Here is a 115343-nt window from a genome sequence, read left to right as displayed (position 1 = left end):
ACGTATGCGCACGTCGGGTCGGAAGCTAGCGGATCACCCGTCATTGCGAACGCGGTCGAGCGGGAACCGCCGCAGACGGTGGCGTACTCGCACACGGAGCACTTGCCCGACCACTGGGCGGGGTCGCGCAACTTCTTAAAGACAGGCGAATTGGCATAGATTTCGGGCAGCGGAGTGTCTTTGACGTTGCCGCAGTGCATCGGCAGGAAGCCGTTGGGATAAACATCGCCGAGGTGGTCGATGAACACGAAGCCGGAGCCTGCGTTAATCGCCATGGGCGGGCGCGGGCGGCGGGTATGCGCGGCGTCGGCAGGCCCGAGCACCCGCTCGGTCTCTTCGGTGAGATAGCGGTAGAGCTCTCCCCCGACGTATTCCTTGCCCTGCTGTGCCTCCAGCACGATGCGGCGATACTGCGGGCCTTCAGTGGTCTTGATTGCCACGCGATTCGAAACATCGTGCAGCCAGTGCATAGCGTCCTCGCGCTCGTGCGGAGTCAGCGCCTCGAGACCCGTTCCACGACCAGTTGGCACCAGGAAGAACACGCTCCACAGCTTTGCTCCCATGTCGATGACGCGCTTGAGCAGCTGCGGCGCCTCATAAACGTTGTTCTTGGTGATCGTGGAGTTGATCTGCAGGCGGTAGCCCACGTCCGTGACCACCCCTGCCATTGCGATGGTCTGGTCAAAGATGCCGGAAAAGCCGCGAAAATAATCGTGGGTCTTGGCCGTCGCGCCGTCGAGCGAAAGCGACAACGCCGAGCCACCCGCGGCCCGCAGGCCCTCTAGGCGCTCGCGAGTAAGACGCGGGGTGACCGAAGGCGAAAGGGAGATGTTTAGCCCCAGCGAGGTGCCGTGCTCCGTCAGCTCCTCGAGGTCGCCACGCTCAAAAGGGTCGCCGCCTGTGAGCACCACGATGGGACGCGGCTTCTCATAGCTCGCGATTGAATCCAATAGCGCCTTGCCCTGCTGCGTGCTCAGCTGCCCTGGCGCTGGCTCATGCTGCGCATCGGCACGGCAATGCTGGCACACCAGCTGGCACGCGCGCGTCACCTCCCAGATTGCGATGAAAGGCTTGGCGTTGATGTCGTGGCGAACTTGGCGAACGGCTGGAGTCGGCTTCATAAATACAACTTTAGCCGTAGAAAAACACGCCTCCAAAACGCGAAAAAGAGGCGAGGAGTTCCCTCGCCTCTTCTAGGCCCGACTACTTCTTGCCCTGGCCAAAGTCCAGGTTGTTCAAGTCGATGTTTTCCATGCCCTTCGGCATCTTAGGCATACCCCCTGGCATGCCTGGCATTCCGCCGCCGCCCATCTGCTCCTGCAGCTTCTGCAGCTCCTCCATGGAAGGCATGCCGCCTGGCATTCCCGGCATACCGCCTGGCATACCTGGCATGCCGCCGCCTGGACGGTTCTTCGGGGCCTTGCGCTTGCCGTTCTTGCCCTTGCGCCCCTTCCGCTTCTTCTTGGTGGCAGAGCGCCCCATGCCCGGGCCCATGCCAAACTGGCCGGCCATCTTGGACATCATCTTCTTCGCCTCGTTGAAGCGCTCGATGAGCTGGTTGACCTCGGAGACGGAAACGCCAGAACCGTTTGCAATACGCTTACGGCGCGAGGCGTTAAGGATCTTCGGATTCTCACGCTCTTGCGGGGTCATACCGCGGATGATGGCCTGGATGCGGTCGAGCTGCTTCTCATCGACCATTTCCGCCATCTTGTTCATCTGCTTGCCGCCCGGCATCATTTTCAGCAGATTGCCAATCGGGCCCATGCGGCGGATCATCAGCATCTGGTCCAAGAAGTCGTTGAGCGTTAGCTCACCGGTGCCCAGCTTGGCGGCAGCTTCTTCTGCCTTCTGGTGGTCCAGGGTGGCCTCAGCCTGCTCAATCAGCGAGAGAAGGTCACCCATGCCCAGGATGCGCGAAGCCATGCGCTCGGGGTGGAAGACGTCGAAATCCTCGAGCTTCTCACCGGTGGAGGCAAACATGATCGGCTTGCCGGTGACCTCACGGATGGACAGCGCCGCACCACCGCGGGCATCGCCATCGAGCTTGGTCAGCACGACGCCGGTGAAATCAACGCCGTCACGGAAGGCCTCGGCGGTCTGCACCGCGTCCTGACCGATCATGGAATCGATGACAAAAAGGACCTCGTCCGGGTTCACAGCGTCGCGAATGTTGCGTGCCTGCGTCATCAAGGTCTCATCGATGCCGAGGCGGCCCGCGGTATCGATGATCACGATGTCGTGCTGGGTCCGCTTAGCTTCCTCGATGCCGGCCTGGGCGACGGCGACTGGGTCACCGTGGGAGGTACCCATCTCGTGATCATTGGAGTCGATGGAGGTGCCTGGGTCCGGAGCAAAGACCTGTACCTCCGCGCGCTCACCAACAATCTGCAGCTGCTGGACCGCGCCCGGACGCTGCAAGTCACAGGCCACCAGCATCGGCGTATGGCCCTGCTTGGCCAGGTGCTTGGACAGCTTACCGGCCAAGGTGGTCTTACCAGCACCCTGCAGACCAGCCAGCATGATGACCGTGGGCGGGTTCTTTGCCAGCTGCAGGCGGCGGGTCTCGCCACCCAGGATGTCAACGAGTTCCTCATTGACAATCTTGACAACCTGCTGCGCCGGGTTCAGCGCCTCAGAGACCTCTGCACCGGCAGCGCGCTCCTTAATACGCTTGATGAACGCGCGGACTACGGTCAGCGAGACGTCAGCTTCCAGCAGCGCAAGGCGAATCTCGCGCGCGGTGGCATTGATGTCGGCCTCGGTCAGCTTGCCCTTGCCACGCAGGCCCGACAAGGCAGTTTGCAAGCGATCGGACAGTGACTCAAACACGAGTGAGTGCTCCCTAAACAATCTCGAGTAATTTTTAACTCCCCCAGCTTAGCCGCTGACTAGCGCTTCGGTCACATTCCTGACCAATGTCGCGCGCGCGACATCGCCTAGCGGTTTAGCGTGCAGCACCATCGTTGCGCCCGGAACGTAGCTCGTAATCCATTCGCAATCGGGAAGCTTAGCGATGACATGTCCAAGCACACCCGTACGCTCGCCCGTGCGCACCTCGAAGATGCTTCCCGTCCACATCGCCGTTGTGGGCGCGCCATCAATCTCCGGAAGGATGGTGTACACGCCAGATTTATAGGACTGGATGAAACGCGCCTCATCGGCCGCCGCATCGAAGCTCTCCGCCACGGTACGCACGTCGAATTCGGCAGCAAAGCCCTCGCCTTGCTCGTCACTTACCCTGCCCATGCGAGAGGACTCGATGGTCCAGCCCAACGCCGCAATAAGCGCCAGCGGGCGGATGACCTCGCGCTGATACTTGCCCCGCCACGAAACCGTCAGGGTGCGTTCCTCATAGTTCGCCTTGAGCGCAATCTCCTTTTGCGAATACACCACCGGCTTCGTAGGGCTAAGCGCCTCCAGCTGCGCAAAGGCGCGCGAAGACAGCACCCGAATGCCCGCCTCCAGGCGCGGATTCCACACGCTGGGGCCAGTCGATTCAGCATCCGCGCGTGCCAAGACCAGCAACAGCGAGAGCGTCAGGTGGTCATAATGCACCGCCGCCAGCAACTTATCCCGAGCCACGTCCGATTCCGGGTCCATGCGGGAGACCAATTTGGCCAAGGTTGTATGCTCTGCCACGAGCGTCTGCACACGCGAACGATCCGCCAGGCTCAGCCGCATTTTTGCCGCGGCCTTGGTCACCATTTCCGCGCCTACGGCGGAATGCGGGCGGCCATAGCCCTTGCCGATGTCGTGGTACAGCGCCGCTAGCAACAACAAGTCCGGACGCGCGACCGTGGTACGCACCTCCGCGCAGCGCGCTACGGTCAGCATGGTGTGATAATCCACAGTGTGAGCGTGACTACGCTCCCGCGGCAGCATCCCGCGGATGTGCCCCCACTCCGGCACCAGAGTCTCCCACAGTCCCACCTCGTCAAGCTCCTCAATGAGCCGTGGCGTTTCGGTGGGCGAAGACAAGATAGTAAAGAAGGCGTCGGTTATCGCGGTATTCCAACGCTCCGGAAGCGCAGGCGCGTTAGCCAGCAGCTTCCACACGCCCGGCTCGATGGGACGGCTCGTGCGCGCCGACGCCGCCGCCACGCGCAGCCCTAGCCCTGGGTCCTGCAGGTCAGCGTTGCGCGCCAGCGTCACGTAGCCGCCACTATCGACGACTCCTAGGTCCAAAGGCTTGCGCGAACGGTCCCGTTGCCTTTTACCCACGACGCCGCGGGCCGTGGCAAGCGCGCGCTCCATCGCCCTATCGACTGTCGACGCCGCTCGCACCACCGTCGCCGAAAGCTCGTAACGGTCCGCGAAACCCAGCTCGTCAGCGATCTCCGCGGCGAATTCAGGGTCCAAAAGGTCGCGGTGACGATGGGCATGCATATGCAAAAGGCTACGGACATCGAGCAGCAGGTCACGCTCGGCATCCAGCCGCGGAGCGTCGGCAAGATTGCCCAGGGCCAGGGCCCTAATGAACTGGATATCGCGCAGGCCGCCCCGCCCGTTTTTAATGTCCGGATTCGCCATCGTGGCCAACGTGCCCGAACGCCGCCAGCGCGCAATTGCGGTGCTGACGAAAGAATCGAAATGCTTTTGCAGCAGCACCCGCCACTGGGATAGAAGCTTGGCGCGGGCTTCGTCGACAAGCGCCTTGCTACCCGCCACAAAAGACAGATCCAGCTGCGCAAAACCCGCCGCCGGATCCGTGCCGGCTATCTCCGCGCACTCGCCCGGGGTACGCAGGGCATAATCCAGGTGATACCCCGCCTGCCAGATGGGATACCAAATGTTGGCCACCGCCTGCTCGTCTAGCACCATCCCCTCTGGATGAATCAACAGCAGATCCAGATCGGAATACTTTGTCATCTCGCGGCGCGCAAAAGACCCCGTCGCTGCGAGGGCGGTGCCCTCTGGCAGCTCCAGGGTCTTAATCAATGCTTCTGCCGCATCGAAAGCTTCTGCGCGCAGCTGCGCGGCTTTGTCCATTTAGACAGCAGCCTCGCCGCGCTCGCCGGTGCGCACGCGGATGACGTCCTCGACTGGGGTTACCCACAGCTTGCCGTCACCGATCTTGCCGGTGTAGGCAGCCTCAACGATGGCGTTGATGGTCTCTTCTACCGCTGCGTCATTAACAACGACCTCCAGCTTGACCTTCGGGACGAAGTCGGTGGCGTACTCGGCGCCGCGGTAGACCTCGCTGTGTCCGCGCTGCTGGCCAAAGCCCTGCGTTTCAGTCACGGTGAGACCATGAACCTCAAGCTGTTCCAATGCCTCGCGAATATCCGGCAGCGTAAAAGGCTTTACAACAGCGGTGATGAGTTTCATGTCCTACTCCTTGGGCTCCGATTGAAAGTATGTGCCTAATGTGATCATATTAGCGTCAACGGCTCCGCCGCGACGCTAATTAAACCTCGTCTTCGCTGGCTTCTACCATGTCGGTCTGCTTCCGCATGCGGCGCGCATACTTCACGTCTGTGACGGTGACGCCGTAGATGGAGCGGCCCATGTAGAAAGAGCCAACGGAGCCGATGATCCACACGCCGAAGCATGCGATGAGAACGCGCACCAGCGACCACAGATCAAAGCCGTTTTCAGCAAAGTCCACCACGAGCTTTCCCACGAGCAACAGCGGCACCGCAAGGCCGACGGTCGGGCCCAAGAGGTTTACTCGGGTCAACGCGTCGGGGGCGCGCCACAGCGCGATTGCGGTAGCAACCACCAACAAGGTAGCCACGATGAGGAGAATGGATGCGATGATTTCGTACCACGCCATGCTTATCGACGTCCCTTCGAAATGATGCGCGCCATCGACAACGTAGGCAGCACGCCGGCTGCAATCGCTGCCAGCATGGCGATGTCATAGAGAATCGAGGCGTGATTGACAAAGGTCCAAGCGATGTACATGCACAACATGCCGTAGAAGGCCATGTCTGACATGACGGTACGTGTCAGCTCGTCGCGGGAGCGCAGCGCCAAGACCAAGGCCGAAGCCAGGGCCCCGCCCATCACGAATATGCAGACGAAAATGACCCATTCGAAAGCGCTAAAGTGCGCGAAATCTACCATTATTCGCCCTTCCTTTCCGGACGCAGCGGCCAGACGGAATACTTCTCCGTCTCATCCGCTGGCAACGGGGTGTCTTCTTCTTGCGCGATATCCGGCGCACGCATGTGGCGGCCGAGGGTCTCGAGTGGGTACTCGTAGAAGGCTGGATCCAGATCCTTGGTATCGCTCTGGCCTGGCACGCCATAGTCGATGTCCTTCACGTGCGGTGCCAAGTGCTCCTCCATGTCCGCGAGCGACTCCATGATTTCTACCGGGTCATCGCCCATGACCGCCTGGACGAGCACGATACGCGGCAACCCCTCTGCCACCGGCTCGCGCAGGCCCAGCGACAAAGTGCCAGGGGTTGCGGTGATAGACGAGGTAAACCAGAAGATCTCCCACGCATCAGTCACGCGCAGCGGGTAGCGCACGATGACCGGGTGGTAGGAATTATGCGGCTTGAAAGACTCCATGGCCAGGCCGAAACCGGCAACGAAGATCTCCTTAATCAGCCATAGGCCATAGACACAGGAGTGGAAGAAAAGTTTCATTTAGCGACCTCCCTGGATGGAGTCGATGTCCGGCAAGGCAACGGGGGCGTCGCCAAGCACGGCTTCGGTATAAGCCTGAGTATCCAGCAGATCCTGTGCCGCGTGCAGGGTGATATCCATGAACGGGCCTGCCAGGACGAACATGGTCAGCGAGCCCATGATCAGCGCAGCGGAAGGAGCCATCAGCTTCTTGCGGATGATGAGTTCCTTCGGCACCTTCTGCTTTGGCAGATCCTTGCCCCAGAAAACCTCGCGCCACACGCGCAGCATGGACAAGAAAGCGGCAAAGGAAGCGATGATGATGACCGCGATGACAATCCATGCCCATGCCCCACCGGTGCGGGCGATCTCGATGACGATCAAGACTTTGCCCCACATGCCAGAAAATGGCGGGAAGCCCACCACAGAGAAGGCACCGGCGGCGAAGATCCAGGCGATGAGCGGATCGCGGCGTGCCAGGCCCGAAAGCTTAGATAGCAAGCCAGTGCCGTAGGTCTCTTCGATGGCACCAGAGGCCAGGATGAGCGAGCCCACCGTGAGCATGTGGTGGATGGTGTACAAGATTCCGGCGGCGAGAGCGCGCTGTGGATCGTGGGTGGTAAAGGCCATCATCACCAAGATGAAAGGCATGCCATTGAGCATCTGATAGCCCAAGACGCGACGGATGGAGTTTTCGGCCAAGCCACCAAATGCGCCGATCAGCATCGAAATGATCATGACCACGATGATGAGAGTGCCCCAGCGCTGGTCCATGCCAAAAAGGTGGACCCACAGGCGGTAGAGCATGTAGACCGCAACCTTGGTGTGCAGGCCGGAGAACAAGCCCATCACGGCAGCCGAGGTGCCTGGGTAGGTGCGCGGCAGCCAGGACTGCACGGGGAAGACGCCGGCCTTCGCCGCGATGGCGATGATTACGATTCCCGAGGCCACGGTCACTGGGCCATTGCCCGCCGCAGCGCCCTCTAGTGCGGCGAGGTTGACCGCGCCGGTAACGGAGTAGATATAGCCCACGCCGACGACCAGCAGCGTCGAGGCAAAGAGGTTAACCAGAACGAAGGCACGGCCGGCCGCGAGGCGCGACCAGGTACCGGACATCGTGATGAGGCCATAAGAAGGCAGCAACATGACCTCGATGAACACGAAGAAGTTGAAGAGGTCTGCGGTAAGCAGCGCGCCGCAGACACCGGTGATGAGAATCAGCGTCAACGATGGGTAGTAGCGCGACTTCGTCTCGCCGCCCACGATGGCAAACCAGTTGGCGCCGAATGCGACGATCATCGTCGTGACAATCATCAACGCTGAGAAGGTATCTGCCGCGAAGGCAATACCCGCGTTACCTGGGTAGCCGCCCACGGTGTGGGCCACCACGCCGTTGTTCAAGGTATAGAGCAAGAGTGCGAAACCAGCAAAGATTCCGATGCCCGGGATAATCAGCATGATGGAATCACGCACGCCGCGCCACGGGGCCATTAGGGCCAAGGCCGCGGCCACGAGGGGAACCGCTGGGAATAGCGGCAACAGTGCACTGACGAGTTCAGCCATTACTTCTCCCCTTCCTCACTGTGATCCAACTGCTTGACGCGATCCATCTTGTTGGCCGAACGCTGCAAAATCTCTCGATTCTTGGAATCACGACCCAGCGTTGAGAACGCGTGGTCAATGGTGTTGTCATCAACCGGCTCCACGATGTCCGTGTCATCATTGGCGCCCATAGCCGCCATGGTTAGCAAGATCGTGGAGGTCGCCATGGAAATGACCACGGCGGTAAGCACGAAGGCCTGCGGAAGCGGGTCCGCCATCTGGTCGTGTGCGACCTGCGAGGGGAAAGATTCCCCGCGGTAGGAGTACACGCCCGTAGCGAGCAGCGTCAGGTTAGCGCCGTGACCGAAGGCCATCATGCCCAGCACGATGTGGACCAAGCCACGCTGCTGGATGAGATAGACCGCAGAACCGATAAGCAGTGCGATGGTTAGTGCAAGAATCATTATTTCTCCCCGCCTTTCTGGCGTGCCACGCGCGGCGAGTCCTTCTTAGTTCGAGCCTCAGACTTGTTGAGCAAAGCCAGCGGATTGCTCGAGGGGTTGATGGGCTCGGGGTAAGGATCATCGACGTCGTCAAGCACAACGCGCGGAGTCGACGGCAACGCGGAATCGTCGTCGTGGACCCATGGCAAGAAGTCGCGCTCCGTGCCCGGGCGCAGATAACCGCCGAGGGCGTTGATGGCCATGGTCAGCATGCCCAGAACCGCGAGATAAATACCGAGGTCGAAAATCAGCGACGTGGTCCAGTGCTGGCCCAAGGCGTGGCCGTGGATGGCGGTCAGGAAGCCGCCCGGCTCGCCGTGGTGCGGGATGTAACCGATAAAGCCTGCAGTCAGCGCCACGATGATGCCGATGCCCGTGAGGTGAATCGGGGTCATACGGCCGAAGACAATCTCATCAGAGCCGCGGGACAGGTAGGTCAGGCCGATGGCTGCGCCCATAATCAGCGCGGCCGGGAAGCCGCCGCCCGAGGCCTGGTGACCGCGGTAGAAGACCACGACGGAGGTGACAACCAAAATCGGAATAACGATGGCAATGCCCTTACGCAGCGGAACCGAATTTAGCTGCGACTGGCCGAACGGAGCCGGGCGCGTGCCGGAGGTAAATGGGAAGCGCGGCAGCGTGGAGGTAACAGAAGCAATCACCACGGCGGCCATGCCCAGAACTGAAAGCTCACCCAGGGTATCGAGTGCACGGAACTCCACGATGATGGTGGCCACGACGTTGTCGCCGCCGGTGATATCCGGAGCGTTGTCCAGGTACCACAGAGAAAGATCGGAACGCTCATGGCGGCCCATCAGGCCCCAGACACCGAGGAAGGCGGCCACGCCGGCGAGGACAGCTACCACGATGGAGCCGGTCTTACGCGATTTCTCTTGCACTGGGTGGAACTTCTCCGGCAGGTAGCGCAGCACCATCATCATCACGATGACAGACAGTGCCTCGACGGTGAACTGGGTCAGCGCGACGTCGGGTGCGCCGAGCAGGAACATCTGCAGGGTCACGCCCGTGCCGGCGATGCCGATCATCACCGCGCCCGTCAGGCGGTTGCGGGTGCGCACCAGGCCAAACATGGACAGCGCGACGATGGAAAGCGGCAAAAGATCCCATGGGTTATCCAGGCCTTCGACGCGTGGTGCAAGAGCGACGCCGTCGACGCCTTCGCTGATAAGGCCTGCCGCAGCCAGAATGATGAGCAGCAAGACGATGGGCAGCATCAGGCGTGAAGGATTATGGGTATCGGACATGCGGCCGACAAAGCGGCCGATCGCGGCCGCGCCATTTTGGACAGAACGCAGAATCTGGTTGCCGGTGCGCGGAACCAGCTTGGTGTCCTCGAATGCGGACCACAGCTGCTTGCGAATGAAGATACCGGCGATGCCCGCGATGAGAACCGCAACGGAGATGACCAGTGGAACGTTCACCCCGTGCCACAGGGAAAGGTGGGCGTGAGATTCCATTCCCACGGAACCTGCCATCAAGTCCAAAGGCTTGTCGAACTTGCCCAACACGAAGACCAGCGGCAAAGACATAAAGCCCGGAAGTGCTGCCGGCAGCCAGAGGCGAACAGGCGCCTCGTGGACCTTGGACATGTTGCGCGGGCCGTCGAAGAAGGCGCCGAAGACGATCTTGGCGGAGTAGGTGAAGGTAAAGAAGGCGCCGATTGCGGCAACCATCAGCAGCACCAGCTGCCCTGCCCCACCGATGGGCGCGTCTTCGAAGGCAGTGAGCATGCCTTCCTTGGAGACGAAGCCCAAAAGCGGTGGAACCGCGGCCATCGATGCCGCGCCGATAACCATGGAGCCGAAGGTCCATGGCATCTTGTTCCACAGCACGCCGAGGCGGCGGATATCGCGCGAGCCGGCCTCGTGATCAATCACGCCGATGAGCATGAAGATGGACGACTTAAACAGTGCATGCGCCAGCGTGTGTACCAGGGCGGCGGCGATAGCAAAAGGCGTGCCGACGCCGATGGTGGCCACGATCCAGCCCAAGTGCGAGACGGTGGAATAAGCGGTCAGCTTCTTCAGGTCAGTCTTTTGCACCGCAAAGACCGCGGACATAACGGCGGTGCCCATACCGACGACGATGAGCAGCCAGTTCCACACGGCCACGTCGTGGAAGATGGTGGAGAAACGAATCAGCAGGTACACGCCTGCCTTGACCACTGCGGCTGCGTGCAGGAAGGCAGAGACCGGCGTTGCTGCGGCCATGGCCTCTGGCAGCCAGAAGTGGAACGGAAACTGCGCGGCCTTGGTAAAAGCAGAGCAAGCAATAAGAACTGCCACGGCGGCAGTAAGGCCTGGGCGCTCGTGCCAGACACCGGAGGCCAGAATCTTTTCCAGGTTGGTAGTACCCGCGGCCGTCGCCGCGATGGCCACGCCTGCCAACAGGGTAAGGCCACCGATAAAGGTCAAAATCAGCGTGCGCTGCGAGCCCTTCTCGCCTGCCTTACCCGAACGCGCGATAAGCATAAACGAGGCCAGGGAAACCAGCTCCCAGGCAAAAAAGAGCAGGATAACGTCGTTAGCCAGCGCCAGCAGCAGGATCGACATGGTGAATGCCGTCATCAGCAGGTAGAAGCTGGTGTTTCCTTTGCCCTTGGGCAGGTAGGCGGCCGAGTAGGTAAAGACTACGGCGCCGATGACCAAAGCCAGCATGGCGAAGAATACGCCCAAGGCATCGCCGCGCAGAGCGAAGTGGACGTCGATGCCGGTGCCGACGACGTCGCCGACCCACGTGCGCGAGAAAGACAGCTCTTCGCCCGTCGATAAAGTTCCAAATTCTTTGGCAAGAAGACCTGCCGCCACAATAAAAATGCCGGCTAGGGGGTAGCCGGCGGCGCGATCAGCAACCTTGACGGTTACTGGGGCAAGAACCACTGCCAAAGCTGCGAGGAGGACAACATAAATAAGTGTCACGAAAAATTAGCCTCACAAACCATTGTGTAGAGATTTATTACTTAGAGCGCGCATAAAATACGACGTTCCCACACTACCATTGTGGCCCACGTCAAAGCACATTTTTTCGGTATTCAAGGCGACAACTCGCGCGGCGATTTTGCAAGAAAAACAACCTCCAAGCAGCGCTTTCCAGCGTCGTTCCAGCGGCGGCTCCGGAAAGCACCACCCCATACAAGAAAAAGCCGCCGCGGAAAGAAATCCACGGCGGCAAACGCGAGGCTAAAGGAGGCTACTTCTCCCCGAGCAGGGCGTCGACGAAGCCCTCGACCTCGAATGGCGCGAGGTCATCGGCACCCTCGCCCAGACCAACAAGCTTGACTGGGACGCCGAGCTCCTCCTGAACCTGGAAGACAATGCCGCCCTTGGCAGTGCCATCGAGCTTGGTCAGCACCACGCCCGTGATGTCGACGACCTCACGGAAAATGCGGGCCTGTGTGAGGCCGTTCTGGCCAACGGTGGCGTCGAGAACCAGCAGCACCTCGTCCACCTCAGTCTTCTTTTCCACCACGCGCTTGACCTTGCCCAGCTGATCCATCAGGTCAACAGAAGTGTGCAGGCGGCCGGCGGTGTCGACGAGGACGACGTCTACGCCTTGGTCAACGCCCGCTGCAACGGCATCGAAAGCAACGGAAGCCGGGTCAGCGCCCTCCTTGCCGCGGACCGTGCTGGCGCCGACGCGGCGACCCCAGGTTTCGAGCTGATCCGCTGCGGCTGCGCGGAAGGTATCCGCGGCGCCCAACAACACCTTGTGGCCCATCGCGACGAGCACGCGCGCAAGCTTGCCCGTGGTGGTGGTCTTGCCGGTGCCGTTGACGCCGACGACCATGATGACAGCAGGCTTGCCCTCGTTCGGCATGGCCTTGATGGAACGGTCCATCTCCGGGTGGCCGGCCTCTATGAGGCACTCGCGCAGCATCGCGCGGGCCTCTTCCTCACTGGCGACGCCGCGCTCTGCGAACTTATCGCGCAGCGCCTCCGTGACCTTCATAGTGGACTTGGTGCCCAGGTCCGCCATGATGAGGGTGTCTTCGATTTCCTCCCACGCTTCCTCGTCGAGGTCACCCGCGGACAAGATGCCCATCAGGCCCTGTCCAATAGCATTCTGCGAGCGCGACAGGCGGCCGCGCAGGCGACCCAAACGGCCACCTGCCGGCGCAATATCAGGTTCCGTCGCCTCCGGCGCCTCGACAACCTCAGCGTCCTCAGAGACTTCAAGCTCCTCCGGCTCGGCCTCTAGCGCTGCCTCAGCGCCCTTCGTCTGCGCATCGGCTGCCGCCGCGGCTTCCTCAGCCTCCGCAGCTTCCTCAGCTTCGGCATCAGAAGTTTCTGCTGGAGATTCCGGGGCTTCATCTGCCGAGACTTCGTCTGTACTTTCGGCAGCCACCGTCGGCTCTTCCGCGACCGCTTCCTCCTGCGGCGCCTCAGCAACCGGTTCTTCTTCTGCCGGCTCTTCGACGGCCGGCTGTTCAACCGGGTTTTCATCTGCTACCAGCTCGGCCTTTTCAGGTTCAGTCTTGGCAGGCTCAGACTCCGCCGGCTTGGAGGCAGCAGCAGCTGCAGCTCCTGCGGCAGCGGTACCGGCAGCGGCCGCGCCGGTTGCAACACCAGCGGCGGGTGCGGACTTCTCAGCCTTAGGCTCAGCAGGCTTAGCTGGCTCGGCCGACTTGGTGGGCTCGGTCGGCTTGGCAGGCTCAGCCGGCTTGGCTGGCTTGGTGGGCTCGGCCGGCTTGGCTGGCTGAGCGGGAACCTTCTCTGGCTCCTTGGCGCCGCTGCCGGCGGGGGCAAAGTTGAACCCGGACTTGGCCTGGTAGTTGCCAGACTTTTGCTCCTGGGTCAGCTCCTTGGGAGCTTCCTCGGCCGGCTTTTCGAACGATACTTTCTTGGCATCGCCGCGCTTTTTACCTACTGCTACCAGCACAATCGCCAGCAGCACAATGACGGCTACGGCAATAAGAATCCACATCAACGTCGTATTCATGCCCTCTATAGTGCCAGGCTTGCTGCAGCCTGGCACTACTACCCTGCGGATTAACCCTGAGTTTCGGGCTCAGCGTCGGGCCCTGCGTCGGGCCCAGCGTCGGGCTCGGCGGCGTCGCCAAGCGCAGCGCCGCGCGGGGCATCGACGCCCAGGCGTGTGGCATCCTCGGCTGCAGCGGCGGAACCGGGGGCGTCGCCAGCCTGGCTCATACGCTGCGAAATCACGCGCGTGACGCCATCGCCACGCATCGTCACGCCGTAGAGGACGTTAGCCACATCCATCGTCGGCTTCTGGTGCGTGATGACGATAAGCTGCGAATCCTTGCGCAGTTCCTCAAACAGGGCGATGAGGCGTCGCAGGTTGACGTCATCAAGCGCGGCTTCAACCTCGTCCATCACGTAGAACGGGCTCGGGCGCGCACGGAAGATGGCCACCAGCATCGCCAAGGCGGTCAGGGACTTCTCACCACCAGAAAGCAAGGACAGGCGCTTGACTTTCTTGCCCGGCGGGCGCGCCTCAACCTCAATGCCGGTGGCCAGCATGTCATCCGGCTCCGTCAGGATCAGGCGGCCCTCGCCACCCGGGAAAAGGGTCTGGAAGACCTTCGGGAACTCCGCCTCCACGTCGTTCCACGCATCGGTGAAAAGCTGCAGAATCTGTTGATCCACGTCCTCAATCACGCCCGCCAAATCCTTGCGCGCCTGGATAACGTCATCGAGCTGCGTAGACAGGAAGGAATAGCGCTCCTCCAGCGCCTTGTACTCCTCCAGCGCCAGCGGGTTGACCTTGCCCAGGGAGTTCAGGTCCTTTTCTGCCTGCTTCAGTCGCGCCTTTTCCGCGCTACGGTCGAAGTCCTCGCCCGGCGTGTAATCGCGCAGCAAGTCAGGGATCGCAATACCCAACTGGTCCACGATCTTCGCTTCGGTCTCATCCACGCGCACCTGCGCCTGCGAGCGGGCGATTTCGGAATGATTGGCGTTCGCCGTCAGACGGTCGAGCTTCTGCCGTGTTGCCGAAACCTGCTGCTTGGCCGCTTGCAAGCGCCCGCCTAACACGTTGCGCTGATTAACCAGCTCATCGCGCTCAGCGGTGGCGCGCTCCAGGGCCTGGGATGCGCGTCCGGCAAGGTCCGTGGCATGGCCTGCCACCGCTTGAGCTAAGTCGGCCTGCGCTTTACGACGCGCCATCGCTTGCTCATGGCGGGCCTTTGCCTGACGTTCATGCTGCGCTTGGCGACGCAGCGCGTCGCCCTTACCCGCAGCCTGCCCCACCTTGTCTTGGGCGGTGCGCGCCGCGAGCTGGGCCTCCATCTCCATGGCCTTGACCTGCTCCAAAGCGGCCGAGGCAGCATCGCGCTCGTGGGAGGAAGGCTCGCCGTCTTCGACCTCCTCATCGACGCGCGAGAGGCGGTCGCGGGTCTCAGCCAGCTGCTCGCGCACTTCGGCAAGCTTGACCTCAATCTCGGTCGCACGGGCCGCGGCTTTCTCATGCTCAGCCTTGTTGACCTCGTGCTGCTTCAGCAGGCGCTGGTGGTCGCGCTGCCAGGCTTCCACGGTCGTGTCGTGCTCACGCAAGGCCGCCTTTGCCGAGGCCGCCGCGACGCGAGCCTCCTCGGCCGCCATCTTCGCGCCCTCCAGGGTGCCGGAAAGCTCTTCCAACTCCTGCGTGGCAGATTCCAGCTGGCCTTCTGCCTCCGCGATGCGCGCGGTGACCTCGACGGTAGAAGAAGCGCCGGTACCGGCTTCGACCCAGCCCTCGCCCACCAACAGGCCCTCGGCAGTAACCGCGCGCAGGCGCGGATCCTCGCGCACCAGCTCGCGAGCTAGGGCAAGATCGCCGACCAGCGCGACGTCGGAAAGCAGACGCGTCAGCGCCGCCTGTACCTCGGGTGCAAGCTGCATCTCATCCAGCAGCCAGGTCGCACCGCTGGGCAGGTTGGCGTCCAGACGCCAGTCGGAGGCACCCGCGGCAGTGGTGTCCACCAGCGGGGTGCGGGCGGCGGTGCTCAAGGCTGCCACGATGTCCTCTGTAACCGCGCCCGTTTGCGCCTCCGCGAACGCGCCCAACGCCGCCGCAACGGCCGTGTCATGGGAGGTGGTGATGTAGTGCGCCAGCGGCTTAAAGCCCTCGCCCAAGTCGATATTTTCCGGGGCGGTCTGCGCCAAAGTATCGATGCGCGAGCGCAGCGTGTAGACCGCGCGTTCGCGTTCGCGCTGACCGTCGCGAAGCTGCTCCAGGCGTTTTTCGGCCGCCCCTGACTCACTCGCGGCCCTCACGTGGGCCTCTTCCAGCGGCTCGCGCTCGGCGTTTAAGGCCTCCAGCTTATCGGCGACTTCGTCCGCCTCAGCCTGCGCCGTGCGCGTGCGCGCCTTGGTGGACTGCAGCGTCTCCTCCTGGCGCGCGAGCTCCTCCTCTGCCGCGGAGACCTGCCCGGCGAGGTTTTCCTCCGAGGCGATGAGGCGAACCACTCCCTCGCGACGATCCGCAATCGCGCGTAGCTGCGCCATGTGTTCCTTTTCCGCCTCTTCGAAGACGGCGCGGCGTTGCGCCACCTCCTCGCGGATGGACTCCAGGTGCTCGGCGGCCTCTTCGGCCTCCATGAGCAGCTCGGCGTGCTCCTCGTCCGCGCGCAGGGCACGGGCCTCGAGCTCTTCTGGGTCTTGGCCTGCATAGGCGACCTGTGCGCCGACGTTTTTCGCACGCTCTTCCGCAATGCGCTGGGTGGCGGCGATGCGCTCGGACAGCGTCGACAGGTCGAACCACAGCTTCTGCGCGGCCTCGGCCTGCGGATTAACCTCCTCGAGCTGGGCTTCGATTTCCAATTGGACGCCGGTGGCCTCTTCGTGCTGCTCGGTAGCTTCCGCCACCTGCTCGGCGAGCACCTGGGCCTGTTGCTCGGCATCGGCGTACTTCTTGCGGGTTTGCACGACTTGGTCGCCGGCGATGCGCAGGCGGGCATCGCGCAAATCCGCCTGGACGGTGGCCGCGCGCTGGGCGGTTTCGGCCTGACGGGCCAAAGGCTTTAGCTGTTTGCCCAGCTCTTCGGTGAGATCCTGCAGACGATCCAAGTTGGCCTGCATGCCGGTGAGCTTGCGCTGCGCTTTTTCTTTACGACGCCGGTGTTTGAGCACGCCGGCGGCTTCCTCAATGTAGGCGCGGCGATCTTCTGGGCGCGATTCCAGGATTTCGGAGAGCTTGCCCTGACCGACGATGATGTGCATCTCGCGGCCGATACCGGAGTCAGAAAGCAGCTCCTGGATATCCATAAGGCGCGCTTTGGCGCCGTTGATTTCATACTCGCTGGCGCCGTCGCGGAACATGCGGCGGGTGACAGAAACCTCGGAGTATTCGATGGGCAGCGCGCCATCGGAGTTGTCGATGGTAAGGGTTACCTCGGCGCGACCTAGCGCCTTGCGGTCGCCCGCGCCAGCGAAGATGACATCCTGCATCTTGCCGCCGCGCAGGGTCTTGGCGCTGCCCTCGCCCATGACCCACGCCAACGCGTCGACGACGTTCGACTTACCTGAGCCGTTCGGACCAACCACGGCGCAAATGCCGGGCTCGAATTTCAGGTTCGTCGCGGACGCGAAAGACTTGAAGCCTTTGAGCGTGAGCGATTTCAGGTGCATTCGTGAAAGTTTAGCAAGCCTAGGCGCTAGCGTTCGATAAAGCCGCTCTCACCGCGTGGGTCCGACCACTGCTCCACCACGGTGGTTACGGTTCCGGGGCGCTTGGTGGTGGAAGGCTGCTCGCGCAATAACTCGAGCAGGCGCTCGCAGTCCTCGCGCGGGCCTTCGGCAACAACCTGCACGCGCCCGCCCTTTAAGTTCGTGGCGTGGCCCGCAAGACCCAATTCGAGGGCCCGAGAGCGCGTCCACCAGCGGAAGCCAACGCCTTGGACCGTACCGTGCACGAAAGCGGTCAGGCGTTGCATTTAGTACTCCCGTAGGTTGGTGCGATCCGACAGATCGTACTTGTGCTGCAAGTGCTTGCGGTCCTCCGGGCTGCGGCGGGTAACCGGGTCAGAGCCGTCCCAGCACTCGACGTTTTTCAGTTCCGGCATCATGTCGCGATGGAAAATCGGGTCCACGCCGTCACGACGCTGTTCGTTGAAGTTCTTCAACAGCTTGATGGCCACGCCGGACAGAGGAACGATGGCAAGAATATTGAGGAAGACCATCGTTGCCGCGCCGGTATCTGCCAGGGCGAAGACCAAAGGCAAAGAGCCCACGGCGCCAAACCATACGAAGAAGAGCACCACGAGGCGGAAGAGGATCAGCAGGCTCTTTTTGCGGGTTAAGTACTCCACGTTGGCCTCTGCCAAGTAGTAGTTGCCCAGAATCGAAGAAAATGCCAGGAAGAACAGGATGAAGCTGACGAAATGGATGCCCCAATCGCCCACCTCAGAAGCCAGTGCAGCCTGCGTCAGGGAAACACCCTCGGCTTCCGCGCCGTAGTTGACGGTAGGCCCCAGCAGGATGATGAAGGCGGTGATAGAACAGACAACTAGCGTGTCGAAATAAACGCCCAAGGTCTGCACCAGCCCCTGTTTGACTGGGTGCGACACGGCGGCGGTAGCTGCGGCGTTCGGCGCGGAGCCCTCGCCGGCCTCATTGGAAAACAGGCCGCGCTGGATTCCCTTCATCATGGCAGTGCCTAGACCGGCGCCGGCGATTTCCTTGAAGCCTAGGGCGTGGCCGATGATGTCACCGATCATGCCCGGGACCTTGTCAAAATTGGCCACGACAACGAAGCCGCCGATGAGCAGGTACGCAATCGCCATAAACGGAACGATGACCTGAGTGATATTCGCAATACGCTGCACACCACCGAAGATGATGAGAGCGGAGATAGCAGCGATGACGCCGCCGATGATAAAGCGGAAGGTGAAGTCGTCACGGCCGAAGGAGAACGCGATGGAATCGGCAATGGCGTTGGTCTGGAATGCGTTGTAGACAAAGCCGAAGGTAAAGGCGATGGCCACAGAGAAGATAACGGCAAGCGGGCCCCAGCCTAGGCCACGCTTCATGTAATAAGCCGGGCCGCCGCGGTAAGCAGTGCCTTCACGGACCTTCCACACCTGAGCCAGGGTGGACTCGATAAACGCCGTCGCACCGCCCAGGATGGCAATCAGCCACATCCAGAACACGGCACCAGGTCCGCCCACGGAAATAGCCACAGCCACGCCCGCGACGTTGCCGGTGCCCACGCGCGAGGCCGCCGAAATGGTAAAAGCCTTGAAAGCGGAGATTCCGCCGTAGTCCTCGTCTTCGTCGCGGCCGACGCCCTTCGGGCGTTCCACCACAGCCTTGAACATTTGCGGGACCATGCGCACCTGCACGAGCGCAGTCCTAAAGCCGAAAAATAGTCCCGCAGCAATCAAGATCCACGGGATCAGATAAGTCCATACCGAATCGTTGAACGTTGTCACAGCGTTCTCAATAAATTCCATGTGGAATATTAAACGCTATATATCCCCTATCGATCCATTAATAGGTTTGGCAGCGGGGGCAATAGTGGGTAGATCTGCCGCCCACAACCACCCTTTTTAGCGGCGTCGCACACCTATCGCACGGCTCATCGCCGCGGCCGTAGGCATGCAAAGAGCGGTCGAAATAACCCGACTCACCATTGACATTGACATAAAGCGCATCGAAGCTAGTGCCGCCGACTTTAAGGGCAGCGCGCATGACGGTCGCGGCGGCGTCGACAAGCGCAACTGCGTCGCGTTGGCGCAGCGTGGAGGCCTTCTTTTGGGGCTGTATGCGGGCTAGCCAGAGCGCCTCGTCGGCATAAATATTACCGATTCCCGAGACCACAGTCTGATCCAGCAACGCCGTCTTCACCGCCGTTTTCTTCCCCCGCAGCCGCCGCGCAGTGGCAACAAGGTCAAAGTCCGACTCCAGCGGGTCCCGCGCGATGTGCGCAATCTTCGTCCATGGGGCCAGCAACCAATATCCAAAGGTGCGCTGGTCCACGAAGTTCAGCTGGACGCCGCCGCTTAACGACGCCGCGATGCGTACATGTTTCGAGTCCGTCTCCCCCACCCGCATTTGGCCGGACATGCCGAGATGTACGAAAAGCACATCGCGGCCGGGATCCGTGAGGTCTTCGTCGGCGAATTCCAGCCACATGAACTTGCCGCGCCGTGCCACACTCGCGATTTCGCGGCCGGCTAGGAGCTGTTCCAAGGGGCCATCCTGGCCGCGGTTGGCCCGCGGGTGCAAGACTTTCACGGACTCGAAGCGGCGGCCGGGAAGATAGGCCTCGAGCCCGCGGCGGACGGACTCGACTTCTGGAAGTTCAGGCATTAATTCTCGCGATTAGCGGTGCCCTGGACCAAAAGCGGAGTTTCGCGCAGAGTATCGCACGCCTCTTGCGCCGCCTGCTGCTCGGCCAGCTTCTTGTTGTGGCCAACGCCGTTGCCCACGGTCAGGCCCGCGACGGTAGCCACCGCGGTGAAGGTCTGGTCGTGCTCTGGGCCGGTAGAGGTAGCGGTATAGACCGGCATCGGGGCCTTCAGCTCGGCGCACAGCTCCTGCAGGTTGGTCTTCCAGTCCATGTGGCGGCCGGAGACGACAGCGTTGTCGATCTTCTTCTGGAACAGGCGCAGAATGACATCGCGCGCGACCTCAAAGCCGTGCTGGCGATAAATCGCGCCGAAGATGGCCTCGGTGGTATCCGCCAGAATCGAATCTTTGTCACGGCCGCCGGTGGACTGCTCGCCCTTGCCCAGCAGGATATGTTGGCCCAGCTCAATCTCGCGAGCGATATCGGAAAGCCCGTATCGCGAGACGATGGAAGCGCGCATCTTCGAAATATCCGATTCCGGACGCGAAGGATACTGCTCGTAGAGCTTCGAAGCCACGGACAGGCCAAGGACAGCGTCGCCTAGAAACTCGAGGCGTTCGTTGTTGGGCAAGTACCCGTTTTCGTTGGCAAAAGAGCGGTGGGTCAGCGCCAGACGCAAGTTTTCATCGGCCAGGTCGATGCCCAATGCCTGCAGCAACGGGCCATGATCGACGGCGCTATAGGCCTGCTTGAGGGCTTCCTCGCCGGTCAGCTTCTTCTTCTTGCTCACAGGAACTTCTCCAGTCCAGACCAACGGATATCGACTTTGTCTTCCTCTTCCCCAGAGACTCCGGTGGAAACACCCTCCGGCATCTCTATGTCGCAGCCTTCCTCGCACACCGGCGCGAAAGGCAAGCTCAGGCCAGCTTCATCGATGACAGTCTGCAGTAAATCGATTTCGTCGTCTACGACCTCAGGAACTTCATCGCCAGAGCCTGCATCCTCATCATCGAGTTCGTCGCCGCTGATGAAAGACTCGTCTGCAGCAAAAACCTGCGAGACCTGCAGATCCAGCTGCGGCTGCAGCGGGCGCAAACAACGAGCGCATTCGCCGGTGAGAGTGCCGGTAACCGTGGCGTCGACAAGCACGCCCGATCCCAGCGGTGTCAAGGTAGCGTCGACCGTAATCTCGTCGCCTTTTGCAACGGCGATCATCTCGACACCGATACGTTCGGGCGCAGGGCCCTTCTGCACGCGCTGCTCCGGCATTGCGGCAGCACCCTGGCCACGCAAGAGCTCGGCCACGTTAAATTTCAGCGGTGATTCCAATACATCTGCCATAACGTCTCTTAGCCTACATTGTGCGGCGCCATCCTTTTAGCAGAGCTTTGCCCACGCTTGCCGACGCCGCCTTTTGCCCGCTATCTGGGTGTTGCCTGAACTGCACCGCACAAGGTCTTATGCACTAAAGGCAGGTGGTTTCCCAATGGCTTAGGGGGCCTTAGTCTGGGGACTATGAATTACGGCACCACTGCACCAAACAGCGAATTAGCCCAGCTTGGATGGGCGTTTTCTCTGCTTTGCGTGCTGCCGGTGGTAGCGCTTGGCGCAATCGCATATCTGCGATACCGCCGCAGCCGCCTGCGGCCGGGGATGGCACTGCACTCCCTGGCCTATCGCGGTCTGGGTTTGGGGTTTGTGCTTGGTGCTTTCGTGGCGCTTCCGCTGCCCTTCGACATCACGATGATTGTCGCCTCCGCGCTCCTAGGCCTTGGCACCGCGTGGCTGGCCTGGAATGCGCGCGAAGGGCTATCGGGCGTTCTCATGTCCGTTGCTACGGCACTCGGCGGAATTTTGAGCGTTGTCGCAGGGCAATATTTGGTGGAGGCGCTATTTTCTGTGCGCCTCATCGCGGGTACGCCTATGGAAACGTTTGCATTGATGTGGGGCGTGTTCGGTTTTCCCGCTGCGGTATCAGCGGCGATTGCCGTTGCCACAAAGACGATGGCCCCAGCTGATGAACAGACGGTGTACGACAAACCGTCTGGCCACCAGCAAGGACCATCGTCTCCGCGCCGCAGCCGAGCTATGCAAACCCTATGCAAACAGAGTGTGCAATCGCCGCGCTAGCGCCCGGGTGCCGGAAGCTCTCGGTGCTTGACGCATCCGCGCTATAGGTCTTAGCGTTCGTAGCGCTCGGAGCTTTCGGCGCGGTACTCGCCGCGCTCGCCCCGGTCGGCACGGTACTCGCCGCGCTCGCTGCGCACATCTGCGCGCGGATCGCTTATGCGGGAACGCACGCCCGCGCCGCGGCGCAGCGCTTGACGGTCAGAGTTCACGGTACGCAGCAGGCCGGAAAGAGAGCTTTCAAACTCGCCGAGCTTGGAATCGACAAACTCATCGCACTCGGTGCGCAAACGATTCGACTCGGTGTGGGCGGTCTCCACAATGCGCTGCGCCTCATCGTTCGAGCGGCGGACCACCTCGGACTCAGAGACCAAGCGTTCCTGCTCCGCCTGGCCTGCGGCGACGCTGCGCTCGTATTCCTGATTGCCCTGCGCGATGGTGCGGTCCGCATCGGCACGCGCGCTTTCGATCATGGCGCTGGCATCGTCTTCCGCCTGGGCGACCATGGCGGTCGAGCGCTGCTGGGCGTCGGAAAGCATGGCGTCAGAGTCTTCCTGCGCACGCGCCATAATCTCGTCAGACTGCGCGTTTGCATCCGCGACAATCTGCGCAGCGCGTTCCTCCGCGCCAGCCAAGATTTCGTCCTGCTTATCTAGGACATCCTGCGCATCGTCCATTTCGACGGGCAGGGCGTTACGGAGGTCGTCGAGAAGCGCGAGCATCTCGTGGCGCGGGACCATGCAGTTGGCTGTCATGGGAACGGAGTAGGCCTGCTCCAGATTGCGAACAAGTTCATCTAGGGACTCAAATACGCGGTACATGCGCTCAGAGTAACCAAAGAAACTTTTTTCACACGTTTCCCACGCGGCACTTGCAATAAAAATCTAAAGTTCGACTTCAGGCTTTAAGCAGCGCTATACGACGCCCTGCGCCAACATCGCATCAGCCACCTTCTTAAAGCCCGCGATATTCGCGCCCGCGACATAATCGCCTTCCATGTCATACTCCCGCGCGGTGCGGTCGATGTTTTTGAAGATCTTCGACATGATTTCGTGCAATCGTTTGTCGGTGTAGTCAAAAGACCACGAATCGCGCGATGCATTTTGCTGCATCTCCAGCGCAGAGGTGGCCACGCCGCCGGCATTCGCGGCTTTGCCCGGCGCGAATTTAACCTGCGAGCCCACGAAGAAGTGCGTCGCTTCTGCAGTACACGGCATATTTGCTCCCTCGGCGACGTAGCGCACGCCATTTTCTGCCAGCAGCCGCGCGGCGTCGACGTCGAGCTCGTTTTGAGTAGCGCACGGCAACGCAACGTCGGCAGGCGTGGCCCAGATATTGCCGCCCTCGTCATATTTCACGCCTGCCTCCTGGGCATATACGCTAATGCGCTCGCGGCGAATCTCCTTGACATCTTTCAGCAGCTCGAAGTCAACGCCGTTTGGGGTTTCGACATACCCCGCGGAGTCAGACATCGCTACGACGGTGCCGCCCAACTGTTGGACCTTCTCGGCCGCGTAAATCGCCACGTTTCCGGAACCAGAGACAATGACCTTTGCTCCGCTAAAGGACTCGCCGTGGGCCTTCATCATCTCTGCGGTGAGATAGACCAAGCCGTAGCCGGTGGCCTCGGTGCGCACCAGGGAGCCGCCCCAGGACAGCCCCTTGCCTGTCAGCACGCCAGACTCGTGGCGGTTTTCCAGCCTGCGGAACTGGCCGAACAGGTAACCAATCTCGCGCCCGCCAACACCGATATCGCCTGCCGGAACATCCTGATATTCACCGATGTAGCGGTGCAATTCCGTCATAAAGGACTGACAAAAGCGCATGATTTCCGCATCCGACTTACCCTTCGGGTCGAAATCAGAACCGCCCTTACCGCCACCGATGGGCAGGCCGGTCAGCGAGTTTTTAAAAATCTGCTCAAAGCCCAAGAACTTGATGATGCCCAGGTTCACCGAAGGATGGAAACGCAGCCCGCCTTTGTACGGGCCCAGTGCGGAATTGAATTACACACGGAAACCGCGGTTGACGCAAACGTTTCCACGATCATCGGTCCAGGGAACGCGGAAGATGAGCTGGCGCTCGGGTTCGCATAGGCGCTCGACCAGGCCGTAGTCGGCGTAGTGCGGATCCTTGTTCAGGACAATCTTCAGCGAATCCAGTACCTCGGAGAGGGCTTGGTGAAACTCGGGCTCGCCGGCGTTTCGCTTTAAAAGCATGTCGTAGTAGTTGGAAATTTGCTTTTCGATGTGCATCTGGTGCGCCTTTCGCCGGCGAGGGTGCCGAATCGGTGGTTTACAGGACACCAAACAGTTTTCTATCGTGTGACCAAAAGTGCAAGTATCCGCGAGGTAAAACCGCCCACGAATTAGTGGCCACCTATACTTTTCGGCATGCATATCATCGTCGCACCGGACTCTTTCAAAGGGACAGCAAGCGCAATGCAGGCCGCGGCAGCCATCGCTGGCGGTCTGCGCGAGGCCCTTCCCGACGCCACCATCACCACCTGCCCCATGGCCGACGGCGGCGAAGGCACCTCCGAAATCCTCGCCACCGCCGCCAGCCTTTCCGGCGTCGAGGTGCAAACGATTACACTGCCCACTACCGACGCCCGCGGGCGGCTGACCGAAGCCAGCTACTTCCTGGCCGGCGAGCATGCGCTAATCGACGTCGCCTCCGCCACCGGGCTGCCCGCCGTCGCCAATGACCTCGACCCACTGCACTCGGATTCCTACGGCACCGGAGTGCTCATCGCGGACGCCGAAGCCCGCGGCGCTAAGCACATCGTTTTATGTCTTGGCGGCAGCGCGACCATCGACGGCGGAATGGGCATCCTCGCCGCACTTGGTGCTGCGGCACACGACGAGCGCGGCTACGCGCTACCCAAGGGCGGTGCTCCCCTCGTTCGCCTCGACAACATCGACACCGCCCAACTCAACATCAAGGCCGGTGCCCTTAACTACACCCTGCTCGCCGATACCCGAGCCGTGCCTATCCAGGCCGCTACCATATACGGCCCACAAAAAGGCGTCGAGGGAGAACACATCGCGCTGCTCGCGGGCGCTCTTCTTCGCCTCTGCGAAGTAACCGGCACCGACGAAAACGCCGAATCCTTTGGCGCCGCAGGCGGCATCCCCATCGCTTTGCGCTGGCTTTCGCAAACGCTCTGGGGAAGCGAAGAACACTTCGAAGTAGTCCCCGGCGGCGCGTATGTGGCAGAAAAAATCGGCCTGTCGGCGAAACTCGCCGAGGCAGACCTCGTTGTCACCGGCGAGGGCCGCTTTGATGAGCAATCCCTCACCGGCAAAGTTGTCGGTACCGTCGCCGAGCTAGCCGGCGAAACGCCAGTCGGCGTCATCGCAGGCTCCATCGCATCGCCGCTTCCCCACGGCGCCGTAGGAGTCGAGCTCGACAATGCGCAAGGCGCCGCGAAAGGCGACGTCGTGGAGCAATTGCGCGCCGCCGCCCACGCGCTGGCAGCTAAGGTTGCGCCTGTACAGACCACGGAAAAATAGCCGGCCGCTCGTGCGTGACCTCATCTTCCAAAAGCACGTGGTCCTTCGGCAACACCGCGTGCGGGGTGAGAAGTCGCGCGAGCACCATCGTCAGCTGGTTCACGGATCCCTTCACGCCGTCGACCTCAATGTTGTAGCGATAAACGTTGGCATCTTCTAGTTCGCGGTCGAAGTGCTCGTCGCGGTAGGTTTGGCGCAACTGCTCCTCCAAGCCGGCCGGCAAGGTGGGATTTTCCTCGCGGGTTACGCGGGCAGCGGCCAGCGTTTCATTTGCAACCAGCTTTTCGGTGGCGGTGCTAAAGACCTCCGCCACTCGCTCGGCCTGGGCATCCGGCACAAGAACATCAAACTGAATAATTGGCATGTAGGTAACCCTACCCTAACGAAAAGAAGATTAGCTATGGCAGATTCCACCAAAATCGCAAACCTCTTGAAAGACTGCCGCGTAGACCTTAGCTGGCAGCGCGAATTCTACGAGGACCTTCACGCTCACCCTGAGCTCTCCCACGAAGAAGAGCGCACCGCCGGTCGAATCCTTGAGCGCCTGCGCGCTTTCGACTGCGAGATTGTCCAGCCCATCGGCGGCTTCGGAGCTGTGGCCATCTTCCGCAACGGTCCCGGCCCCACCGCTCTTTTCCGCGCTGACTTCGACGGGCTGCCCGTGCAAGAGGAAACGGCAGTTGCATACGCCTCCCGCAACGGCAACATGCATGTTTGCGGCCACGACATGCACACTACAGCGCTGCTGGGAGCCTGCGCGCTTCTCGACGCCCACCGCGACGCCTGGTCCGGCACCTTCCTCGCTCTTTTCCAGCCAGCAGAAGAATCTTCCATGGGAGCAAAATATATGCTGGCCGATTCGCTTACTACCCGCGTCCCGAAACCCGACATCTGCCTCGGCCAACACGTTATGCCCGGCAAAGCAGGCGATGTTCTGTCCCGCCCCGGAGCAATCATGGCCGGTTGCGACTCCCTGCGCATCACCATTCACGGACGCTCGGCACATGCCTCGATGCCGCACGCAGCCGTTGACCCGACCTATATCGCCGCCATGGTCATCACGCGTTTGCAAGCCATCGTTGGACGCGAGGTGGCACCGCATGACTTCTTTGTCATTTCTGTAGGGGAGCTGCATTCAGGCGATAAAAACAACATCATTCCTGAGACCGCCGAGCTGGTGTTGAATACCCGTTATTACAAACCGGACGTCGCCAAGCGTGTGTATGCCTCCCTCGAGCGAATGGTGCGCGCGGAATGCGAAGCCTCCGGCGCCCCAAAGCCGCCAGAATTCGAGTACTTTGCTCACGGCGAAGTCACCGACAACGATCCTGGCGCCCACGAAACCGTGCGCGCAGTCTTCGACGCCGCCTTCGGCGCAGCCTCGGGTACTGCCGAACCTTCGACGGCCTCCGAGGACTTTTGTTACCTGCCCCAAGCTTGGGGTGTGCCGTATTATTTCTGGTTTATTGGCTCGACGCCCGCGGAACTGGCAGATAACCCACCCGTCAACCACCAAGCGACATTCCTACCCGATTATGAACCCACCGTGGCGTCGAGTACCCAAGCCGCCACAGCAGCGGTGCTGGCCTACCTCGCAAATTAAGCAAGCGCTTGCGCTCAAGGCCGGATAAGCTGGCACACGGTATTTTCCATTCTCTTAAAGAACCCGATAGGAAATAAATGAGCCAGCCCAAGCACTCTGCTTTTCAGTCCACTGTCCCCGCACACGTGCGCTCCGCTGCCGGGGTTAGCCCTTCTGCTGCCAGCCAGCGCAAATTCTGGTCCGGCTTATCTTCTGCTGTCGTAGCCGAAATCGCTGACAATTGGGAAGCCACCCGCGCTGCCTACTCTGCGACCCGCCAGCAGCACTACTTTTCCGCTGAGTTCCTACAAGGCCGCGCGCTGCTTAATAACCTCACCAATCTGGACTTGGTCGACGAAGCCAAGGCCGCAGCGAAGGCAGCCGGCCGCGAGCTTTCCGACGTCCTCGAGGCCGAGCACGACGCCGCCCTCGGCAATGGTGGCCTAGGCCGACTCGCTGCTTGCTTCCTCGATTCGGCGGTCACGCAGGACTACCCAGTCACCGGCTACGGCCTGCTCTACCGCTACGGCTTGTTCCGCCAATCCTTTGAAAATGGGCACCAAAAGGAGCAGCCTGACGCATGGATGGAAAACGGTTACGAGTTTGTCATTCGCCGTGCTTCCGATCAGCGTCGTGTGCACTTCGATGACATGGACGTCCGTGCGATTCCCTATGACATGCCTATTACCGGCTACGGCACCGACAACGTCGGCACCCTGCGCCTGTGGAAGTCCGAACCCATCGACGAATTTGACTACGATGCGTTCAACTCACAGCGGTTTACCGACGCCATCGTCGAGCGCGAGCGCGTCATGGACATCTGCCGAGTGCTCTACCCCAACGACACGACCTACGAGGGCAAGGTGCTGCGCGTGCGCCAGCAGTACTTCTTCGTTTCTGCTTCGCTGCAGCAGATGATCGATAACTACATCGCCCACCACGGCGACGACCTGCGCGGATTCGCGAAGTACAACTGCATCCAGCTCAACGACACACACCCGGTGCTGGCGATTCCAGAGCTTTTGCGCCTGCTTCTCGACGACCACGGCTTGTCCTGGGACGATGCCTGGCAGGTTGTCACAGAGACTTTTGCTTATACCAACCACACCGTTCTCGCCGAGGCGCTGGAGAGCTGGGAAGTGTCTATCTTCCAGAAGCTGTTTTGGCGCATCTGGCAGTTGGTGGAAGAAATCGACCGTCGTTTCCGGCTGGATATGGAAGCTCGAGGCGTCGATTCCCAGCGCATCGAGTACATGGCGCCGGTGTCCAACGGGCAGGTGCACATGGCGTGGATTGCCTGCTACGCGGCGTTTTCTATCAACGGCGTCGCCGCCCTGCATACGGAAATCATCAAGGCCGACACGCTCTGCGAGTGGCATGAATTGTGGCCGGAGAAATTCAACAACAAGACCAACGGTGTCACGCCTCGCCGGTGGCTGAAGATGTGTAACCCGCGCCTGGCGAAGCTTCTGACCAAGCAGTCCGGTTCTGATGAGTGGGTCACCGACCTTAACTCACTTGCCTCGCTTACCCAGCTTTCTGAGAACAAGAAGGTTCTGCGCAAGCTCATGGAGGTAAAGCACAAAAACAAAGTCGACTTCGCAGAGTGGATCATGCAGCATCACGGCGCGGAAGTCGACCCGGATTCTATCTTCGACGTGCAGATCAAGCGCCTGCACGAGTACAAGCGTCAGCTGTTGAATGCGCTTTATATCCTGGACTTGTATTTCCGTATCAAGGAAGACGGCGAGTCCGTGCCGAAGCGTACCTTCATCTTTGGTGCGAAGGCCGCCCCGGGCTATGTCCGTGCTAAGGAGATCATCAAGCTCATCAACTCCATCGCTGAGCTGGTCAACAACGACGAGGACACCCGCGATGTCATTCGCGTTGTGTTCGTGGAAAATTACAACGTCTCCCCTGCCGAGCACATCATCCCGGCCGCCGACATCTCGGAGCAGATTTCGGTGGCGGGTAAGGAAGCATCCGGCACCTCGAACATGAAGTTCATGATGAATGGCGCGCTCACCTTGGGAACGATGGACGGGGCAAACGTTGAAATCGTGGAGGCAGTCGGCGAGGACAACGCGTATATCTTCGGCGCTTCCAACGAGGAGTTGCCAGCGCTACGAGAGTCTTATAATCCTGGCGAGCTCTACGAATCCGTTTCGGGTTTGAAGCGTGTTCTGGATGCCCTCAACAATGGCACTTTAGGCCACGAGAACTCCGGTGTGTTCGGCGACTTGCGCTCCTCGCTTCTCGACGGCCAGGGTATCCACGCCCAAGACACCTACTACGTCCTCGGTGACTTCGACTCTTACCGGAAGACCCGCGACCGCATGGCGCAAGACTACGTCGACGCCCCACTCGACTGGGCCAAGAAAGCCTGGCTGAATATCTGCTTGTCCGGCCGCTTCTCCTCTGATCGTACGATTGCCGATTACGCCGCCGAAGTCTGGAAGCTCAACCCCACCCCAATTAATAAGTAACCACGACCAGTAGGCGCTAGGCATTTCACCTAGCGCCTTTTTCGGCTTTCCCCGCCCTACGCGGCCCCGCCACTCAACCGCTGCCACTCAATCGCCGCCACTCAACCGCCGCTACTGACACCCACGCCGTGCAACCCGTGACTCCGTTTGCACGAGCGTCCGGCAGGGGGCGGTCGGGCCAGCGTCGGCGTCTGCGGGATTGGCGGTGACGAGACTGCGAGACCGGGTCGCGGCGATAGAGCCGGCCCGGCGCAAACCTAGGGTGGCGGGCGGAGGTTGTGTTTTAGAAACAACGGCCTGCCGGTTTTGGGTGAAAGCCAGGCAAGATGGCCGTCGATAAGCGTGATGCGACCGCGATGCGCGGGCCCTAGTGGATCGTCCTGGTTGAGCCCGTTGTGATAGGCGCAAAGTGGCACCAAATTTTGTAGGTTGGTGTGCCCGCCGTGGTTCCACGCTTCGATGTGGTGGATTTGGCAGTCGTCGAAAGGCACGGAACATCCCGGCCACACGCACTCGCGGAACTTCGCTTTGAGTATGGCACGCTGTTTATCGTTTGCGATGCGCTGAGTTCGGAAAGCATCGACCGGCCCAGCCAGCGGATGCACGAGGACGGCCTCCCCATGCTGGGCCAGCGCGCGCTGAATATACTGCGCGCCAGAGACCACCGCGCCGTTGCTCAGCTCAATGGTGACCTCCTCACCCTCACCGTTTACGATGCGGTCGAGTTGGTCAAGGTAAACAATCGCCGAGGTCGACACTTTAACGGCCCCTCCGCTCGCCTTTCCGGCCACCAACGCGCGAAAACCCTCAAGGGCGCCGTCCGCATGCGAAATGATGGCGCGAAAGTCCTCGATGGTCATCGCCTTATCGGTGATACGGATTGCGCCCAGGCCGTTGGAGTACCGGGTATGCGATACCTGAGGCTGGGGCTGCGGCGGAGTGAGGATCTCGCGTAACCGAGCGCGCGCGAGTCCGTCCACGTTATTGGCTGGCGCGTGGCACAACTCGACTCTTAGGTCCCACGCGTGATGGCGGTTGCGCACCCGCGCGACATATTTTTCGATCCGGGCCAGCACGCTCAATCCATGACCACGGCGCCGCGCTCCGGCGAGCGCACGAGCCTGTTTGCGGGTATACGGCGTCTTGCCAAAATAAGGCTCGGCGAGGCGGATGAGGTGATCGGCGTCATCGGGGCTTGCGCCTAAAGCCATGATTTCAGACTTGCTTAACGCGGCCGCCTCGGCGAGAAGATCCACGCCGCGCGCCCGTGCTTGCAAATACGTCTGAAGGTTCATGCCTTTCACGCTAAAAGCACCCACGAACCGCCACAAGCATCAATTCTTCGTCTGTGGATAACTTCGCCAAAAGGGGACTAAAACGCGCTTTCCGATGACGCGGCCACAAAGTTATCCACAAAAAGAGGCCTCCCTGCGCAAAAGCAGCAAGGCCACAGCGCTGACGGGCCAGCACTTTTCGAGCGCCGGCGAAGCGCGCTCAAGGAGCTCGGTTAGCGGCTTCCACCCAACATGTGGCACTGAATCATGTTGGTGTTGCCCGCAATTCCCGGCGGGGTGCCAGCGATAACGACGATAAGGTCGCCTTCCTTGTAACTATCCATGGCCAGCAGCGAGCGGTCGATGGTAGCCATCATGTCGTCGGTGGAGTCCACGGCATCACTCAGGAAGGTCTGCGCACCCCAGGTCAGGGCCAGCTGCGAGCGCACCTCCGGGAACGGGGTAAACGCCAGCAGTGGCAGCTTGGAGTGCAAACGCGCCACGCGCTTTGCGGTATCGCCGGAGGTGGTGAAGGCAACGATTGCCTTCGCATTCAGGCGCTCCGCGATGTCGCGCGCTGAGTAGGACACCACGCCGCGCTTGGTGCGTGGAACGTGCGAAAGCGGCGGCACCTGGCCATCGGACTCGGCATTCTGCACGATACGAGACATGGTGCGCACGACGTTCTGCGGGTCGATGCCCACGGAGGTCTCGCCTGAGAGCATGACGGCGTCGGCGCCATCGAGCACGGCATTGGCCACATCCGATGCTTCCGCGCGGGTCGGGCGCAGGTTGCTGATCATGGAATCCAGCATCTGGGTTGCCACGATGACCGGCTTAGCGTTTTCACGCGCGATTTGGATGGCGCGCTTCTGGAACAGCGGCACCTGCTCGAGCGGTACCTCGACGCCCAGGTCACCACGGGCAATCATGATGGCGTCGAAAGCAAGGACGATGGACTCCAGAGCATCGACCGCCTCCGGCTTCTCCAGCTTCGCGATGACCGGCACGCGGCGGCCCTCTTCGTCCATGATGGCGTGGACCAAGTCGACGTCGGCTGGCGAGCGTACGAAGGACAGCGCGATCATATCGACGCCGAGCTGCAAAGCGAAGCGCAGGTCGGCGATGTCCTTTTCGGATAGAGCCGGCACGGAGATATCCATGCCGGGCAGGGAAACACCTTTGTTGTTGGATACGGGGCCACCTTCAGTGACCTCACAGACGACGTCGTTGCCATCTACTTCTTTACAGACCACGGCGACCTTGCCGTCGTCGATAAGCAGTCGGTCGCCGGCCTTCGCATCCTTCGCGAGGTTCTTGTAGGTGGTGGAAACGCGGTCGTGGGTGCCTTCGACGTCGTCGACGGTGATGCGAACGATTTCACCATCTGCCCACATCTCCTCGCCGTTGATGAAGCGACCCAGGCGGATTTTCGGCCCCTGCAGGTCGGCTAGGATGCCGACGGCGCGGCCAGTTTCATCGGTAGCCTCACGTACCCAGCGATAATTGGCTTCGTGGTCGGTGTGCTCGCCGTGGGACATGTTAAGGCGAGCGACGTCCATGCCCTCTTGCACGAGGCGCAGGATTCCGTCCTTGCTTGCCACAGCGGGACCTAAGGTACAAACGATTTTGGTTCTTCTATCCAACATTAAAAGCCCTATTCACATCGGGAATGCTAACGAAACCCAACCTACCCGCGTTCGCTGGCAACGGCCACTGCCAAAGCCAACATAAACCCGCAAATCCACAGAAAATCTCACCAAAAACCAGAAATGCCCGCATGAAAGCGGGCATGAATGGGCAACGTACGCTGCTTAGTGTGATTCCTGCGACTCATCGAGCGCTTTCGGCCCGTTACGCGCAGGATCTACCTCATCGGGAGTCTCCTGCCCGCGCGGAAGCTTGAAAAATACCACCAGCGCCACGATGAAAAGCACTACTGAAACAATGACGTTGATACGCAGGCCGAAGACCATCGTGGCCTCATCCGAGCGCATATTCTCAACGAAGAAACGGCCCAGCGTATACCCCGCCACATAGAGCGCAAACACGCGGCCGTGCCCCAGCTTCCACGCCTTTTGCGCCCACAGCAGGAACAAACACACGGCAACATTCCAGACCAGCTCGTAGAGGAAGGTCGGGTGCACGGACGTTATTACTTCCCCAGTTGAGCGGCCCGATACCGGCGCATACTCCCCTGCCTCGTTGATGCGGTAGTAAATATCCAGTGCCCACGGGACGTCGGTGGGCCGGCCGTAGAGCTCCTGGTTAAACCAGTTGCCGAGCCGCCCGATGGCTTGGGCAAGAATGAGGCCGGGAGCGACGGCGTCGGCAAACGGCGCCATGGGCACCTTTTTAATCTTGAACATCACCCAAATCGCGAACACACCGAGCGCCACCGCGCCCCAAATACCGAGGCCGCCGTTGGTGATTTTCAAGGCATCGGCCGGGTTACAGTCGGCACAGAAATACTTCTGGTGATCCGTAATCACGTGATACAAGCGCCCGCCGACGATGCCCGCCGGGATGATAACGATGGCCGCATCCCACACGACATCGGAATTGCCGCCACGCGCAACGTAGCGGCGCTGCGTCATCCACATCGCCACCAGAATGCCGACGATGATACAAAGTGCGTAAGCACGCAGCGGAAACGGACCTAAATGCCACACGCCCTGGGGCGGGGACGGGATGTTTGCCAGAATTTGCACGCTAGACAGTTTGCCTTATCCGGCTGGACAAAGCCACTAAAGAGACTTCCGCGAAGGGCACGCCGGGTGCTGGCCAGCAGCGACCAAGGAACGCGCCGCGGCGGCGGGGTCTTGGGCCGCCATGATGGCCTCTCCTACCAGCACCGCATCGGCGCCCTGAGAGGCATATCTCAACACGTTACGTGGCGAATTCACACCGCCGATTGCGATGCGCACGATGGATTCCGGCAGCCCCGGCACAATCTCGGAGAAGGCCTCGCGGTTGATGGCATCCGAGGCCACCGACCATGCGTTAATGGCCACCACGCTGCCACCGGCCTTGATGGCGCGGTCGACTTCATCACAGGTGCGCACCTCTAAAATTGCGGTCATTCCCAGCGATTCAATGCGATCGAGCAGCGCCTCCAACCGCGCTTGCTCCAAGATCTCCACCTGCAGCGGCACCGCATCCGCGCCATAGCAGCGCGCCTCGTGGATCTGGTACGGGTCCACGATGATGTCGCGGCAAATCATCGGGATATCGATCGCCGCGCGGGCCTGACGCATATCCTCCAAAGAACCGTGGAAGCGCCGCCTGTCGGTCTGGCAGGCCATCAGGTGGACCCCCGTGGCAGCTAGCTGCGCGGCCATCTGCGCCACCGACTCCGGTGAGGCCAGGTGTGCGATTTCGCCGGCATAAGGCACGGCGCGTTTGATTTCGGTAATCACGGAGCAGCCCTGGCGCAACAGCGCAGCACGGACGTCGCGTGGCTCGCTCATGGAACGCGAGCGCGCTTTGATGTCTTGGAAGGAGACGCGGGCTTCGCGCACGGCGACGTCGTCAAGCACACCTGCTATCAGGTGGTCTACGGCGATCGGAGTGGACATCAGCACCTCCCTCCACAGGGGCGTTTGAGATCACACTTAGGCTATCGCGATGGCCCGCGAAATAGAAATTCAGGGGCGTTTTACGTCCGTGGGGTCAATGTCGGCATCGAGCGCATCCCACATCACGCGACCGGAATCGGTGGTGGTCTCCAGTTCCTCGGCGATGCGTTCCTGGCGCGCGGCCGGGCTTTCGTACTTGGTCGAGCGGGGCTTGTCGACGCCCGGTTTGCGCACCAGCAGCATCGCCCCAAACAGCGCGCACGCTGCGCCGAAGATGGCAAGAATGGGGCCAGCCTTTGCGGCCTCGGTGATGATGACGGTGGCCCACTCCGAGATATGCGCACCGTTGACGGCATTCTCGTCGGAGGAGCCGGCGCGCAGGAGTTCTTGGGCGCGAGCGGCGTCGGCGCCGTAGGTCAGCAGGGAGACTGGACTCCACGCCACGGCGGCTGCGGCCAGCGCGCAAATGACGGCCACGATGCGGCGGGCGGTGCGACGCAGGGCCGCCACGGCGACGGAACCGGCCAAAAGCACAAGGGTCAGCGCGATTAGTTCGAGGGACCAGAAGGAACCCACCATGTCGACGGTGCTGGTTCCGGACTTATCGTCTTCTACGGCAGCGGTAGCCCACGTCATGCGGGATGAAAGCCACAGCAGGATTGCGCCTGCAGCAATTAAAAGTGGGCCAAGACGGCGTGCCATCTAAAATGCGCCTCCCAAAAGGTCATGAGAATCGAAACAAGTGCGGTCTCCGGTATGGCAGGCCGCGCCTTCTTGGCGAACTGTAATCAGGATGGTGTCGCCATCGCAATCCAGCCGCACCCCCAGTACTTCTTGGATATGCCCCGAGGTCTGGCCTTTTATCCAATAGTCTTGCCGGGAACGCGAATAATAGGTGCCCTTGCGCGTGGCCAAGGTGTGCGCGAGTGCGTGGTCATCCATCCATGCCAACATCAACACCTCACCTTGCTCGGACTGGGCGATGGCGGGAACCAGGCCGTCGGCGTTGCGCTTGAGCAGCTTAGCGACGCCCGGGTCTAGCTCGAAGTCTGCTGGGCTACTCACTTGCGTACCTCGTAGGAGGCCGCCGCGAGGGCATCCTTCACCTCGGCGATTTCCACCTCGCCGAAGTGGAAGATGGAGGCCGCGAGGACGGCGTCGGCGCCAGCCGCAATAGCCGGTGGGAAGTCGGCTGCCTTGCCCGCTCCACCGGAGGCGATGACGGGGATAGACACCGCAGCACGCACCTTCTCGATGAGCTCGACGTCGAAACCTGCCTTGGTGCCGTCGCCGTCCATGGAGTTCAGCAGAATCTCGCCGACGCCCAGCTCCGCGCCGCGGGCCGCCCATTCGATGGCGTCGAGTTCAGCAGAGCGCGTGCCGCCGTGGGTGGTGACCTCGAAGCCGGAAGGCATGTGTGGGGCTCTCCGGGCGTCGACGGATAAGACGATGCATTGGGAGCCGAAGACCTGGGCAAGCTCGCACAGCAGCTCTGGGCGGGAAATCGCCGCGGAGTTGACGGCTACTTTATCGGCGCCGGCGCGCAGCAGCTTTCGGGCGTCGTCGATGGAACGCACGCCGCCGCCCACGGTCAGTGGGATAAAGACCTGGTCTGCGGTACGTCGCACCACCTCGAGCATGGTGCCCCGGCCTTCTTTCGAGGCGCTGACGTCGAGGAAGGTCAGTTCATCGGCACCGAGTTGGTCGTAGCGGGCGGCCAACTCTACTGGGTCGCCGGCATCGCGCAGGTTTTCAAAGTTTATGCCCTTGACCACGCGGCCGTTGTCCACATCGAGGCAAGGGATAACACGCACAGCCAAGGCCATGGCATCCTCCTTTTAAGACTTTTGGCTGTGGCGGGCCACGATGTCGAGAATCGTGGCGTGCACTTGAGGGGTGCCGGCGACCAGACCGCGGGCGCCCGGAGCCCAGTCGTTGCCTTCGGGGTCGGTCGCGATGCCGCCAGCGGCCTTGATGAGCAGAGCGCCCGCAGCGTTGTCCCACGGATGCGGCGAGAAGTTCACCACGCCGTCGAAGACGCCCTGCGCCACGAAAGCCGAATCAACCCCCACGGAGCCGGTCATGCGTGGGCGCAGCCCGGTCTCGCGCAGCTCGTGGAAGATATCCGTGGGCAGGTGCGAAGAGCAGCCGACGTGCCCGCGGCCTTCGTCAAAACCGAGAGAATCCGCACCGCCGCCAAAGCCGGTGGCAGGTCCGCCAACCGAGCGCAGGCCCATGCCCTCGGCAGCCACCACGCGGCGCACGAGCAGCGGGAAGTCCGCCACCGCAACTACGGGGCGCGAGTCATGGATGAGGCTGACCAGAACGCCACACAGCGGGTTGCCCGCGGAATAGTTCGCGGTGCCGTCGATGGGATCGACCACCCACATGGTCTCCTCGGACGCAAACACGCCGGAGGGCGAGGCAGACTCCTCGCCATAAACCGGAATGCCTGTGAGCTGGGTGAGCTGCTGGCGCAGCTGCGCCTCGATCTGCAGGTCCACTTCCGTGGCAAAATCGCCCTCGCCCTTGAAATGGGCAGGCGGCGCGCCGAGGCCGGCGCGGAATAGTTCGCTTACTTGGTCAACGGCCGCCTCGGCAAAAGCCACGAGCTCACGCGGTTGAGTCATGAATTGGCGCTCCTCGCTTTAATAAGTGTCAATGGGGTCGATGTAATCTTCTTCCGGCAGCGGCTCTACCTCCGCCACCGCCGCGATTGCTTCTTCGAGGCTAAAACGCTGCTCATAGAGCGCTTTCCCGACAATCGCGGAATCGATGCCCTCGTTTTCATACAGCGCCAGCTCGCGAAGATCGTCCAGGCTAGAGATGCCGCCCGAGGCCGTAATCTTAGCCTCAGTAGCCGCAGCAACCTCACGCAACAGCTCCACGTTGGGCCCTTCGAGGGTGCCGTCTTTGGTGACGTCGGTGACCACGAAGCGCTGGCAGCCTGCCGCATCGAGACGCTCGAGTACCTCCCAGAGGTCTCCGCCATCCGATACCCAGCCGTTGCCGCGGCAGCGCCACTCGCCTTCTTCTAGCTGCACCGCCAAGTCCACGGCAATTTTGTCGCCGTGCTTTTCCAGCATTTCCTCGACCCACTCCGGATTCTCCAGCGCCGCGGTGCCGATGTTGACCCGCCGCGCGCCGGTGGCAAGCGCACGCTCCAAAGACTCATCGTCGCGAATTCCGCCGCTCAGTTCCACCTGCATCAAAAGCTCCGCGGTGATCTCCGCCATCAGCGCGTGATTGGAACCGCGGCCAAAAGCCGCATCGAGGTCGACAAAGTGCAGCCATAAAGCCCCCTGCTCCTGCCACTTGAGCGCAGCCTCGCGCGGGGTGCCATAGTTCTTTTCGGTTCCGGCCGCGCCTTGGTCGAGTCGCACAGCCTGGCCGTCAACGACGTCGACGGCCGGCAACAAAGTAAAGGTCATGGTTTCAAATCCTACTTAAAGCGTATTAATCCAGTTGCGCAACAACTGCGTCCCTACCTCGCCGGACTTCTCCGGGTGGAACTGGGTGGCCCACAGCGCGCCATTTTCCACGGCCGCCACGAAACGGTCCCCGCCGTGCTCAGCCCAGGCCACCCGCGGCGGCTCGGTGATTTCGGTTTCCAGCTCCCAGCGGCGGGCCGCATAGGAGTGCACGAAATAGAAGCGCTCTTCCGGGGAAATCCCCGCGAACATCGCCGAGTCTGCAGCAAATTCCACGGTATTCCAGCCCATATGCGGAAGCACGTCAGCCTGCAGCTTTTCCACCCGGCCAGGCCACTCCCCGCAACCATCGGTGGCAATGCCGTGCTCGAAGCCGGCGTCGAAAAGCACTTGCATACCCACGCAGATCCCCAACACCGGCCTGCCACCGGCCAAACGCTGGCCGATGATCCGCGGGCCCTGGGCCTTTTTCAGCCCCTCCATGCACGCGGCGAAGGCGCCGACTCCGGGGACCACGAGGCCGTCGGCAGCTACGGCCACCTGGGGATCCGCAGTGACGGTGACCTGCGCGCCTGCGTGTTCAAGCGCGCGCTGCGCCGAACGCAGATTGCCGGCACCATAGTCCAGCACAACAACATTCTTGCCTGTCATGGGCTATACCTTACGCAACCTTCGCAAACGGGTCTTAATATCGTGTGTCTCGCTAACGCGGGTACGTCCCAGCAGCGTATCGCTGACGGTCAGCAACAGCCCGCCCGCGATAATCGCAGCGCCCGCACCAAACGCGCCGCTATAGCCGGTGCTGGCGACCAACGCGCCCAGCACCGTGGAGCCCAAGCCGGTGCCTGCGTCGTAGAAAATATTCCACACCGCAGAGGCCTCGGAAATCTTTTCGCGAGGCGCGCGGTCGAACATCGCCAGCAGTGCCTCGTTCTGCGCGATGCCAAAGGCACCGCCGAAAATTACGGCGCCACAAACCAGCAGCCACAGCGACCACCCTTGCGCGAGCGTGAAGGCAATCAACGCCACGCCACCGGCGGCCGCGAGCTGGGCCGGGATATACAAAGTGCCGGGTTTGCCAAGGCGGTCTGCCACCGTGCCTGCGAAGTAACGCATCACCATCGTCGCAGCACCCACTAAGGAAAGCAGCAGGCCGCCGACGGCCGCGCCGGTGGCTGGGTCCAGTTCTCGCGCCGCGGGGGCGATGAACGTGGAGACCACGCCGTAGCTCATAGAGAAGGTGGTAAGAGCTAGGGCCGGCACGGCGAAGAGTTTCCACATCGGCGCGACGGCTCCGGTCTCACGATTCGCCACGCTTGACGACGCCGCCTTTAGCGATGGCACACGCAAACACATCACGAAGCCAATGATGCCGATGATGCCAGCGGTGATGTACGCGGTTTCAAAGCCCCAAGCCTGCCCCATCGCAATGCCGGCCGGCAAGAAGACCATCTGGGCGAATCCGACAAAGACGCCGATCATGCCGGTGGCCTTGCCCAGCAGCCGCGAGGGGGCGATTTCTGCGATCAGCGCGCTTTCCGAAACTGTCAACGCGCCGAAGCCAATCCCGCGCAGGGCGGAAAAGGCAAGCACGACAACGGCGGCGTTACCAAGCAAGTGGCCGAAGGCCGGAACGCCGAGCAGCAGCGCGGCCGCCGCCATGACGGGACGGTAGCCAAAGGTACGCAACATGCGCGGGGTCAAAGTCTGGGTGATAACCGTGGCAGCCATGAAAGCGCCGGTCGAGGCGCCTGCCAGGGTTGCCGAGCCGCCCGAGTCAAGCACCGCCAGCGGGACCACCGGCAGCAGAATGGACCACGCACCAAAGGCCGCCGCAACGGCAATCATCGTGGCGGTATAGCCCGGGACCTTCCAGATGGACTGCTTCGCGTTGCTCACTGGCCCATCACACCAAACATCCACGCCAGCGCTGCTGCGATGGATACCGCGCCGAGCACAGCAGCCACGATGGTAAAGAACTTAGAGCCTTGCTGATAAGCAGACCAGGCACCACCAAAAAGAAGTCCTGCCACCAAGAACAGGACCAAAATCAAAAAGTTTCCAGAAATTATAAAGCTCCCTTCGTGGAAGGAATCCCCTTTACTCGGGGATCCGGTTCGACGGCCTGTCGCAGCGCACGGGCTACCGCCTTGAATTCTGCCTCGGTGATGTGGTGCGGGTCGCGCCCGTAGCGCACGTTGAGGTGCAAGGTCATTGCCGCGTGTGTGGCCAATGTTTCGAAGAAGTGGCGGTTGATGACTGTGGCATAGTGACCGCCAATAATCTGCCATTGTAGATGCTCCGGCTCGCCGTTCATCACGAAGTAGGCGCGGCCGGAAAGATCCACCACTGCTTCTACCAATGTCTCATCCATGGGCAAAAGCTGCGAGCCGAAGCGGCGGATGCCAGCTTTGTTGCCGGCGGCGTCGGCAAGCGCGCGGCCCAACACAATCGCGGTGTCTTCCACCGTGTGGTGGGCATCGATGTGGGTATCGCCTTGGGCGTGGACCATGAGGTCAAAGCTGCCGTGGGTGCACATCGCGCCCAGCATGTGGTCGAAGAATGGCAGGCCGCTGCTAATGTCTGCGTCCCCGCTGCCGTCGAGGTTTATTTCGACGCGGATTTGGGACTCGTTAGTCACCCTTTCCGCTTTGCCGATGCGGTTTGCCATTAGTTTTCTCCTTCCGCAGTTACTGTACCGCTAAGGTTCGCTGCCGCCGCGAGGAAGGCATCGTTTTCTGCCGGCAGCCCGATGGTGGCGCGCAGAAATCCGCGCTGGCCGACGTCGCGAATCAGCACCTCGCTACTCAAAAACTGCTCCCAGACCGCGTGCTGATCTGCAAAGCGGCCAAAGAACACGAAGTTGGCCTCGCTTTCTACCACAAAATATCCCAGTTCCTGCAGCTTTGCGACGACGCGTTCGCGCTCCGCGGCCAGCTTGTGCACCGTTTCCAGTGTCTCGGCGCTATGCCGCAGCGCGACGATGGCCGCGGCCTGGGAAAGCGTAGAAAGGTGATAAGGAAGGCGCACGAGCATTACGGCCTCGATGAAGGCTGGGTCGGCCACGAAGTATCCCAGGCGCCCGCCGGCGAAGTCGAAGGCCTTGGACATGGTGCGCGAGACCACCACCTTGGTGGGATATTTCGCAACCAAGTGGGCAGCCGAGGGCGAGGAAGAAAACTCCATGTAGGCCTCGTCCACGATGATGATTCCCGGCGCGGCCTGGACCAGTTTTTCGATGTCTGCAAGGTGCGTGACATCGCCGGTGGGATTATTCGGCGTGGTGATAAACACGATGTCGGGGTGGTGCTGCGCTATAGCTTCCAGCGCTCGAGGCACGTCGATGTGGAAATCCACACCGCGTGGGCAATCGATGAACTCGGTGTGGGTGCCCGCGCACAAGATGGGGTGCATGGAGTAGCTAGGGCTAAAGCCCAGGGCTTTACGCCCTGGGCCGCCGAAGGCCTGCAGGAGTTGCTGCAGAACCTCGTTGGAGCCATTTGCCGCCCAGAGGTTTTCCGCTTTCAGTTTGGTGCCGGTTTGGGCGCTTAAGTACTCGGCCAACGCGCGGCGTAGCTCGGTGGCGTCGCGATCTGGATAGCGATTGAGCGTGCTTGCCTGCTCCTCGATGCTGCGCACGAGATCCGCTACGAGGGCGGCAGAAGGCGAATAAGGGTTTTCGTTGGTGTTGAGCTGGTTGGCCACGCGCAGCTGCGGCGCACCGTAGGCAGACTTGCCGCGCAGCTCTTTACGCAGGGGCAGATCAGAAAGTTGGGTCATGGCTATATTCCTTGAAAACGGGCGGCGATGGATTCGCCATGGGCTGGCAACTGTTCGGCGGCGGCGAAGGCGATGACGTTGTCAGAGATCTCTGCCAGCGCCGCTCGGTCGTACTCGATGAGGTTTACTGGGCGCAGGAAAGTATGGGTGGATAACCCGGCGCTAAAGCGGGCGGTTCCAGAAGTTGGCAGCACGTGGTTGGAGCCTGCGGAATAATCCCCCAGCGGCACCGGTGCATACTCCCCGACGAAAATCGCGCCAGCATGCTTAATGCGTTCGGCCACAGCGCGGGCATCATTGGTGTGGATTTCCAGGTGCTCTGCTGCATAGGCATTGGCAACCGCGATTCCGGCCTCTAGGTCATCGACCAGAATGATTCCCGATTGTTGGCCTTCCAGCGCCTCGCGCACCCGCTCGGCGTTGCGGGTGACAAGGTAGCGCGTGGAAACCTCGGCGTCGACAAGCGCGGCAAGCTCCGGCGAGTCAGTGATGAGCACGCTCGCCGCCAGCGGATCGTGTTCTGCCTGGGAGATTAGATCGTAGGCAATATAAACCGGGTTTGCCGTGGAATCCGCGAGGATGGCAATCTCTGTGGGCCCTGCCTCCGCATCGGTGCCCACCACGCCGCGTACCAGGCGCTTGGCTGCGGTGACGAAGATATTGCCAGGGCCAGTAATAATATCCACCGGCTCGAGGGAGGCCTCCCCCGTCACCGGTTCCTCGTCGCCGTAGGCCAGCAAGGCTACGGCCTGTCCCCCGCCAACGGCCCATACCTCGTCGACGCCCAGCATGTGGCAGGTCGCCAGCACTGTCGGATGCGGCATATCAGCGAACTGCTCCTGCGGCGGCGAGGCCACCACCAGGCTGGAAGCACCCGCCTCTTGCGCGGGAACGGCATTCATGATGACCGAAGAAGGATAGACCGCCTTGCCACCTGGAACATAAAGGCCCACGCGCTCTATCGGCTGGAAGACCTCCGTCACCGTGGCTCCCGGACCAAGCGTCGTGGTGTGCGCGGCCGGCTTCTGCTCCGCGTGTACCTTGCGCACGCGCTTGATGGATTCCTCGATAGCGGCACGGACCCGAGGCTCCAGCCCGGCGGCGGCTGCAGCGAGCGCGGCTTGGGAAACGCGCACGGCGGCCGGGCGTACACGATCGAATTGCTCGCCATAGTCCAATGCCGCAGCCGCGCCCTTTTCCCGCACCGCATGCACCATCGGTGCTACCTTGTCCAGATAAGCCGCAACGTCAGCGCCGCCGCGTGGCATGACTCGGCGCAGGCGGGCGGGGCTTAAAGTCTTTCCGCGCAGATCGATGGTGTGCAACATAATCCGAGACCTTTCTATAGCTAGACCAATATACTAACGCCGATTCCCCAGCGGTAGGGCGAGTTTTGGTAATAGAATTGGGCCACAGCTTCTCTCCCCTTATTGCACTATCGCTTAAGCAAATTTTGGAAAGCAGGGCCCAGCGCATGGATGAATTCGATTCAGATGCCAGCTGCGAGTCCGCCACGAACGCGAAGCTCCTGGCTCGCATGTGCGAGATCGCTTCCCGCTTGGGCATTCATTCCATTAAAGCCACTGATGAGCTAGTGATTTTTCCACATTCCACGGCGGGTGAAACCCGCGTGAGCCTCGACGCTGCGGGCGAGCCGGTGTTGCGTTTTTATACCACCCACCAAGGCCACTTGGGCTTCGCGGATATAGCAGCGCTGGGCGAATTCGCCAACGACTGGAACCACGACTGCATCTCGCCGCGCGTGGTGGTGGATTATGCCGATCCCACTGCGGTCACGCTGTGGGGGCATACCTTCCTGGTGGTTCAGGACGAGCCGCAGGATTCCCAGTTAGAGGCCGCGCTGGTGCCGGCTTTGCGCAATGCGGGGTTGTTTTTGAACGCGCTTGCCAACGCCTTCCCTACCCTCCGCAGCCAGCCATCCCCAGCGGAGGATTCACCGGCGTCGGAAGACTCAACAGCGGAGGTGCTGCCCGTGGACATCGCACGGGTGGAGGATATCCTGCGCAGGCTAGGCATCAATCGCTTCCAGACGGACGCCGAGCAATCCGTTTATGCCTGGATAAACGATGTTTTATTTGCATTCGTGCTCGATGTGGGCCCGAGCCTAATCATCAAGGGCCACTGGGACCCAAACTTAAAGGGCGAGGATTTCACCCGCATATTTTTAACGTGCAACGACTGGAACCGCACGCATCATTCGGCGGCGGCGTTTTGTCACTCGAACGTCGACGGCCTGCAGGTGCGCTTGGATTACACAGTCATGACAGGCGGCGGGCTCACCGACGCCCAGCTATTGACCAGCCTGGGCCGCGGCATGAAACACATCCTGCACGGCATCGACGATATTGCCCGAGAGGCGGTTGGCGCCTCACCGGTGCAGTGGCCTTAACAGCCCTTAAAGTGCCTTAAAGGCTCAAACTACTGGACGATTTCGTAGTTGCCAGCCTTAGCCAGGGCCTCGTTCATCGCCGGGACGGAGGGGATCACATCGTCCTTGTGCTTGACCACAAGGCGGGCATACTCATGGTCCGTAATTTCGAAGGTGGCCTGGCCCAGGCCACCGGAAGCGAAGATGTCATAGAGTGCCTGCAGCGCTTTGCGGACATCGTTGTCATTCTTTACGCCGCTGACGTGGTAGTGAGTGGAAACAATAATCGACATGAGTCAAATTGTACGACTTTTGCCGTTAGATTCCCGAACTTAGATACGGCCGTTGAACGCCTGCAGCGCAGAATCCTCGCGGGTACCGCCGCGGCCGTCGCCGTAGCCTGCGTAATCAGCGATCCAGCTAACCTTGGAAACCCACTTCACGGCCTTGTAGCCGTGGTTGGATTCCACGCGGCAGCGCGCCGGGGCACCGAGATGGATGTCGACTTCATGGCCGTTGCGGGACAGGGCGATGACAGACTGTGCATCCAGGGCGTCGTCAATGCTAAAGCAGGCATAGAAGGGCTCGCGCGGGCGGTTGTCGTACATCTTCTGCGCTAGGCCATAGGACTCGACCATGACGTAGTTGGCGCCTTCTGGGCGTGGTCCCAACAGGCTAAGCACGTCCTCGATGGAAGGCCCAGCCCAGCGGGAGGTCGCCGACCAACCCTGCATGCAAGTATGCGTTGCCACGTAGGACTGCTGCGGCAACTCACGTAGCTGCTCGATGGTGACGACCTTCTCTACGCCATTAATGTCATCAGCCAGCGTGATTTCGTAGCCCTTCCAGTCATTCTCGCGGAACTTGGTCCACTCCGGCGACTCATCGGGCGTCGGCGGCAGGCCGTTAGTCCAGTGAAACTTGGAAATGTCCTTATCGGTATAAGCCTGCTGGGTAGAAGGCGAAACCTTCAACCAGTTCAGGAAGAGCTTGCGGCCGAGCTCGGTAAACTTCACCACGACGCGCTGGGCACGGGCGCGATCCGCCAGGGACCAGTAGGACAAGAAGATCCAGAACAAAATGACCACCACGATGGTAAAGACCACGGTGGTAAAGGCCTGCGCGTAGCGCTCCACGCTCACGTCGCCGAAGACCATGTGGACCATGTTGTGCTCGCGGTGAACGAAGAACACGAGGAAGACGTGCACAACAATAAACGCGCTCATCAGCACCATTCCAATGAAGTGCAGGGAGCGAGCACCTTGGTGGCCACCCCAGAACTTCACGTAGCGAGGGAACTTCACTCGCACGGCCGGGGCCATGGCTACGCCGGTGAGCATCATAAACGGCGCCAGGATGAAAATGACGAAGGAGTACGCGAGCTGCTGGAGGGCGTCGTATGGCGTGAAGTGCTCCAGCGAGGGTGCCTGCAGGCTCAAGTAGACCTTGGCCGATTCCCAGGCCTCAGGGACTATATCCCAGGAGGTCGGAATCAGCCGGCGCCACAGGCCGGTGGCAAAGAGCAAGGTAACGTAGACAAAGCCGTTGAGCACCCACAGCATCACCGCGGCGCCATGCCAGTGGCGGCCCAATCCGATGTTCTCGCGGCCGGGCAGGGAAAGCATCGGCGAGACTGAAAGCTCATCCATAAGGGAGGTGTAAACGCCCTCCTCTTTGGGCAGCTCACGCTTTGTAAATTTGATCCACTCGGTGCCAGGCGCGCAATCACTGCGCCACCACAGGCGCGGCAAGGAAGAGAGCATTTCGATGCCGGAGCGCAGCAGCATACCGATGAGCACGAAGTTAATGAGGTGCGAGGCCCGCAACCAGATAGGAAAGTCTGGGTTTTCACCCAGAGCCAATACATAGTCCATGGGAAAATTCCTCAGTGGTGAGAGATACAACTTTTCACTAGTGTGACTTATTTTTCATTGTGTCGCACCCACCCCGAAATACCAATGGTTTTTCCGTGCTTATTTAGTTTTTGGACAAAATCGACCCGCATAGCTGGAACAATGCTGATTTACTCCACAGCATGATTCCCGCCACACGTCCAGCCAATTACACATAATGTATACCCCCGAGCCCCACATCCTCGGCCTCTAATCTGCGCCCGGCACATCCACGAAGGCCGCCGACCAATAAGCAAACATCGCCATAAACGGCGAAACCACCCACGCGATACCCGGGGCAAACTTTGGCACAAACTGGACCACCTGCCCCGGATCCGCCGGCGCGGAATGCGCCGTTACCCCGCCTACCACGTAGAAAGCCGCCGCACCTGCCAGGCAGGCCACCCCACACCACAGCAATTGCCCCACGCCGCGGAACGCCGCGCCGCGCATATAAGAAAACAGCCCAAAACAAAGCCCCAAGAAACCCACCAAGACAGCGAAGACAATGAAGGAAGAAAATTGCACGTCAGCTACATTTTCGATGGCATAGCCGCCGTCTTCTACTTCACGGCCGGTAAGAGTCGGGCGCCACATCCCCCACACCGCCCCCACTGCCGAATAGACAACAAGGACTAGGGCAAGCAGCCCCGCACCGAACCCGATGGAGCGAGGAATACGAAACTTGGACTTGGACACCATTTCTTTATAAGGCCTGACTCGAAAGAACTAAAACGAAAAGGAGGAAGTGCCAAAGCACTCCCTCCTTATAAATTACAGCGCCTTGTTTGACGCTATTTTCTCCGCGGAGAGTTTAGACCTCGCCACAGAAGGTCCAGTTGCCGTTCTCGCGGCGGAAACGCATGGTGGAGCTATCCAGACCCTCGTTGGTGTTGACGTTGACGGTTGCGGAAGCATCGTCACCGTTGACAACAACGTCGTTGATGGACTCAACGCCAATTGCGTTCCAGTCGAAGCCATCCAGCTGGGAGGTGTCCTGGCCGGAAGCTGCGAGCATGTTCTTCAGCTCGTTCATCGGAACATCCGGGATCTGGTTGTAGTCCATGTTGGCAACCTCAGAGCCCTGCGCGTTCAGCACTGCGGAGCAGGTGTGATCCGGCATGTACTTGAAGAACTGGCGCATGGTCTTGGTCTCGTAGAGGCCACGGACCAGCTGATTGATGCCGTCGACATCTCCCTGCTCTGCCGGAGCGCCCTCAACCGGAGCGACCGGCGCGGCGTTCTCAAGCGGGTTGGCGCCACCCTCGAATGGGTTAGTCAGGGTCTCCTCCGCAGCGGCTGCGTTGGAGTCCTTGTCTGCGCCTCCCTTCTTCTCTGCGTCCTTGCCGTCCTTCTTATCCTTGTTTGCGTCCTTGTCCTCGGACTTCTTTTCCTTGCTCGGAGCAGCAGACTTGTCCGCATCCTTGGAAGCCTGCGTGGTCTTCGTGGCGGTGGTCTTGTCGCCACCCTGAGCGTTGTTGGCTTCTTCGTCGTTACCGCAGGCAACGAGGGTCATCGGCAGAACCATGGCTACAGCAACGAGGGACTTCTTCGCAGGGGTTAGAAAAGACAAGGGTTAGGCTCCTGAAATATTTACGATGGCTGGCGTCAAGGCTAAATGTAGGTCGCTGTAAATCGGTTCCGAATGGTCGCCGATTCAGCGCGAGCGAAACAGCCTGAGCCAGTTTTCTTTCCGCCTAATCCTAACAAGTCGAAGGTGCGGAATACATGTCGGATCCCTCAAAGAAGCCTGTGAACTTAGGCCTTTTCTTACACATTTACTGTCAAATGTTAAGCCAGTCACCGCTATTCGGCGCAGAGGCCTTATACCCCTGCCGCGCCGCACGGCTGTACCGGCAGCTGGACAGGTAAGATAACAGCGTGCAATTAGACCGAGACCGAATTCTTTCAACAGCCCTCGAGCTCTTAAATTCCTACGGGCTCGCGGATGTTACGATGCGCAGAGTCTCCACCGCACTCGGCGTAGCGCCCGGCGCGCTGTACTGGCACGTCGCCAACAAGCAAGCGCTCATCGCCGCCATGGCCGAGAAAATCCTAGCGCCTGTTTCCGGCACGAGCCCGCTAGACGTCGCAAAGAGCCTGCACTCTGCCCTGCTCAGCTGGCGCGATGGCGCAGAGGTTGCCAGCGCTGGCCTCGCCTACCCTGATTCCGAAACTTGGGAAGTACTCACTGAAAAGATCGCTGCCTCATTTAAGTCAGTCGAAGGCCACTGCGCCTCGGAAGCCGAAGTTCAGGCGGCGTCACTGGCCATCGCGCACCTGATCTTGGGCGCTACCCAGATGGAGCAATCGCGCCAGCAGTTAGTGGAGTCAGCTAAGGCCACAGCCACTGCAGACGCCGCGGATAGCTCCCCCGTAAACCACGGCCCAGATATCCACCGCGGCGTCGAGATCATCGTAAACGGCCTGCGCAACCCGCTCGCGGGCACGGAAAATTAATTATGCTCTAGGGCATGACTGAAACCGCTGTCTGCCCTACCCAAGCCTGGCCAGGAAAACCCGCGCCACTAGGCTCCACGTTCGATGGCTCCGGTACAAACTTCGCCATCTTTTCTGAAATCGCCGAAAAAGTCGAGCTCTGCCTCATCGACCGCGAAGGAAAAGAAGAGCGCGTCGAGCTGAATGAAATAACAGCCCACGTCTGGCATGCCTACCTGCCCAACGTTGGCCCGGGCCAGCGCTATGGCTATCGCATCTATGGCCCCTATGACCCCGCCAATGGCCTGCGCTGCGATCCCTCAAAGCTGCTGGTAGATCCGTATGCTAGGGCCTTCGACGGCGATTTCGATGGCGACGCCTCCCTCTACTCCTATGACATCCACGCCGAAGAGGAAGGCACCGGCCGCAACACTGAAGATTCCCTCGGCCACACCATGCTTTCGGTGGTCATCAACCCCTTCTTCGATTGGGCCGGCGACCGCCGCCCCCGCACCCCTGATAATGAGACGGTCATCTACGAAGCCCACGTCAAGGGCATGACTATGCGCCATCCCGACGTGCCTGAGGAGCTGCGAGGCACGTACGCGGGCATGGCGCATCCAGCGATCATCAACTATTTCAAGGAGCTCGGCGTCACCGCCGTCGAGCTGATGCCGGTGCACCAGTTCCTGCAGGATGATCGCCTACGCAACCTCGGCCTCCGCAACTACTGGGGCTACAACACCTTCGGCTTCTTCGCTCCTCACCTGGACTATGCCTATGCCAAAAAGCCCGGCGAGGCCGTCGCGGAGTTCAAGACCATGGTGCGTGCCTTCCATGAGGAAGGCATCGAGGTCATCCTCGACGTGGTCTATAACCACACCGCGGAGGGCAACCATCTAGGCCCCACCATCGCCTTCCGCGGCATCGATAACCACGCCTACTATCGCCTGGTTGATGAGGACAAGAGCCTCTACATGGACTACACTGGCACCGGTAATTCCCTTAACGTTCGGCATCCGCACTCGCTGCAGCTGATTATGGATTCGCTGCGCTACTGGGTCACGGAGATGCATGTGGACGGCTTCCGCTTCGACCTGGCGGCGACGCTGGCGCGGGAGCTTGACGACGTCGACAAGCTCGCCACCTTCTTCGACCTCGTGCAACAAGACCCCGTGGTCAGCCAAGTCAAACTCATCGCAGAGCCCTGGGACGTGGGCCATGATGGCTACCAAGTGGGAAACTTTCCACCGATTTGGAGCGAGTGGAACGGCAAGTACCGCGACACCGTGCGCGATTTCTGGCGCGGCGAGCCCGCCACCTTGGGAGAGTTTGCCTCGCGGCTTACCGGCTCTTCCGATCTTTACGGCAACAACGGCCGCCGCCCTACCGCTTCCATCAACTTCATCACCGCCCACGATGGATTCACGCTGCGGGACCTCGTCACCTACAACGACAAACACAATGAGGAAAACGGCGAGGACTCCCGCGACGGCGAGTCCTTCAACCGCTCCTGGAACCACGGCGTGGAAGGGCCTACCGAGGACGAAGAGATAAAGAAGCTGCGCCGCCGGCAGGTGCGCAACTTCCTGACCACCTTGTTGCTTTCCCAGGGCACGCCGATGCTTTGCCACGGCGACGAGTTCGGGCGCACGCAGGGCGGAAATAACAACGTCTATTGCCAGGACAACGAGATTTCCTGGATGGATTGGTCGCTGCTGGAAGAAGAAAAGTCCGAGGCAATGCTGGGCTTTACCAAGCGCGTGCTCGCCATCCGCCGCGCGCATCCGGTCTTCCGCAGGCAGCGTTTCTTGGCCGGTGGCCCGCTGGGCTCCGACGTGCAGGACCGCGACATCGCCTGGCTGGTGCCCTCTGGCAAGCTGATGACGCAGGACGACTGGGATCATGACTTTGGCCGCGCGTTGATGGTTTACCTCAACGGCAACGCAATCACCGAGACCACTGCCCGCGGCGAGCGCATCACCGATGATTCCTTCATCATGATCTTCAACGCCCACCACGGCGAGATTGAGTTCACCCTGCCTACCAAGAACTTGGGCGCGCGCTGGCGGCTTATGGTCGATACGGCAGATTCCGGCGGCTACCCCGCGGAGGAAACCTACATTGATGCAGAGGGTACGATCACTGTTCAACCGCGCTCGACGCTGATTCTCCGCCAGGAAGAGCCGCCAGTCTTCGACGCTTAAGAAATTTTCCTCCGATTTTCCCGGAAAGGTAGTTCGTGTCTTTTCACGCCCACGCCACCCGCATCGATGTCACGAATAAGGAGCTTATTTTCCAAGTTTCTTTGCTTTCTGCTTGCCTGGGCAAGGCTAAACAGGAGCAGGTTGCGCTAAGCGACGTCACCGATGTCACCGTCTGCGCCCCCACCGCGGCGGGCTTTGGATACGTGGAATTAGGCGGCGTCGGCAAGCGCATTGCCTTTGCCCCCAATCAGGACGCGGCGGCTTTCGCGCGTGCGGTCGAGGCTGCGCTGCGCGGCGAGGCGCCGGCGGAGGCGGCCTCGGTCAGCGGGCTGAACTTCACCGCCGTTGATGTGGAAACCGCTAACGATGATTGGGGTTCGGTGTGCCAGATTGGTGCGGTGCGTTTCCGCGATGGGCAGGAAACCGAATCCCGCACGTGGCTGTGCACTCCCCCGCCGGGCCTTGAGAAGTTCGCCGATATCAACATCTCGATCCACGGCATTAAGCCTGCCGACGTCGAGGGAGCCCAGCCTTTTGCAGAGGCCGCGGCGGAACTTTTTGAGTTCATGGACGGCGATGTTTTGGTCGCGCACAATGCGCAGTTTGATTCCACCGCTTTGCGCCAGGGCCTGCTGAAGGCTGGCAGTTCGATTCCGGAGATCACCTTGGCATGTTCGCTAGCACTGGCTCGCGATGCCTCTTCTGCCGGCGTTATCGATGTGGTCAACCACAAGCTACCCACGGTGGCTGCATTCTGTGGCGCCGATGACTTCCAGCACCACGAGGCAACTGCCGACGCCCACGCAGCCGGCGTCATCGTCGCGGACCTTGCGCGGCGCTTTGGGCACGTGGGCTCGGTGGATGAGCTCTTCCGTTCCCGCGAATTTAGCCTCGGTAAGTTGGATAAAGAGGCAATTCTGCCAGTGCTGCGCGCGCATACCGCGCCTACCTCTGCGGCCGACCTTGGCGCTGGCACGGACTTCCGCGACAAGACCCGTAAGTCGGGTACTAAGACCGACGTAAAGACCGGCGGAAGGGAAAGGAAGTCCAGCCGCGGACCCGCGCCGTGGCAGTCGGTAGCCACGCCGGATACCATTCCGGACCCGAACCTCGATGCGGATCCGGAAGGCGCGCTCTTTGGCCAGAACGTAACTCTGACCGGTGACTTTGAGCCTTTCGATAAAGGTCTGCTCTGGAAGGGCATCGCTGAGCGCGGCGGCAAGATTGGAAAGAACGTCACCAAGAAGACCACCATCCTGGTCCTCGGCGAGTGGGCAACGAAGACCTCGAAGGAAAAGCGCGCCGAAGAGCTCATCGAAAAAGGCCAGGACATCGCGTTGTGGCCGGCGTCGAAGCTGCTGGAAGAACTCCAGCTCAATGAGCAGCCGCCTTTCTAAAATCTCTCCTGCTCCGTTGGGAACCGATGGCGGGAAATGGCAGTCCAATTAGTGCAGAAAGTGAATTATTCGTCCTGCGGGGAGGACACACGCCATGACCACTGCCATTGCGCCGGAAAAGTTTGAGTCGCTAGATTTCGAGGCCATCGCCCTAGCGGGGTTGCTGCCGGCCCTAGCACGCCGGAAGGACTTCTCGGGCGCTACCTTGACGGACCAGGGCTTTGGCGATACTCCCGCTGGAGTGCAGCTCTCCCGCCAGCTTTCGGTGCTATTCCTTCAGCGCGACGAGTTCGCAGACACCTCCGCACACGCTCCGCGGGCTTTTGTTTCGCATCGCACTATCAGCGGTTTCGGCTTGAGCACCCGCCAAGCGTGGGACTTGGCGGCAGCGAACCTGCAAAGGCGCGCTCTTACTGCCCAAGGCCTGCGCTTTCGCACCCGTTGCGCGGCGGAGATTCTGCCGGGCTGCGAGGAAGGCATTCAAATCCAGGCCCGCGGCGCCGAGGCTAGCGCGTGGTTGGCGCATCCGCAGACTTTCAGCATCATGGACTCGCACCTGCGCCGCTTAACCCATGCAACAGCTCGGCAGACGTTGTACTACCTGGTTCCGGATCCCGCCACGGTGGTGGCCTTGCATGACTCGCCGCTAAAGCGCGTCCGGCACTGGTCACGGCGCATAAACGAGCAAAGGCGCCTGCGCGGTGCGGTTCTTGCGCCCGAACCACTATTATGGGCTAACGGATTTCCTCTAGAAGCTTAGGGGAATAAACGCATGCTTAAGCAAAAAGTCAGGAGGTCGGTGCGGGGTGAAGGAATCCGCCATCTCTCGGTTGAGCAACCAGTATCACGAGTGGGTTCGCCGGCATCCACGAGCAGAAGCAGACTTCAACGAGGCCATCGAGGACCTGCTTAACGACGCCGGCGTTATCTTCGACCGCGCCTCCGCCCGCGTCAAGCGCTGGCCATCGCTAAAAGCCAAGGCCAAAAAGCGCCACGCAAACGGCGAGCTTTATTACCCCAGACCCTGGGAAGACATCCACGACGTTCTCGGCGTGCGCATTACGGTCTTCCACTCCACCGCTATCCCCCAGGCGCTCGAGGTCTTGGGCGATTCCTTTGCGGTGGTGCGCTCGGTGGATAAGGCCGCAGAGACCCGCATTTCCGGCGGTTTTGGCTACGGCTCCCACCATTTAGTGCTGCGCGTGACCAACGCGATTGAAGAGCTCGCAGAGTACGAAGGCTGGACCTTTGAGGTACAAATACGCACCGCGCTGCAGCATGCGTGGGCAGAGTTCGAGCACGATATCCGCTATAAGCAAGGCACTGCGGCTCCTTCCGCGCAGGTTGACCGCCTCTTTACCTTGGCCGCCGGGCTTATCGAGCTGGCGGACCAGCAATTCGATCAGATTGCTGCGCTGAAAGATCCTTCCACGGATACCAGCGAAGACGTAGAGCTTTCCGCCGAGACCCTGCCCGGTGTCTTGGCTGTGTTGATGGGCGGGCGCTTCCCGCGCTCGCGTTCGGAGCACTACCGCTTCCTAGCAGAGATTTTGGAGCTCAACGGTGTGACCACAATGAGCCAATTGAAGTCGCTGCTGAATGCAGGTGACATCGCCTTCGTACACGACGCCATCAATTACCGCTTCCGCCCCGGCCAGGTGCGCCTCATCGACGACCTGCTGCTTAATAAATTTGGCAAGCAGCACGTGGAGGCCACTGCCCTTGCAGGAGACCGCAAAGACCGCAAGCGCCGCCTCAATGGCCGCTACAAAGCGCTGCAGAATTACCGCGCGCACTCCTCAAAGACGGAGAAAAAAGAGGCCAATAACTAGCGGAAGCCACCGCGGAACTTTTCCATCTGGCGGCGTTCCTTCTTGGTAGGCCTGCCCGCGCCGCGCTCGCGGACTGGAACCGAAGGCATGAACTCCTTCGGCGGTGGCGGCGGCGCATGGTCGATGTAACATGCACGAGCCACCGGCGCTCCGACGCGCTTTGCCACGGTGGCTAGAACTTCCAAGTCATGCTCGTAGTGGTTGCGCCAGATACGTACGCGATCTCCCGGAACCACCTGCTGGGCAGGCTTTACCGCATTGCCGTTGAGCTTTACGTGCCCCGCCTTCACCGCCTCAGCGGCCTCCGAGCGCGTCTTTGCCATGCGCACAGACCACACCCAGGCATCGATGCGGACGGGTTTTGAGTCAGGTTGAATCGGCATCTAAGCCTTCGGATCTAGTAATTGTGGTTTTCGTTGACGATCTTTTGCACCTTGCGCCAGTTATAGGCACCGCCAACCACGGCGACGATAAGGCCCAAGGTCATAAAGACCCAGAAACCAGACAAGGCCCACCCAAGCAGCACGCCACCAGCAACGCCGCCGACCACGCTAACTACTCCGTTCCGGGAGTACTTACGAACCTGCTGCTTCTTCAGCTCGATCGGATTGTTGGGGCGTCGTTGCATAGTCATGGCGGCCATTCTAGCGCAGCGCCGACTTACCCTCGCCCCTAGGCGCCAAGCTCCACCCAGGCGGTGCCGGCTTCGCTAGATTCCACCTCGCCCTGGGAAAGTGCGGCGAGCGTGGCATCCAGGGCTTCTCTGCCGCCGGGCTCGATAGCCAGAGTGAAGGTCACCGCCGCACCATATGCGGTATCAGTAATCTCATAACCGCGATTGCGCAGCTCCGCTTCCACGCGGCCGGCCTGGGCATGGCTGAATTCGGCGGTATAGAGTTCCCGCAGCGCCCGCGTGCTGTGCTCGACCAATTCGAGCGCCTCGCTGACCGAACCGCCATAAGCATGAACGAGCCCGCCCGCGCCTAACTTCACGCCACCGAAGTAGCGCACGACGACGGCACAGATATCCAGCATTCCCGAGCCTTTCAGCACGTCAAGCATGGGTTTTCCGGCTGTGCCGGAAGGCTCGCCGTCGTCTGAGGAGCGCTCCACTGGGTTGGCTTCATCAACGTGGTAGATATACGCCGAGCAATGGTGGCGGGCATCAGGGAAGCGTTCGCGCGCGGCGTCGATAAACCCACGCGCCTCACTCTCACAGGTCACTCGATCCACGAGCGTGATAAAGCGCGAGCGCTTAATCTCGATCTCATTTTCAATCTCGCCCGGAACGGGCCGTTCATAGCTGGTCAACACTGCGTGTCAGTCTACCTATCCCACCAGGAAGTCATATTCGGCGGTGCCTGGATGCAGCTGTTGAACGTGAATCTTGGAACTTTCCATGCGCTCAAGCAGTCCGTTCAGGTCCTCTGCACGCCCCAGCTCAAGTCCCACCAAGGCAGCCCCAGTCTCACGATTGTTTCGCTTCAAGTACTCAAACAGCGTGATGTCATCATCCGGGCCCAAAATATCCTGCAGGAAATGACGCAGCTGGCCTGGTTCCTGCGGAAAATTAACCAAGAAGTAGTGCTTCAAGCCGCGATGCACCAGCGAGCGCTCCATGATTTCGGCATAGCGCAAGACGTCATTGTTACCGCCGGATATCACGCACACCACCACGCTGCCTGGCGCTAACTCCAGCTCGCGCAGACCTGCCACCGAAAGCGCGCCGGCGGGCTCGGCAATGATGCCCTCGTTCTGATACAACCCCAGCTGCTCGGTGCACACAGCGCCTTCAGAAACGCTGTCCCAGCGCACGCGTTGCCTGTTTTCCTGCAGGATCTGGAAAGGCAACGCCCCTACTCGTTTGACTGCAGCACCATCGACGAAAGGATCAACGCTTTCCAAGGTCACCGGCTCGCCTGCCGCGAATGCCGCGCTAAGCGACGCCGCGCCCTGCGGCTCAATTCCCACCACCTGGGTGCGCGGGGACATGTCTGCAAGATAAGAGGTAATTCCGGAGATCAGCCCTCCGCCGCCGACGGGAACCACCGTGGTATCCAGGGACTTTCCCTGTGCTGACAGTTGCGCGAGTACCTCAGCAGCGACGGTGCCTTGCCCCGTAACGGTGTCACGCGCGTCGAAGGGCTCGATGAAAATGGCGCCGTGCTCGGCGGCGTCGGCATGCGCGGCTGCGGCGGCCTCATCGAAGGTGGAACCGGTGACCACCAGCTCCACCATGTCTGCCCCATGTACCTTAATGCGGTCGCGTTTTTGCTTCGGAGTAGGTTCTGGGACGAAGATTTTTCCTCGAATGCCCATCGAACGGCAAGCATAAGCTACGCCTTGCGCATGGTTTCCGGCCGAAGCTGTCACGATGCCGAGACGGCGCTGCTCCGCCGAAAGGTTTGAGATGCCATACAGCGCGCCGCGGATTTTATAAGAGCGCACGTCTTGCAGGTCTTCGCGCTTGAGATAAACTTCAGCGCCTATTTCTTGGGAAAGGCGCGGGCAATAGTGCAGGGGTGTGGGAGAAATTTCCGAGCTAATTCTCGCCTGTGCCATCTGAATATCGGAGGCATGGATCGGTGAATAAGCAGCGGAAGTTTCAGTCATGCGCCAAGTTTAGCGTGTCCGCTACCCCGCGGGATGCGATTATCTAATAATCGACCGGTTTATGGGAAGTTCACTCAGAACTTTCTGGAGAGTTAGCTGAAGTTAGCATGCGGATAACTTTCTCCAGCGAAGGTATTCGATGGTTTTCGCTGCGTTTTCTCGCACGAATTATCTCTCTTTCCTACTCTCTTCCTACTTTCTTCAAGGAATTCACAACTTATGTCTCAAGCTCCCCGTTTTTCTCTCCGCCGGCGCGCCACCGCAATGTGTGCGGCCCTTGTGACCAGTTTTTCGCTGGTTAGCCCCGCGCATGGCGCCATCGTGGCGAAACCGGTAGAAGAATCTGCCGCCGACGCCGGAATCAAACTCACCCCGCTGGGCACCTACGAGTCCGGGGTGCATGGCGAATCGGCCGCGGAAATCGTGGCCTTCCACGCCGCTTCCCAGCGCATCCTGACCATCAACGCGGTATCGGGTGAGGTCGATATCCTGGATGCTTCCGACGCCGCGCACCCGCGCAAGGTTTCTACCGTCTCCGCTGGCGGCGACAAGGAAATCAACTCCGTCGCCGTCCGCCCTGATGGCCTTGCCGTCGCAGCTGTTCAGCAACAAGACAAGACCGAGCAGGGCGAGGCTCTCTTCTTTGACGTCAACTCGGGCGAGGAGTTGGGGCGTATCACCGTCGGAGCACTGCCGGATAACGTACACATCACTGCTGATGGCGCTTACGCTCTGCTTGCCAATGAGGGCGAGCCTTCTAACGAGCTCAACGCAGCTGGCGATGACTACCTAAGCGATCCGGAGGGTTCCATCTCCGTCATCGCGCTGCCGCAGGATGTCGCAGCGCCGACGCAGGCAGATGCTCGCATCGCTGATTTCCGAGCTTTTGATAACACCCCGCTTCCCGCAGGCGTGCGCGTGTTTGGCCCGGAGGCACACGATGCTAAGCCTTCCATCGACTTCGAGCCGGAGTACATCACCTCCGCCGAGGGCAAGGCCTACGTGAGCCTGCAGGAAGCAAATGCCATTGCGGTCGTTGATATCGAATCAGCAAGCGTGGAAAAAATTCTGCCTGCCCACATCGCTGACCACTCCCAAGTAGCCCTCGATACCTCCAACAAAGATGACGCCGCTGAGCTGCGCACCCTGGGGGTTAAGGGCTTGTCGATGCCGGATTCTATCGGCGCTTTCCAAACCAACGGTCAAACCTATTTCGCCACCGCAAACGAGGGCGACGCCCGCGAGTGGGGCATCGATGAGAAAGATGGCGGCACGGGTGTCTACTCCGAGGAGGCCAAGCTGAAGGACCTCATTGAGGCAGGAAAGGTATGTGAGGGCGCGCTTGGCGACGCCAACCTCGACGAGCTTGCCAGCAAGAAAGTCGCCGGCAACCTGAAGGTCACCACGGCTTCCGGCTGGAATGCGGACAAAGAATGCTTCGATACGGTCTATAGCTTTGGCAGCCGTTCCTTTTCTATCTACGACGCCGCCGGCAATGTTGTATTCGATTCTGGCTCCGAGTTCGAGAAAATCAGCGCCAAACTGCATGCCGAAGGCGTCTTAAACCACAACGCCGACAATGAGTCTGCGGAGTTTGATGATCGCTCTGACAATAAGGGCCCGGAACCAGAGGCACTTGCTGTTGGCAAGGTTGACGACAGGACCTACGCATTCATCGGCGCCGAGCGCCTCGGCGGCATCTTTGTCTACGACGTCACCGACCCCACAAATGCTAAGTTCACCACCTACGTCAACAACCGTGACTTCAGCACCGATGAATTTTCCCAGGCCGGCGACCTAGGCCCTGAGGGCTTTGCGTTCGTGGACAAGAAGGACTCCCCAACCGGGCGTTACATGCTTATCGTCGGCAATGAGGTCTCCGGCACGACCACCACCTACGACATCGAAGACCTCACCTCGGCAGACGATCCCGCGCGCGCCTCTTCCGGGGCTTCGTCGCAAGGTTCTTCCCTGAGCTCGACCGGAAGCTCCGTGCATGGCTCCTCCGTGGGCGCGGCGCTGAGCATCTTCGCTTTAATCGCAGCGGTGGTGGGCGTGGCCTTCACGCCGGGCCTACGTGACCAGGTTCTCGGCTTCCTGCCTGGACATCTGCGCTCTGAACTGGAAAAATTCTTCTAGTAAAATTTTAGGCTCTTGATTCGCGCGAGCTTGCTACGGTAGATGAGTTATTAATTGCCTTCACTGGCTCCCGCGCCACACTCCAAGGAGAACTAATTCTCATGCGTCTTTCCACCACCATGGTCGCAGCTTGCGCCACCGGTCTCGCTCTCATCACCCCTGTCGCCGCAAACGCCGCTCCAGCTGCTCCCACGCCAGAACTATCCGCTGAATGCCAGGCCCAGGTAGATAAGGCTGTTCAGGACCACAAGGATGCTGTTGAGGCCGGCACCGCGGGTTCTTCTTTCATGGGCCCACAGGAGCTGCTCAAGGGAATCCTCAGCGGCTACGGTTCCTCCGGCATGCCGGCAACCCCGCCATGCGTTGCTGCAGAAAAGGACGCCGCCGCTAAGGCCAAGGAAGAGGAAAATTGGTCAAAGATGCCGGAGTGGGCACAGTCCGCTCGCCCATCTGAGGAGACCAAGGAAGTCTTCGCTTGGGTCTCCATCGCCCTGACCGGCGTCGCTACGGTTGTCCAGGTCCTCGCAATGGTTGCTAAGGCTAACCCGGCCATCCTCGAGCCGGTCAAGCAGATGCTGCGCAACGCAGGCGTCAAGTTCTAAAACCTTAAAGAAGCGGCACGCGCTCCTCACTTTCGCGGGGTAGGGCGCGTGCCGCTTTTCGTATGTGGAAGACCTATTCAGAAGGACTAGAACAGTTCGCGGGTGGCGAGCTCGGCGCCATCGACAAGCGCTTGTAGCTTTGCCCACGCAATCTGATAGTGCAGACGCCCACCCAGGCCGCAGTCAGTCGAGGCCACGACGTTTTCCGGGCCTACCAGCTCGGCAAACTTGATGATGCGATCGGCCACGAGCTGCGGGTGCTCCACCGCATTGGTGGAATGCGAAACCACGCCCGGGTAGATGACGGTTCCCTCCGGCAGCTTGTGGTCCTGCCACACGCGCCACTCGTGGGCATGGCGCGGCGAAGCGCCCTCGAAGGAGAAACCACCGACCTTGGCCTGCAGAATCTCTTCGATGATGTCACCGAACGGGATGTCGGTGACATGCGGTCCATGCCACGATCCCCAGCAGATGTGCAAGCGGGTCTGCTCGCGCGGGATGTCCTTGATGGACTCGTTGAGCACCGCGATGCGCTCATGCAGGAAAGCCTGGAAGTCAGCCACTGACGGCTCCGGCACCACGCTATCCCAGGCCTCTGCCAGGTCAGGGGCATCGAACTGAACAGTCAGACCAGCATCGGTGATGGCCTTGTACTCCGCTTTCAGGGCCTCACCGCAGGCGCGGACCAGGTCGATGTCTTCCTCATAGAACTTGTTGGGAAGGCGCGCCGCCGAGCCCGGCGACAATGCCGCCACGAAGCCGTTGCTGGCCCCTGCCTTGCTCATCGCCTGCTTCAGCAAAGAAACATCCGCATCCACCTGGTCATGGCCAATGTAGGTCACGGGACCGGTGAACTCTGGGTTCGCCACCTTCTTGCGACCGGTAAAAATGCCCGAGTCAGGGTCGTTATAGGCCTCCGCGAAAAGCGCTCGGTCACGGCGATCCTTCATCGAAGAAAGGCGAATCTTACCTGGCGCTTTACGACGTCGTCTACCGAGCGCTCCAGGATCTCGTGAAAGGCTTCGTCGCTAATTTCTCCGGCAGAACGCTGAAGGTTAGCCTCCAGCAGTTCCTCCGTACGCGGCAGCGAACCCACGTGGGTAGTGCGAATCTTGTTGACCATAAGTGCGTGTACCTCCGATTTTTCACTTCTAGACTGTGCTGTCTAGATTAACCGAAGGCTCCACGCGCGTTAAGGCTTTTGGCGCTTTAGATTCACCTGCTAAGTTCACCCATTAAAGTCACGCGGCCGTCTAGCCCAGAATTCCGGCACCCATCGTGGCCTTCAAGTCACCCATCAGGTTGCCCGAACGCTCCACGCGCAGGTGTTCGCCAAGGACCATCATGGTGGACTCCGCGCCGTCGACAAGCGTTAAGTACACATCCGACTCGCCCTTGTTGTTGACCAGCACCTGCTTGAGCTTGGCGATGTTTTCCATCGTGCACTGATCCGTGCGCATGGTAAGGCGCAGCGGCAGGCCCGCTCCCCCACCTGGCCCCAAATCCGGCACCCGGATATCGGAGCAGAACAGGGACATACGCTCGTCACGAATTTTGACCTGTACTTTGGCCAAAATGATGTTGTCTTCCGCAATCTGCGGGGCCACCAGCGAATAGACCTGGTTGAATACCAGAATATCCACCTGCGCGCCGTTGTGGTCTTCCATATTCACGATCGCCCACGGAGAGCCATCACGCTTGGAAAAGCGCCTGTCAACGCCCGAGATGATGCCGCCGATGACCAGCTCCTGGCCGTTTTGAACCTCGCCGGAGAGAATCTTCGGCAGTGGCGTATCCGTCTGCGACTCAAGTGCTTCCTCGAAACCGTCCAGCGGATGGCCGGAGACGTAAAGACCCAGCATCTCTCGCTCCAGGGCGAGCTCATGCTTGCGCTCCCAGTTGTCGTCCGGGATATCAATGGCGAAGGCAGAAGCCACTTCAGATTGCTCATCGCCGCCGAAGCCAGCAAAAAGGTCGAACTGCCCCTTGTCCGCTGCCTTCTTCGTGGTCTGCACGGCATCGACTGCATCCTCGTGGATGAGCATCAAGCCCTTGCGCGGGTGCTCCATGGAATCGAAGGCGCCGGCCTTGATGAGCGATTCCGTCACGCGCTTGGTGCAAGCGGTCAGCTCAATCTTGTCGAGGTAATCCGAAAAAGAGGTATATGCGCCCTTTTCCTTGCGGGTCTTGACGATGGACTCCACCACTTCCGAGCCGACGTTACGGATAGCGCCCATGCCGAAGCGAATATCCTCACCGACCGCCTGGAAGTTCTCCACAGACTCGTTGACGTCGGGCGAAAGCACCTTGATGCCAAGGTGGCGGCAATCGGAAAGATAGATAGCGGACTTATCTTTCTTATCGCCCACCGAGGTCAGCAGTGCTGCCATGTACTCCGGCGCGTAGTAGGCCTTGAGATACGCGGTCCAGAAGGAAACCAGGCCGTAGCCTGCGGCGTGGGACTTGTTAAACGCGTAGGAAGCGAAGGGCTCAATCGTGCCCCACAGCGCATCCATGGCGTCCTTGGAGTAGCCGTTTTCCTGCATGCCGCCCCAGAACTTGTCGTACTGCTGGGCTAGGACTTCCGGCTTCTTCTTACCCATGGCCTTGCGGAAGCCATCTGCCTCACCAGCGGTGTAATTGGCTACCTTCTGGGAGATACGCATGATCTGCTCCTGGTAGACGATAAGACCATAGGTCTCATCGAGGATCTCACGCAGCGGCTCCTCCAGCTCGGGGTGAATCGGCGTGATTTCCTTGCGGCCGTTCTTGCGGTCCGCATAGTCCCAGTGTGCGTTAACGCCCATCGGGCCCGGGCGGTATAGCGCCAGCGACGCGACGATGTCTTTAAAGCCCGTCGGTTTCATGCGCTTAAGCAGCTCCTGCATGCCGCCGGAGTCCAGCTGGAACACGCCCAGGGTCTCGCCGCGGGAAAGCAGCTCGTATACCTTTGACACGTTAGGGTCGTCGGCGTGGATTTCCTCCAGTTGGATTTCCTCGCCGCGGTTTTTCTTGATGTTTTCTAGGCAATCGCCGATGACTGTGAGGTTTCGCAGTCCCAGGAAGTCCATCTTCAGCAGGCCAATGGCCTCGCATGCCGGGTAATCCCAGCCGGTAATATACGCGCCGTCGGCAGGCCTTTGCCACATCGGAATGTGGTCCATCAGGCGCACGGACGCCATAATCACCGCACAAGCGTGCACACCGGCCTGGCGGACGACGCCCTCGAGACCACGCGCGGTCTCATAAATCTTCTTGACGTCCGGGTCCGTCTCAATCATCTGCCGGACCTCGGTGGCCTCTGAGTAGCGCTCGTGCTCCGGGTCCATGATGCCCGATAGCGGAATGTCCTTCGCCATGATGGCAGGCGGCAGCGCGCCGTTGATGCGGTCAGCCATCTGGAAGCCTGGCTGGCCAAAGTGCACTTTCGCGGAGTCCTTGATGGCCTGCTTGGTCTTCACGGTGCCGAAGGTAATCACCTGCGCGACCTTGTCCTCGCCCCAACGATCGGCGGCGTACTGAATCATCTCGCCACGGCGGCGGTCGTCGAAGTCGATATCAATATCCGGTGCGGATGGACGCTCCGGGTTGAGGAATCGCTCGAAGAGGAGGTCGTGCTCAATTGGGTCAATATTCGTGATGGTAAGCGCGTAAGCCACCAGCGCACCTGCCGCGGAACCACGCCCCGGCCCCACGCGAATGCCCACGGATCGCGCATGCTTGATGAGCTCGGCCACGATGAGGAAGTAGGAAGGATAACCCTTCATATCGATGACGCTGATTTCATACTCAGCGCGCTTCACGTACTCCTCCGGCACCTCCTTGCCCGGGAAGCGATCCTGCAGGCCCTCCATCACCTCGTGGGTCAGCCAGGAAGTTGGCGTGTGACCTTCCGGCACGTCCGCAATCGGCATGCGGTCGTGGGTATGCTCCTCCCAAATCTCGCCGTAGTCCTGTACGCGTTCGGCGATCCACAGGGTGTTATCGCAGCCGTCTGGAATCATGTCATCCCAGATCTCACGCATCTGCGCTGCGGATTTGATGTAGTAACCGGTGCCGTCAAACTTGAAGCGATCCGGGTCCATGAAGGTCTTGCCGGTCTGCACACACAGCATTGCCTCATGCGAGGGCGCCTGGCTTTCCAGCACGTAGTGGCAGTCATTGGTAACAAGCGGCGGCAAGTCCAGTTTGCGGCCGATTTCCAACAGGCCGTCACGCGTGCGCTTCTCGATGTCGAGCCCGTGGTCCATGAGCTCCAAGAAGAAGTTGTCCTTGCCATAGATGTCCTGCCACATCGCCGCAGCCTCCAGCGCCTCGTCGAACTGCCCTAAGCGCAGGCGAGTCTGGACGTCGCCAGACGGGCAGCCGGTGGTGGCGATGATGCCTTCTGCATGCTCTGCGATGAGCTCGGCATCCATACGCGGCCACTTACCCAATTGGCCCTCATAAGAAGCCAGCGAGGAAAGCTTGAACAGGTTTTTCAGGCCCGTCGCGTTTTCCGCCAGCATGGTTTGGTGCAGGTAAGCACCCGATGCGGAGACGTCGTCGCGCTTTTGATCAGGAGTGCCCCACAGCACGCGCTTTTTGTTAAAGCGGGACTCCGGCGCCATGTAGGCCTCAATGCCGATGATGGGTTTCACACCCGCGCTGGTCATCCTCTTATAGAAAGCGTTAGAGCCATACATATTGCCGTGGTCGGTCATGCCCACGGCCGGCATCTCCTGGCGCACCACCTCATCGGCGAGCATGTCCACCTTGGCCATGCCGTCCAACATCGAGAACTCGGTGTGATTGTGAAGGTGAACAAAGGAGGAGTTTTTCGCCATGCGGGTTAGTTTAGCGGGCGCGTCAAACCCCGACGCCGCGCCGAAAATACTGACAAGAATTCTTCGCAGTTTCGGCTGCCAACGAGTACATTATTTCCCGATGATTTACACCATTGCTGCCTATCTCATGTGGGGCTTCTTCCCCGCTTTCTTCCCGCTTTTGCTGCCAGCGAGCCCGCTGGAGATTCTGGCGCACCGCATCGTGTGGACTGCCGTGCTGGTTACCGGTTTCCTTTTCCTCACCGGCGGTTGGCGCGAGTTACGGGCGTTTAGCGCACGCACGTGGGGATGGATGCTCGCGTGTGGTGTGGCCATTACGGTCAACTGGGGCACTTACGTCATTGCGATTAACTCCGGGCATGTTGCCGACGCCGCGCTGGGCTACTTCATCAACCCGCTTGTTTCGGTGGCGCTCGGCATCATCTTCTTGAAGGAAACGCTCAACAAGGCGCAGGCGGCATCGGTTGGAGTGGCCTTCATCGCCGTTATCTGGCTGACGTTTATGACCGGCCAGGCACCGTATATCTCCCTGGCTTTGGCGTTTAGCTTTGGCATCTACGGCCTTATGAAAAAGCGCATCCACGTCTCCTCTACTGGTTCGGTGGCGGCGGAGACCATCGCGATGCTGCCGGTGGCAATCGGCTATCTGGTCTGGCTAACCTTCCAAGGCCAATCCACATTTGCCAGCGAAGGCCCCAGCCACATTGTGCTTCTGATTGCCTCCGGCCTGATCACCGCTTTGCCGCTGCTGTGCTTTGCCAAGGGCGCCAAACAGCTACCGCTGGCCACAGTGGGCATGCTGCAGTACATGACCCCTATCATGCAGATGCTCTGGGCACTGTTTGTCAATCACGAGCACATGTCCACCGCCCGCTGGATTGGCTTTGGCATCATCTGGGTGGCGGTTATCATCTACCTCGCGGATCTGGTCCGCACGCGCCGCGCTTCCCGACGCCGCGCCCGCTAACGCATCTCTTTCCGCGCTGCCTTTGCTCGGCGGCGCCTTTCTTTTTCTTCCCGCGCATCAAGCGCCCAGCGCGGCATCTGAAAAATCATAAACAAGCAATAGACGGCCACGAAGGCACAGATGCCAATCGAAAGCGGCTCACCGGAAGTAAAAAACAGAAACACCAGCCCAATAAGACAGAACACCAGCCCCACCCACACGGCAATATAGGCAAAGCGGTAGTTCGGCATCCAGGCGCTGGTATCGGCAAAAATGCGCATCTTTATCCTCTTCTGTGTTCCTTCTTCCGGTTCTTTTGCGAGCCCTTTCGCGAGAGCCCGTGCTTGAGCATGCACTAGTACTGCAAGGAATTTAGGGGCCGGACGCCAAAGCTGCCCCAGGCGGCGTCGGCAGGCGCGGGTTCTACTGCAGCAACCAACTCGTTACCGGCAATCTCGCGCAGGCTATCGCCATCAGCCCAGACGATGACCGCATCCACCTTCGACGGCACATTCGCTTGGCCTACTCCCGCATAGGAATCGCGCAGGCGCTTTATCTCCGTATCGATAACGCCAGCGCGGTCTGCTCCTGCAGTAGGCTCCGGCACTGCCAAAGGTGCCGCCATCCCTAAGATGATGGCGCTCATGCGCGGGGCCGGCTGCGCCAGAGCGGCGACCTGCTGCGAGTTCAATGACTCGTCAAAGCTGACCAACGCATATGACGGTTCATCGGCAGCAGCAAGCGCATCTGCCGCCCGCGCTATGTATTCCTCCCGCGACTCATTATCGGGGCCTAGCTGATCCCCCTGCAGAGCCACCGTCGACTTGGTACCGAAAAGCCCAAAGCACAGCAGGATGAATAGAACAAACATTACTGCCATAACGCCCGCTGCTATCCGACGCCGCCGATAAATCTCCGGTGGATGCCTCATCCGCGTAGTTCCTCCAGCGCAAAGCGCAGATCATCCGGATACGGCGCCGACACCTCGAAGTACTTGCCCGTTCCCGGGTGGGCAAAGCCCAACGTCACCGCATGCAGCCACTGCCTAACCAGCCGCAGGCGCTTGGCCAGGTTCGGATCGCAGCCATACATGGGATCGCCCACGCAGGGATGCCCCGTTGCCGCCATGTGCACGCGAATCTGGTGGGTGCGCCCAGTTTCTAGGTGTACCTCGAGCAGGCTGGCCTCGCGAAAGGCTTCAAGTAGCTTGTAGTGGGTCACGGCGTGCTTGCCATCGCCTACCACCGCAAACTTCCAGCCGGAGGAGGGATGGCGGCCAATCGGCGCATCGATGGTTCCCACAATCGGGTCCGGCAGGCCCTGGACCACCGCGTGATAGGTCTTGGTCACGGTGCGTTCTTTAAACGCTGCCTTCAGCTGCGAATAGGCGCGCTCACTTGCGGCCACCACCATCACGCCCGAGGTGCCGACGTCAAGGCGGTGGACGATGCCCTTGCGTTCGGTAGGCCCGGCGTCGGCAAGCTGGTAGCCCGCCGCGCGCAAACCGCCGATGACTGTGGGGCCTTCCCAGCCCAGCGTCGGATGCGCCGCCACGCCCACCGGCTTGTGCACGCAAATGACATCGTCATCGGCATAGAGCACATCCATGCCCTCGACGAGTTCTTCCTTCGGAATCAGCGGCTCCTCCGGTGCAGGCATCATGACGTCAATCCAGCCGCCTGCCTCCAAGCGGTCGGACTTGGCTACCGCAGCACCGTCCATCTCGACGTCGCCAGCCATGCACAAATCCGCAGCCTTTGCCCGGGAGATACCGATGAGCTTGGCCAAGGCGGCGTCGGCACGCATGCCCTCAAGGCCTTCTGGAATCGGAAGCCTACGACTCTCGCGCATCGCCACCTGCCTTTTCTGCTTGCTTCTTTGTATCTTCCAGCAACATCGCCACAATGAATACCGCTACGCCGCAGGTAATCGAGGCATCCGCCAGATTAAATACTGCGAACCGTCCCACGGAGACGTAATCCACTACATGACCAAACCAAAAGCCCGGCTCGCGGAAGAGGCGGTCGATGAGGTTACCCAGCGCGCCGCCGGCGATCATGGCTAAGCCCACGGCCTGCCATTTGTCCTTCATCCGCGGCGCCGCGATAGCCACGCCCACGACGAATGCCAGCTGAATGGTGGTAAACAGCCAAGTACTGCCCTCGCCGCCCATAGAAAAGGCCGCGCCGGGGTTAAACAGAAGGTAGAAGCGGAACCATCCGCCGATAACATTCATCGGCTCCCCCTCAGTGAGGATGGACAGCATTATTTGCTTTACTGCTTGGTCAATGACGGCCACCGCGGTAACTACCGCGGCCATCAGCCCAACGAAACTCCTTCTTTTTTGACTCACCCAAGTCATTCTAAACACCCGCTTCCGGTAATTTGGAATGCTGTGTTCCGTGTTAAAGCTTTAGCCACCGTTTCTGTCCTCGCGCTCGCCGCCTCACCGCTTAGCGCCTGCTCCTATGAAAAGCCTGCGCCAACCGTTGAGCAGCCGGTGGGCCTGCCAATCGACGCCCCGCGCATCACCGTCGAATCCGCAGGCAGCGGAGAAAAGCGGGTGCTTTCCTACCACGACATCGATGCCGAGCAGAAAGTCACCTATTCCGTAACCGAGGGCTTTAGCCAGGACCTGATGAAGTCTTCTGCGGCCAAGGACTTCAATGCCTCCAAGATTAAGGCGGCCACCACGACGCTGCCGCTAGAGGCCAGCGTCGATGAGGCTACCGAGAACGTCGAGGGCCAGCTGCCTGCTACCCGCAACGTTTTTGCCACCAGCGGCACGCCGGAATACTCCGGGGATGCTGATGCTTCCTCCGGCGAGGGATTCCAGTTTGGCTGGCGTGCCGAGGACTCGGGCCAGATGTCTTCGCTGCGCTTGGCCGCGCCACAAGACGGCACCGACGAGGCCCGTGGCATTACTGAACAGGCCATCATGAAGCTGACTTCCCTACCTGTAGTCTTCCCGGACGAGGAAATCGGCAAGGGCGCAAAGTGGTCAGTGGAATCCCGCGTGGCCGGCGAGTCCACTTTGCTGCAAACCGCAACTTATACGCTGGATGAGCAGGACGGCGACGTCGTCAAGCTCAGTGTTTCTGTAAAGCAGCGCCCATCCCTGGGCGCGCTGTCTTTCGAGGGGCAAGCCGCGGGCACGGAGCTGGCTGATAAAGAGCTCAAGGTCATGGACTCCACAACCGATTCCTCTGGCCAGCTGACCGTGGACCTATCGCAGCCGCTGCCAACCGACGGCGAGGTGGCCATCGACACCAAAATCACCTACGGCGCCGACTCCTCCGACCTGCGCGTGGTGCAGTCCACCACCACAGATCTGAAGTTCTCCCCAGCTAAGTAGTTCCCGGCTTCGAGTTTTAGCTCTTCTTTTCTAGCGCTTGTTCGCTTGTTACTGCGCCGGCTGCTCGGCTGGCGCACCTTCTGCCGGCTGCTCGGCGGGTTGTTCTGCCGGAGCGCCCTCTGCTGGCTGCTCTGCCGGAGCGCTTTCTGCCGGCGCACCTGCAGCGCCGCCTGCGGTATCCGCGCACATCGGCGGGACTTGCTCTGGCGGTACGATGTTGGAAACCAGGATGCAGGCCCAGTTCTTCGACAACTTCCAGTCGCCGTTTTCAAAGACAAACTCAACCTGGTCTGCGGTCTGGCCCTGGCCGTCCGGGGTAGAGAAGTTAACGGTAGCCAGCGCGGATTCTGGGCTGTAGCCCGGCAGCACTGGGTCGACGACCTCAAAAACTGCGCCGGACTCTGCCTGGGAGGCTGCCATGACGTCGAAAAGCTCTGACGCCTCCTCGGAGCCTTGCACGGTCTTGGTCTTTTCCTCGACCGGCACGTTCGGGTCGGTGGCCTTGGTCAGGATGGCGTTGAGGGCAGCTGCATCCGGAATCTCAGTGGAGGCAATTGAGGTCTCCTCTGCACTCGAGGACTTCTCAGCAGATGATGGTTTAGCCTTGTCAGCTTCATCGGAAGAAGAGCAGGCAGCCAAAGCGGTAGCAGCACTAACGGCCATGAGAGCGGCCCCGAGCTTGGTGAACTTCACTTTTTCTCCTCACGTTGGGTGGCGCGACTTCGCATCTTAGCGCGCGATAATTGTCGCTTTTCTTCACACCACATTACCCACGCCACTTCCATTTCCGTGCGCCCCGCGCCCGCCAACACCATCTTTTTCGCTACTAATACCCCGCCGCTAATCGCTAGGGTGGAGTCCATGACTATCGCGCTTATCGCCACCGGCGGCACCATCGCCTGCACCGCGGCCGCGGACGGCTCGCTCATTCCAACAGTCACCGGCCAGGAACTGGCCCGTAGCCTTTCGGCAGACATTGAAGTCATCGAATTCCGCCAACTCGACTCCAGCTCCATCACCTTGGCGGATCTCGATGAGCTGCTCGGCACCGTCCACGTGCAACTCACCCGCACCGACATCGACGGCATCCTCATCACCCATGGCACGGATTCCATGGAAGAAACCGCCATGGCGCTTTCCATTTTTGATCCGGGCACAAAGCCCGTTGTTCTCACAGGCGCGCAGCGGTCTTTCGATCATCCCGGAGGCGACGGTCCGCGCAACCTCCACGACAGCCTGCGCCTCATCGAGCAAGGAAACCCCGGCGTTTATATCCAGTTCGGAGGCATGACCATCCCGGCGCGCGGGGCACGCAAGAACCACACCTTTCATCTCAACGGCTTTGAATCGATGCCCGTTGGCGAATCCAATCTCTTTCCCCTACCGCCTGCCCCACTCGCACCACACCCGGTTGCCATCCTTGCCGCGTACCCCGGCGCTGACGCCACGCTTGTCGACGCCGCCATTCCCCACTTTTCGGGCCTCGTCATCGAGGCGCTCGGTTCCGGAAACATGGGCGAAGGTATGGGCGAAGGCGTAGCGCGCGCACTCGAAGCAGGCCTTCCCGTTGCCATCAGCACCCGCGTGCCCTACGGCACTACTTCCCTCGCCTACGGCGGCTCCGGTGGTGGTGCAACGCTTGCCGATAAAGGCGCGGTTAGTGCTGGCGCTTTCCGCCCCGGTCAAGCGCGAATCCTTCTCGCCGCCGCCCTCGCCACCGGCACCTCCGTCTCCGAAGTTTTCGCCGCCAAAGCAGCGCCGAAACAATACTCGCGCTAGCTTTACACAGCGCCTGACTCAGTGCCTGGTTCAGCATCCGGATCAGCGTCCTGCACAAACCACTCCGGCCATGCCAAAGAATCAAGTGGGTCCCCGGGAATTAGATCCGGATCATCAGCAGCAAAGGATTTGGTGCGGCCGGGGCCTGTCGCACGCGTTTCAAACCGCACGCTGACCACACCGTGACCGGCGCCCTGAATCCAGCCGTGGCCATAATCGGGATGATAAACGTCTTGCGTTGCCCGCCACGTGCTATCGGGTTCGTCCTCGATGCTTACTTCCACGCGCCCCTCATCAAGTGCGTTGTCCGAAACTCCGGCCTCGTAGTCATCGTCCGCTTTACTCGGCGGGCGCACCACCACGCGGTCCAGCTCAGGAAAGAGTACGTCTTGGCGCGCGGCCTCCAAGCCCGAATAGCTCACGCCCACCAAACGAATCGGGCCAAGCTCATCGGGATAGCGCGCGAGCTTGAATGCCGTTGCTTTTAAGGTTTCCACATCATCCGTGGCATAAGGAAGCGTGGCCGAGCGCGATTCGATGTGGAAATCTGCCATCCGCAGTTTGACGGAGACGGTGCGGGCACCGCGGCCGTCGCGAAGCAAGCGCCGATGCGCGCCCTCCGCCGCCCTCACAATCGCAGCGTCTACCTCCGCTACCGTAAGCAAATCCTTAGGGTAGGTATGCTCCGTGGAAATCTGCTTGGCCACTGCGCGCGGGGCCACCGCCCTGTCGTCGATGCCTTGAGCGAGCTTCCACAAACCCACACCAATCGTCGCGCCTAAAGAAATCTCCACTTCCTTTTGCGACATCGCCGCCAGCTGCCCGATGGTCTCCACACCGATAGCCGCGAGCTTCGTCCTCGTCACAGGCCCCACGCCCCACAACTTTCCCACCGGCATGGGGTGGAGAATCTCCAACTGTTTTTCCGCTGGAATCACAAACGTGCCGTCCGGTTTGGCCTCCCCGGAACCAATCTTGGCAAATTGCTTACCCGAACCCGCCCCAATCGAACTCGGCAGGCCAGTCTCCGCACGAATCAGCTCCCGCAGGTTATCTGCCCATTCTTTTACTTCTTCTGGGCTCGCGCCGATCAAAGCTTCAGGCTCCATAAAGGCCTCATCAACGGAAAGCTGCTCTATAACTCCCACGTGTTCCGCGAGAATCTTAAACACTCTTTTCGACGCCGCCGAGTACACCACGTGCCGCGGCTGCACCACCACTCCGCGCAGGCCAACCAGCTGCTGGGCGCGGAAAGTGGGCATGGCTGAGTGGGCGCCAAACGCGCGGGCCTCGTAGGATGCGCCCGCCACGACGCCGCGCCCGCCGACGCCCGCGACCAGCACCGGGCGCCCACGCAACGTCGGCCGGGTCAGCTGCTCGACGGACGCGAAGAAAGCGTCCATGTCGATGTGTAAAACCCAACGCTGCATGCGCCCCATTTTAGAACATGCGTCCTAAATGTCATGCACTGCCCAGCTTTCTAGCATAGAAAACACGCGAAAAGTCTTGCAGATCTCATAAAGCACGAAGGTGATCACCGCCTCACTAATAGCACGATTTTTTAGACAACGCCCGTGGCTTGTATGCAAGATGAATGCATGTCGAATGCAAGTACGCCAGCCGCCGAGCGCGCCTATGAATGGGTCAAGCGTGCAATCATCGAAGGTGACATTGCCGAATCCGAGATGCTCTCCGAGGCAGTCATCGCTTCAGAGCTCGGGATGAGCAGGACTCCCATGCGCGAGGCCTTCCTCCGCTTGGAAGTTGAGGGCTTTTTGAAGCTCTATCCCAAACGCGGCGCGCTGGTGGTCCCGATCAGCCCGCGCGAGATTCGCGAGGTCTACGAGGCGCGCCTGCTTGTCGACGCCCACTCCGCCCGCCATATCTGCGCCCTCCCCGCCGCAGAGCGCGCCGTCATTGCTGATTGCCTCGATGCGACCATCGCGGAACAAGACGCCGCGCTCAACGCCGGTGACCTGCGCACATACGCCCACCTCGATGCGCGTTTCCACCAGACCATCATGGACAACGGCGGCAATAGCCTGCTTGCCCATCTCGGTCACACGCTGCGCGAGCGTCAGCAGCGCTTCACAGCCACGGCAATTGGCCGCAATGTGGAGCGAGCGCGTGGCTTCGTCGCCCAGCACCGCCTGCTTGCCGAAGCCCTCCGCCACGGCAACTACTCCACCTACCTCACTGAACTCGAAGACCACCTGACTACTTCTAGGAATCAACTGTGACCGCTCAAACCTCAACATCCGCATCGTCGCTTTCCCATGTGCCCGCGACTGAGTCCGTGCCTAGCGTATCGCCGGCGCCGGAGGTGTTGCCTTCGTTTAGGCCTCATTCGTGGTTTCCCGTCGCCGGTTCAATGGTGGCGGTCGCGTGGGGCGGCAACGAGTTCACCCCATTGTTGGTGATGTACCGCGAGACTTCGCACTTTTCACAGGTGACCGTAAATGGTTTGCTCGCGGCATATGTCTTGGGAATCGTCCCCGCGTTGCTTGTGGGAGGCCCGCTATCCGACCTCATCGGCCGCAAGCCCACTCTCCTGCCGGCCGCGCCTTTATCGCTGCTGGGGTCTTTCCTGCTGTCCATCGCTCCGCATGAACCGCTTATCATCGCGCTAGGTCGCGTGCTGTGTGGCATGGCGCTGGGCCTTGTTATGGCGGTGGGTTCCACGTGGATTACCGAGCTTGTCTCCCGGGCTGGAGGGGACCCCGCGGCCGGTGCAAGAAAAGCTTCACTGTGCCTTACCGTCGGATTCTTGGTGGGCGCCGGAATTGCCTCGGTACTGGCGCAATGGGGCCCTTGGCCCACGCACTTAGCTTATATCCTGCACATTCTGCTGACTCTCGCGACTGCGGTTTGGCTGACGTATACTCCGGAAACTCGTGAGCCACGCCGCGGCACGGTAAAGACCACCATCTTGGAGCTGAAGGTTCGCGAGATGCTCGAAATGCTGCATATCCCGGCCGCCGCTCACAAGCGCTTCCTGCGCGTGGTCGTTCCCGTTGCCCCGTGGGTATTCGGATGTGCCGGTGCCGCCTATGCCTTGCTCCCGCAGTTGCTCGCCACGTCTGCGGGGCAAACGCCCATTGCGTTCTCCGGCCTCATGACCGTCATTACTTTAGGCTGCGGCGTTGGCGTGCAAATGCTCGGACGCCTCATCGATACCCATAAGTCCGCCCGAGCATCCGCCATCGCCATGGCGGTTATTACGCTCGGGGCTTTCGTCGCGGCCTTCGCAGCGCAGACGTTGTCGCTGCCTTTGGGCATCGCCGCTGCCGCCACGATGGGCGCTGGCTACGGCCTCGCCCTTGTCGCCGGACTCTCCGAGGTCCAGCGGATCGCCGGTGAAGAGGAGCTGGCAGGCCTCACCGCCGTGTACTACTCCATCTCCTATACCGGCTTCTTCATCCCTATGGCGTTTAGCGCACTATCGGCCTACATCGGATTTACGAAGCTTTTCATCATCGGCAGCATTTTGGCCATTTTGTGTCTAATCAACGTCACTATTGCCTGGCGCGCGCACCTGCCCGGCGCACAGCGCTGACTTTGCGCACTGTGGCCTAAACAGTCACCTCCGCATCAAGAAAGGCGAATTCATAGTATCCATACGCCGCGAGACGATTTACCTTCTCGCGGCTACCCACAGACAATGCCAAATGATTCCACCCAGCCAAAGCTAGCCGCTTTTCATGGCCTGGTCGCGCCATGATTTCGAAACGGGCACCGTCTTCGAAACTCAGAAAATAGGTCTTTAGCCCTGTACGTACATGGCCATGTGTTCGATTCGCATACCTGCAAATCTACACAGAAAAATACCCAGGTAACTGGCCATAAGCGTGCCCGGAAGGAGACACTATCTCCTTCCGGGCATTATTCACTTACGCTCTGACATCCAGGTGTCTATACGTTCGTGCGCGCGACGGTCGCGGTAACGTCCTTGACCACCTTGTGACCTTCGAGAGGCTCGGTAACCACATTGAACTCGGTGGCCAGAACCTCGGACGCAATGTGCTCCGCGTGACGCTGTGCCCATTCTTCCTTCTCGGCCGGAACGGACAGGACCACGCTGATACGGTCATAGACCTCGAAATCCTCGGCTTTGCGGGCATCCTGCAGGCCGCGGATGACGTCGGCGGCCCAGCCTTCTGCCTCGAGCTCCTCGGTCACCTCGGTGTCCAAGACCACGAGGCCATCGACGCCGTCGATACGCGCCGTCGATGCCGGGTTCGCCGCCTGCAGACGCTCGGTGTACTCATCAGCGCCCAGAACGATATCGCCGTCAACGACAACCTCGTCACCACGGCGCTCGTAATTACCCACCTTCAGGTTCTTGATTGCGCGCTGGACGTCCTTGCCCAAGCGCGGACCCGCGACCTTTGCATTACAGACAACTTCGAAGGTGCCCACGGAATCGACGTCGTCGGTCAAAACGACATCCTTCACATTGACCTCATCGCGGATGATGTCCGCAAAGTCAGCGAGCTGCGCGGAATCAGCCATGGCCACGGTCAGCTTCGGCAGCGGCAGGCGGTTACGAAGCTTGTTGGACTTACGCACACTCGATGCCGCGGAAGCTACCGCACGCACCGCGTCCATCGCGGAAACCAACTCCGCATCAGCCGGGTAATCCTCAGCCTTCGGGTAGCTAGCCAGGTGCACGGAGCGCTCGCCGGTCAAGCCACGGTAGATGACCTCAGCCACGTGCGGTAGCAGCGGAGCCACCACGCGGGTGACAGTCTCCAGCACGGTGTAGAGGGTGTTAAAGGCCTCTGCGTGCTCTTCCTCGCCCGACCAGAAGCGGTCACGCGAGCGACGCACGTACCAGTTGGTCAGCACGTCCGCGAAGTGACGCACCTCCTCCGTCGCCGCAGCGATGTCAGTATTCGCCAGCGCCGCATCGGTATGCTCCACCAAGTCATGGGTCTTAGCCAGGATGTAGCGGTCAAGAACATTGCCTGAAGTGACATCGAACTTCGCCTCGCGGCTCGCGTAGAGCTGCAGGAAGGTATACGCATTCCAGATCGGCAAGATAGCCTGGCGCACGCCCTCGCGGATGCCTTGCTCCGTGACGATCAGATTGCCGCCGCGCAGAATCGGGCTGGACATCAAGAACCAGCGCATCGCATCCGAGCCATCGCGGTCAAATACCTCGTTGACGTTCGGGTAGTTGCCCTTAGACTTCGACATCTTCAGACCATCATTGCCCAAGACGATGCCGTGAGCGACGACCTTCTTATACGCCGGACGGTCAAACAGCGCCGTAGACAGTACGTGCATCACGTAGAACCAACCACGCGTCTGGCCCGAGTACTCCACGATGAAGTCAGACGGCGAATGCGTCTCGAACCACTCTTTGTTCTCAAACGGGTAGTGCTTTTGCGCAAACGGCATCGAACCAGACTCAAACCAGCAATCCAGCACGTCCGGTACACGAACCATCATGGACTTGCCCGTCGGGTCATCCGGGTTCGGGCGGGTCAACTCATCGATGTATGGGCGGTGCAAGGAGGTAGGACGCACGCCGAAGTCTGCCTCCAGCTCATCCAAAGAACCGTAGACATCAACGCGCGGGTAGTCTGGGTTATCGGAAACCCACGCCGGAATCGGTGCACCCCAGTAGCGAGTACGAGAGATGTTCCAGTCTCGTGCGCCTTCCAGCCACTTACCGAACTGGCCATCGCGGATATGCTCCGGCAACCACTCGATTTCGTTGTGGTTTAGCTCCACCATGCGGTCACGGAACTCGGTCACCTTCACAAACCACGCCGGCATTGCCTTGTAAATTAAAGGCTCGCCCGAACGCCAAGAGTGCGGGTAGGAGTGCTCAATCGTCACGTGGCGAACCACGCGGCCAGCAGCTTTAAGATCCTTGATGATGTCCTTGTTCGCATCGAAGACCAACTGGCCCTCATACGGCGGAACCTGCGAGGTAAACTCGCCGTCCTCATCCACTGGGATGGCAAGTTCGATGCCGTACTTCTGGCAGGTCAACATATCGTCCTCACCAAAGGCTGGAGCCTGGTGAACCACGCCGGTGCCGTCTTCAGTGGTGACGTAGTCTGCAAGAATGACCTGGTAGGCGTTCTCCAGCTCTGGGAAGAAACCGAAGATCGGCTGGTAGGTAAAGCCTTCCAACTCATTGCCCTGGAAAGTTTCGAGGACTTCTGCCTCGCCGAGTTCCTTGGCCAACGTCGCCGTCAAAGCCTCGGCCATGATGAACGTGTGGCCCGCGAAGTCGCCATCCGTGGCTTTGAACAGGACATAGTTAACCTCAGGGTGGACCGCCAATGCAGCATTCGACGGCAAAGTCCAAGGTGTCGTGGTCCAAGCGAGGAAGGAGGCGTCGGCAAGCGCAGGATGTGCGGAAAGCGTCTCCGCGGCCGCCGAATCAGCCTTCGCACCAGTAACCGGGAAAGTCACCGTCAGCGTCGGATCTTGGCGCATCTTATAAGAATCATCCAGGCGAGTTTCCTGGTTAGACAGCGAAGTATGCTCCGCCCAGGAATAAGGAAGCACACGGAAGCCCTGGTAGATAAGGCCCTTATCGTAGAGCTCCTTGAAAGCCCACATAACAGATTCCATGTAGTTGATGTCGAGCGTCTTGTAGCCGTTCTCGAAATCAACCCAGCGTGCCTGGCGGTTGACATAGTCTTCCCACTCATCTGCATACTGCATAACGGACTTCTCGCAGTACTCATTGAACTTGGCTAGACCCATGTCCTGAATCTGAGCCTTGTCCGTGATGCCCAGCTGCTTTTCCGCCTCCAACTCAGCCGGCAGGCCGTGGGTATCCCAACCGAAGATACGTGGCACATAATTGCCCGCCATCGTGCGGTAACGAGGGACGATGTCCTTAACGTAGCCGGTCAGGAGGTGACCGTAGTGTGGCAGGCCGTTCGCAAAGGGAGGGCCATCATAGAAGATGTACTCAGGACAATCCTTGGTCTGGTCCAAGCTGGCTTTGAAGGTATCGTCTTCCTTCCAGAACTTCTGGACGATTTCCTCCATGTCGGGGAAACGGGTGGAACCACCGGTCATGTCTACCTTGGGGTAGACACCGCCTACGTTTTCGCTCATTAATCTTCCTTCACTCGAGTGCTGGTGCAGGGACGCGCCTTGCGGCTCGCGGTACCACCCTGCTTGGCGCGAAAATACGCCCGCTTCGTTTCGGTGAAGGAGATTTCGGTCCTACCCGCTCGGTTCTACTTTTAAGCTCTGTGGCTTAGGTTCTTCCGAGATGCTCCCCGGTGATGGCCGGATCATTGCATACGTGAGGAAATTATACCCACGGCGTCAACTTTTCACAGGCCGAGGTTCCCGAGTGGTGCAAATGGATATCAATGAGTCGGTTGAGACAAAGTTATCCACAGGTTGAAAAATGCCCCTTGAGCCTTGTCGATAGGGCTTTTTAGGGTGGGGTTTATGACTTCACTTCAGGCATTCTTAGCGGCAATACGCCCAGGCATGGACATCGTGGCTGGGTGCGCAGGGCTGTCTGAAAAGGCTTTGATTTCGGCTGGCGCGCCGGATAAAACGGCACAGCAATTGCTCGCGCTTTACGACGTCTACTTTGGCCACACCGCTTTCACCCGCCGGCAACGCGATTCCGTGGCCGCGGCGCAAAGGCTTGGTCATTCCCTGCCCACAATCGAAGTTATCGAACGCTACGCAATGCGCGCGAAGACCCAACGTGCAGCGTGGCAGATGCGCGAGGAACTGTGCAATACCAAGGCCGATACCCTCGCGATGGAGCAGCTAGCGAAGAAAAAGCTGAAGGCGCTCAATAGCGAGCGCGAGCCAGAGCAAGGAGTAAAGCTTTATCGCCGCAAGGATAAGCCGTGGACTTTAGCAATTACCGGCCCATCGACTCTCATCGCGGATATGTATGCAGCTATCGACTCTGCCTCCCCGCTGGAATCTTTGGAAAAGCTCTTCTTCCCCGCTGCAGACAATTCAAGTGTAGTGCCTAGCGCAGCCAGGGGTAGGCCGCGAGTGCATACCAACGTTATCGTCCAACTGCCGGCGCTGGCGAAGATCTTGCAGGGCGACGGCGAGGAGATAAGCCTGCAGATGACAAACGGCGCCGTCATGTCCGGCGCGGAGTTCGTGAGAAGAGCACTGGACTCGTGCCTTGACTTCGCCACACTCGTGCATCCACATGAGGGGCCAGTGAATCTCTATCGCACGAAGCGCTTTGCCAACCACAAGCAAAGACTGATGGCGGGAGCGGAAAATCCCACCTGTGCTTGGCCAGGTTGTAATCACCCGGCAGATACTAGTCAGGTGCATCACTTAAACGCCTGGTCGCAGGGAGGCCCAACGAACATGGCAAATCTTGCGACTTTGTGTCATTACCACAACGGCGTGAACGAGGACGACCCTAACGCCCCGCCGTTACGCGGTAGGTTAGCCAGGGTCGATGGAAAGGTGCGCTGGCAGCGCGGCTAGCAAAAAGGCAACAACCACGACTATACGCAATGCAATGTCAGGGCCATGCGCCACAACCTAGGAGGCAGGGTACTCCCCTGCCTCGTACTCCCCTGCCTCCTCGTCCTGCGCAAGATCAGGTTTGCGCTTGCGTAGACCGTCTATCACGAACAGCACCATGCCTAGGCCGGCAGAAGCGAAGAGAAGATACAGCGACCAATCAGCTGCAGTCAGAATGAAGTTGACGAGAGCTAGAAAAGCCACGAACGCCAAGACGAGTGCTGCAACAAGCATTTAAACCTCCAGAAAAAGCGCCCTCCCGGTTACTCGGAAGGGCGCTTTATAAATAGCTTTTACTTGCCAGCCTCGCCGTTAGGAGCAGCGGTGCCGCGAGTCTCAAGCTCCTCCAGCTGGGACTCCAGCAGGGTCTTCAGACGGGTGCGGTACTCGCGCTCGAAGGTGCGCAGCTCAGCGATACGAGCCTCAAGAGCCGTCTGCTGCTGCTTGACGGTGTTCATGACCTCGGTGTGCTTCTTCTCAGCGTCAGCCTGCAGGGCAGCAGCCTTCTCCTCTGCCTGGCGAATCTGTGCCTCAGCGTGGGAGTTAGCCTCGGACTCGGTCTGCTTTGCCTTAGCCTCAGCCTCGGAAACCAGCTTCTTGGAGCGAGTATCAGCGTCTGCGAGCTGTGCGTCAAACTTCTGCTGAGCGTCTGCGAGCTGTGCCTTGGAGCGGGAATCAGCATCGGTCAGCTGCTTCTCGGCGGCAGTGCGTGCCTCGGAGAGCATGGACTCGGACTCTGCCTTTGCCTCGGAGGTCAGGCGGTCTGCCATCTCCTGCGCCAAGCCCAGAACGCGAGCTGCCTGCATGTGGGTCTCTGGGGTAGCCAGGCCGTCGGCAGCCTTGGTTGCGGCAGCGCCAACACCTGCACCAGCCAGACCAGAAGCCGCTGCGGTCTTTGCAGAGCCAGCGTTCTTCTTCAGGTCCTCGTTCTCCTTCTTGGAAGCCTCGAGGTCCTTCTTGGCCTGAGTAGCCTCTGCACGAGCTGCCTCGAGCTCGCGCTTTGCCTTTGCGGCGTCCTCGCGTGCAGCCTTCAGCTCAGCATCGTTGTTCGAGAAAGCAGCAGCCGGAGCCTTAGCGGACTCAGCATTCTTTGCCTGTTCCTGCGCGCGCTTTGCTTCTTCCTTAGCCTTGGCAACTTCATTCTTGGAATCAGCAAGCTTGGTCTCGTACTCAGCGCGCAGCTTGGACTCGATCTCCTTACGGAGGGTAGCTTCGTCTGCACCCGTAGTAGCTGCGGACCCTGCAGCGGCACCCGCTACAGCACCAGCGCCGCCCTTGGACTGCAGCTGCTCTACCTGAGACTGCAGGTCATCATTCTCGTCCTGCAGCTGGGCAAGGGTGTCCTCGACGAGGTCCAGGAACTGGTCGACCTCATCCTCGTTGTAGCCACGCTTGCCAATTGGCGGCTTGCTAAAAGCGACGTTGTGAACATCAGCTGGTGACAGTGGCATTGACTTCTCTTCCCCTTCGAGTCGGTGCAACTCCGGTGGGTCCGGAGTTTTTGGGAGATGTAAACGTATCCCGAGAGTACCTAAATTCTGAACTCAGGTGTCTACACAGGATGCGCTAACAAAGAACTTGTGCGTTTAATTTTACGGAATATCAGTAAAGACTATATCCAAAAGCCCACATTATCTAACGTTGCACGCAGTCTCAACGTTAACGGGAGGTTTTAATACACCCGCACTACAAGAACACTCCAACAACAACCAGTTGCAAGAGCATCAAAATCAGGAACAAAACAAGGATGGACATGTCCAGTGCCACACCGCCCAGACGCAGCGGCGGGACCACGCGGCGGAGTGCCTTTACTGGCGGGTCAGTAACTACAAACAGCGGCTCTGCCACCACCATGAACCACCGCGGTGGGTTAAATTGGCGCGAGAAAGACTGAATCATCTCGATGATGATTCGCAGGGCCAAAATCCACGAGAAGATGCGTAGAAGCAGCAACAAACTATATCCGATAATGCTCACCTGCTCGAGCCTATATGAACTACCCCCGCGTTCGGCACTCGGCTCGCTAATGGCGAACGCCGCCCTACCCTTCCTCCACCAACACTTAGAGGAAAGATAAGACGGCGCTACTTTAAAAGCTTCTGTTTAACGCAGGTGCGCTGCGCGCTCGAGCTCCAGGGTGGAGATTCCTGCATCCTTCGGCACAATGGCGAAGACGCGACGGTCGGTGTCCATACCCTTGGTCAGGTTGAGCATGCGACCTTCGAGTCCGAAGCACAGGCCAGCAGCGAAGTCAATGAAGCGCTTTGCCGACGCCTTGTCCGCATCGGTCAGCTCAAAGACAACGGCGTCGCCATCACGGAACGGTGCGCCAACCTTGGCTGCATCGTTGAAGGAAACGAGGGACAGCGCGACGATAGTCGGAACGAACTCCTCCTGCACTGCCGGCTCGAAAGAGCGCGGCGCGTAAGCAGCAGAGCCGTTGGACTCATAGCTGCGCTCGTCTGCGTAGTATGCGTCGTCCGCTTCGATGTCCACCGGACCCAGTCCGAAGAACTCTTTCGTCCTATCAATCAATGACATTTCTGGTCTCCCTCTGACCCTAATTGTTGAGCATGTTATTTGGTGCAAATGTTACTCATGTGAAAGCAGTGAATTGCACCCGTGAAATGCGCTTTTGCGTTGCCACTTAACCTACTGGGCGGGGTCCCATGATGCCGGTTCCGACACGCACGATATCGCTTCCCGCGGCAATCGCCGCAGCCATATCTGCGCTCATTCCCGCCGACATCAAAAGCTTCCGTCCAAGGCGGCTGCCCACCTCGTCACAAAGCTTGCGAACACGGGCAAAAACTTCGACCGGTTCCGCATCTAGGGGCGGAACGACCATGAAACCGCGCAGTTCGAGGTTGTCGAGCTCCTCCACGACGCCCACAAGCACATCGACATCCGCATAGACTACTCCCCCGCGCGCAGTATCTCCGTCGTGGGAGAGCTGGATGAACACCGGCAGTTTTCCTTCGCGCTCGCCCGCTTGCAGAGCATTGCCGACGCCCCGGTTCAACGCACGCGCAAGCTTTTCCGTATCCAACGAATGCACGCTTTGTGCCCACCGCGCGACGTGATTGGCCTTCTTCGTCTGAATCTGGCCAATCATATGGAAACGCATCTGCGGCAACTCCGCCGCCTTGGCACGGGCTTCTTGTTCGCGGTTCTCGGCGACGTCGGTGATACCAAGCTCGGCGAGTAGCGCGACGTCAGCAGCCGGGTGAAATTTGGTCACCGGCAGCAGTTCGGGTGCAGGACGGCCGGCATTCTTGGCGATTTCTGCGATATCAGCGCGGGTGCGCTCGAGGTTTTCCTGTAATTGCTGCTTGCGTGTCATTTATGCCTCCAACCAAATAACACCGGCTTGGCGTCCGGTAGTGCCTTCACGGCGGTAAGAAAAGAAGTCGCTGTCTTCGATGGTGCAGCGAGGGTCAGCTTCAATGTTGGTAATTCCCATCCCCATCAGCTGACGGACAAGGCCCTTGCGCACGTCGACGCCCCAGGTGCCCTTCTTTGTGCGGGCCTTCGCCCCGGGCAAGTGCTTCTCGACGTCGTTTGCCATAGCCTCAGGCACCTCATAGTTCAGTCCCGATGCGGCGGGGCCGAGAAGAACTTGAATATTGGAGGGGCTCGCGCCCAGCTCGAACATCGTAGTAACCGTGTTGCGAATGATCCCGTTGCGGGCGCCGAGCCGACCGGCATGGGCAGCGGCGATAACGCCGGCGGAGATGTCGCTGAGCAACACGGGGGTGCAATCAGCAACCAGAACTCCGAGTCCTAAGCGTTTTTCGGTAGTGACGATTGCGTCGGTCGCCGCCACTGGGGTGCCAACATGGCTACGATCGACGCGAGTGACAGTGTTGGTGTGGAGTTGTTCCATCCACACAATCTCATTGAGCCCGAGAACTCTGGCGAGACGGACGCGGTTTTGGGCGACGTTTGCCGGGTCATCGCCGACGTGGTCGCCTAGGTTGAAAGAGTCGTAAGGCGATGACGAAACCCCGCCCGCACGAGTCGTAAAGACCATGCGAACGGGGCGTTTAGGTGCTTCCTCGTTTACTGGCATGCACTCCAGGTTAGCGCACTATTTCGCTGCTTTAACGCATGAAGGACGGCACGTCGAGATCGTCATCGCCGTCATCGTGGCGACGATCGTCACGACGATCTGCAGGGCGGGACAGGCGGTAGTCGTCACGGCGATCTTCACGAGCAAAACGATCGGAGCTGGTGAACAGACCGTTGGAGGAATGGCGTGGACGGTAGGTCTCAGCCGGCTGCTCCTCGTAACGCGGCTGCGCAGGTTCCTCGTAGCGCGGTTGCTGTTGTACCGGCTGCTGCTGTACTGGCTCCTGCTGCAGCGGTTGCTGCTGTACCGGTTGCTGCTGGTGCATTGGTTGCTGTTGTGCCGACTGTTGCGCCGACTGCTGCGCCGAAGTTTCCTGGCGGTTATCGAACAGGGAGCCCGGACGCTGCTGCTGTGGCTGGGACTGTGCCGGCTGAGCTGCGGTGGTCATGTTGGCCTGTGCATCAAAGCCGGTGGCGATGATGGTGACGCGGACTTCGTCGCCCAGGTTGTCATCGATGATGGTACCGAAGATGATGTTGGCGTCTTCGTCAGCGCGCTCCTCGACCATGGATGCAGCGGCGTTAACCTCATGCAGACCAAGATCAGAGCCGCCGGCGATGGAGAGCAGAACACCCTTTGCGCCTTCCATGGTGGACTCGAGCAGCGGGGAGTTGATTGCCTGCTCAGCGGCATTGAGCGCACGGTTGTCACCGCGTGCAGAGCCGATGCCCATGAGGGCGGAGCCGGCATCGGCCATGACGGAGCGGACGTCGGCAAAGTCGACGTTAATCATGCCCGGGATGGTAATCAGGTTCGTAATACCCTGGACACCGTTGTGGAGGACCTCATCGGCTGCGCGGAATGCCTCGACGATGGACAGCTCTTCGCCACCGAGCTGCATCAGGCGGTCGTTCGGGATAACGATGAGCGTGTCGCAGACGTCGCGCAGCTCCTCGATGCCAGACATTGCCTGGCGGGTACGGCGTGCGCCCTCAAACTTGAATGGACGGGTAACAACGCCGACGGTCAGCGCACCCATCTTCTTCGCGATGGAAGCAACGACCGGAGCGGCGCCGGTACCAGTGCCGCCACCCTCGCCGGCGGTAACGAAGACCATGTCGGAGCCTTCCAGGGCATCCTCAATCTCAGTCTTGTGGTCTTCTGCCGAGGTCTTGCCGACCTCCGGGTTAGCGCCCGCGCCGAGACCGCGAGTGGCTTCGCGGCCGATATCGAGCTTGGTGTCAGCATCCGAGAAAATCAGCGCCTGGGAGTCGGTGTTAATCGCGACGAACTGAACGCCCTTCAGACCTTCTTCGATCATGCGGTTCACGGCGTTAACGCCGCCGCCGCCGACACCGACGACCTTGATTTCCGCGAGGTTATTGCTAGTTGAGATCATGTGAGGGGTGCTCACCTTTCACTGTTGGTGCGTAAACGAGGATTTTTATTGCACGCGACTTTTTTCTCACGCGCGGTTATTTCCATCTTTATGGAAGTGCCGTAGTTTTTCACGTACATTTTGCCGCGTGTCGGTACCCTCAAGTTGTAGTTTAGGGTTGCTGACGTGCGGGTTTTCAAATCACAAACGCCCCACGCACCCCACCTGTATGACCAAGATGGGCTCTGCGCAGGGCGTTAAATTCAGACGGCTATTTCGTGGTTACCAATTCGGGGTTTGAAATATTCCACTGCCCGCCTTCCATCTTCAAAACCGTCTCGAAGGCCAAAGCCTTATTGGCGTTATCCTCCGAGGCACCCCAGAAGACGCTGCGGTCATCCTTCAGGTGGAAGGTCATCGAATACGCGTTTTTAACCTCGAGAGACTTCACCTGTGCGCGCACCGGCTGCGGCAAAGCGGCGACTACCTCCACGGCATCACTCATCTCCTCCGAGCCAGGCTCGGCGCTGCCGGTAATTTCCACTGCGCCCTCCGGCGGGGTGTCCTCGGCGAATTCTTCACCCTCGGCGTCGATAAGCTTGTTCTTATCACGGAAAGCCACCACCTCGTGTTCTGTAATTTCCACGCTCAAAGTGGACGGAAATGCGCGCGATACGGTCGCGGACTTCACCCACGGCAAACGCGCGACTCCCGACGCCGCTCCACGGGCATCCACCCGCACTAGGTTCTCGCCTTTAGCGACACCACTGGCTTCTTCCACCTGCGCTGCATCGACGTGGCTTATGCCATGTACCTCGAAGGAAGAAACCTTGAACACGGGGAACATCCACACGGCAACTGCCGCCAGCACAACGACCGCGACGAGCCCCGTGAGAGAAACCGCAATTGTCTTCTTAGTCATTAAGCGCCTTCAGCTCATCGAGGATCTCCGCGGCCAGCATCGTGACTGAACCCGCGCCGATGGTGAGTACGACATCGCCAGGGCGCACCAGGGACACAACATCTTGAGCCGCCTCCGAGAAGTTCGGTTCGAAAATGACCTTCATCTCTTCCGGCATTTTGTCGGTGATGATGCGGGAGGTAATGCCTTCCACCGGTTGCTCCCGAGCGCCGTAGATGTCGAGGACAACGGCGGCGTCAGCAAGCGCGAGTGCTGCAGCGAACTCCTTGTCGAATTCCGTCGTGCGGGAGTACAGGTGCGGCTGGAAGCATGCGATAACGCGCGCCCCCTTGCCTTCTGCCTCTACCTTTTGGCGGGCAGCACCGAGGACTGCGGTGACCTCGGTTGGGTGGTGGGCATAGTCATCGAAGACGCGCACCTCGTGCTCGGTACCGCGGTACTCGAAGCGACGGCGCACACCGGTGAAATCACTAAGGCCCACCGCGAGATCGTCCAGATCGCCGCCGGCCAAGCCGCCCGCAATAAGCGAGGCTAAAGAGTTAAGCACCATGTGATGCCCCGGAATCTGCAGCTCATAAGCGAGCTCTTCCGCCTTTCCACCGGGCAGCGTGACGCGTGCACGGACTTGCATGCCAATGACAGAAACCTGCTCTTCTACTACCTCAGCGGCCAAGGGAATCTCCGGATACTGCGCGGCTGCTTGAGCGCTGCCGTAGCCAAGAACGTTGATTCCGCGGTCAAGGGCGCGTTTACCGGCCTGCGCCGCATGCTCATCCTCCAAGCACACGACGAGGTGACCGCCCGGCACGATGCGATCGGCGAAATCGTCGAAGACCCGGTAATAGGCCTCAGCATTGTGGAAGAAATCCAGGTGGTCCGGCTCGATGTTGGTAATCACCGCGACTTCAGGGCTATAGCGCAGCAAGGAAGCATCGGATTCATCGGCCTCGGCAACAAAGGCGTTGCCAGTTCCGCCATGGGCGTTGGTGCCCGCGCGGTTGAGTTGGCCGCCAATGGCAAAGGAAGGGTCCAAGCCTGCCTGCTGCATCGCGGAGACGGTCATCGAGGTGGTGGAAGTCTTGCCATGCGTACCGGCGAGGAGCACCTGCTGGTGGCCCTCCATCAGCTCGGCGAGAAGGTCGGAGCGGCGAATCACCGGAATACCGGCCTCCCGCGCACCTACCAGCTCCGGGTTATCTTGCGGGATGGCTGCGAAAGAAGTGACTACGACAGTCGGCTTCTCCCCCGCCAGCTCGAGATTTTCTGCCGCGTGGCCTACCGCAATCTTTACGCCCATCGTGCGCAGGATTTCCACCGGCGTGGACTCCTTAACGTCGGAGCCGGTAACGACGCCACCGCGCGAGGCGAGGATGCGCGCCAGGCCAGACATGCCAGAACCGCCGATGCCCACCATGTGGACGCGAGTGAGGTCATAAGAGTCAGTCATCTTCTTTAAATTCCTTCAGCTTCAAAGATCTTGCGCGAGGGTTTAAGCGCGCGCTTGCTCGATGGTGGTGGCGATACGGTCCGCAATGGTGTTAGCAACATCGCCAGCAGAGTTCGTCGCAGCGGCCGTGCGCATTACCTTTAAGCGAGCATCATCTTCCATAATGCCGCGGACCTCGGAGACCAAGCGCTGGGGGTTGAGTTCGGCGTCGGCAATCTGCACGGCAGCGCCGGCTTCAACGAGCTCGCGGGAGTTCAGTGCCTGCTCACCATTGCCGATTGGCAGTGGCACGTAAATGGCAGGAACGCCAGCGGCGGCTACCTCAGCGACCGTCATCGCGCCGGAGCGGCAAATCATAAGATCCGCAACGGCAAGCGCGCCGGCCATATCGTCGATGTACGGCAGCGGAGTGTAATTCGGGGCCGGTGCTGGCGCCTCGTTCTTCTTGCCGTAGGCATGCAGGACCTGGTGTTTCTCGGTCAGCTCCGGCAACGCGCCCGCCACTGCCTTGTTGATGCTGGCTGCGCCCTGCGAGCCACCGGTAATGACGATGGTGGGCATATCCTCGCGCAGCCCCCAACGCTTGCGGGCCTCCGCAGCCACGGAACCGTCGGGGTCTTGACCCATTCCTGGGCGCACTGGGATACCCACGACCTCGCCCGGCATGCCGGAGTTCGGGTGCGCGTTGAAGCCGATTCCGCCCAAACGCACGCCAAGCTTATTTGCAATGCCCGAAAGCGCGTTGGTTTCTAGCACATAAAACGGCATGCCTAAAGTCTTTGCAGCAAGGTAGGCCGAAGCGGAAACGTATCCGCCCGTGCCAAAGACCACGTCAGCCTCAACGTCTTTTAAAACCTTGCGGGTTTGCATGACCGACTTTACAACGTTCAACGGAAGCTTAAACAGATCGGCGTTCACCTTGCGCGGAACCGGAACGGGGGTCACCATGCGCAGATCCACCCCGCGGGCAGGAACGATATCGCGCTCCAGTCCCTTCTCGGTGCCCAACGCGGTTAACTTCGCGCCGTGACGCTGCCGGAGCGCTTCACCCACTGCGAGCGCTGGTTCGATATGGCCTGCGGTGCCGCCACCTGCAAGGACGACAGAAATGGGGGTGGAATTCATGACCTACAGGCTACCAGCGCCACCCGGGCCTACCGCTTCTCGCCGCGCCGCGGCAGGCGGTAATCACTAGGCCCACGGCTCGTCACCGCTCGGCCAAAGCGCTCCTCGCGCTCCCCTGGCCGACGCCCGCCCCGATTCTTCTGCGGCAGCGAGGCATGGCGGCCTCCCTTACGCTTCGGAGCGGCATCGGAAAGCTGCGGCTCGGGGATGAAAAACAGACGGTCGAACAGCGGGCGGCCAAAGTTCTGCATCGCAGAAATCTGCAGCGGCTCATGGCGAGCGACGTTACACAGCACGCCCATCGAACCGATGGTGATAAGCGCTGCGGAGCCGCCGGCGGAAATCATCGGCAGCTGAATGCCCGTCACAGGAAGAAGCCCCACCACATAGCCGATGTTAATGAAGGCCTGGATAACAACGCCGACCGTCAATGTGGCGGCCAGCAGCGCCTGGAAAGAATCCTGCGCATTCTTTGCCGTACGCAGACCGATATAACCCAGTGCGGCAAACAAGCCGATAACCAGCAAGCCGCCCCACAGCCCGAGTTCCTCGCCGATGATGGCAAAGACGAAGTCATTCTTCGCCTCTGGCAGGTAGAACCACTTCGCACGGGATTGGCCGAGGCCAACCCCCCAGAACCCGCCGTCGGCAAGCGAAAGGAAGCCCTGGTAGGCCTGGAAACCGGTGCCCTGCGTGTCCTCGATGTTGCCGCGGAAAGCATCAAAGTAGGTGTGGAAACGGTGCGTACGGAAGCCGCCGCCCAGAAAGACTGCGGTTAAGCCCAACACGCCGAGGCCAATGATGGTGGCGGCGACGCGCCAGTTCACGCCCGCAAAAAGCAAGGTGAAGATAACCACCAAGGCAAACGACGCCGCCATGCCGATATCGCCCTGCAACACGATGAGCACGAACATCACAGACGCGATGAGCGAGTACATCATGAATGGGTCAGAAAGACGCAGCGAACGGTGTGGCTTGCCCGCCAGCGCCGAAGCGCCGTACATCGCTACGGTGACACGTGCGAACTCAGAAGGTTGGAAAGCCACAGGGCCCAGCGGAATCCAGGACTGCGAGCCCACCGTCTCACGACCGGTACCCACGCCAGGAATCAACACCGCGATGAGCAAGATGATGGACAACAGCAGCAGCCACGGCACGAACTTACGCAGCGTATAAGGAGAAACCCGCAGCGCAATCCAGAACAAAATCAGGCCGCCTGTCACGAGCAGGCACTGGCGGATGGCATCAGTCCACACGTTGGAGTTTTCCGTGAAGGAAGTAGCCATGGATGCGGAGAATGCCATGAGCACGCCAATGCCAATCAGCGAAAAGATGATAATCCGCAGCAGCTGGTAGTCCAGCCCCGGTTGCGCGCGGTAGTACTGGCGGATTTCGCCCACGCGTTGGCCGAGCGTCTTCGACGCTGGTTGTTGCGGCCTAGTTGCGGTCATGGAGTCTCCTGAATTGCGTGGTTAACGTGCGATGCGCTGGGCGGCTGCGGCGAAGAAGTCACCGCGCTGTGCCATGCCTTGGTACATATCCAACGATGCCCCAGCCGGCGCCAAAAGGACGGTATCGCCGGGTTCGGCGTGTTGCACGGCGACGGTGACCGCCTCCTCCATTGCTTTTAGGGGATCGGTGGATTCGATGACGGTGGTGGCAACTCCACGCTGCTGGAGGGCGTCGTAGAGCACTTGCTTGTCGACGCCCATTACAACCGCTGCTTTTAGCCTTTCCGCGTGGGCGTCGAGAAGATCGCTGACGTCGGCGCCTTTGAGCTGACCGCCAGCGACCCACACCACATTGTTCAACCCGCGCATCGCGGCCTCGGCTGCGTGGGGGTTGGTGGCTTTGGAGTTGTCGATGAAAGCGATGCCGTTATGGCGGTGCACTAGCTCGCCGCGGTGACCGGCGACGGTGTAGCTTTCGAGGCCCTCGGTGATTGAGGACGGCTCGGCACCGGCGAGCAAAGCGGCGCAGGCGGCGGCTGCGGCGTCGAGAATGCCCGCCATACCAGAGGGCTGAAGGGCGGTGACATCGTCGATGACGGTGGCGCTAACGCCTGCCACGTTGTTAATAACGAGCTGGCCGTCGATGACGCCTACTTCCCCATCATTCGGAATGGTGTGGGTAAAAGCGTGGGTGTCTGGAGAAAGCGCGCCGCGTTCTGCGGCGGCATCGGCGTATTCGCGGACCTGGAAGTCATCGCGGCCGATGACCGCGTGGGCGCCGGCAAGCACCTTTGCCTTGGCCTCAGCGTAGGCGTGGAAGGAACCGTGCCAATCGAGGTGGTCGTCGGCGAGGTTGAGAAGAACACCAACCTCCGCGCGCAACTGGGAGGACCAATGCAGCTGGAAGGAGGAAAGCTCAGCGACGAGGACATCCACGCGTGGGCTGGCGGCTAGGGCGTCGAATGGCGAGGTGCCGATGTTTCCGACAGCTTGGGAGCGCTTTCCGGAGCGCTGCTCATCGGCGGCCATGATTGCGGCCAGCATGCCGGTGGTTGTGGTCTTGCCATTGGTGCCCGTGACGGCAAGCCAGGTGCGCGGTGCGCCGAAGACGCCGGCGGCATCAAGACGATAGGCCAGCTCGACATCGCCAATGACCTCTACCCCGGCCGCGGCTGCTGCGAGCAAAAGCGGCGAGGTCGGTGCCCAGCCCGGAGAGGTAACCACGAGGGAGTAATCGGTGGGGTTGGCGGTGGCGGCGTCGATTGTGGTGACAGAAAGATCGGCCTCTAGGCGTGCGCGGGAATCCGCGTTGCCATCGGCCACCACGACGTCGGCGCCGAGACGCAGAAGTACGCTCGCGCAGCCGCGGCCGGACACGCCCGCGCCGGCGACCAAGATGCTCCCGCGCAAGGAATCAGGCAGAGCCTCGGGCGAGGCCGCGGAATCGAAAGCAGCGGAATCGAAGGCAGCGGACATGGCTAGCCCACCAACCCGATACCGGAATCAGCAAGCCAGTCGCCGTAGAAGATAGCAACGCCGGCCATTGCAGCCATGGCGGCAATCAACCAGAAACGCACAACCACTGCGGTCTCTGCCCAGCCACCGTTTTCGAAGTGGTGGTGAATTGGGGCCATACGGAAGAAACGCTTGCCGGTGGTGCGGAAGACCACGATCTGGATGACGACGGAGACAGTCTCAATGACAAAGAGCGCGCCGATGATGATCATCAGCAGTTCGGTGCGGCTGGTCACGGAAATGCCAGCGACTAGGCCACCAAGTGCGAGGGAGCCGGTATCGCCCATGAAGATCTTCGCTGGTGCCGCGTTCCACCACAAGAAGCCCAGGCAGCCGCCCAGGCCAGCGGCGGTGAGAACCGCGAGATCCAGCGGGTCGCGGACCTGGTAGCAGCCAGCGGTGAACTCGGTGGCGCAAGAGTTGCGGAACTGCCAGAAGGTCATAATGGTGTACGCACCCATGACAATCGCGGTGGTGCCGGCTGCGAGACCGTCCAGACCATCGGTCAGATTCACGGCGTTCGACCACGCCGCGATCAAGATGTACATGAAGATCAGGAACACGACGATTCCCACGATGGTCGGGCCAACCGCGAAGTCGAAAGTCTCAATATCGCGAACGAAGGACAGCTTCGTGGTACCAGGCGTCAGGCCAGTGTCATCCGGGCGCTGCAAGCACAGCAGGCCAAAAGCCAATGCGAGGGCGAGCTGCCCCACCAATTTGGCGGTCTTGTTCAGGCCCAGGTTGCGCTGCTTGAAAAGCTTGATGAAGTCATCGGCAAAACCCAAGCCGCCGAGGCCCAGAGTCAAGCACAGGACCAAGATTCCGGAGAAGGTAAAGCCACCGTGGCCGGTCACCTGCCCGTAGATTCCCACCGTCAGGTAGCCCACCGTGATTCCTGCCAGAATGGCCAGGCCGCCCATGGTCGGGGTGCCGCGCTTGCGCAGGTGCGACTTTGGGCCGTCCTCACGGATCTCCTGCCCCTTGCCAGCATCCGAGAAATAGCGGATGAGCAGTGGGGTGATGAAAATCGCTACGAGAAAGCTGACCACACCAGCGATGATGATCTGTGTCACTTGCTTGGGTTCCTTCTAATATTCGTGAGCTAGCTCTGGTTGAGCTTTTCTGCAACGAGCCACAGGCGTCGGGCATTCGAAGCTTTGACAAGGACGACATCTTTGGCGTCCCTATTTGGCCAATCGTCCACGCCTACTGGCGCGGTACGCAGAAGGCCGTCAACAATTTTTGCGGCGTCATCAACATCGGCACAGATACTAGTATTTATACCCTTTGCTTGTGCCGCTTCCGCCATCGCCCGCGTGTTGACGCTAGTGCCCACGGCCACCAGATGGTCAACGTGGTACTTCGCCAGCTCACTGCCCAACTGGCGGTGCGAGTCCAGTGCGTCCTCGCCGAGCTCTCCCATCTCGCCGAGCACGGCGATGGAACGGGCGTCGGGACGCGCCGCCGCGGTATAAGCCAGCGCGGCGATGGCCGCACGCATCGAGTCTGGGTTTGCATTGTAGGAGTCATCGATGAGCGTGACACCATCACGACGGTTGCGCACGTCCATGCGGTGCTCCGACGCGATGCGGTGGCCAGACAGGGCATTGGCTACCAGCTCGGCGCTAAGCCCCAGCTCGATGGCAGCTGCAGCGGCGGCCAAGGCGTTGGAGACCTGATGCACGCCGAAGACCTGCAGTTTCACCGGCAGCGGCTGCGCGTCTGGGGTATGCATCATGAACGAGGCACGAGCGACGTCGTCAAGCTGGACCTGCGTAGCGTAGTACTGTGCATTGGAGCCTTGCTTATCCACGGCCGAGTAGTAGACCACCTTCGCATCCGTGCGCGGCGCCATGCCGGCGACGAAAGGATCGTCCGCGTTGAGCACAGCGACACCGCCGTCTTTTGCGCTCGGCAGGGCCTCGACGAGTTCGCCTTTGGCTTGGGCAATGTTCTCGCGGGAGCCGAACTCGCCCAAGTGGGCGGAGCCGACGTTCAAGACCACACCGACCTTCGGTGCGGTGATGTTAGTGAGGTGGCGAATGTGGCCGATACCGCGGGCGGACATCTCAGCCACCAAGTATTCGGTGTGTTCGTCGCAACGCAGAGCGGTATAGGGCAGGCCGACCTCGTTGTTAAAAGAGCCCGGAGGCGCGACGGTCTCCCCCGCTGCGCGGAAGATAGTGGCGATGAGATCCTTGGTGGAGGTCTTGCCGGCTGAGCCGGTCACGCCCACGATGTTGAGGGCGGAATTGGTAGCTAGGCGCTGCGTGACCGCGCGTGCCAGTGCGGACAAAGCCTCGATGACTGCGGCGGCTGAGCCGTCTTCATCGTTGGCATAAATGTCAGCGTTAGCGCCGTCGCCTTCGACCTTGCCCTTCGGCTCAACGACGATAGCCGACACGCCAACAGGACGTGCCGCCAGCACAGCAACTGCCCCGGATGCGACTGCTTTTTCTGCAAAATCGTGGCCGTCTACACGGGCACCCGGCAGTGCGAGAAAAAGCCCGCCCGGGGTGACTTTGCGGGAATCGAATTCGACGAATCCTGTCACCTGCGCGGAAGGATCTTCCACGCAATCGAGGCGACCGCCAGTGATGTCAGCGATTTCTTGAAGGGTCAATGCAATCATGCTTGTTCCTTTTCCACAGTGTCACCGTACCGCGCATTTTCCTGTGGCGCGTTGCCGGCTAGCTTTTCGTCGAGAGCGCGTGCGAGCTCCTCACGGTCGTCGAAGTGAACAGTCTCATCGCCGATGATTTGGCCGACTTCGTGCCCCTTGCCTACGACGATGACGGCGTCGCCAGGCATGGCCCAGCGGACTGCTTCGTCGATGGCGGCGGCGCGCGAGCCGACCTCGCGGATATCAGTGGAAGCTGAAGCCTTGCGTGCGCCCTCGATGACGGATGCGCGGATGGTGGCTGGGGCCTCGCTGCGCGGATTATCGTCAGTGACCACGACGAGGTCCGCGCGCTCTGCGGCGGCAGCACCCATCAGTGGGCGCTTGGAGGAGTCGCGGTCGCCTCCGGCGCCGACAACCACCGCGAGGCGCCCATCGGTTCCCTCGAGCTGGCCACGCAGAGTATCGAGAACGGCGGCGACTGCGGCCGGCTTATGGGCATAGTCAACCACGGCGACGAATTCCTGGCCGCGGTCGATACGCTCCATGCGGCCTGGAACGGCCACGCGCTCGATGCCGGCCAGGAACTGCTCGACGTCAACGCCAACGGCGGCCGCCATGCCCGTGGCCAGCGCAGCGTTGGCAATATTAAATTTTCCTGGCATCGGCAGCTCGAAGGAATGCTGCTGGCCAGCGAAGTTCATATCCACATGCTGCTCGCCAGTGACCTCGGTGCCGGTCTGGGTCGCGGTGACCAGAGTTGCATCAACGGCGTCGGCCAGTTGCTGTGCCTGCTCTGCTGCGGTGGTGGCAACCACGGTGCGCGGCTTACCGGCGGCGCGCTCCAGCATGCGCTTGCCCCACTCATCGTCGACGCAGATAACGGCGGAGGCGGCCGATTGCGGGCCGTCGAAAAGCGCGGCCTTGGCCTCGAAGTAATCCTCCATCGTCGGGTGGAAGTCAAGGTGATCTTGGCTGAGGTTGCTGAAACCGCCGACCTTGAAGTGTGTGCCCCGCACGCGGCCCAGCTCGAGAGCGTGGGAGGAAACCTCCATGACCACGTGGGTAACCCCCTCCGCGAGCATGCGTGCGAACAGCTCCTGCAGCGTCGGTGCTTCCGGGGTAGTCAACTTGGTGGGAACCGGCTTGCGGTTGATACGAGTGCCGGTGGTGCCGATGAGACCGACCTTGTAGCCAGCGTGGAGCAAGCCCGCCTCAAGCAGGTAGCTGGTGGTCGTCTTGCCGGAGGTGCCGGTGACCGCAATGACGGTCAGCGACTTCGTCGGGTGCTCATAGATTTCTGCGGCGATGAGCCCCAGCACGGCGCGGATGTCTTCGACCACGATGGTGGGGCGGCGCTCCCCTGCTTCCTGCAAGTGCTGCAGGCCGGCTTCGTCGGTGAGGATCGCCGCTGCTTCGGTGCCGCCGGCGAACTGGGCGCCATGCACGCGGGTTCCGGGCAACGCTGCAAAGAGGCCGCCCGCAGCAATCGCCTTGGAGTCGAGACTGCAGGAGGAAACAGTGACGGTCTCGTCACCGATAACGCGCCCGCCGCCGATAGTAGCGAGGCTTTCTAGGTCTACGCTCATTGCTTTCTCCCTTATTTGTAGTGCGAAGGTTTGTGGTGCGAAGGTGTGGTATTCGTTGAAGTTTTATTGAGCGCGCAGGGTCAGCTCCGGCGCGGGCTTGGACGGTGGAATGTTGTCGCGGTTGAGCAGCCAGCTGGCGATGTCCTTGAACACCGGCGCGGCAGACTGGCCGCCGGAACCGTTGTCGTTGACGCCCGACTGCGGTTCGTCGAGCATGATGGCGACGACGAAACGAGGGTCGTCGGCAGGCGCGATGCCCGCGAAAGTGATCCAGTACGCGGAGTTGGAGTAGGCGCCGGTCTTCTCATCGACCTTCTGGGCGGTGCCCGTCTTACCGGAAAGCTGATAGCCCTCGATGTTATTGTCGCCCGCAGTGCCGTTCTGGACGCCATTTGGATCCTTCTGGAACACGGCGCGGAACATATCGACGGTGGTCTTCGCGGTTTCCTCGCTGACCACGCGGGTCTTGCGCGGCTCGTCGAGTTTTTCCTTTTCGCCGCCTGGACCGGTGATGGAGGAAATAATGCGCGGTTCGATGCGCTCGCCGCCGTTGGCAAGCGCCTGGTAGACGCTGGCCATTTGCAGGGTGGTCCAGGACTGGCCCTGGCCGATGGGCAGGTTGGCGAAGGTGCCGCCGGACCACTGTTCCTGAGCCGGTACGAGGCCTGCGGATTCATTTGGCAGTTCAATGCCGGTGGTCTCGCCAAGGCCGAAGGTCTCGAGATACTTGGCGTAGCGCTCCTGGCCCAGCTTCTGGGCGAGCATCAGGGTACCGACGTTGGAAGACTTACCGAAGATACCCGTGGTGGTGTACGGCTCGACGCCGTGCTGCCACGCGTCGTTGACGGTCACACCGGACATGTCGATGGAGCCCGGGACTTGGTGGACCTCGTCCGGAGTGGTGACGCCTTCCTGCAATGCGGCAGCGGCGGTGATCACCTTGGCAACGGAACCTGGCTCATAAGGGTGGGACACGCTGCGGTTGTCGAAGGCCTTGTCTTCTTTGAGCTGTTTTTCAATGTCCTTGTTTGGGTCGATGGTGCCCGTGTTAGCCATGGCAAGAACCTCGCCGGTAGCGACGTCGAGAACGACTGCCTGGGCGTTCTTCGCCTTGGAGTTCACGCGGGCCTTTTCGAGCTTTTGCTGGACGAATGTCTGCAGGTCTAGGTCGAGGGTCAAGGTGACGTTCTTGCCATCGGTAGCTGGAACCTGATCGCGCAGGGTGCCCGGGATGGCTTGGCCACCGGTGGAAACGTCCTCGGTGGAGCTGCCGTCGATACCGGTCAGTGTGGAATCGCCGGAGGCCTCGAAACCGAACTGGCCTTGGCCATCCATGGAAACCTTACCGATGACGTTTTCGGCGATTGCCCCGTTAGGGTACTGGCGGATCTGCTGCTCGTCGGCAGCCAAGCCGTGGTACTCTTCGGCGATCTTTACGGCAACGTCAGGATCGACGTTGCGGACCAAGACCTCGTACTGCGTATCAGCGTGGAGCTTATCGAGGATGTGCTTGGAATTAACGTCGCCAGTGCTAAGGCCCGCAGCCTTGATCTTGTCTGGGATGCCCTCAGCCATCTCCTTCAGGCGGGACTCAACCTTGTCATCTAAGAACTTGTTGCGGGAGGCTTCGTCCATGCTGTCGAAAGAATCCTCGCCAGTTGCCTCAATCTCTTCCTGCTCCCGCAGCTCTTCGCGCAAGCGGGTCGGGGAAACGGTCAGCGAGCGGGACTTCATGGTGTAGGCAAGGCGCTGGCCGTTGCGGTCAACAATCTCGCCGCGGCGGGCGGAGTCGATGTAGACACGGGAACGCTGTGCCACCGCCTTCGCGGCAAGATCCGGGCCCCACACGAGCTGTACCCAGGCTAGGCGCCCGCCCAGGATAACGAGGACGACCATCAGCGCAGAAACGACGGTTTTAACGCGCTTGCTAAGGATTTCCTTCTGCGGCAAGAACTTGAAGCGGCCGGGTGCCGCAGGACCGCGGGTTTGCTTATCACGGCTGGCGGCAGTGACGCGCTCACTCGGACGCAGCGCATTGGCACGCGGCATGGCAGAGCCAGTGTTGGCTCCTCGATGGGTGCGGTTAGTGGGACGGCCCTGACGGTAGCCTTCGTTGCGTCCCAGGCGGCTTTGGTTATTGCGATCCGCAGGGGTGCCCCTGCCGGCGCGCCCCTGGTCCCTCCGGGAACCGCCATGGCGGTCACCTGAATTGGGTCGAGTCACAAAGTCACCTTTTCCTTTTGCCGATTATCTTTTTACAGCTCATCGCGCTGCAGACAGTTTTGAATCAAGATTTTGCCCTATAAATGCGAAGTGCTCGCGCAGGCACGCGCGAGCACATCCGAAGAAACCACATTCACAGCTAGTTGACATACGGCGCTTGCGCCGGAATGTTTGGCAATTCCACCTGCGCGCCCGGTGCCGGTGCTGGTGCGTCCTCACCAGCTGGCTGGCGGTCCGTGCGCTGACGGCCTTGCGGCACCTCGTTCAAGCTGCCAGAAACATCCTTGGTTGCATCCGGGTCACTGGAAGCCTGGTCCGGTCGAACCGGTGCGCCGTTGACGTCAACAATCGCTTCGGTTGCCGGATCCGCTGGACGCTTCTCCTGCGGGTTACCTTCTGGGTCAACCTCAACGATGCCCGGCTGCGTCGGAACGCCCATCTTGGCCTCGTTGGCACGGCACGCGACGTCGGATGCCGAACGCACGTTTTCGAGGTCGCGGTTCAAAGTCTCCAGCTGGTTATCCAGCTCAGACTCCTGGACAGTGAGATCCTTGACCACGAAGGTCTGCGCGGTGGAGATACCGGACAGCCACATGGAGACGACCACGCCGAAAATCAGCAAACCGATTGCGATGAAAGATAGCCGGGTAAACAGCGAGTTCTTCTTGGTGGTTTGCTGCGGAAGCCGGCGGCCGCGGAAAGACACGACCTGCTTCGAACCCAAGCGGTTGCCGCGGCGCGTCGGCACTTGCGTGCGATGCGGAGCGCGGCGCGGAGTATATTGTGGGACCGCACGGCGGCCTGGCTCGAGAAGAGTCGTGGCGGCTCCGGTATCAGTTCCGGTAGTAAAGTCGCGGCTCGCCCCCATGGTGCGGGTCCTTCCTAGTGCTGGGTTCTGAAAAGTCTGTGCGGAGTAGTTACGTTCAGGGATACGTTCGTTGAGACTCATGACGTGCCTCCCGGTGGGTGCAGCGAAGGCTCGCCCTCAAGACGCTCGATAGCACGGACGCGAACCGAAGCAGCGCGGGAGTTTTCCTCGATCTCTTCGGCACTCGCCTTTTCCGCACCGCGGGTGACGGTCTTGAACTTCGGAGCGGTACCCGGCAGATCCATTGGCAAACCGGCGGGAGTTTTCGACTTCGTCAGCTCGGCAAAAGCCTGTTTGACGATGCGATCTTCCAACGACTGATAGCTCATGAACACCGCACGCCCGCCAACGGTGAGCGCGTCAGTGATGACAGGAATAACCTGCTCGATTGCCTCCAACTCGCGGTTAACCTCCACGCGCAGCGCCTGGAAAGTGCGCTTTGCAGGGTGCCCGCCAGTGCGGCGGGTGGCAGCCGGGATGGTGGCATAAAGCAGTTCAACGAGGCGCTCAGAGTTGCTAAAGGGCTCCTTCTCGCGCTCCTTGAGGACGGCGGAGGCAATCTTTCCGGCGAAGCGTTCGTCGCCGTAGGTCTTCAAGATGCGCGCCAAATCGCCGTGGCTATAAGTATTGAGGATGTCCGCAGCGGTAATCCCATGCGAAGGGTCCATGCGCATATCCAAAGGCGCGTCGGTCTTATAAGCAAAACCGCGCTCGACTTGGTCAAGCTGCATCGAGGAAACGCCCAAATCGAAGAGCGCTCCGGCGATTCCGTGCTCACGCGCGACGTCGAAAATCGTGCCCTCTGCGCGCTCGATTTCTGCACACACATCATCAAAGCGGGCATTGACGCCGACGAAGCGATCTCCGAAGGGCGCAAGGCGTTCGGTGGCTGCTGCCAAGGAGGCACCATCGCGATCGACACCAATTACGCGGACATTGGGGAACTTGTTCAAGAAGTACTCGGTGTGCCCGCCGGCCCCCAAGGTGCCGTCGATAAGCACTGCGTTATCGCCCGCAACAGAAGGTTCTAGCAGCTGTGCCATGCGCTCACGCATAACCGGCACGTGGCCGTGATTATCCGCTACGTCGTAATTTACTGCCGAGTTATTGTCCTGAGCCGTCATCGCTGCTAGTCACCCCCACTTTTGAAAAATTGTCTTACTGTGCAAAAAGAGTGCGTATAGGGCCCTGTCCGAGGCAGGTTTCTGATATCGGGGAAGTACACCAGAGCATCCACCTCGGGCAGAGTCCGTACACGCACTCATCGCTAGCTGCATATCTAAAGCAAGCCAGCGAGTACGTCATCGGCGTCTGCCGCCGAGTAAGCATCTTCAGTTTGCGCCTGGTACTCAGCCCATGCGGCTGCGTCCCAGATTTCGAGGAAGTCCACCGAACCGACAACCACGCACTCCTTCTTGAGGCTTGCGTACTCGCGGTGGGCTGCTGAAAGCGTGATCCGCCCATGCCCGTCTGGCCTTTGCTCATCCGCACTTGCTGCCAAGTTACGGATAAACGCACGCGCATCTGGGTTCGTACGAGATACCGCCGCCGCTTTTCGCGCTCGCGCCGCAAACTCCTCACGCGGGTACACCGCTAAGGAATGGTCCTGACCTTTGGTGACCATGAGGCCACCCGCCAGCTCTTCACGGAACTTCGCTGGAAGCGTTAGCCGCCCTTTGTCATCGAGCTTGGGAGTGTAGGTACCGAGAAACATCCCGGGTCCACCTTCCTGTTACTCGAAACTCCGGATTCCTCTGTGCAGCCCCTCGCGCCGGCAGATGTTCAACACACATCCACAGACCCTCGGTTCCACACTGCGCCCCACTCTACCCCACTTTCCCCCACTTCTGTCACCTTCGGCTGCGTGTTTAAAAGTTTTCCGACAAATCAGCCAAGGTAGAAGACCATTTTGATGGTGGGAAGAATTCCCCAGCCACCCCCTTGACAACACCCTGCAAACACCTCAACTACCCCACCAATCACACCAACATATTGCGCCCCACCGCCACCTTAAACCCCGCATGTTGCGATTAGTGCAGTCCCCACGCAGCCCGCGATGCACGTTTACGACTACCCCAATTGCAGCCGCCTGCCCGGGTACCGACGTTTGGCGGCCCGTCTTTATATCCGTTTCGACAAATACCCAGGGCTGGAAACCCAGAGTTCATGGTCGGTTTTCAGTCACCCCATAGAGCGCTAACCCACGAACAGGAGGTCTGGTTTTCCAGGGCTGGTAATCCTCTTGAACAACCCACAGCCGCCTCGCACACCGCCGGGATACGCACCGCCGCCCAACGCGCGCAAAAGGCCACACTCCCCTCCCCGCGGTGGGGCAAAGTGGAGAATGGGGGACGAAGTGGGTGGAAGGGGTGAAAGTGGGAGATAGAGCTCAGAGAAAACTAAAAGCCCGCATCCAGAAGGATGCGGGCTCTAGCACCAAAGAAGCTGGCAGCTTATTCGAAACGGCGGCGGAAGCTCTCCTCAAGGCGGGAGCTCACGCCTTGACGGTTGCCAGCCGGGCGGCGCGGCGCGCTATAGCTAACAGCCTCTTTACGGCCACGCAGCATCCACACGCCAGCACCGAACATCACGAGGAAGCCCAGTACAGACAAGGCCACAAACCACAGTGACTGCTGCGCCAAAGCTACGCCGCCAACCATCAACAAAAGGCCGACAACGATGAGGGCACCCCCGCGCAGGGTGATGGCGCCGCCGCTACCGAAGCCGGAGTCACCCGTAACGGAGGAACCAAACTTGGGATCATCCTGCATCAAGGATCGTTCAATTTCACACAGTGCCTGCTGCTCGTGCTCGGAAAGCGACACTTTTCCTCCAATTGATCTCAATGGGCATCGGGCCGAAAATCCACGCTGCGATGCACCTACGCGCCACCGCGCAAGCTTTGGGTTACACCATGATTCGTGAACTACTAACTATCTAACGCCCAGAGTAATCAGTAAGTTCCCGCAAGCACAGTCTGCCCCCACCACTATTGGGCAACGTCACACCCGGAGCAAATAACTGACCCCGACACCACGCAGCTAGGCAGCAAGAGAACCGAAGACAATCCCCTCTTCAACCTCTGCCAAAAATTCCGCAGCCAAGGCCATTAGCTTTACAACGACTTCTTCATCCGGCGCACCATCCAGCCCGGAGGCCACACGAGAACGAAGGCGGGAATATCCACGGAAACGCTCCGCCCAATCCCTCTCGGAAGCGCCCACCATGGCCAGCTGCTCCCACGCACTCGACGGCAAACGGCGCCGCTTTGACACTGCGGAATCTGTGATACGCGCACCGGCAGTGCGCAGACCCGCCTGGTATGCAAATTCGAGGGCTTGGTCCCAACGCTCAGCGGCAGCCATGGCGCGGGCCTGCGACAGAAGGTCTCCGGCTTGCGTTAGAAAACGGTCGCGCTTGAACGCGCCTGCGGCAGCGCGCGCCCCCTTGAACTGTGCTGTTGCAGAAATAACCTGTGCCATGATGCTCCTCCTTTGCTGTTGTTGACCATAAATCTAGAGCGTGCACTGGACATCTACTTCCAGATTAGTTCAAACGTTCGAATAAGGCAATGGTTTTCGCACTACAGACAAATATTTTCGAACATCCCCTCCCCTTATCGGGGCGTCGCCAAGCAGGGCAGGAACTTTTGCCGGAATTCCTTGTCGAACTCTGCCAAGATCTGCTGATATTAAAGACGTGAGTTTTCATATTCGTCGCTTGAGCCCGCAAGAGTTCGCCATGCTGGCGCCCCCCTTGGTCGATATTTACATCGCCGCCATGGGATATAGCCCCACCATGCGTGCAAATCGAATCAAGGCATGGAAAGCAGACATCATGCGGCCAGGGTTTACGGCGGTGATCGCGGAAGATGAGTATGGAATAGGCGGCGTCGCTTATGGCTTCATCGGTTCGCCCGACACCTGGTGGGACCAGCAGCTGCGAAGGGGATTCGCCGAGGCCGGCGGGGCCACTCAGGAGCAGCTGGAGATTCTCCACAACTACTTTGAGCTCGCCGAGATTCATGTCGCACCGAACCTGCAAGGGCATGGGCTGGGATTGGCGCTAATAAAGGAGCTGGCGTGGAACGCTCCTGCCAGTTACCTTTTACTGTCGACGCCGGAAGTCCCCGACGAGGCCAACGCGGCATTTCAGCTCTACCGTAAGGTGGGATTCTTCGATGTGCTGCGCGAGTTGGAATACCCCGCTGATTCCCGTGCCTTTGCAATTCTCGCGGCACGCCTGCCGCTTTCCACCATGTAACAGGGAATGTCCGGTTCAACAGGTAACGTGTGGGGAGTGAAAGACAACAGCATTCCTTCCCTAGAGCAGTTCCCGGATACCGCCCGCGAAAAGCTCCTGGAGTTTTTAGACCAGCGCCGCCCCGAGGTCGCCGAAATCGGCGGCCCCGTCGTTGGCGCCACGTCTTACTTGGAAAACTTTGTCCTCGACGGCGGCAAGCGTATCCGCCCCACCTACGCGTGGGCGGGTTTCCTGGGCGCACGCGGCTTGGACGGCGAAGAAGATCCGCAAGCCATGGCCACCGCCGCATCGTCGCTGGAATTCATTCAGGCCTGCGCGCTTATCCACGATGACATCATCGATTCCTCTGATACCCGCCGCGGAAACCCCACGGTGCATCGCGCCGTCGCAGCGCAGCATCGCGCGCAGAACTTCCACGGTGACGCAGACTTCTTTGGTCAGTCGGTTGCCATCCTCGTCGGTGACCTCGCACTAGCTTGGGCCGAAGACATGCTGCAAGGTTCAGGTCTAAGCAGCGCGGCTTTGCAGCGTGCGCGCGGCCCATGGGCGGGCATGCGCACCGAAGTCATCGGCGGCCAGCTGCTCGATATCTCGCTAGAGGCAGCGGGCTCTGAGGACCCCACTTTGGCCAATTCTGTGAACCGTTATAAGACGGCCGCCTACACCATCGAGCGTCCTCTGCATTTGGGCGCCGCGGTGGCAGGTGCTGACGCCGCGCTTATCAGCGCTTTCCGTGGCTACGGCCGCGACACCGGCATCGCCTTCCAGCTCCGCGATGATCAGCTGGGTGTCTTTGGTGACCCAGAAATCACCGGCAAGCCCGCCGGTGATGACCTGCGCGAAGGCAAGCGCACCGTGCTGCTCTCGTTGGCTTTGCAGCGCGCTGATGAAAAGGACCCAGCATCCGCGAAGGTGCTGCGCTCGCTCATTGGCAACACGGAAGACCCAGCCGAAATCGCGCAGATGGCTCAAATCATCGCTGACTCCGGCGCCCCGCAAATGCTGGAGGAGCAGATTTCGGCCCTAACCGAGTCCGGCTTGGGCCACTTGCGCAAGGCCCATGTTGATCCTGCAGTCACTGAGACCCTCGAGGCACTGGCTATTAAGTCCACTGCCCGTCGAATGTAGGCACTATGACCGCACCTGAGAAAGGTCACAAGACTTATACCGTGCGCCTGCCCAATGCGCTGCCGGTGGGAATCATCGCCAGCATCATCTTGGCCTTTGCCTCGTTTTCGGGCGGCGCCACGCGCAATCGCGGCGGTTTCCTCGAAGCGCTAAACGTCGGCTTCTTGGCTTATGGCCACGGCCGCAACGTGGGCATGGTGCTCTACTGGGTCGGCTTGTTTGGTCTGGTTGCGGCCTGGATTTTGGCAGGCCGCCAGGTTATTAATCCGCAGCTGAAGAACCCTCAGCACAAAGGTGGCCTACGCTCTATCCGCATCATGTTGAGCGCTTGGATTGCGCCTTTGCTCTTCGCTGCTCCCCTAGCCTCCCGCGATGTCTATTCCTATCTGATGCAGGGCGCCATGGTGCGCGATGGCTTCGATCCTTATACGGAAGGCGCGGCGGTCAATCCAGGCCCGTTCCTGCTGGAGGTCTCCCATGACTGGCGCAACACCACTACCCCATATGGCCCGCTGCACTTGTGGATGGCCGAGGCAGTCACGCGCGTAGTCGGGGACAATGTGGCCGCCGGTATCATCATCTACAAGGCGATTTCCCTGCTTGGCTTTGCGGTCATCGCGTGGGCGATTGTGCATCTCACCCGTGCCCTTGGCGGCGATCCTGCCCTAGCGCTGTGGCTTGGCGTGGCCAACCCAGTGGTGGTGTTGCACTTGGTAGCGGGCATGCACAACGAGTCCGTGATGGTGACTTTGGTATCACTCGGCCTGCTGGCTGCGGTGAAGAAACGCTTCCACATTGGCTTGCTGCTCATCGGCGTCGCGGTGGCGCTTAAAGCCACAGCTATCTTCGCAGCCCCCTTCGTGGTGTGGATGATGGTGCTGCACTATGCGCCGGGCTCGGCCTCGCGCGGGCGCCAGCTTGGTGCTTTTGTGCTCTCCGGCATCGTGGCTTTGGCTGAGGTAGGCCTTGCGGTGGCTGCGATTACTTGGGCTTCGGGCAGCTCCTGGGGCTGGCTTTCGCAGATCAGCGGCAACTCTAAGGTGGTCAATCCCCTAGCTGGCCCTACCTTTGCCGCCGATGTCATGATTCCGTTGATTCAGATCTTCAGCCCGGATACCACCTACAACGGCGTGCTGAACGTACTGCGCACCATTTCGATGGTTTTGATGCTCATCGGCTTGGTGGCCATGTGGTGGCTGGGCCGCGGCAGCGTGCGCCGTGCCATCGCCGGCACTGCGGGCGCCTACCAGGTGGCGTTCCTCTTCAATTCGGTGACGCTGCCTTGGTACTACGCCTCGGTGCTGACGCTGATGGGCACCTTCCGCCCACCGCTGTTGCTGCTGAAGATAACCACCGGCGTTTCGCTGTTTATCGGCGTCGCTTTCTCCGGCGATGGCAACCACCAGCTCTATAACTGGTGGTGGGATATCGCCATGGTCGTTGCCGCGTGGGCTTTAACGCAGTGGATCTTCGCTGGCGTCAGCCCCAAGATCGGCGATGGGCTGCGTAGGAACGCAGCCCAGGAACCCATAAAAGCAGAGTCTGCAGAAAAAGCTACTGCCTAGAAAGCAGAAGCCTGCGCGCGGCGGATAACTTCGCGCGCCAGGTGGCCGTGCAAGGCGTCGATCGGGCGGCCCGGGAGAGTTTCATCTTCGGTGAAAAGATGGATGAAGATCTCTTGGTCGCTAAAACCGCCGTCGCTAAGCACGGTGATAACGCCTGAAACATACTTGGAGATAACGCCCTTCTGATTAAAGAAGGCAGCCGGCACCAAGCGGGTACCTTCTGCGTTGCGCCACGCGATGAACTTGCGGGCGCCCAGCAGATCAAACACGCGGGTAATCTGCAGGTCGAGCTTGTCCGCCACCTCTTGCAGCGTCAACAGCTCCTCGCCTTCCAGGAGGGCAGCGATTTCTTCGTTCTTGGCCTGTTCGGAATTCATCTGTGGATTAGTCACAGACACAACCTTAGCCGGATACCACATCGCTGCGTCTATCAGCCATACTGGATTACATGACAAGGCTGGAAATAGGCGACATTCTCGAGGACCGCTATCGCGTCGATCGGCCGATCGCGCGGGGCGGCATGTCCACGGTTTATCGCTGCGTCGACATGCGCTTAGGCCGTGCGGTGGCGGCGAAGGTGATGCATGAGCACTATCAAGACGATCCGGCCTTTGTGAAGCGTTTCGAGCGCGAGGCCCGCGCGATGGCGCAGCTGCAGCATCCAAACCTCGTGGGAGTGCATGACTTCTCTTCCGATGGCGTGCCAATTTTTCTCATCATGGAACTTATCACCGGCGGCACCTTGCGCGAGCTGCTCGCCGAGCGCGGACCCATGCCGGCACACGCCGCGGCGGCGGTCATGCGTCCGATGCTCATGGGCTTGGATGAAGTCCATCGCGCGGGTTTAGTCCATCGCGATATCAAGCCAGACAACGTGCTGATTACCGCACAGAACCGCGTGAAGGTGGGGGATTTTGGTCTGGTGCGTTCGGCCGCAGCGGAGCGGGGCTCGAGCCAGATCATCGGTACGGTGTCGTATCTTTCGCCAGAGCAGGTCACCGGTGAGCCGATTACGGCGGCCTCCGATGTTTATTCCGCCGGCATCGTCCTCTTCGAGCTTCTGACAGGCAGCGTTCCTTTCCGTGGCGCTACCCCATTGGAGCACGCGCAGGCACGCCTGCAGGCAGATGTGCCGGCACCTTCGTCTCGCATTGCGGGAGTGCCGAAGCTTTTCGACGCCCTCGTCGCCACCGCCACGGCGCGGGAAAAGTCCGAGCGCTTCGCCGACGCAGGCGAGTTCTTGGACGCGCTTGACGACGTCACGCGGGAGCTCGCACTCCCCGACTTCACTGTCCCTGTCCCCCGCAACGCTGCCGCCGCCCGCACTGCCGAGCAGCCCACGGATTTCTCCGGCACGGGAGCTACCCACGTCTTCGATGCCACCACGGCGTTAGAAAGCTCGGCGCCCCAGCCGCGGCCTGCCGAAGAAGAACCGGCAACCGAATACCTTCCGCAGCAGCCACAGCGCGCGCCTCTTAGCTTCGAAACGCGCGCCGATACGCCAGCCGCGCCGCGGCCGGCGGCTTATCCATCGCAGACACGCATCGATCCCTACGCCGGGCAGGTGCCCCCGACTCCGCAAACTCCACCGGCTCCGATGCCGCAGCAGGCGCCGGCTCCTGCCCCGCAACAGCACAATCAGCTCTCCCGCATCGCGGAGGAGGAACCAGAAGAGCGCCGGGAAACTAACCGCAGTATCTTCTCACTGCTGCTTTTCCTGGCGCTCGTGGCACTAGCTACCGTCGCCGTGGCGATCGGCGGCTGGTGGTTTGGCTCAGGCAACTACGGCTTCTTGCCGCAGTTCCTAGCCTAAGTAGCGGTCTTTGCCCGCTAGTTGCGCAGCATCTCCGCTATGAGGAAGGACAACTCCAGGGACTGCTGGGTGTTGAGACGCGGGTCCACTGCGGACTCGTAACGACCCGGCAGGTCTAGGTCGGTGATGTCCTCAGCGCCGCCCAAGCACTCGGTGACGTCCTCGCCGGTGAACTCAAGGTGCACGCCGCCTGGGTGGGTGCCCAGCTCGCGGTGGACCTCGAAGAAGCCTTGGACCTCGTCGACGATCTTGTCGAAGTGACGGGTCTTGTAACCATTCGACGCCGTGAAGGTGTTGCCATGCATTGGATCGCACTGCCAGACTACCTTGTGGCCGGAGTCTTCTACTGCCTTGACCACTGCTGGCAAGACGGTACGCACCTTGTCGTGGCCCATGCGGGTGATCATGGTCAGGCGTCCTGGTTCGCGGTTCGGGTCGAGCTTTTCTGCGTACTCCACCGCCTGCTCCGGGGTAACTCCAGGGCCAAGCTTGATGCCCACGGGGTTACCGATGAGCGCGGCGAAGTTGACGTGGAAGTCCTCGAGGCCGCGGGTACGCTCACCAATCCACAGCTGGTGGGCGGAAAGATCGTAAAGCTTGGTCTCGCCGTTGGTGTCCATGCCAAGGCGCAGCATGGAACGCTCGTAGTCCTTCAACAGGGCCTCGTGGGAGCAGTAGATCTCAGCAGAACGTAGGGTCTCGTCAGAAACTCCGCAGGCGTTCATGAAAGCCAGGCCGTTTTCAATTTCATCGGCCAGCGCCTGGTAGCGCGCACCAGCCGAGGAGTTTGCCACGAATTCGCGGTTCCACTCGTGCAGGCGGTACAGGTCGGCGGTGCCAGACGAAGTCAACGAACGCACCAGGTTCATGGCAGCCGAAGAGTTAGCGTAGGCGCGAATCATGCGGGCTGGGTCGTGACGCCGGGCCTCTTCGGTGGGTTCAACTCCGTTGACGATGTCGCCGCGGTAGTTGAGCAGACCTTTTGAGTCCATGTCCGACGAACGCGGCTTCGCGTACTGACCGGCGATGCGACCCAACTTCACAACCGGGGTCGAAGCGCCATAGGTGAGCACCACTGCCATCTGCAGCAAGGTTTTCACGTTGCCGCGGATGTGCGGCTCGGTATTGGATTCAAAGGTCTCAGCACAGTCGCCGCCTTGCAGCAGGAATGCCTTGCCGAGCGCGACGTCGGCAAGCTTGCGCTTAAGCTCTTCAATCTCCGGTGCCACGACAATGGGCGGCACGGATTCCAGAATCTTGCGCACGTTATCTGCCTGCGCGCGATCCCAGCTCGGCTGCTGCTTGGCATTGCGTGCGATGGCATCCTGGAATCGCTCCTCGATGCCGGCAGGCAAAGGTGGAAGATCCGGAAGTGCTTCTTTAGGGATATCTACTGTCCAACTCACATGGCTATTTAACCATTAGCTCCCTGTCGCAGGATAGTTTGGGACTAGATAGTTACTTGGTTGGCCCTTGTCAGGGGTAGTGCCTCCATGCAGGCGCGGAACTTGGCTAGGTTATGGCGCGCGTCGACAAGCGCGTCGTGATTGCCCTGCGGCACCGGCGGCAACTTCGGGCAGCCGGCGAATTCCCAGTACTGCTTGAGCTCGCGGGTATAGCGCGGGATGCGCTTAGGCAAGCCCGCCATATCGCCCCACAACTGGGCCAAAACCACGTGGTCATAGGCGCCCACCCAAGCCCAGAGCTCGACCGGAGTGGAGTGCTTGGTGAGAAACTCTATGAGCTCCTCACGAATGCGGTCGCGCGACTTCCAGACGGGATCGCTCGGGGAAGGCAGCTTATCGAGAACGTTCTCGCGCACCCACGCGTTGGCATGCGCGGGGTTGAAGTCGGTAGATACCGCATAAAATTCGCTGCCATCTTCGCCGACGATGCCAATGGAGACCAGCTCTATGGTCTTTCCATTCTCAATAAACTCGGTGTCATAGAAGTAGCGCACGGGGCCTAATCTTACTTGGCTTCCCTCCCTCAGCATGCCTTGGGGTCTGGGGTGCAAGAGGCGGTGCTTGGCGACGCCGCCCGACCTCCGCGCCCACGCATGCACCTGCTAGTCGCGGCGGCGTGCGCTGCAACAATGAACCCGCTCGCGGCGGTGGGCCTTTGGGTCTTGCCGCGGAGTGATTTCTGGCGGAGTGTTTTCTGGATGATAATCCTGCTGTGCAGGCGCGTCGATGAGATGCGAGATGTCTGGCGGTTTGAGCAGCCAGCCTACAATCGGCACGCGCCCCAGCGCCCATAGCGCCAGAGAGGCAATGGCTGCGAAGACGAAGCAAGCGATCAACCAGAACCAGGTGTTATCCAGCAAGTGCTCGCCGTGCAGGGTGACCTCATGTGGGAACCAAGCCATGAAGAAGCCATAGCCCACTGTAAGGCCGATGGGATGCGCCAAGTAGATGGGCAGCGTGTGCGAGCCTATAAAGCGCAATCCCTTGGACAGGACTGGGACATAGGAGACCCAAATCGCCAGCACAATACCCAGCGGGACCTCCAAGGCCTGTTCCACGAAGCGGACCAAGATGTGCACCTCGTTAGAGGTCAGGTACTCCGCACCGGGCAGCGGCCACGGAATGAAGACCTCCTCGGGATAAGAATCCCAAGCACGGCGGAAAAAGGAGCCGCAGAGGTAAGCCACAATGGTGCCGCCGTAGAAAAAGGCGGTGGAAAGGCCAAAGTGTCCCTTGAAAGGTGCCTCGATTTCGGAGGCGAAGCGGGTAATCCAGTCCCGGAAGAAAGCCGCGGCTACGAACATCGGCAGGAACATCATCGCCTTGGCAATGAAGGTAAAGTGCGCCTGCCACGCCATGAACAACAGCGGCGTAAAGCTTAAAAGCACGGCCAGCCAGCCGGGCAGCTTGCGTACGCACCACAAGAAGATGTTGAAGAAGATCAGAGAATGGATAAACCAGGCCATCGTGTGGCCAAAGACCATGTTGAACAGCATCTCATTGCGATCAAAGATGTCGCTTTCGAAGACCCAGTGTAATTCGAGGCGTTTTACCTGCAATTCCACGGCCATCCACACCACATAGGGCACGATGAAATACCACAGGCGGCGCGCGAAAAGCTGCGGGAAGGTGAAGTTAAAAACCTTCGTAGAAAAGTAGCCGCTGACGAGGAAGAAGAGGGGCAAACGCAGCGGGTCTAACCAGAGGTTGAGGGCCGCGAGTCGGGTCTCGCTGGATTCGGGAACAGTGAGCGTGACGTGCAAAAGAACAACGCCAAGGATGGAAATACCCTTGGCGATGTCAGGCCACGCTAATCGAGCCTTAGGGGAACTCACCGCCTAGTGCGCCTCGTATTTTGGTTCCGCGCCTGCAGGATAGCCCTTGCCTGCTTGCAGGGAGGCTTTGACCTCAGAGGCATAGACATCGACATACGGCTGGCCGGAAAGCTCGGCCAATTCCTGCATAACGTAATCGGTGAAAGCACGAATGGTGTCATGCTCATTCGGGTCCAAACCGCGTTCCGCTGCCCACTCATGCGGATCGATCGGCTCGGCAACGCGCATGCCGACCTTGGTAGGACGCGGCACCCAGCTGCCGATCGGATTGGCCTTGCGGGTACCGATCATGGCGATCGGAATGACCTTCTTCCCGGTAGTCATGGCGATGCGCCCCATACCAGTACGACCTTTGTAGATGCGGCCATCAGGAGAACGGGTGCCCTCCGGGTAGATGCCAAACAGGTCTCCTCTATTCAGAATCAGCTGTGCGGATTCCAGCATGGCATCGCTGGCGTTGTCGCTGTCGCGCTCGACGGGGACCTGGCCGACCGAGCTGAAGAACCACGCTTGCGCGCGGCCCACCAAGCCCGGAGTGGTGAAATACTCGCTCTTGGCCAAGAAGGTGATCTGACGCGGGCACATCAGTGGGAAGAAGAAAGAGTCCATCACCGCTTGGTGCGTGGAGACAAGAATCGCTGGACCTGCAGTGGGAATGTTATCCATGCCTTCAGTCCACGGGCGGTTCCACAACCGCAAGGCAGGACCGAAAAAGATGTTCTTAAATGCCCAGTACCACTTGTTTCGCATCGCGTTGTCCCTGTCGTTTAATTAACCTACGGCAAGCCCATTGCGGGCTAGGTCAGCTACGCCAATCATACCCGCCGCTGAGCCCAGATCTGCGGTGGCCACGCGGGCCAGCGGGCGATGCCCCGCCCCTACTATTTGGCGCGCCATGTTCTCGCGCGCGGTGTCTAGGTAGAGATCCGCATCATTGGCGACGCCGCCGCCAATCACGATCAGCTCGGGATCCAAGACGTCTGCCACGATGGAAAGGCCCTGGCCCAGCCAGGTTCCGAAGTGCTCCATGACGGCTAGGCCGAGAGGATCGCCGGCGCGTGCGGCGGTGGTGATTTCTACTCCCTCGGCACCTACTGGCAGCGTGGTGGAATAGCTTGGGCGCAGCTCCTCACAGGTATCGGGCAATGCGGTACCGGAGGCATAGCGTTCCAGGCAGCCGCGCTTGCCGCAGGAGCACTCGCGTCCACCCGGTACCACGATAAGGTGGCCGAATTCTGGGGCCGTGCCAAACGCGCCGCGGTAAATCTTGGCCTCGGTCATCAAGGTTGCGCCAATGCCGGTGCCGACAGAGAAGAAAACCCAATCCTTGGCGCCGCGCCCGGCACCGAAGCGCCACTCTCCCCACGCTGCGGAGTTAGCGTCATGCTCGAGGCGTACGGGTAGACCGAGCCGCTTGCTTAAGATTTCGCGCACCGGCGCATCGCGCCACGGCAAGTGCGGGGCAAAGCGCACGGTTTCACACTGGGGATCCAAAAAGCCGGCGAGTGCCAAGCCGACTGCGGAGATCTCATTCTTCTCACGGAGGGTGTCTACAGCCTGGACGATGTCATCTTCTAGCTGACGGGCGTTATCCGCGGTTGGCACGCTCACCGAATCAACAATGTTGCCCTCCGCGCTGATGGTCGCCGCGCGTAGGTTGGTGCCGCCGATGTCGAATCCAATGGTGAATCCGGAGTCCGCGGCAGGTTGAGCGTGTTCAAGCATGCACAACAGGATATACCCCCGCCGGGGTATTGGTCACATTCTGCATGTTCGAGCGGAATCGATAAAGAAATTAATCTCTGCCACTAACCCAAGATTTCACGCAGGCGCCCACCCATGATTTCCCACGTCCATGCCGTCTCCACGTGGTTGCGGCCAGCCTGCCCCATGCGGCGGGCGCGAGGTGCATCGCCTAGCAAGGCGCACAATGCCTCCTCCAATTCGGCAACACTTGAACCGCTCACCACGATGCCGGTGCCATCCGTGACGGTCTCCGGTGCGCCGCCGGAGTCACCGGCGATGACGGGCACGCCGCAGGCCTGGGCCTCAAGGTAGACGATGCCCAAGCCCTCGACATCGAGGCCTCCCCCACGGGTACGCGCGGGCATGGCAAAGACATCGGCGGCGTGCAGGGCCATCTGCAGCTCCGTAGTGTCTTTGGCCTCGCGGATGATGACGTCGGGGGCATAGATTTCGGCTAACCGCTCTAAAGCTTTCCGGTAGCGGCCGCGACCAATGATGAGCAGTTGTGCATTGGGAAATTGCGCGCGAACCTTCGGAAGGGCTCGCAGCAGCTGGTCTTGCCCCTTGCGCGGGACCAAGCGGGAAATACACGTGATGACGGGACCATCTGACAAACCGAAGTGCGCACGCGCAGCCTGCTTTTTCTGCTCATCGGCCGGCTGAAAATCCTCCAGGCTCACCGCAGAGGGAAGATGCACCCACTCCGGCCCAGGGCCAAAGGGCGCTTGCAAGCGACGCAGCGTGTAGTCGGAGATATACGTAATAACATCAGCGTGATCTCCGATGCGCCGCAGCGCCTGACGGGCAACCGGAAGCATGGACCACCCCACCTCGTGGCCGTGAGTAGTGGCCACAACCTTGGTCGCGCCGGCTTCCTTGGCAGCCTTGCCCATCAATGCAAGAGGGGCTGCCGCACCGAACCAAACGGTGTCGATGTCATAGGCCTTGATAAGCCGCTGCATCTCGCGCACGGTTGCCGGAGTAGGCAGCATGATGCGCCGCGGCCAACGGATGACCTGGTAGGGCTGGGCGGCGTCGTAAAGCGCGGCGGCTTCAGCATCCTGCGTCGAGGCAAAGACGACAACCTCGGAAGGATCCAGGGTGGAGACGAAGTCCCGTAGATATGACTGAATCCCGCCAATCGTGGGCGGGAAGTCATTGCTAACCAGTAGTGTGCGCGCCATGCGCCCTACTCTAGTAGCGCACCGCTCCTTGGATCGGCATAGAGTCCACCGGAACGACCTGAACCGGCACGCCATAGGTCGAAGCATGTACTACCTTGCCATCGCCGACGTACATGCCGACGTGGGTAACTCCTGGGTAGTAACCGATGATGTCACCGGGTTCGAGCTGATCGAGCGGGACCTGGGTGCCACCTGCGAGCTGCGCCTGGGAGGTACGCGGAATGGACTTGCCCATCTGCTGATAACTCCACACCATAAGACCCGAGCAGTCAAAGACGTCAGGGCCCGTAGCACCCCAGCCATACGGCGCACCCAAGCGGGTAAGGGCAGCTTCGACGGCCTTGGAACCGGAACCGTCGGACAATGCGGCAACGTCAACGTCCTTAGCACCGAAGCGGCCCACAAAGGCAGCGCGCTGCTCCTCGCTTAGGCTATCGACCTTTTCCTCGATCTCCTTCTTCTGTGTTTCGAGCTCTTCCTGCTCCTTGAGAAGGCGATCCCGCTGCCGTTCAAGCTCCGCAGCCTTATCCTGTGCGGCCTTTACGGCAGCGGCGGCCTCGTCTTGCAGTCCACGAGCGACGTCGGCGGCTGCAGCCTTGTCATCAAGATTGCGTTGCGCGGTGCGCGAAAGCGCACCAAGGTAGCCCATACGTTCAACAGCGGTGCCAGGATCTGCGGCATCCAAAGCGGCTGCGACGGCACTGGTGGAATCACCGCGGTAGCGCGACTGGGCGATGCCGTTGATGCGATCTTGTTGGTCTGTTACGGCAACAGCTGCAGCATCCGCTTTTATGCGCGCGTCATCGGCGCGCTTCTGGAGTTCTTCTACTTCCTTTTCGGTAGCGGCCAGTGCATCCTCGGAAGCCTTGACTTCCTCGTTCTTGGCGGCCACGCGCTGGGCGACGTCCGCGACACGGTCAACCAACTTCTGCAGGTCCTCGCTCGCAGGACTGCCAGGTTCCTCCGCGGGCGCTGCGGCAGCCGGTGCTTCCTGGACTTGCTCGACCTCTTGTGCCGTCGCGGGAGGCACGACCGCCACGCCCCAAGCGGTGGATACGGTAAGCGCTGCGGCCAATGCCGCGTAGAAAGTGCGGCGGGCCCGCAAAGTGGAAGAAAGCACGGTAGAAGTTCCCAAACTTAAAAAATAATAATAGACCGCTTGATACTAGCGTATATCTCGCACTGAAAGCGAGTATACGAACAAAGAACTATAAAACCACAAATAGCCCCTGCCGTCCATAAATAATTGGAGGCAAGGGCTAGTAATGCCGAATGCAGCTGCTTAAGCCTTAGAAGCGAACTGCGGAGTGGATCGGCATGTAATCCAGAGGGCGCTCCTGAACCGGGACACCGGAGTTCAAAGCGTCGATGATGGTGCCGTTGCCGGTGTAGATACCGACGTGGGATGCACCAGAGTAGTAGACGATGATGTCGCCCGGCTGCAGAGCATCCAGGGAGACCTGCTTGCCAGCAGCAGCCTGAGCCTGGGAGGTGCGTGGGATCTCAACGCCAGCCTGGCGGTATGCCCAAGAGGTCAGACCGGAGCAGTCGAATGCGCTCGGGCCGTTTGCGCCGTAAACGTACGGTGCACCAATGGCGGAGCGTGCAGCTGCGAGAGCCTTCTGGCCTGCAGACTGTGCCGGAGCAGCGGCCGGAGCCGGTGCCTGTACGGACGCTGCGTAGTTTACGTTCTCCTGCTGCAGGGACGGAACATACTGCTGGATGTTCGGAACCTGGTTGATGTTCGGGACGTTCTCCAGACCCGCAACCTCGAAGCGGTAGTCGGTGTTAGGAATGACTACCTCGGCACCCTGTGCAACTGCTGGGACTGCAACTGCTGCGGACGCTGCAGCAACTGCGGTGGTTGCAATACGGCGGGTAGTGATTGCGCCCTGACGACGGTGCTTAGACACGAATTAAACTCCAAATCTTCCTGTGTGCCTACTTCGAATGAGCACGCGTAATTACTTCGCAGAAATACTGGAAGTAAAGATTCACGCTCTGGTTCACAATTTCTGCAAACCATTCGGAGCTCTGACCCGGGGCGGGCCTAGCGTTCGTTGATGCTCCGTTCCTGTAGGAGCATCTCCACTCGCCCCCCCGGTTTAGGAGGGGCCAGATGCGGCACTTAAATCTTCAGTTCGTTATTGAGCACCACTTCGTCGGTAACTCAATGTCTCAAATAGGTTACGAAACTGTCACGGCCAATGTCGAATCACCGACCCAAAACCACGGCCGTTATCGTCCCGTTATCTTCCATTGACATTTCCGAAATGTTTCAGACCTTTAGCCGGGGAACGCTCCCCGTTATCACTTTGAGACAAAGCCTAACCTGCGAAAATAATGGCCGCTAATGCCGTTTGCGGGAAACTCATTATCATCAACTTTTGAACCAAATTTAGCGTAAAAATTGAGACAGTGACCTTCCTCACAGCTCAGTTTTGGGCCAGAATTGGAGGCTCACCAGCCCCAATTTTCACACACATTTGAACTCAGTTTTGGCGAGTTTATGCGCTCGGAGAATGCGCTACTTCCCATTACGTTGTTAGCAGTTCCACCCCAGGGC

General features: G+C 60.3%; 102 protein-coding genes and 2 pseudogenes (1 of these 104 running past the window's edge). 22 read left to right on the top strand and 82 right to left on the bottom strand.

The window, feature by feature from the left end:
• From HMPREF3158_RS02350 to HMPREF3158_RS02270, 17 genes are all read right to left on the bottom strand, one after another.
• Nucleotides 1-1121, bottom strand: the 5' portion of a protein-coding gene (locus tag HMPREF3158_RS02350) for a TIGR04053 family radical SAM/SPASM domain-containing protein (protein ID WP_070456387.1). 22 nt of this gene lie to the left of the window's left edge; only the first 1121 of its 1143 coding nucleotides appear in the window; the start codon lies at nt 1119-1121; its stop codon lies off the left edge, out of view.
• Between the two features lie 82 nt (nt 1122-1203).
• Nucleotides 1204-2832: a signal recognition particle protein gene (gene ffh / locus HMPREF3158_RS02345; RefSeq protein ID WP_070433266.1), complete on the bottom strand. Its 1629-nt coding sequence runs from the start codon at nt 2830-2832 to the stop codon at nt 1204-1206.
• Nucleotides 2833-2880: 48 nt separating this feature from the next.
• Nucleotides 2881-4992: a [protein-PII] uridylyltransferase gene (locus tag HMPREF3158_RS02340; protein ID WP_062038393.1), complete on the bottom strand. Its 2112-nt coding sequence runs from the start codon at nt 4990-4992 to the stop codon at nt 2881-2883.
• Nucleotides 4993-5331 (bottom strand): P-II family nitrogen regulator, encoded by a 339-nt coding sequence (locus HMPREF3158_RS02335; RefSeq protein WP_062038390.1) that lies wholly within the window; start codon nt 5329-5331, stop codon nt 4993-4995.
• A gap of 79 nt (nt 5332-5410) precedes the next feature.
• Nucleotides 5411-5779, bottom strand: coding sequence for a Na+/H+ antiporter subunit G (locus HMPREF3158_RS02330; protein ID WP_062038387.1), 369 nt, complete (start codon nt 5777-5779; stop codon nt 5411-5413).
• 2 nt (nt 5780-5781) lie between these two features.
• Nucleotides 5782-6072 carry a cation:proton antiporter gene (locus HMPREF3158_RS02325; protein WP_062038384.1) on the bottom strand — a complete coding sequence of 97 codons (291 nt, stop codon included), beginning with the start codon at nt 6070-6072 and terminating at the stop codon, nt 5782-5784.
• Nucleotides 6072-6602 carry a monovalent cation/H+ antiporter subunit E gene (locus HMPREF3158_RS02320; protein WP_062038382.1) on the bottom strand — a complete coding sequence of 177 codons (531 nt, stop codon included), beginning with the start codon at nt 6600-6602 and terminating at the stop codon, nt 6072-6074. Before HMPREF3158_RS02320 ends, HMPREF3158_RS02325 begins: the two co-directional genes overlap by 1 nt.
• Nucleotides 6603-8144: a monovalent cation/H+ antiporter subunit D family protein gene (locus HMPREF3158_RS02315; RefSeq protein ID WP_070497191.1), complete on the bottom strand. Its 1542-nt coding sequence runs from the start codon at nt 8142-8144 to the stop codon at nt 6603-6605.
• On the bottom strand, nt 8144-8587 hold the full coding sequence (locus tag HMPREF3158_RS02310; protein ID WP_062038374.1) for a cation:proton antiporter subunit C: 444 nt from the start codon (nt 8585-8587) through the stop codon (nt 8144-8146). Before HMPREF3158_RS02310 ends, HMPREF3158_RS02315 begins: the two co-directional genes overlap by 1 nt.
• On the bottom strand, nt 8587-11565 hold the full coding sequence (locus tag HMPREF3158_RS02305) for a DUF4040 family protein (protein ID WP_070497189.1): 2979 nt from the start codon (nt 11563-11565) through the stop codon (nt 8587-8589). The genes HMPREF3158_RS02310 and HMPREF3158_RS02305 overlap by 1 nt, the downstream gene beginning before the upstream one ends.
• A gap of 271 nt (nt 11566-11836) precedes the next feature.
• Entirely contained in the window at nt 11837-13585 is a 1749-nt protein-coding gene (gene ftsY / locus HMPREF3158_RS02300; RefSeq protein WP_070497187.1) for a signal recognition particle-docking protein FtsY, read from the bottom strand.
• Between the two features lie 50 nt (nt 13586-13635).
• Complete coding sequence (gene smc, locus HMPREF3158_RS02295; protein ID WP_070497183.1) at nt 13636-17214, bottom strand: chromosome segregation protein SMC; 3579 nt, start codon at nt 17212-17214, stop codon at nt 13636-13638.
• Nucleotides 17215-17240: 26 nt separating this feature from the next.
• Nucleotides 17241-17519, bottom strand: a complete 279-nt coding sequence (locus HMPREF3158_RS02290; protein WP_061923298.1) for an acylphosphatase — start codon at nt 17517-17519, stop codon at nt 17241-17243.
• On the bottom strand, nt 17520-19037 hold the full coding sequence (locus tag HMPREF3158_RS02285; protein ID WP_070497182.1) for an alanine/glycine:cation symporter family protein: 1518 nt from the start codon (nt 19035-19037) through the stop codon (nt 17520-17522).
• Between the two features lie 37 nt (nt 19038-19074).
• The gene (gene mutM / locus HMPREF3158_RS02280) at nt 19075-19896 is read right to left on the bottom strand and encodes a bifunctional DNA-formamidopyrimidine glycosylase/DNA-(apurinic or apyrimidinic site) lyase (RefSeq protein WP_070497180.1); all 822 of its coding nucleotides are present in this window, start codon (nt 19894-19896) and stop codon (nt 19075-19077) included.
• Nucleotides 19896-20666 carry a ribonuclease III gene (gene rnc, locus HMPREF3158_RS02275; RefSeq protein WP_070433275.1) on the bottom strand — a complete coding sequence of 257 codons (771 nt, stop codon included), beginning with the start codon at nt 20664-20666 and terminating at the stop codon, nt 19896-19898. The genes mutM and rnc overlap by 1 nt, the downstream gene beginning before the upstream one ends.
• Nucleotides 20663-21217: a YceD family protein gene (locus HMPREF3158_RS02270; RefSeq protein ID WP_235591055.1), complete on the bottom strand. Its 555-nt coding sequence runs from the start codon at nt 21215-21217 to the stop codon at nt 20663-20665. Before HMPREF3158_RS02270 ends, rnc begins: the two co-directional genes overlap by 4 nt.
• 174 nt (nt 21218-21391) lie before the next feature.
• Between HMPREF3158_RS02270 and HMPREF3158_RS02265 the strand changes: the two genes are divergently transcribed.
• On the top strand, nt 21392-22006 hold the full coding sequence (locus tag HMPREF3158_RS02265; protein ID WP_070433276.1) for a hypothetical protein: 615 nt from the start codon (nt 21392-21394) through the stop codon (nt 22004-22006).
• A gap of 50 nt (nt 22007-22056) precedes the next feature.
• On the opposite strand, the gene HMPREF3158_RS02260 is transcribed toward HMPREF3158_RS02265, so the two are convergent.
• Both HMPREF3158_RS02260 and gdhA read right to left on the bottom strand, forming a co-directional pair.
• Nucleotides 22057-22824: a DivIVA domain-containing protein gene (locus HMPREF3158_RS02260; RefSeq protein WP_141740978.1), complete on the bottom strand. Its 768-nt coding sequence runs from the start codon at nt 22822-22824 to the stop codon at nt 22057-22059.
• A gap of 93 nt (nt 22825-22917) precedes the next feature.
• A pseudogene (gene gdhA, locus HMPREF3158_RS02255) lies at nt 22918-24258 on the bottom strand (NADP-specific glutamate dehydrogenase).
• 138 nt (nt 24259-24396) lie between these two features.
• Between gdhA and HMPREF3158_RS02250 the strand changes: the two are divergent.
• Nucleotides 24397-25518 carry a glycerate kinase gene (locus tag HMPREF3158_RS02250; protein WP_070497178.1) on the top strand — a complete coding sequence of 374 codons (1122 nt, stop codon included), beginning with the start codon at nt 24397-24399 and terminating at the stop codon, nt 25516-25518.
• Here HMPREF3158_RS02250 and HMPREF3158_RS02245 read toward each other — a convergent pair.
• Nucleotides 25484-25882 carry a hypothetical protein gene (locus HMPREF3158_RS02245; RefSeq protein WP_070497177.1) on the bottom strand — a complete coding sequence of 133 codons (399 nt, stop codon included), beginning with the start codon at nt 25880-25882 and terminating at the stop codon, nt 25484-25486. The genes HMPREF3158_RS02250 and HMPREF3158_RS02245 overlap by 35 nt on opposite strands.
• Before the next feature lie 36 nt (nt 25883-25918).
• Here HMPREF3158_RS02245 and HMPREF3158_RS02240 point away from each other — a divergent pair, with 36 nt between their 5' ends.
• The gene (locus tag HMPREF3158_RS02240) at nt 25919-27121 is read left to right on the top strand and encodes an amidohydrolase (RefSeq protein WP_070497176.1); all 1203 of its coding nucleotides are present in this window, start codon (nt 25919-25921) and stop codon (nt 27119-27121) included.
• Nucleotides 27122-27198: 77 nt separating this feature from the next.
• Nucleotides 27199-29586: a glycogen/starch/alpha-glucan phosphorylase gene (locus HMPREF3158_RS02235; RefSeq protein WP_062038339.1), complete on the top strand. Its 2388-nt coding sequence runs from the start codon at nt 27199-27201 to the stop codon at nt 29584-29586.
• Between the two features lie 257 nt (nt 29587-29843).
• Here the strand turns inward: HMPREF3158_RS02235 and HMPREF3158_RS02230 are convergent, their stop codons facing one another.
• From HMPREF3158_RS02230 to hisD, 15 genes are all read right to left on the bottom strand, one after another.
• Nucleotides 29844-30881: an HNH endonuclease signature motif containing protein gene (locus HMPREF3158_RS02230; protein ID WP_141740977.1), complete on the bottom strand. Its 1038-nt coding sequence runs from the start codon at nt 30879-30881 to the stop codon at nt 29844-29846.
• Between the two features lie 212 nt (nt 30882-31093).
• Entirely contained in the window at nt 31094-32506 is a 1413-nt protein-coding gene (gene pyk / locus HMPREF3158_RS02225; protein ID WP_062039444.1) for a pyruvate kinase, read from the bottom strand.
• A gap of 168 nt (nt 32507-32674) precedes the next feature.
• The gene (gene lgt, locus HMPREF3158_RS02220; RefSeq protein ID WP_062038333.1) at nt 32675-33571 is read right to left on the bottom strand and encodes a prolipoprotein diacylglyceryl transferase; all 897 of its coding nucleotides are present in this window, start codon (nt 33569-33571) and stop codon (nt 32675-32677) included.
• 36 nt (nt 33572-33607) lie between these two features.
• Nucleotides 33608-34438, bottom strand: a complete 831-nt coding sequence (locus tag HMPREF3158_RS02215) for an indole-3-glycerol phosphate synthase TrpC (protein WP_070497174.1) — start codon at nt 34436-34438, stop codon at nt 33608-33610.
• A gap of 69 nt (nt 34439-34507) precedes the next feature.
• Entirely contained in the window at nt 34508-35140 is a 633-nt protein-coding gene (locus HMPREF3158_RS02210) for a TIGR02234 family membrane protein (protein WP_070497170.1), read from the bottom strand.
• Entirely contained in the window at nt 35141-35503 is a 363-nt protein-coding gene (hisI, locus tag HMPREF3158_RS02205) for a phosphoribosyl-AMP cyclohydrolase (RefSeq protein WP_070497168.1), read from the bottom strand. It abuts the gene before it with no gap.
• Nucleotides 35500-36264 (bottom strand): imidazole glycerol phosphate synthase subunit HisF, encoded by a 765-nt coding sequence (gene hisF, locus HMPREF3158_RS02200; protein ID WP_070497165.1) that lies wholly within the window; start codon nt 36262-36264, stop codon nt 35500-35502. The genes hisI and hisF overlap by 4 nt, the downstream gene beginning before the upstream one ends.
• Before the next feature lie 12 nt (nt 36265-36276).
• Nucleotides 36277-37068, bottom strand: coding sequence for an inositol monophosphatase family protein (locus tag HMPREF3158_RS02195; RefSeq protein WP_070497163.1), 792 nt, complete (start codon nt 37066-37068; stop codon nt 36277-36279).
• An 18-nt stretch (nt 37069-37086) separates the two neighbouring features.
• On the bottom strand, nt 37087-37869 hold the full coding sequence (priA, locus tag HMPREF3158_RS02190; protein WP_070497161.1) for a bifunctional 1-(5-phosphoribosyl)-5-((5-phosphoribosylamino)methylideneamino)imidazole-4-carboxamide isomerase/phosphoribosylanthranilate isomerase PriA: 783 nt from the start codon (nt 37867-37869) through the stop codon (nt 37087-37089).
• A gap of 15 nt (nt 37870-37884) precedes the next feature.
• On the bottom strand, nt 37885-38520 hold the full coding sequence (hisH, locus tag HMPREF3158_RS02185; RefSeq protein WP_070497159.1) for an imidazole glycerol phosphate synthase subunit HisH: 636 nt from the start codon (nt 38518-38520) through the stop codon (nt 37885-37887).
• Between the two features lie 3 nt (nt 38521-38523).
• Nucleotides 38524-39717 (bottom strand): MFS transporter, encoded by a 1194-nt coding sequence (locus tag HMPREF3158_RS02180; RefSeq protein ID WP_210386619.1) that lies wholly within the window; start codon nt 39715-39717, stop codon nt 38524-38526.
• Between the two features lie 47 nt (nt 39718-39764).
• Nucleotides 39765-39917, bottom strand: a complete 153-nt coding sequence (locus HMPREF3158_RS12855; protein WP_168161740.1) for a hypothetical protein — start codon at nt 39915-39917, stop codon at nt 39765-39767.
• 20 nt (nt 39918-39937) lie between these two features.
• The gene (hisB, locus tag HMPREF3158_RS02175) at nt 39938-40540 is read right to left on the bottom strand and encodes an imidazoleglycerol-phosphate dehydratase HisB (RefSeq protein ID WP_070497155.1); all 603 of its coding nucleotides are present in this window, start codon (nt 40538-40540) and stop codon (nt 39938-39940) included.
• The gene (locus tag HMPREF3158_RS02170; RefSeq protein WP_070497152.1) at nt 40540-41649 is read right to left on the bottom strand and encodes a histidinol-phosphate transaminase; all 1110 of its coding nucleotides are present in this window, start codon (nt 41647-41649) and stop codon (nt 40540-40542) included. The genes hisB and HMPREF3158_RS02170 overlap by 1 nt, the downstream gene beginning before the upstream one ends.
• 2 nt (nt 41650-41651) lie before the next feature.
• Nucleotides 41652-42977 (bottom strand): histidinol dehydrogenase, encoded by a 1326-nt coding sequence (gene hisD / locus HMPREF3158_RS02165; protein ID WP_070497151.1) that lies wholly within the window; start codon nt 42975-42977, stop codon nt 41652-41654.
• 146 nt (nt 42978-43123) lie between these two features.
• On the opposite strand from hisD, the gene HMPREF3158_RS02160 reads away from it, so the two are divergent.
• Nucleotides 43124-44059, top strand: a complete 936-nt coding sequence (locus HMPREF3158_RS02160) for a YbjN domain-containing protein (protein ID WP_070497149.1) — start codon at nt 43124-43126, stop codon at nt 44057-44059.
• Nucleotides 44060-44088: 29 nt separating this feature from the next.
• Here HMPREF3158_RS02160 and HMPREF3158_RS02155 read toward each other — a convergent pair whose 3' ends face one another.
• From HMPREF3158_RS02155 to HMPREF3158_RS02140, 4 genes are all read right to left on the bottom strand, one after another.
• On the bottom strand, nt 44089-44331 hold the full coding sequence (locus HMPREF3158_RS02155; RefSeq protein ID WP_061923371.1) for a hypothetical protein: 243 nt from the start codon (nt 44329-44331) through the stop codon (nt 44089-44091).
• A gap of 39 nt (nt 44332-44370) precedes the next feature.
• Entirely contained in the window at nt 44371-45912 is a 1542-nt protein-coding gene (locus tag HMPREF3158_RS02150; protein ID WP_070497148.1) for a molybdopterin-dependent oxidoreductase, read from the bottom strand.
• A 228-nt stretch (nt 45913-46140) separates the two neighbouring features.
• A complete protein-coding gene (locus HMPREF3158_RS02145) occupies nt 46141-46629 on the bottom strand; it encodes a hypothetical protein (RefSeq protein ID WP_235597037.1) in 489 nt (162 codons plus the stop codon).
• Nucleotides 46630-46744: 115 nt separating this feature from the next.
• A complete protein-coding gene (locus HMPREF3158_RS02140) occupies nt 46745-47503 on the bottom strand; it encodes a hypothetical protein (RefSeq protein ID WP_083291027.1) in 759 nt (252 codons plus the stop codon).
• A gap of 383 nt (nt 47504-47886) precedes the next feature.
• Here HMPREF3158_RS02140 and HMPREF3158_RS02135 point away from each other — a divergent pair, with 383 nt between their 5' ends.
• From HMPREF3158_RS02135 to HMPREF3158_RS02115, 5 genes are all read left to right on the top strand, one after another.
• Nucleotides 47887-48390, top strand: a complete 504-nt coding sequence (locus HMPREF3158_RS02135) for a TetR family transcriptional regulator (protein ID WP_246816166.1) — start codon at nt 47887-47889, stop codon at nt 48388-48390.
• Between the two features lie 14 nt (nt 48391-48404).
• Nucleotides 48405-50576: a glycogen debranching protein GlgX gene (gene glgX / locus HMPREF3158_RS02130; RefSeq protein ID WP_070497141.1), complete on the top strand. Its 2172-nt coding sequence runs from the start codon at nt 48405-48407 to the stop codon at nt 50574-50576.
• 35 nt (nt 50577-50611) lie between these two features.
• Nucleotides 50612-51973: a 3'-5' exonuclease gene (locus tag HMPREF3158_RS02125; RefSeq protein ID WP_070497138.1), complete on the top strand. Its 1362-nt coding sequence runs from the start codon at nt 50612-50614 to the stop codon at nt 51971-51973.
• A gap of 94 nt (nt 51974-52067) precedes the next feature.
• Nucleotides 52068-52733, top strand: a complete 666-nt coding sequence (locus HMPREF3158_RS02120; protein ID WP_070497136.1) for a hypothetical protein — start codon at nt 52068-52070, stop codon at nt 52731-52733.
• Between the two features lie 46 nt (nt 52734-52779).
• On the top strand, nt 52780-53805 hold the full coding sequence (locus HMPREF3158_RS02115) for a GTP pyrophosphokinase (RefSeq protein WP_061923395.1): 1026 nt from the start codon (nt 52780-52782) through the stop codon (nt 53803-53805).
• Here HMPREF3158_RS02115 and HMPREF3158_RS02110 read toward each other — a convergent pair.
• Genes HMPREF3158_RS02110 through ilvA form a run of 4 tightly spaced genes read right to left on the bottom strand, consistent with a single transcriptional unit; the run spans nt 53802 to nt 56418 of the window.
• Nucleotides 53802-54188: an RNA-binding S4 domain-containing protein gene (locus tag HMPREF3158_RS02110; protein WP_070497132.1), complete on the bottom strand. Its 387-nt coding sequence runs from the start codon at nt 54186-54188 to the stop codon at nt 53802-53804. The genes HMPREF3158_RS02115 and HMPREF3158_RS02110 overlap by 4 nt on opposite strands.
• Before the next feature lie 14 nt (nt 54189-54202).
• The gene (locus tag HMPREF3158_RS02105) at nt 54203-54439 is read right to left on the bottom strand and encodes a hypothetical protein (RefSeq protein WP_061923691.1); all 237 of its coding nucleotides are present in this window, start codon (nt 54437-54439) and stop codon (nt 54203-54205) included.
• A gap of 38 nt (nt 54440-54477) precedes the next feature.
• Nucleotides 54478-55119, bottom strand: a complete 642-nt coding sequence (locus HMPREF3158_RS02100) for a YigZ family protein (protein ID WP_070497130.1) — start codon at nt 55117-55119, stop codon at nt 54478-54480.
• A 15-nt stretch (nt 55120-55134) separates the two neighbouring features.
• Nucleotides 55135-56418 carry a threonine ammonia-lyase IlvA gene (ilvA, locus tag HMPREF3158_RS02095; protein WP_070497124.1) on the bottom strand — a complete coding sequence of 428 codons (1284 nt, stop codon included), beginning with the start codon at nt 56416-56418 and terminating at the stop codon, nt 55135-55137.
• A 219-nt stretch (nt 56419-56637) separates the two neighbouring features.
• Here ilvA and HMPREF3158_RS02090 point away from each other — a divergent pair, with 219 nt between their 5' ends.
• Both HMPREF3158_RS02090 and HMPREF3158_RS02085 read left to right on the top strand, forming a co-directional pair.
• Nucleotides 56638-58557 (top strand): choice-of-anchor I family protein, encoded by a 1920-nt coding sequence (locus HMPREF3158_RS02090; RefSeq protein WP_061923407.1) that lies wholly within the window; start codon nt 56638-56640, stop codon nt 58555-58557.
• Nucleotides 58558-58658: 101 nt separating this feature from the next.
• Nucleotides 58659-59159: a hypothetical protein gene (locus tag HMPREF3158_RS02085; protein ID WP_061923410.1), complete on the top strand. Its 501-nt coding sequence runs from the start codon at nt 58659-58661 to the stop codon at nt 59157-59159.
• A gap of 86 nt (nt 59160-59245) precedes the next feature.
• On the opposite strand, the pseudogene HMPREF3158_RS02080 reads toward HMPREF3158_RS02085, so the two are convergent.
• Nucleotides 59246-60282 (bottom strand): annotated as a pseudogene (locus tag HMPREF3158_RS02080) (cobalamin-independent methionine synthase II family protein).
• A 130-nt stretch (nt 60283-60412) separates the two neighbouring features.
• Nucleotides 60413-63985, bottom strand: coding sequence for a DNA polymerase III subunit alpha (dnaE, locus tag HMPREF3158_RS02075; protein WP_070433287.1), 3573 nt, complete (start codon nt 63983-63985; stop codon nt 60413-60415).
• A gap of 100 nt (nt 63986-64085) precedes the next feature.
• On the opposite strand from dnaE, the gene rarD reads away from it, so the two are divergent.
• Nucleotides 64086-64952: an EamA family transporter RarD gene (gene rarD, locus HMPREF3158_RS02070; RefSeq protein ID WP_062038271.1), complete on the top strand. Its 867-nt coding sequence runs from the start codon at nt 64086-64088 to the stop codon at nt 64950-64952.
• Here the strand turns inward: rarD and HMPREF3158_RS02065 are convergent.
• The 4 genes from HMPREF3158_RS02065 to lspA all read right to left on the bottom strand — a co-directional run bounded on the left by HMPREF3158_RS02065 (nt 64949) and on the right by lspA (nt 67293).
• Nucleotides 64949-65212, bottom strand: a complete 264-nt coding sequence (locus tag HMPREF3158_RS02065) for a permease (RefSeq protein WP_070433288.1) — start codon at nt 65210-65212, stop codon at nt 64949-64951. The two genes, rarD and HMPREF3158_RS02065, sit on opposite strands and share 4 nt — an antisense overlap.
• Nucleotides 65213-65286: 74 nt before the next feature.
• Nucleotides 65287-65802 (bottom strand): hypothetical protein, encoded by a 516-nt coding sequence (locus tag HMPREF3158_RS02060; protein WP_246815028.1) that lies wholly within the window; start codon nt 65800-65802, stop codon nt 65287-65289.
• Nucleotides 65803-65858: 56 nt separating this feature from the next.
• Nucleotides 65859-66782, bottom strand: a complete 924-nt coding sequence (locus tag HMPREF3158_RS02055) for an RluA family pseudouridine synthase (RefSeq protein WP_070497121.1) — start codon at nt 66780-66782, stop codon at nt 65859-65861.
• The gene (gene lspA, locus HMPREF3158_RS02050; RefSeq protein WP_070497265.1) at nt 66766-67293 is read right to left on the bottom strand and encodes a signal peptidase II; all 528 of its coding nucleotides are present in this window, start codon (nt 67291-67293) and stop codon (nt 66766-66768) included. The genes HMPREF3158_RS02055 and lspA overlap by 17 nt, the downstream gene beginning before the upstream one ends.
• A gap of 33 nt (nt 67294-67326) precedes the next feature.
• Here lspA and HMPREF3158_RS02045 point away from each other — a divergent pair, with 33 nt between their 5' ends.
• Entirely contained in the window at nt 67327-68286 is a 960-nt protein-coding gene (locus tag HMPREF3158_RS02045; RefSeq protein ID WP_062038261.1) for a hypothetical protein, read from the top strand.
• A 48-nt stretch (nt 68287-68334) separates the two neighbouring features.
• Here HMPREF3158_RS02045 and HMPREF3158_RS02040 read toward each other — a convergent pair whose 3' ends face one another.
• Complete coding sequence (locus HMPREF3158_RS02040; protein ID WP_070497120.1) at nt 68335-68979, bottom strand: WKL family lipoprotein; 645 nt, start codon at nt 68977-68979, stop codon at nt 68335-68337.
• Between the two features lie 168 nt (nt 68980-69147).
• On the opposite strand from HMPREF3158_RS02040, the gene HMPREF3158_RS02035 reads away from it, so the two are divergent.
• Nucleotides 69148-70065, top strand: a complete 918-nt coding sequence (locus tag HMPREF3158_RS02035; protein ID WP_070497117.1) for an asparaginase — start codon at nt 69148-69150, stop codon at nt 70063-70065.
• Nucleotides 70066-70067: 2 nt separating this feature from the next.
• Here HMPREF3158_RS02035 and HMPREF3158_RS02030 read toward each other — a convergent pair whose 3' ends face one another.
• On the bottom strand, nt 70068-71495 hold the full coding sequence (locus HMPREF3158_RS02030) for a DNA polymerase IV (RefSeq protein ID WP_070433314.1): 1428 nt from the start codon (nt 71493-71495) through the stop codon (nt 70068-70070).
• A 168-nt stretch (nt 71496-71663) separates the two neighbouring features.
• Between HMPREF3158_RS02030 and HMPREF3158_RS02025 the strand changes: the two genes are divergently transcribed.
• Nucleotides 71664-72305, top strand: coding sequence for a GntR family transcriptional regulator (locus HMPREF3158_RS02025; RefSeq protein WP_062038255.1), 642 nt, complete (start codon nt 71664-71666; stop codon nt 72303-72305).
• 131 nt (nt 72306-72436) lie between these two features.
• The gene (locus HMPREF3158_RS02020; protein ID WP_062038253.1) at nt 72437-73621 is read left to right on the top strand and encodes an MFS transporter; all 1185 of its coding nucleotides are present in this window, start codon (nt 72437-72439) and stop codon (nt 73619-73621) included.
• Nucleotides 73622-73977: 356 nt separating this feature from the next.
• Here the strand turns inward: HMPREF3158_RS02020 and ileS are convergent, their stop codons facing one another.
• On the bottom strand, nt 73978-77154 hold the full coding sequence (gene ileS, locus HMPREF3158_RS02015) for an isoleucine--tRNA ligase (RefSeq protein WP_070497114.1): 3177 nt from the start codon (nt 77152-77154) through the stop codon (nt 73978-73980).
• 345 nt (nt 77155-77499) lie between these two features.
• Between ileS and HMPREF3158_RS02010 the strand changes: the two genes are divergently transcribed.
• Nucleotides 77500-78525, top strand: coding sequence for an HNH endonuclease signature motif containing protein (locus HMPREF3158_RS02010; RefSeq protein ID WP_070497111.1), 1026 nt, complete (start codon nt 77500-77502; stop codon nt 78523-78525).
• Between the two features lie 57 nt (nt 78526-78582).
• Here the strand turns inward: HMPREF3158_RS02010 and HMPREF3158_RS02005 are convergent, their stop codons facing one another.
• The 21 genes from HMPREF3158_RS02005 to HMPREF3158_RS01905 all read right to left on the bottom strand — a co-directional run bounded on the left by HMPREF3158_RS02005 (nt 78583) and on the right by HMPREF3158_RS01905 (nt 101259).
• Nucleotides 78583-78798, bottom strand: a complete 216-nt coding sequence (locus HMPREF3158_RS02005; RefSeq protein WP_062038249.1) for a hypothetical protein — start codon at nt 78796-78798, stop codon at nt 78583-78585.
• A gap of 59 nt (nt 78799-78857) precedes the next feature.
• A complete protein-coding gene (locus tag HMPREF3158_RS02000) occupies nt 78858-80015 on the bottom strand; it encodes a DivIVA domain-containing protein (protein ID WP_070497108.1) in 1158 nt (385 codons plus the stop codon).
• 235 nt (nt 80016-80250) lie between these two features.
• On the bottom strand, nt 80251-80541 hold the full coding sequence (locus HMPREF3158_RS01995) for a YggT family protein (RefSeq protein WP_062038246.1): 291 nt from the start codon (nt 80539-80541) through the stop codon (nt 80251-80253).
• A gap of 126 nt (nt 80542-80667) precedes the next feature.
• On the bottom strand, nt 80668-81105 hold the full coding sequence (locus HMPREF3158_RS01990) for a cell division protein SepF (RefSeq protein WP_062038244.1): 438 nt from the start codon (nt 81103-81105) through the stop codon (nt 80668-80670).
• Between the two features lie 106 nt (nt 81106-81211).
• Nucleotides 81212-81907, bottom strand: coding sequence for a YggS family pyridoxal phosphate-dependent enzyme (locus HMPREF3158_RS01985; RefSeq protein ID WP_062038241.1), 696 nt, complete (start codon nt 81905-81907; stop codon nt 81212-81214).
• Nucleotides 81908-82636 carry a peptidoglycan editing factor PgeF gene (pgeF, locus tag HMPREF3158_RS01980; RefSeq protein WP_062038240.1) on the bottom strand — a complete coding sequence of 243 codons (729 nt, stop codon included), beginning with the start codon at nt 82634-82636 and terminating at the stop codon, nt 81908-81910. It abuts the gene before it with no gap.
• Between the two features lie 31 nt (nt 82637-82667).
• The gene (ftsZ, locus tag HMPREF3158_RS01975) at nt 82668-84035 is read right to left on the bottom strand and encodes a cell division protein FtsZ (protein WP_062038238.1); all 1368 of its coding nucleotides are present in this window, start codon (nt 84033-84035) and stop codon (nt 82668-82670) included.
• Nucleotides 84036-84285: 250 nt separating this feature from the next.
• Nucleotides 84286-84936 carry a cell division protein FtsQ/DivIB gene (locus HMPREF3158_RS01970; protein ID WP_062038236.1) on the bottom strand — a complete coding sequence of 217 codons (651 nt, stop codon included), beginning with the start codon at nt 84934-84936 and terminating at the stop codon, nt 84286-84288.
• Nucleotides 84929-86383, bottom strand: a complete 1455-nt coding sequence (murC, locus tag HMPREF3158_RS01965) for a UDP-N-acetylmuramate--L-alanine ligase (RefSeq protein WP_070497106.1) — start codon at nt 86381-86383, stop codon at nt 84929-84931. The genes HMPREF3158_RS01970 and murC overlap by 8 nt, the downstream gene beginning before the upstream one ends.
• A gap of 42 nt (nt 86384-86425) precedes the next feature.
• Nucleotides 86426-87508 (bottom strand): undecaprenyldiphospho-muramoylpentapeptide beta-N-acetylglucosaminyltransferase, encoded by a 1083-nt coding sequence (gene murG / locus HMPREF3158_RS01960; RefSeq protein WP_062038230.1) that lies wholly within the window; start codon nt 87506-87508, stop codon nt 86426-86428.
• Nucleotides 87509-87537: 29 nt separating this feature from the next.
• Complete coding sequence (locus HMPREF3158_RS01955; RefSeq protein ID WP_070497103.1) at nt 87538-88959, bottom strand: FtsW/RodA/SpoVE family cell cycle protein; 1422 nt, start codon at nt 88957-88959, stop codon at nt 87538-87540.
• A 21-nt stretch (nt 88960-88980) separates the two neighbouring features.
• Nucleotides 88981-90435, bottom strand: coding sequence for a UDP-N-acetylmuramoyl-L-alanine--D-glutamate ligase (murD, locus tag HMPREF3158_RS01950; RefSeq protein ID WP_062038225.1), 1455 nt, complete (start codon nt 90433-90435; stop codon nt 88981-88983).
• Between the two features lie 2 nt (nt 90436-90437).
• Nucleotides 90438-91550, bottom strand: coding sequence for a phospho-N-acetylmuramoyl-pentapeptide-transferase (gene mraY / locus HMPREF3158_RS01945; protein WP_062038222.1), 1113 nt, complete (start codon nt 91548-91550; stop codon nt 90438-90440).
• A 29-nt stretch (nt 91551-91579) separates the two neighbouring features.
• Nucleotides 91580-93109: a UDP-N-acetylmuramoyl-tripeptide--D-alanyl-D-alanine ligase gene (murF, locus tag HMPREF3158_RS01940; RefSeq protein ID WP_070497100.1), complete on the bottom strand. Its 1530-nt coding sequence runs from the start codon at nt 93107-93109 to the stop codon at nt 91580-91582.
• Nucleotides 93106-94686, bottom strand: coding sequence for a UDP-N-acetylmuramoyl-L-alanyl-D-glutamate--2,6-diaminopimelate ligase (locus HMPREF3158_RS01935; protein ID WP_070497097.1), 1581 nt, complete (start codon nt 94684-94686; stop codon nt 93106-93108). Before HMPREF3158_RS01935 ends, murF begins: the two co-directional genes overlap by 4 nt.
• A gap of 63 nt (nt 94687-94749) precedes the next feature.
• Nucleotides 94750-96582, bottom strand: coding sequence for a peptidoglycan D,D-transpeptidase FtsI family protein (locus tag HMPREF3158_RS01930; RefSeq protein ID WP_062039437.1), 1833 nt, complete (start codon nt 96580-96582; stop codon nt 94750-94752).
• A gap of 466 nt (nt 96583-97048) precedes the next feature.
• On the bottom strand, nt 97049-97858 hold the full coding sequence (locus HMPREF3158_RS12850; RefSeq protein ID WP_246816165.1) for a cell division protein FtsL: 810 nt from the start codon (nt 97856-97858) through the stop codon (nt 97049-97051).
• Nucleotides 97855-98901, bottom strand: coding sequence for a 16S rRNA (cytosine(1402)-N(4))-methyltransferase RsmH (gene rsmH, locus HMPREF3158_RS01920; protein WP_062038212.1), 1047 nt, complete (start codon nt 98899-98901; stop codon nt 97855-97857). Before rsmH ends, HMPREF3158_RS12850 begins: the two co-directional genes overlap by 4 nt.
• 155 nt (nt 98902-99056) lie before the next feature.
• Nucleotides 99057-99491 carry a division/cell wall cluster transcriptional repressor MraZ gene (mraZ, locus tag HMPREF3158_RS01915; RefSeq protein ID WP_061923504.1) on the bottom strand — a complete coding sequence of 145 codons (435 nt, stop codon included), beginning with the start codon at nt 99489-99491 and terminating at the stop codon, nt 99057-99059.
• Between the two features lie 739 nt (nt 99492-100230).
• A complete protein-coding gene (locus HMPREF3158_RS01910) occupies nt 100231-100602 on the bottom strand; it encodes a DUF3040 domain-containing protein (RefSeq protein ID WP_070497094.1) in 372 nt (123 codons plus the stop codon).
• A 216-nt stretch (nt 100603-100818) separates the two neighbouring features.
• Nucleotides 100819-101259 carry an SAV_6107 family HEPN domain-containing protein gene (locus HMPREF3158_RS01905; RefSeq protein ID WP_070497090.1) on the bottom strand — a complete coding sequence of 147 codons (441 nt, stop codon included), beginning with the start codon at nt 101257-101259 and terminating at the stop codon, nt 100819-100821.
• A gap of 217 nt (nt 101260-101476) precedes the next feature.
• Between HMPREF3158_RS01905 and HMPREF3158_RS01900 the strand changes: the two genes are divergently transcribed.
• Genes HMPREF3158_RS01900 through HMPREF3158_RS01890 form a run of 3 tightly spaced genes read left to right on the top strand, consistent with a single transcriptional unit; the run spans nt 101477 to nt 104733 of the window.
• Nucleotides 101477-102040 (top strand): GNAT family N-acetyltransferase, encoded by a 564-nt coding sequence (locus tag HMPREF3158_RS01900; RefSeq protein WP_070497088.1) that lies wholly within the window; start codon nt 101477-101479, stop codon nt 102038-102040.
• A gap of 36 nt (nt 102041-102076) precedes the next feature.
• A complete protein-coding gene (locus HMPREF3158_RS01895) occupies nt 102077-103168 on the top strand; it encodes a polyprenyl synthetase family protein (RefSeq protein ID WP_246816164.1) in 1092 nt (363 codons plus the stop codon).
• Nucleotides 103169-103173: 5 nt separating this feature from the next.
• Nucleotides 103174-104733, top strand: coding sequence for an alpha-(1->6)-mannopyranosyltransferase A (locus HMPREF3158_RS01890; protein WP_070497082.1), 1560 nt, complete (start codon nt 103174-103176; stop codon nt 104731-104733).
• Here HMPREF3158_RS01890 and HMPREF3158_RS01885 read toward each other — a convergent pair.
• Nucleotides 104730-105110 carry an Rv2175c family DNA-binding protein gene (locus HMPREF3158_RS01885; RefSeq protein ID WP_235591065.1) on the bottom strand — a complete coding sequence of 127 codons (381 nt, stop codon included), beginning with the start codon at nt 105108-105110 and terminating at the stop codon, nt 104730-104732. The two genes, HMPREF3158_RS01890 and HMPREF3158_RS01885, sit on opposite strands and share 4 nt — an antisense overlap.
• A gap of 71 nt (nt 105111-105181) precedes the next feature.
• Between HMPREF3158_RS01885 and HMPREF3158_RS01880 the strand changes: the two genes are divergently transcribed.
• The gene (locus HMPREF3158_RS01880; protein ID WP_070497079.1) at nt 105182-106546 is read left to right on the top strand and encodes a protein kinase domain-containing protein; all 1365 of its coding nucleotides are present in this window, start codon (nt 105182-105184) and stop codon (nt 106544-106546) included.
• A 17-nt stretch (nt 106547-106563) separates the two neighbouring features.
• Here HMPREF3158_RS01880 and HMPREF3158_RS01875 read toward each other — a convergent pair whose 3' ends face one another.
• From HMPREF3158_RS01875 to HMPREF3158_RS01840, 8 genes are all read right to left on the bottom strand, one after another.
• Nucleotides 106564-107952, bottom strand: coding sequence for a class II 3-deoxy-7-phosphoheptulonate synthase (locus HMPREF3158_RS01875; protein WP_070497076.1), 1389 nt, complete (start codon nt 107950-107952; stop codon nt 106564-106566).
• Between the two features lie 44 nt (nt 107953-107996).
• Nucleotides 107997-108506, bottom strand: a complete 510-nt coding sequence (locus tag HMPREF3158_RS01870) for a polyadenylate-specific 3'-exoribonuclease AS (protein ID WP_061923531.1) — start codon at nt 108504-108506, stop codon at nt 107997-107999.
• Between the two features lie 108 nt (nt 108507-108614).
• Entirely contained in the window at nt 108615-109847 is a 1233-nt protein-coding gene (locus tag HMPREF3158_RS01865) for an acyltransferase family protein (RefSeq protein ID WP_141740976.1), read from the bottom strand.
• Between the two features lie 3 nt (nt 109848-109850).
• Entirely contained in the window at nt 109851-110597 is a 747-nt protein-coding gene (locus HMPREF3158_RS01860; protein WP_061923535.1) for a lysophospholipid acyltransferase family protein, read from the bottom strand.
• Nucleotides 110598-110618: 21 nt separating this feature from the next.
• Complete coding sequence (locus tag HMPREF3158_RS01855; protein ID WP_070497073.1) at nt 110619-111572, bottom strand: ROK family protein; 954 nt, start codon at nt 111570-111572, stop codon at nt 110619-110621.
• Nucleotides 111573-111655: 83 nt separating this feature from the next.
• Nucleotides 111656-112777 (bottom strand): glycosyltransferase family 4 protein, encoded by a 1122-nt coding sequence (locus HMPREF3158_RS01850; RefSeq protein ID WP_070497070.1) that lies wholly within the window; start codon nt 112775-112777, stop codon nt 111656-111658.
• 10 nt (nt 112778-112787) lie between these two features.
• Nucleotides 112788-113897, bottom strand: coding sequence for a C40 family peptidase (locus HMPREF3158_RS01845; RefSeq protein ID WP_235591261.1), 1110 nt, complete (start codon nt 113895-113897; stop codon nt 112788-112790).
• 169 nt (nt 113898-114066) lie between these two features.
• Nucleotides 114067-114690, bottom strand: a complete 624-nt coding sequence (locus HMPREF3158_RS01840; RefSeq protein WP_062038183.1) for a C40 family peptidase — start codon at nt 114688-114690, stop codon at nt 114067-114069.
• Nucleotides 114691-115343 lie beyond the last annotated feature (653 nt).

Origin of the sequence: Corynebacterium sp. HMSC06G04 (genome assembly GCF_001807365.1) — a bacterium.
GTDB classification, from domain to species: Bacteria; Actinomycetota; Actinomycetes; order Mycobacteriales; family Mycobacteriaceae; genus Corynebacterium; species Corynebacterium simulans.
The sequence above is the reverse complement of the archived record's forward strand: the minus strand, read 5'-3'. Positions and strand labels throughout refer to the sequence as shown.

What these genes read in the sequence shown, in the direction of transcription:
- HMPREF3158_RS01885 (WP_235591065.1), bottom strand. Translation starts at nt 105,110, where the DNA reads ATGAATTCCGAACAGGCCAAGAACGAAGAAATCGCTGCCCTCCTGGAA.
- murD (WP_062038225.1), bottom strand. Translation starts at nt 90,435, where the DNA reads ATGTCCGCTGCCTTCGATTCCGCTGCTTTCGATTCCGCGGCCTCGCCC.
- HMPREF3158_RS02285 (WP_070497182.1), bottom strand. Translation starts at nt 19,037, where the DNA reads ATGGAATTTATTGAGAACGCTGTGACAACGTTCAACGATTCGGTATGG.
- hisH (WP_070497159.1), bottom strand. Translation starts at nt 38,520, where the DNA reads ATGACAGGCAAGAATGTTGTTGTGCTGGACTATGGTGCCGGCAATCTG.
- priA (WP_070497161.1), bottom strand. Translation starts at nt 37,869, where the DNA reads ATGACCTTTACTTTGTTGCCGGCCGTCGACGTCGTTGACGGCCAGGCT.
- HMPREF3158_RS02330 (WP_062038387.1), bottom strand. Translation starts at nt 5,779, where the DNA reads ATGGCGTGGTACGAAATCATCGCATCCATTCTCCTCATCGTGGCTACC.
- HMPREF3158_RS02065 (WP_070433288.1), bottom strand. Translation starts at nt 65,212, where the DNA reads ATGCGCATTTTTGCCGATACCAGCGCCTGGATGCCGAACTACCGCTTT.
- ftsY (WP_070497187.1), bottom strand. Translation starts at nt 13,585, where the DNA reads ATGAATACGACGTTGATGTGGATTCTTATTGCCGTAGCCGTCATTGTG.
- HMPREF3158_RS02160 (WP_070497149.1), top strand. Translation starts at nt 43,124, where the DNA reads ATGGATGAATTCGATTCAGATGCCAGCTGCGAGTCCGCCACGAACGCG.
- glgX (WP_070497141.1), top strand. Translation starts at nt 48,405, where the DNA reads ATGACTGAAACCGCTGTCTGCCCTACCCAAGCCTGGCCAGGAAAACCC.
- HMPREF3158_RS02235 (WP_062038339.1), top strand. Translation starts at nt 27,199, where the DNA reads ATGAGCCAGCCCAAGCACTCTGCTTTTCAGTCCACTGTCCCCGCACAC.
- HMPREF3158_RS01935 (WP_070497097.1), bottom strand. Translation starts at nt 94,686, where the DNA reads ATGAGCGTAGACCTAGAAAGCCTCGCTACTATCGGCGGCGGGCGCGTT.
- hisB (WP_070497155.1), bottom strand. Translation starts at nt 40,540, where the DNA reads ATGGCAAACCGCATCGGCAAAGCGGAAAGGGTGACTAACGAGTCCCAA.
- HMPREF3158_RS01860 (WP_061923535.1), bottom strand. Translation starts at nt 110,597, where the DNA reads ATGCGAAACAAGTGGTACTGGGCATTTAAGAACATCTTTTTCGGTCCT.
- dnaE (WP_070433287.1), bottom strand. Translation starts at nt 63,985, where the DNA reads ATGGCGAAAAACTCCTCCTTTGTTCACCTTCACAATCACACCGAGTTC.
- HMPREF3158_RS02335 (WP_062038390.1), bottom strand. Translation starts at nt 5,331, where the DNA reads ATGAAACTCATCACCGCTGTTGTAAAGCCTTTTACGCTGCCGGATATT.
- rarD (WP_062038271.1), top strand. Translation starts at nt 64,086, where the DNA reads ATGATTTACACCATTGCTGCCTATCTCATGTGGGGCTTCTTCCCCGCT.
- HMPREF3158_RS02110 (WP_070497132.1), bottom strand. Translation starts at nt 54,188, where the DNA reads ATGCCGATTCAACCTGACTCAAAACCCGTCCGCATCGATGCCTGGGTG.
- HMPREF3158_RS02035 (WP_070497117.1), top strand. Translation starts at nt 69,148, where the DNA reads ATGACTATCGCGCTTATCGCCACCGGCGGCACCATCGCCTGCACCGCG.
- HMPREF3158_RS02000 (WP_070497108.1), bottom strand. Translation starts at nt 80,015, where the DNA reads ATGCCACTGTCACCAGCTGATGTTCACAACGTCGCTTTTAGCAAGCCG.
- HMPREF3158_RS01890 (WP_070497082.1), top strand. Translation starts at nt 103,174, where the DNA reads ATGACCGCACCTGAGAAAGGTCACAAGACTTATACCGTGCGCCTGCCC.
- HMPREF3158_RS02030 (WP_070433314.1), bottom strand. Translation starts at nt 71,495, where the DNA reads ATGCAGCGTTGGGTTTTACACATCGACATGGACGCTTTCTTCGCGTCC.
- murG (WP_062038230.1), bottom strand. Translation starts at nt 87,508, where the DNA reads ATGAATTCCACCCCCATTTCTGTCGTCCTTGCAGGTGGCGGCACCGCA.
- HMPREF3158_RS02325 (WP_062038384.1), bottom strand. Translation starts at nt 6,072, where the DNA reads ATGGTAGATTTCGCGCACTTTAGCGCTTTCGAATGGGTCATTTTCGTC.
- HMPREF3158_RS01855 (WP_070497073.1), bottom strand. Translation starts at nt 111,572, where the DNA reads ATGCTTGAACACGCTCAACCTGCCGCGGACTCCGGATTCACCATTGGA.
- HMPREF3158_RS01985 (WP_062038241.1), bottom strand. Translation starts at nt 81,907, where the DNA reads ATGACACGCAAGCAGCAATTACAGGAAAACCTCGAGCGCACCCGCGCT.
- HMPREF3158_RS02005 (WP_062038249.1), bottom strand. Translation starts at nt 78,798, where the DNA reads ATGCTTGTTGCAGCACTCGTCTTGGCGTTCGTGGCTTTTCTAGCTCTC.
- HMPREF3158_RS01930 (WP_062039437.1), bottom strand. Translation starts at nt 96,582, where the DNA reads ATGGTCGTCCTCGTTATCCTGGGCGGGCGCCTAGCCTGGGTACAGCTC.
- hisD (WP_070497151.1), bottom strand. Translation starts at nt 42,977, where the DNA reads ATGTTGCACACCATCGATCTGCGCGGAAAGACTTTAAGCCCCGCCCGC.
- HMPREF3158_RS02055 (WP_070497121.1), bottom strand. Translation starts at nt 66,782, where the DNA reads ATGCGCGAGAGTCGTAGGCTTCCGATTCCAGAAGGCCTTGAGGGCATG.
- HMPREF3158_RS02230 (WP_141740977.1), bottom strand. Translation starts at nt 30,881, where the DNA reads ATGAACCTTCAGACGTATTTGCAAGCACGGGCGCGCGGCGTGGATCTT.
- HMPREF3158_RS02245 (WP_070497177.1), bottom strand. Translation starts at nt 25,882, where the DNA reads ATGCCAATTATTCAGTTTGATGTTCTTGTGCCGGATGCCCAGGCCGAG.
- HMPREF3158_RS02135 (WP_246816166.1), top strand. Translation starts at nt 47,887, where the DNA reads ATGCGCAGAGTCTCCACCGCACTCGGCGTAGCGCCCGGCGCGCTGTAC.
- HMPREF3158_RS12850 (WP_246816165.1), bottom strand. Translation starts at nt 97,858, where the DNA reads ATGAGTCTCAACGAACGTATCCCTGAACGTAACTACTCCGCACAGACT.
- pgeF (WP_062038240.1), bottom strand. Translation starts at nt 82,636, where the DNA reads ATGCCAGTAAACGAGGAAGCACCTAAACGCCCCGTTCGCATGGTCTTT.
- HMPREF3158_RS01850 (WP_070497070.1), bottom strand. Translation starts at nt 112,777, where the DNA reads ATGGCGCGCACACTACTGGTTAGCAATGACTTCCCGCCCACGATTGGC.
- HMPREF3158_RS02265 (WP_070433276.1), top strand. Translation starts at nt 21,392, where the DNA reads ATGAATTACGGCACCACTGCACCAAACAGCGAATTAGCCCAGCTTGGA.
- HMPREF3158_RS02250 (WP_070497178.1), top strand. Translation starts at nt 24,397, where the DNA reads ATGCATATCATCGTCGCACCGGACTCTTTCAAAGGGACAGCAAGCGCA.
- HMPREF3158_RS02195 (WP_070497163.1), bottom strand. Translation starts at nt 37,068, where the DNA reads ATGACTCAACCGCGTGAGCTCGTGGCTTTTGCCGAGGCGGCCGTTGAC.
- HMPREF3158_RS01970 (WP_062038236.1), bottom strand. Translation starts at nt 84,936, where the DNA reads ATGACTAAGAAGACAATTGCGGTTTCTCTCACGGGGCTCGTCGCGGTC.
- HMPREF3158_RS01955 (WP_070497103.1), bottom strand. Translation starts at nt 88,959, where the DNA reads ATGACCGCAACTAGGCCGCAACAACCAGCGTCGAAGACGCTCGGCCAA.
- mutM (WP_070497180.1), bottom strand. Translation starts at nt 19,896, where the DNA reads ATGCCTGAACTTCCAGAAGTCGAGTCCGTCCGCCGCGGGCTCGAGGCC.
- HMPREF3158_RS02025 (WP_062038255.1), top strand. Translation starts at nt 71,664, where the DNA reads ATGTCGAATGCAAGTACGCCAGCCGCCGAGCGCGCCTATGAATGGGTC.
- HMPREF3158_RS01990 (WP_062038244.1), bottom strand. Translation starts at nt 81,105, where the DNA reads ATGTCATTGATTGATAGGACGAAAGAGTTCTTCGGACTGGGTCCGGTG.
- HMPREF3158_RS02180 (WP_210386619.1), bottom strand. Translation starts at nt 39,717, where the DNA reads ATGATTGCCGTTGCGGCGGCCTTTGGTGCGTGGTCCATTCTGCTGCCG.
- HMPREF3158_RS02105 (WP_061923691.1), bottom strand. Translation starts at nt 54,439, where the DNA reads ATGACTATGCAACGACGCCCCAACAATCCGATCGAGCTGAAGAAGCAG.
- HMPREF3158_RS02240 (WP_070497176.1), top strand. Translation starts at nt 25,919, where the DNA reads ATGGCAGATTCCACCAAAATCGCAAACCTCTTGAAAGACTGCCGCGTA.
- HMPREF3158_RS02320 (WP_062038382.1), bottom strand. Translation starts at nt 6,602, where the DNA reads ATGAAACTTTTCTTCCACTCCTGTGTCTATGGCCTATGGCTGATTAAG.
- HMPREF3158_RS01880 (WP_070497079.1), top strand. Translation starts at nt 105,182, where the DNA reads ATGACAAGGCTGGAAATAGGCGACATTCTCGAGGACCGCTATCGCGTC.
- HMPREF3158_RS02150 (WP_070497148.1), bottom strand. Translation starts at nt 45,912, where the DNA reads ATGGACTATGTATTGGCTCTGGGTGAAAACCCAGACTTTCCTATCTGG.
- ileS (WP_070497114.1), bottom strand. Translation starts at nt 77,154, where the DNA reads ATGAGCGAAAACGTAGGCGGTGTCTACCCCAAGGTAGACATGACCGGT.
- smc (WP_070497183.1), bottom strand. Translation starts at nt 17,214, where the DNA reads ATGCACCTGAAATCGCTCACGCTCAAAGGCTTCAAGTCTTTCGCGTCC.
- HMPREF3158_RS02120 (WP_070497136.1), top strand. Translation starts at nt 52,068, where the DNA reads ATGACCACTGCCATTGCGCCGGAAAAGTTTGAGTCGCTAGATTTCGAG.
- lspA (WP_070497265.1), bottom strand. Translation starts at nt 67,293, where the DNA reads ATGACTTGGGTGAGTCAAAAAAGAAGGAGTTTCGTTGGGCTGATGGCC.
- HMPREF3158_RS02155 (WP_061923371.1), bottom strand. Translation starts at nt 44,331, where the DNA reads ATGTCGATTATTGTTTCCACTCACTACCACGTCAGCGGCGTAAAGAAT.
- ftsZ (WP_062038238.1), bottom strand. Translation starts at nt 84,035, where the DNA reads ATGATCTCAACTAGCAATAACCTCGCGGAAATCAAGGTCGTCGGTGTC.
- HMPREF3158_RS02210 (WP_070497170.1), bottom strand. Translation starts at nt 35,140, where the DNA reads ATGGCACGCCGTCTTGGCCCACTTTTAATTGCTGCAGGCGCAATCCTG.
- HMPREF3158_RS02085 (WP_061923410.1), top strand. Translation starts at nt 58,659, where the DNA reads ATGCGTCTTTCCACCACCATGGTCGCAGCTTGCGCCACCGGTCTCGCT.
- HMPREF3158_RS02090 (WP_061923407.1), top strand. Translation starts at nt 56,638, where the DNA reads ATGTCTCAAGCTCCCCGTTTTTCTCTCCGCCGGCGCGCCACCGCAATG.
- ilvA (WP_070497124.1), bottom strand. Translation starts at nt 56,418, where the DNA reads ATGACTGAAACTTCCGCTGCTTATTCACCGATCCATGCCTCCGATATT.
- HMPREF3158_RS02270 (WP_235591055.1), bottom strand. Translation starts at nt 21,217, where the DNA reads ATGGCAGATGTATTGGAATCACCGCTGAAATTTAACGTGGCCGAGCTC.
- mraZ (WP_061923504.1), bottom strand. Translation starts at nt 99,491, where the DNA reads ATGTTTCTCGGTACCTACACTCCCAAGCTCGATGACAAAGGGCGGCTA.
- HMPREF3158_RS02020 (WP_062038253.1), top strand. Translation starts at nt 72,437, where the DNA reads ATGGTGGCGGTCGCGTGGGGCGGCAACGAGTTCACCCCATTGTTGGTG.
- hisF (WP_070497165.1), bottom strand. Translation starts at nt 36,264, where the DNA reads ATGGCCTTGGCTGTGCGTGTTATCCCTTGCCTCGATGTGGACAACGGC.
- HMPREF3158_RS02215 (WP_070497174.1), bottom strand. Translation starts at nt 34,438, where the DNA reads ATGTCCACTCCGATCGCCGTAGACCACCTGATAGCAGGTGTGCTTGAC.
- murC (WP_070497106.1), bottom strand. Translation starts at nt 86,383, where the DNA reads ATGACTGACTCTTATGACCTCACTCGCGTCCACATGGTGGGCATCGGC.
- HMPREF3158_RS02010 (WP_070497111.1), top strand. Translation starts at nt 77,500, where the DNA reads ATGACTTCACTTCAGGCATTCTTAGCGGCAATACGCCCAGGCATGGAC.
- HMPREF3158_RS02290 (WP_061923298.1), bottom strand. Translation starts at nt 17,519, where the DNA reads ATGCAACGCCTGACCGCTTTCGTGCACGGTACGGTCCAAGGCGTTGGC.
- HMPREF3158_RS02340 (WP_062038393.1), bottom strand. Translation starts at nt 4,992, where the DNA reads ATGGACAAAGCCGCGCAGCTGCGCGCAGAAGCTTTCGATGCGGCAGAA.
- HMPREF3158_RS02310 (WP_062038374.1), bottom strand. Translation starts at nt 8,587, where the DNA reads ATGATTCTTGCACTAACCATCGCACTGCTTATCGGTTCTGCGGTCTAT.
- rsmH (WP_062038212.1), bottom strand. Translation starts at nt 98,901, where the DNA reads ATGACGGCTCAGGACAATAACTCGGCAGTAAATTACGACGTAGCGGAT.
- HMPREF3158_RS02060 (WP_246815028.1), bottom strand. Translation starts at nt 65,802, where the DNA reads ATGTTTGTTCTATTCATCCTGCTGTGCTTTGGGCTTTTCGGTACCAAG.
- HMPREF3158_RS02260 (WP_141740978.1), bottom strand. Translation starts at nt 22,824, where the DNA reads ATGTACCGCGTATTTGAGTCCCTAGATGAACTTGTTCGCAATCTGGAG.
- HMPREF3158_RS01905 (WP_070497090.1), bottom strand. Translation starts at nt 101,259, where the DNA reads ATGGCACAGGTTATTTCTGCAACAGCACAGTTCAAGGGGGCGCGCGCT.
- HMPREF3158_RS02315 (WP_070497191.1), bottom strand. Translation starts at nt 8,144, where the DNA reads ATGGCTGAACTCGTCAGTGCACTGTTGCCGCTATTCCCAGCGGTTCCC.
- HMPREF3158_RS02170 (WP_070497152.1), bottom strand. Translation starts at nt 41,649, where the DNA reads ATGACCCAACTTTCTGATCTGCCCCTGCGTAAAGAGCTGCGCGGCAAG.
- murF (WP_070497100.1), bottom strand. Translation starts at nt 93,109, where the DNA reads ATGATTGCATTGACCCTTCAAGAAATCGCTGACATCACTGGCGGTCGC.